The organism is Pseudomonas sp. WS 5021 (assembly GCF_012985535.1).
Lineage (GTDB): Bacteria > Pseudomonadota > Gammaproteobacteria > Pseudomonadales > Pseudomonadaceae > Aquipseudomonas.
Window position 1 is genome coordinate 56,707 of the sequence record NZ_JAAQWP010000001.1, and the last position, 112,343, is coordinate 169,049.

Here is a 112,343-nt window from a genome sequence, read left to right on the forward strand (position 1 = left end):
TCACAAAAGCGACATTTTGCCCTGTCGCGGTGCGACATGAATTGATAAAGTCCTGGGCAAATCGCCATTAACGACAATAAATCTGCCGAGACTTTTCATGATCGAATCCGTCGAATCCTTCCTTGCCCGCCTCAAAAAACGCGACCCGGATCAGCCGGAATTCCACCAGGCTGTGGAAGAAGTCCTACGCAGTCTGTGGCCCTTTCTTGAAGCCAATCCCCACTACCTGACCTCGGGCATCCTGGAGCGCATCTGCGAGCCGGAACGCGCCATTACCTTCCGGGTATCGTGGGTCGATGACCAGGGCAAGGTCCAGGTCAACCGCGGCTTCCGTATCCAGATGAACAGCGCCATCGGCCCCTATAAAGGCGGCCTGCGCTTCCACCCGTCGGTTAACCTGGGGGTGCTGAAGTTCCTCGCCTTCGAGCAGACCTTCAAGAACTCCCTGACCTCGCTGCCCATGGGCGGTGGCAAGGGCGGCTCGGACTTTGATCCCAAGGGCAAGAGCGACGCTGAAGTCATGCGTTTCTGCCAGTCGTTCATGAGTGAGTTGTACCGCCATATCGGCGCGGACGTGGACGTACCGGCCGGCGATATCGGCGTGGGCGCCCGGGAAATCGGCTTCCTGTTTGGCCAGTACAAGCGCCTGAGCAACCAATTTACCTCGGTGCTTACCGGCAAGGGCATGAGCTACGGCGGCAGCCTGATCCGCCCGGAAGCCACCGGCTTTGGTTGCGTGTACTTTGCCGAGGAGATGCTCAAGCGCCAGGGCCAGCGCGTCGAAGGCAAGCGCGTGGCGGTTTCCGGTTCCGGCAACGTCGCGCAATACGCAGCGCGCAAGGTCATGGACTTGGGCGGCAAGGTGATTTCCCTGTCCGACTCCGAAGGCACCTTGTACTGCGAAAGCGGTTTGACCGACGAGCAGTGGTCGGCGCTGCTGGAGTTGAAAAACGTACGGCGCGGGCGCATCAGCGAACTGGCCGCGCGTTTTGGCCTGGAGTTTTGCGCCGGCAAGACCCCATGGGAGCTGGCGTGCGACATCGCCCTGCCATGCGCGACCCAGAACGAACTGGACGCCGAAGCCGCCCGCACCCTGCTGCGCAACGGCTGCATTTGCGTGGCCGAAGGCGCCAACATGCCGACCACCCTCGAGGCTGTGGATATCTTTATCGAAGCGGGCATTCTGTTTGCCCCGGGCAAAGCCTCCAATGCTGGCGGCGTGGCGGTGAGTGGCCTGGAAATGTCGCAAAACGCCATGCGCCTGCTGTGGACCGCCGGTGAAGTGGACAGCAAACTGCACAACATCATGCAGTCGATCCACCATGCCTGCGTGCACTACGGTGAAGAGAATGGCCGGGTCAACTACGTGAAGGGCGCGAACATCGCAGGCTTTGTGAAAGTGGCGGATGCGATGCTGGCGCAGGGCATCGTCTAAACCGCGAGCTGAGCGACACCGATGATCAATTGTGGGAGCTGTCGAGCCCCAGCGCGGCTGCGATAGCGGTAGGTCAGCACAGGTTTACTGCCTGGCCCAGCGCAATCACAGCTTCGCTGGGGCTCGACAACTCTCACATTCGCTCTGCTGTTACTGGCTGCGATAAGCCCGTGCGGCGTCGCGGTCCTTCTCCTGCTGCCAGGCGCGTTCGCGCTCGTCCCAATGGCGCTCGCGGTAGTCATTCTGGTCCTCGCTCTCGCGCATGGCCTTGCACTGGCGAAAGCCGTCCTCCCAGCCTTCGGCGTACGCCTGGTCTTTCAAATAGCGCGGGACGTTCTTGCGAAACTCCCCAGTAATCACCCCGGCCGCCTGGCGCCCGCTGCTGCAGCCATCGTCAAAACCGTCGGCGAAGGGCGGTGGATAACCCTTGGCCAGTAACTCATCGTGGGTGGATTGGCAGCCTGAAAGCGCCATCACTACACCCAACATCACAGCGAACCGCCACATCTCATACTCCCAGGCCGTTGAGCGGCTGATAAGGGAAGTCTAGAAGGGGATTCGTCGGGGCGATGTGAAAACGGGGTGAGCAATTTGTTTGGGCGGCTCACTCGCCACAGGGGCTTAGGCGGTGGGTTGCGCGAGCGCAGCGTGTTCGGCCAGTTCTTGCTGGATGAATGCGCCAATCATCGCGCGGTACACCTGCTCCGTGACGTCGGGGTTGGCGCCGAGGGTTTGCGCTAAATCGCGAACCTTGTGGATCACTTGTTCGACCCGTTGGGGTGCCTTGACCCCATCGCTGTCTTTTTTGAAGCGGGCGGCCTGGGACACGAAACTGCCGCGCTCGGCCAGCAGGGCGACGATCTGGCGGTCAAGGCGGTCGATGTTTTCCCGGACGTGTTCAAGGCTGGTGCAGGTAACGGCCATGTCGTAAGAGCTCCTTAGGGTGTGGGATAAACGCGGGCCAAATGTGGGAGCGGGCTTGCTCGCGATGGCGGTGGATCAGTCATATCCACAGCGACTGACACACCCCTATCGCGGGCAAGCCCGCTCCCACACTGGATCTTCAATAGGCGTTGGGGCCGGTCAGTAGTGATACCACTTCAGCTCAAGCATCACCTCGTTAACCGGCGTCGCCAGGTGGCTGAACTCCCGTTGCGCACTTAGGCGCACGCCGAGGTTGCGTGATACTTCCCACTGCTGATTCAGGCTGATACTACGTCGTACCTCGCCATTGGTGAAGAAGTCGCCCTTGGCCTCCAGGCTCAGGTTGCCTAGCGGGTTTTTCCACAGCAGCCCGGTGTTGAAGCCGGCAGCGGGGGAGATGAATTCGCTGAAGTCGTTGTTGTGTTCCACGCGCACGGTGCCCAGGGCAAAGCCGAGCATGTCGTCGTGCAGTTGCCAGGTGCCGCCGGCGCCGCCGTTGACGTGGCTGACGAGGGTTTCGTCGTCATGTTTGCCCGGTACCCGCTCCAGGCCGCCGGTGACTTGCCAGGACAGCGGTTGCAGCAGCTCATTGCGCGGAGTCAGGGAGCGGATGGTCGCCAGGTCCAGTTGTTGCAGTTGCCAGTTGTTGCCTTCGTACTGGCGCAGTTTCATCTGCAGGATTTCGATCTGCGCGCCCAGGGGGAAGCCTTCGGCGTTGTCGTTTAGGTCGTGGTAGGCCATGCGCAGGCCGTATTCGCCGAAGGCTTTGTCGCCACGGGTGCCGATACCTGCTTGCCAGGTGCGCGATTCATGGCCGTTTTCCGGCAGGCCGGGGCGCTCGATTTGTAGGTCCGGCGCCGGGTTCTGGTTGATTGCCCGCAGCAACTCGAAACTGCGCTGGGAGCGTTCGCTGTCGCGCTCAAGGCCGTTGGCGCGGTAGCGGCCCAGGCGGTAGGCGGCGTCGATGATCAGGGCCTGGCGGTCTTTGCCAAGGGCCTTGAACGTTGGATCTTGCAATTGTTTCTGGTCATCGCTGATCTTCAGCACCCATTGCTGCTCGTCACTGTCCAGGGGCTTGGCGCGCTCCAGCAACTCACGTTCGCGGGACGGGCGATAATCGATTTTCTCCACCAGGCCCGCGTCCTTCACCGCTTTTACGGTGTCGGTGGGAATGGCGGTGAGCGGGAACTGTTCGGTCAGGCGCAGGCCGGGGCGGGCCACTTGCAGCAGCTCCAGCAGGCGATATGAGCAGTTTTCGTCAAAGAAGAAGTAGTCGAACTGGATTTGCTTGAGCTCCCACACGTGCTCGACCATGCGCTCGGTTTCGACCTGGGTCAGGTTCAGGCGGTATTCCCACAGGTCGCGGTTCTCCAGGCTACGGTATTCCGAGAGCTTTTCCTGGTAGGGCACCAGGGCGAACAGGCCGGGATAACCGCCCATCAGGCCTTTCCAGGCGTAGAGGATGCTGTTGTCCGAGCCTTCAATGTAGGCGCCGAAGTTGATCGCGTAGCTGAGCAAGGCGGTCTTGTTGCTTTGCACATCAGCCTGGTCGATGCGCAGCAAGGTATGGCCGAACATCGACGATGGGCTGTTGAGATAGGCCGCCGGGAAGATCATCACCGCGCTGTGGGGCGCGACGTCCTTGAACCATTGCTTGAACTCGACGCAGTCCACGGCGGGCAGGTCAGTCAGGTGCAACTGGTCCTTGAGCCAGCGGGTGCGGGCCGGGTACACGCATTGGGCATGTTTTTCGCCGAGGCTGGCCGGGGCGTACAGTGCGTCTACGGTGGCCTTGAGTTCGGCGTCCGGGTGGTGGGCGCCGTCTTTGGCGAGGAAGAATTTCTGGTCGCTGACATAGCTGCGCCAGCCTTTGAGCTTGCCGGCTTCGTAGTGCCCCAATGAAAGCCAGAATGGATCATTGGCCAATTGCTGCAAACGTTGATCATCAAGGTGCGGCGCCGCAGATAGCGGGGCGCAGGCGAAGAGTGCCAGGCAGGCAAGGCGTTTGAGCATAGGGGCAACTTAAGTCGGAATAAATAAAGACCCGGGAAAGGGGCAGGTCCAAAAAATAAAACCCGCGCCGGGTAAGGGCGCGGGCAGGTCGAGCTTAAGCCTGGGTGGCGTATTTCGCCAGGCGGGCGTCGCCCTTGAGAACAGCGATGGTGTTGGAGTGCACGTCTTCTGCGGTCACGTCAGCCTTGCTGAAGATCTGCTGGAAGTGTTCGTGAGTCACAGCGGCGAAGTGATCACGATCTTCTGGAGCAACGCCCAGGACCACGGCATAGGTGGTCAGTGCTTCGCCATTGCCTTTGGCCATGTCTTCGGACAGCTCGTTCATCATGCCATTCATGGCAATCCACGATTTGCCGCCGTAAGTAAGCGCGCTGTTGGTGCTGCAACCGTTGGTGCCCGAGGTCATGCCGAAGGTGGCGTTACCGGAGGTGCCGTTGGTGGTGGAAGCGAGGAAGTGAGCCGGCGTGCCGCGCTGGCCTTCGAACAGCATGTTGCCCCAACCGCAGTTAGGGCCACCTGGCGCTTCGGCCATTGCATTGAGGGAGACAACGGTGAAGAGAGTACCGAGAAGGATCCGTTTCATAGCTTTGTTCTCTTAGTGTGCAAACCAATGGACAAGGGTTCAGGCGCCGCAAAGCACCCTAGGGGCCAGTTATTAGTCCAACCCGCGCAGTTTGGAGTTTAGGCATGTTCCAAGGGTTCCGTGCTTTTTTGTAAAACAATCAATGCAGACTGGTTTTTTTGCAGGCCGCATCCCGTGTCTATGCTTTACCTCAGTCGTGCCTTGCCAGCCAGCTACGCACGGCGCCAGAATGCCGCCATTGCCCCGCCTGATGTAAGGAAGCCCGATGCCTGATCCTGTTGCTGCCAGCTTGCGTCTAGCGCCCGAAGCGCTGACCCGTCCTTTCTCCGCTGAACAGTTCAGCTTCTCGACCACCAATGACTTGGAGCCCTTTCGCGGTGTGCTTGGCCAGGAACGCGCGGTTGAAGCGTTGCAGTTCGGTGTGGCCATGCCACGCCCCGGTTACAACGTATTTGTCATGGGCGAGCCCGGTACCGGCCGCTTTTCGTTCGTCAAACGCTACCTCAAGGCCGAAGGCAAGCGCCTGCAGACCCCGGCAGACTGGGTCTACGTCAATAACTTCGACGAGCCCCGCGAGCCCCGCGCCCTGGAATTGCCTGCGGGCGGCGCGGCCCCGTTCATCGCAGACATCAGTGGCCTGATCGACAACCTGGTCGCCACCTTCCCGGCAGTGTTCGAGCACCCGACGTATCAACAGCGCAAAAGCGCGATCGACCGCGCCTTCAACCAGCGCTACGACCGCGCCCTGGATGTGATCGAGCGCCTGGCCCTGGAAAAGGACGTGGCGCTGTACCGTGACAGCAGCAATATCGCCTTTACCCCGATGCTCGATGGCAAGGCCCTGGACGAGGCCGAGTTCTCGCAACTGCCGGAAGCCGACCGTGAGCGTTTCCACACGGATATTTCCGAGCTCGAAGAGCGCCTCAACGAAGAACTCGCCAGCCTGCCGCAGTGGAAGCGCGAGTCCAACAACCAGATGCGCCAGTTCAACGAAGAGACCATCACCCTGGCCTTGCAGCCATTGCTGGCACCGTTGTCCGAGAAGTACGCCGAGAACGCCGGCGTCTGCGGCTACCTGCAGGCGATGCAGGTCTATCTGCTCAAGACCGTGGTCGAACTGCTGGTGGATGACGCCAAAACCGACGCCCAGGCGCGCAAGTTGCTGGAAGAGCAGTACTGCCCGAGCCTGGTGGTGGGACATCCGCTCAATGGCGGCGCGCCGGTGGTGTTCGAACCGCACCCGACCTACGACAACCTGTTTGGCCGGATCGAGTACAGCACCGACCAGGGCGCGCTCTACACCACCTACCGGCAACTGCGTCCGGGGGCGTTGCATCGTGCCAACGGCGGTTTCCTAATCCTCGAAGCCGAGAAAATGCTCAGCGAGCCGTTTGTCTGGGACGCGCTCAAGCGCGCGCTGCAGTCGCGCAAGTTGAAGATGGAGTCGCCTCTGGGCGAGTTGGGCCGCCTGGCCACCGTGACCCTCAACCCGCAAGTGATCCCGTTGCAGGTCAAGGTCATCATCATCGGCGCCCGCTCGCTGTACTACACCCTGCAAGACCTGGATCCGGACTTCCAGGAGATGTTCCGGGTGCTGGTGGATTTCGATGAAGACATCCCGATGGTCGATGAAAGCCTGGAGCAGTTCGCCCAGTTGCTGAAAACCCGCACCTCGGAAGAAGGCATGGCGCCGCTGACCTCGGATGCGGTGGCACGCCTGGCGACCTATAGCGCACGGCTGGCGGAGCACCAGGGACGTTTGTCGGCGCGCATCGGCGACCTGTTCCAGCTGGTCAGCGAGGCGGACTTCATCCGCCACCTGGCGGGTGATGAACGCACCGACGCCGGGCACATCGAGCGCGCGTTGAAGGCCAAGGCCACGCGCACCGGCCGGGTCTCGGCGCGGATCCTCGACGACATGCTCGCCGGGGTGATCCTGATCGACACCGCCGGCGCGGCAGTGGGCAAATGCAACGGGCTGACGGTGCTGGAGGTCGGTGATTCGGCGTTCGGTGTGCCGGCGCGCATTTCTGCCACGGTGTACCCGGGCGGCAGTGGCATTGTCGATATCGAGCGTGAGGTCAACCTCGGCCAGCCGATCCACTCCAAGGGCGTGATGATCCTCACCGGTTACCTGGGCAGCCGTTATGCCCAGGAATTCCCCCTGGCGATCTCTGCGAGCATTGCCCTGGAGCAATCCTACGGTTATGTCGACGGCGACAGCGCCTCGTTGGGCGAGGCCTGTACGTTGATTTCGGCGCTGTCGAAGACCCCGCTCAAGCAGTGTTTCGCCATTACTGGCTCAATCAACCAGTTCGGTGAAGTGCAGGCGGTGGGCGGGGTCAACGAGAAGATCGAAGGCTTTTTCCGCCTGTGCGAGGCCCGTGGCTTGACGGGCGAGCAGGGCGCGATCATTCCCCAGGCCAACGTCGCGACGCTGATGCTCGACGAGAAGGTCTTGCAGGCGGTAAGGCAAGGGCAGTTCCACGTGTATGCCGTGCGCCAGGCCGACGAGGCGTTGAGCCTGTTGGTGGGCGAGCCTGCCGGCGAGCCGGATGCCGAAGGGCAATTCCCCGAGGGTAGCGTCAACGCGCGCGTGGTTGAACGTCTGCGGGCGATTGCCGAGATGATCAGCGAGGAAGACCTCAAGGAAGTGGAAAAGGAGCTGGCGCAGCAGGCGTTGGTCGAAGCCAAGCCAAGCTGATGCGGGATCACCCATTGTAGGAGCCGACTTGCCGGCGATGGCGCCCGATGTATCGCTATCGCCGGCAAGTCGGGTCCGAGCGGGGAAAGCGCCATATTTTTGGCTGGGTTGTGGGGGGCTGATGGCCGTTGGTCCCTACAATCTTGGTTTGTACCGGTTTTCTTCTATTCTCAGCTCAAGGGATATCTACAGGAGTCATGGGATAGAGACGGCCTTGTGTCTGGAGGCTGAACACCGGATCTACCGAGGGTCGCCGCCATGCCGCGCAGCCTTTGCCTCACCCGCCAGTGCCTGGGCCTGGTCACCCGAATTGAATGTTCCATTCGTCCTCTTGCGGGGGATGCCGGGATGTGGACGTTGCTGTTTGCCGCCGGAATGACAGGTGAGCAGCCCTCGACCATCAAGTCCCAAGGGCCGTTCCATGGCCCGTTCGTCGCGGAAAACATTCTTGAATCCATCGTGCAAAGCCTGACCCTGCACGGCTACGAACTGGCCGACGACCCGCAGATCTGGTGCCTGCACTTGCAGGCCCACCTGCGCCAGCTCAATGGCGGACGGCCCCAGGCCCTGCACCTGTAAACCGCAACCACTGTAGGAGCCGGCTCCTACAATTTGCTCTCGGGCTTGTCCAGCTTGACCTCAAAACCGTATTGCACGGTGTTCAACGCCGTGCGCTGGTAGGTTTCAAGCGCGGTCGGCTGGCCATAAAAGTAATGCACATCAAACAACGCGGTGCCGTATTCCGCAGCGCGGTGGCTGACGCCGAGGATTTCCTTCAAGTACTTGCCACTGGCGTCCTTGGCAAAGAAGCGCCAGCTATCGGAAGGGAAGAGCGCCTGGTCGACAATCAGCGCGTTGTCCTGGATCGACAGGCCCTTGGGCAGTTGGGCGGTGTTGACGGTGTTCTTTTCGATGGTGGCCAGGAACAGCGGGATCGATCCCACGGCAAATGCCGGGGTTTCCGGGAATAAATTAAGGTCGTAGGTGATGGTGGCGCGCCATGGGTCGACCTCAAAGGCCTCGGTGGGCAGCTCGATGGGCTCGCCGCGCTTGCCTTGATCATTTGCGGTGAAGAACGTCAGCGGGGCGTCGTTGCTGGTGCGAGTCGAGCCGATCAGGTCGTCATTGAAGGTGAATGGATGGTCAAAGGCGATGTGGGCGGCGCTGGCGTCGTCCACCGACTGGCTGATGGCGACGCTGCTTTTCAACTGGTCTTCGGAGAGGCTGGCACTTTGGAGCCAGCCTGCGGCCTCATCGTCATACACCGTGACGGGCATGGGCAGGCCCTGCACGGTTTTCTCCAGACTGTTCTTGTCAAAGCGCCGTATCGGCAGTTCCAGGTCCTTGCGGGTGACTGTAGCGTCGGAGAAATCCAGCACGCTGACTTGCAGGTTATCGATCACCCCGTTGAAGTAGACCTTGGCGTAGTGGCTGGCCTGTTTTTGTTCGAAGGTTTTCTGCTCGTCTTGCAACTGCTTTTCAAAGGCCTCGGACCAGGTTGTCTGCTTGCGCATCTGCGCCAGTTGCTGCTCGTAGAACGCCACCTGGGCGGCGCTTTCATTGATCGAACCGGCACGGGAAAGAAATTGCCCGGTGGTGTCCCGGGCCTGGACCAGCAGCGGGTTGGGCGACTCATCCGCCACTTGTGGCGCCAGGGGGCTGGTGTTGGTCAGTTCGATCTCGGCGTAGTTGTTCTCCAGGGCCAGCAGGGTCAGCGTGATGTTTGCCTCGGTGCGCTTGTGGCCCACGTCTTTGCGGGTCAGGTCGAAGGTCAGCACTTTGCTGGGTGCAATCACCTCGACCCGGCCCTTGAGGGTGACGGGTTGGGGCTGGCTCTTGTTGTCCGTCTCGATGCCTTCGATGAAGGGATAGGTGACGGTCAGGTCGTCCGGGTTGGTCAGGTTGGAGCTGCTGGGGCTCAACTGAATGCCGGGGTCGGTTTCCGACCATTCCGGCTGGAACGGGATGATCTTGTTGTTGCTCAAGGTCACCGATTGCCATTCCAGGCCATGGGGAAACGGGAATTGGTCCGGCATATTGAAACTGAACGGGAACACCGGTTGCAGATCGGTCAGGTAGTCCGAGTGCGAGTTCTTGCGTAGGACGAACAGCCCGTTGATGTAGGTATCCACCAGCGCTTGCGGGGTAGGGTAGTGCGCAAGCACGGCCAGGCTGTTTTCCCCGTACTCGGTCTCCACTGGCTTGGTGTCGAGCTTGATGCGCGCCCGCTCCAGCAATAGCAGCGAGCCGCCCAGCTCGCCCACGGCCTCCTTGAGGCGCGGATCCTGGATCGTATCCAGGGATTGTTCGAACTGGGTGGTTTTTTCTTCCAGAGAGGCTTGCTTGTGCTCGTCGCTGGGGGAGCAGCCGCTGGCCGCCAGTAAAGCCATACACAGGCCAAGACTGGCCAAGGGAGATCGCACATCCATTATTTGAGATTCCTGTCCGGCAGCATCGAGCCACGTTGATGAGGCCGACACTAGCAGAAAAATTGTCTTACAGAAGCGCTACAGGTCAGTTTCCGGGTGGTTATGGCGCAATGTACGCGGCTGATATACTCGCCGCCATTTCTAGCCAAGCTGTGTGAGATTCCATGGAACGCTTTATCGAAAATGCAATGTACGCCTCCCGCTGGCTGCTGGCGCCGATCTATTTCGGCTTGTCCCTCGGGCTGCTGGCGTTGGCGCTGAAATTCTTCCAGGAAGTGATCCATCTGCTGCCCAATGTCTTTGCGATGGCCGAGTCGGAGCTGATCCTGGTGCTGCTGTCGTTGATCGACATGGCCCTGGTGGGTGGCTTGTTGGTGATGGTGATGATTTCCGGCTATGAGAACTTTGTCTCGCAACTGGATATCGACGACAACAAGGAGAAGCTCAACTGGCTGGGCACCATGGACTCTTCGTCGCTGAAGATGAAGGTGGCGGCGTCCATCGTGGCAATTTCCTCGATCCACCTGCTGCGGATCTTCATGGATGCCAAGAATGTCGATCCACAGCACCTGATGTGGTACGTGATCATTCACATGACCTTCGTGATCTCGGCGTTTGCCATGGGCTACCTGGATAAACTGACCAAGCATTGATCCATGACCGGCGCCTGCCGGCCTGGGATTTTGGGCTCATCAAGCCTGGGGCGAGTGTGCTAGTCTGCTCGCCCTTTTAGTTTGGATGACACGCCAGATCCCGCGTTTTTGCGGATTTTTGCAGTTGTCCTACAGCGGAGCCTTTCCATGTCCGAAGTCAATCTGTCCACCGACGAAACCCGCGTCAGCTACGGCATTGGCCGTCAGTTGGGCGACCAGCTGCGCGACAACCCGCCACCGGGCGTCAGCCTGGACGCGATCCTGGCTGGCCTGACCGACGCGTTCGGCGGCAAGCCAAGCCGGGTTGACCAGGAGCAAATGGCTGCCAGCTTCAAAGTGATTCGCGACATCATGCAAGCCGAAGCAGCGGCCAAGGCTGAAGCAGCCGCAGGCGCGGGCCTGGCATTCCTGGCTGAGAACGCCAAGCGTGACGGCATCACCACCCTGGCTTCCGGCCTGCAATTTGAGGTGCTGACCGCCGGCGACGGCGCCAAGCCGACCCGTGAAGACCAGGTGCGTACCCACTACCATGGCACCCTGATCGACGGCACTGTGTTCGACAGCTCCTACGAGCGTGGCCAGCCGGCAGAATTCCCGGTCGGTGGTGTGATCGCTGGCTGGACCGAAGCCCTGCAACTGATGAATGCCGGCAGCAAATGGCGCCTGTACGTGCCGAGCGAACTGGCTTACGGCGCACAAGGTGTTGGCAGCATCCCGCCGCACAGCGTTCTGGTATTCGACGTCGAGCTGCTCGACGTTCTGTAAGACCTGCTGATGGCTCTATGTAGGAGCTGGCTTGGCGGGTCGCAGCGATACAGACGACTCGGTATGGGTTACACCGAGGTGATGTTATCGCCGGCAAGCCAGCTCCTGCAGAGGGCCATGCAATCAGGTTCTGCGCGGTTGCTCATGGGTGAAACTTGCCATGCAGCTCCGTCACCGGGCGCAACGCTCGGGCATAGCAGAACAGAAACAGATTCCTCACCACCTCTTTAAGCACCCCGGGTTCACTGGAGCTCAGGCCGTTGACGTCTAGGTCGCCCTGGTCCTGCAGTTCATTGAGCGCTTCTTCTTCCAGCACCGCACAGACTTCGCCGGTTTCCCGATGAAGGATCCGCAGGTAAGGGTGCGGACGGTCCAGCCAGGCATCAATCAAATAAGTCATGGGTCGCATCTCCTTGAAGGGTTTCAATGAGAATAATTCTTATTCAAAGAATAGCAAGTCCCTATTGGCAATTTCCTGGTTTTTCTGTGTGGGCATTGTTTAAGGTCAAAAGGGCTGGCCTTTTGCTACTGGGGAGGGGGTGGTACGGAGAGGGTGAAGCGCCATCCCGCGCGGGGCACGGGATGGCGGCAGGTCAGACCTTGCGGACGAACTCGGACTTGAGCTTCATCGGGCCGATACCGTCGATCTTGCAGTCGATATCGTGGTCGCCATCGCACAGGCGGATGTTCTTGACCTTGGTGCCGACCTTGACCACCAGCGAGGTGCCCTTGACTTTGAGGTCCTTGATCACGGTGATGGTGTCGCCGTCTTGCAGGACGTTACCAACGGAGTCTTTCTTCACGGTTTCGTCGCTGGCTGCTTCGGTTTCACCACCGACGGACCACTCATGGGCGCATTCCGGGCAGATCAGCTGAGCGCCGTCTTCGTAGGTGTATTCGGAATTGCATTTTGGGCAGGGTGGCAACGTGCTCACTAAAGCTCCTTGAAAGTCAGGATGGCTAAAAGTCGCACATTATATAGGGTTTTGCCGGGGGCGGGGCGATGCGGTCTCAATGTGGGAGCCGGCTTGCCTGCGATGCAGGCACCTCGGTCTATCAGCTGTAGCGAGGTGATGCTGTCGCAGGCAAGCCGGCTCCCACAGAGTGTTAGTGAGTACGGGCTACCGCAAACTCACTCAGCTCCACCAGGGCGTCCCGGTATTCGCTGGCTGGAAGGGCTTCCAGGCATTTGATGGCGCGGGCCACGTAGTCGCGGGCCAGTTGTGCGGTGTAGTCCAGCGAACCCGAGGCTTCCACGGCGGCGCGGATGCTTTCCAGGTCTTCGATGCCGCCTTTCTGGATCGCCTTGCGCACCAATGCCGCCTGTTCCGGGGTGCCTTCGCGCATGGTGTAGATCAGCGGCAGGGTCGGCTTGCCTTCGGCCAGGTCGTCACCGACGTTCTTGCCCAGGGTTTCGGCATCACCGCGATAATCGAGCAGATCATCCACCAACTGGAAGGCCACGCCCAGGTGATCGCCAAAGGTGCGCAGGGCTTCGGCCTGTTCGGCGCTCGCTTCGCACAGGGCGGCGGCGCTGTGGGTCGAGGCTTCGAAGAGCATCGCGGTCTTGCCGCGAATCACTTCCATATAGGTTTCTTCGGTGGTGCTCGCGTCACGCACCTTGGACAGCTGCAGCACTTCGCCTTCAGCGATGATGCGCGTGGCCTGGGACAGGATCTTCATCACCGGCATCGAGCCTAGCTCGACCATCATTTCGAACGAGCGCGAATACAGGAAATCGCCCACCAGCACGCTGGGCGCGTTGCCCCACATGGCGTTGGCGGTCTCACGGCCACGGCGCATGCCGGACATGTCGACCACATCGTCGTGCAGCAGGGTGGCGGTATGCAGGAACTCGATAGTGGCGGCCAGCAGGCGCAGGTCATCGCCTTCACGGCCCAGGGCCTTGCCACACAGCAACACTAATAATGGCCGCAGGCGTTTACCGCCGGCCGAAGTAATATAGTCGCCAATTTTGGAGACCAGTGGCACTTTAGAAGTCAGCTGCTTCTTGATGATGCCGTCGACGGCGCTAAAATCGTCCGCCACCGCGCGGTAGAAAGCTTGGGGTTGCATCAGCGACAGTCGCTCCAGAAGGGTTGCGCGGCATGCTAGGACCCGCGCCCCTGGGTGTCAAGGCGCGATAGACGGCTACTTGCAAGCCTCTCGCAGCTTGCGTACAATCGCGCACCCTGAACTTCCTGGGCAGCACCTGCCTTACGCAATTGCATTCGGGACGTCCATCCCATGCAGCCATGCCAGCCAATACCTCTTCTTATAAAGCGCTGGGTGAGCAGGATTATCGGAGAAATACCATGTCGTACGCAGTAATTGTTACTGGTGGCAAGCAATACAAGGTCGCCCCAGGTGAATACCTGAAGATCGAAAAACTGGAAATCGCTACCGGCGAATCCGTTACTTTTGATCGCGTTCTGTTGGTCGCCAATGGCGATGACGTGAACATCGGCGCTCCAGTTGTTGCTGGCGCTACCGTTGTGGCTGAAGTGATCTCCCAAGGTCGTCACGATAAAGTCCGCATCATCAAGTTCCGTCGTCGTAAGCACCACATGAAGCGTATGGGCCACCGCCAGTGGTACACCGAGATCAAAATCACCGGTATTCAGGCTTAATTTCAGCCTAATTCCTCACTAGGAGAATTGACTCATGGCACACAAAAAAGCTGGTGGTAGTACCCGTAACGGTCGCGACTCAGAAGCCAAACGCCTTGGCGTTAAGATGTATGGCGGCCAGAAAATCATTCCGGGCAACATCATCGTGCGTCAGCGCGGCACCCAATTCCACGCCGGTTACGGTGTAGGCATGGGTAAAGATCACACCCTCTTCGCGAAAATCGAAGGCGTGATCAAGTTTGAAGTAAAAGGCGCGTTCAACCGCCGTTACGTGAGCGTTGTCTCGGCTTAATTGCGAGCTCGCTGGAAAAGCCCTGTCTTGCGACGGGGCTTTTTCGTTTGTGGGGTGAGTCTCTTGCAAAGCTGTTTGTAATGGCGAAGGCAGCGGGATTTGCGGTCGCTGATTGAGGTCGCTGCGCTCATTTTTGCAAGAGTCTTATGTCTTGGTTTCTTAAGCTCGTCCGTGCGGCGAGAGGCGTTTTGTTATGAAGTTCGTTGATGAAGTTTCCATCCGAGTAAAAGCAGGCGACGGCGGTAACGGTTGCATGAGTTTCCGTCGCGAAAAGTTCATCGAAAACGGTGGCCCGAACGGCGGCGACGGTGGTGATGGCGGTTCTATCTACATGATGGCCGACGAAAACCTCAATACCCTGGTCGACTACCGCTACACCCGGCACTTCGATGCCGAGCGTGGCTCCAATGGTGGCAGCACCGACTGCACCGGTAAAAAAGGTGAGGATCTGGTGCTGCGTGTGCCGGTCGGCACCACGATCATCGACTCTGCGACCCAGGAAGTGATTGGCGACCTGACCAAGGCCGGCCAGAAGTTGATGGTTGTGCAGGGCGGCTGGCACGGTCTGGGTAACACCCGATTCAAGTCCAGTACCAACCGTGCGCCGCGCCAGACTACGCCAGGCAAGCCGGGCGAGCAGCGTGACCTGAAGCTGGAAATGAAAGTGTTGGCGGATGTGGGTCTGCTGGGCCTGCCAAACGCTGGCAAAAGTACCTTCATTCGCTCGGTGTCTGCGGCCAAGCCAAAAGTGGCAGATTATCCGTTCACCACCCTGGTGCCGAACCTGGGCGTGGTCAGTGTCGATCGCTGGAAAAGCTTCGTGGTTGCGGACATTCCGGGCCTGATCGAAGGTGCTTCCGATGGCGCCGGCCTGGGCATTCGCTTCCTCAAGCACTTGTCCCGTACCCGTTTGCTGCTGCACCTCGTCGATATGGCGCCGCTGGATGAAACCAGTGCCCCGGATGCGGCTGAAGTGATTGTCAACGAACTGGCCAAGTTCAGCCCGTCCCTGGCTGAGCGTGACCGTTGGCTGGTGCTGAACAAGTGCGATCAGATCCTCGAAGAAGAGCATGAAGAACGGGTCAAGGAGATCGTTGATCGCCTGCAGTGGGAAGGTCCGGTCTACGTGATCTCCGCCATTGCCAAAGAAGGCACTGAGCGTCTGACCCGCGACATCATGCGCTACCTGGAAGATCGTGCTGATCGCCTGGCTGCCGATCCGGTCTACAAGGCCGAGCTGGCGGATCTTGACCAGCGCATCGAAGACGAGGCGCGCGCGCAATTGCAGGCGCTGGATGACCAGCGTGCCCTGCGCCGCAGTGGCGTCAAGTCGGTCCATGATATCGGTGACGATGATTGGGACGAGGAAGACGTGGATGATGAAGATGGTCCAGAAATCATTTACGTGCGTGACTGATCTGTTGCGATAAACTTAAGCGCCGCTCAATCGAGCGGCGTTTTAGTATCTGGAAATCGGTAGTCACGAATAACGTTATGGGCGGCGCTGGGTCGCGTGGCCCTCAATCTAAGGTTGAAGATGATGCGGAGCAAAGTGACGGGTGCGCAACGCTGGGTCGTAAAGATCGGGAGTGCGCTGCTGACGGCGGATGGCAAGGGGCTGGATCGCGCAGCCATGAGCGTCTGGGTTGAACAGATGGTGGCCTTGCATGAGGCAGGTGTCGAGTTGGTGCTGGTGTCGTCCGGGGCGGTTGCCGCCGGGATGAGCCGCCTCGGCTGGACCGCGCGACCCAGCGCGATGCATGAGTTGCAGGCCGCTGCTGCGATTGGCCAGATGGGGCTGGTGCAGGCCTGGGAATCCAGCTTTGCCGAGCACGGCCGCCATACCGCGCAGATTCTGCTGACCCATGACGATCTGTCCGACCGTAAGCGCTACCTCAATGCCCGCAGCACCTTGCGTGCCCTGGTCGAGCTCAAGGTGATCCCGGTGATCAACGAGAACGACACCGTGGTGACCGACGAAATCCGCTTTGGTGACAATGACACCCTGGCTGCGCTGGTGGCCAATCTGGTGGAGGCCGACCTGCTGGTGATCCTCACGGATCGCGATGGCATGTTCGACGCCGATCCGCGCAACAATCCGCACGCCCAGCTGATTTACGAAGCGCGGGCCGATGATCCGGCGCTTGACGCGGTGGCGGGCAGTGTCGGTGGTGCGCTGGGTCGAGGCGGCATGCAGACCAAGCTGCGCGCGGCGCGCCTGGCGGCTCGCTCCGGTGCCCATACGATCATCGTGGGTGGGCGCCTGGAGCGCGTGCTGGATCGCCTCAAGGCCGGTGAACGCATCGGCACGCTGCTGTCGCCGGAGCGCGGCATGCTGGCGGCGCGTAAGCAGTGGCTGGCTGGTCACTTGCAGACGCGCGGTACCTTGGTGCTGGATGCGGGGGCTGTTTCTGCGTTGTCCCAAGGCAATAAGAGCTTGCTGCCGGTAGGCGTCAAGCTGGTCCAGGGCAGCTTTCGTCGTGGTGAAATGGTGGTGTGCGTGGCGCCCGACGGTCGTGAAATCGCCCGCGGCCTGGCCAACTACAGCGCCCTTGAGGCGCAGAAAATCATTGGGCAGTCGTCTGAGTCGATTGTCGGTCTGTTGGGTTACATGGCTGAGCCGGAGCTGGTTCACCGCGACAACCTGATTCTGGTCTAAAGGAAAACTGCGATGCGCGTGATGAAGGGGTTGCTCGGTCTGCTGGTGGCGATGCCGCTGCTTGCTTCGGCTGAAGAGATTGGCCAGGTATCGACGGTGTTCAAGTTTGTCGGACCCAACGATCGGATCGTGGTCGAGGCTTTTGATGATCCCAAGGTGGATGGCGTGACTTGCTACCTGTCCCGCGCCAAGACGGGCGGAGTGAAGGGTGGCCTGGGCTTGGCTGAGGATCGTGCCGAGGCGTCGATTGCTTGTCGCCAGGTGGGGCCGATTCGCTTCAAGGGTGAGCTGAAAGATGGTGACGAGGTGTTCAAGGAGCGCACTTCGCTGGTGTTCAAGACCATGCAAGTGGTGCGGTTCCTCGACAAGAAGCGCAATACCCTGGTGTACCTGGTCTACAGCGATCGCTTGATCGAAGGCAGTCCGCAGAATGCGGTGACGGCGATTCCGATCTTGCCGTGGCCTAGCGCGCAATAAACCTGGCAACTCTGCTCTGCATTATGTGGGAGCTGGCTTGCCTGCGATAACGGTTCAACAGTCGACATCAATGTTGAATGTTAATACCCGTCGCAGGCAAGCCAGCTCCTACATTTGTTTTGGGGTGTGGCATAAATCGTGGGCAATAAAAAACCGACCCTGGGGTCGGTTTTTTAACAAGCTTATCGCTTAGGCTGCAACAGCAAGGTTCAGAGCCTTGATGTGGCCATTCAGACGACCTTTATGGCGAGCAGCTTTGTTCTTGTGGATGATGCCTTTATCGGCCATACGGTCGATAACTGGCACGGCCAGAACGTAAGCAGCTTGAGCTTTTTCAGCGTCTTTTGCGTCAATGGCCTTAACTACATTCTTGATGTAGGTACGAACCATGGAACGCAGGCTGGCGTTGTGGCTGCGACGCTTCTCAGCCTGTTTTGCACGTTTTTTGGCGGAAGGTGTGTTGGCCACCGTCGAGCTCCTCGAAAGACTTTTTAGGAAATAGCAAACAAAATAGGCCGCGAATCATGCCGATGAGTTGACGTCTTGTCAAGGGCGGCTGATGCGAACTGCTGAGTGGTCGATCTGAAGAGGCGGGTGATTTATTTCCGGCGCTTGACCTGTAAACTCGCGAGCTTTGGCTCTGTGCTGTTGCAGGCGCGCAGTATCGCATAAGTAGGCGCTTTGTTCGCCTGCTCTTTATCTATAGGCAAAAACTCTTTCAATGAATCTGCTCAAATCGTTGGCCGCCGTCAGCTCTATCACGATGATTTCCCGGGTTCTGGGGTTTGTGCGTGACACCCTCATCGCGCGTATTTTTGGCGCGAGCATGGCCACGGACGCCTTCTTTATCGCGTTCAAACTGCCCAACCTGTTGCGGCGGATCTTCGCCGAGGGTGCGTTTTCCCAGGCATTCGTGCCGATCCTGGCCGAGTACAAGACCCAGCAGGGAGAGGAAGCCACCCGCACATTCATTGCCTATGTCTCGGGGCTTCTGACCCTTGTACTGATGTTGGTGACCATCGCCGGCATGCTCGCCGCACCCTGGATTATCTGGGCCACGGCGCCCGGGTTTGCCAACACTCCAGAAAAATTCGCCCTGACCAGTGACCTGTTGCGGGTGACCTTTCCTTATATATTGCTGATTTCCCTGTCGTCCCTGGCGGGCGCGATCCTCAATACCTGGAACCGCTTCTCGGTACCGGCGTTTGTGCCGACCCTGCTTAACGTCAGCATGATCATCTTTGCCCTGTTCCTCACGCCGTACTTCGATCCACCCGTCATGGCACTTGGCTGGGCAGTGCTGGCCGGTGGCCTGGCGCAACTGTTGTATCAACTGCCGCACCTGAAAAAGATCGGCATGCTCGTGTTGCCGCGCCTGAACCTCAAGGACACGGGCGTGTGGCGGGTCATGAAAAACATGCTGCCGGCGATTCTCGGGGTGTCGGTGAGCCAGATTTCGTTGATCATCAACACTGCGTTCGCTTCGTTGCTGGTCTCAGGTTCGGTGTCGTGGATGTATTACGCCGACCGTCTGATGGAATTACCCTCCGGCGTGCTCGGCGTGGCGCTGGGCACCATCTTGCTGCCGACCCTGGCCCGCACCTATGCCAGCAAGGACCGCCACGAATACTCGCGTATTCTCGATTGGGGCCTGCGCCTGTGCTTTGTGTTGGTGCTGCCGTGCTCCCTGGCCCTGGGGATCCTGGCCAAGCCGCTGACGGTTTCGCTGTTCCAGTACGGCCAGTTCAGCGCTTTCGACGCCTTGATGACCCAGCGCGCGCTGGTCGCCTATTCGGTAGGGTTGCTGGGGATTATCGTGATCAAGGTCCTGGCGCCGGGCTTTTATGCCCAGCAAAACATCCGGACCCCGGTGAAGATCGCAATTTTCACCCTGGTGGTTACCCAGCTGTTCAACCTGATCTTCATCGGGCCTCTGGCGCACGCGGGCCTGGCCTTGGCGATCAGCGCCGGGGCGTGCATCAATGCCGGCCTGCTGTTTTATCAACTGCGTAAACAGAAAATGTACCAGCCACAGCCGGGTTGGGGCGTGTTCGCCCTTAAATTGCTGGTGGCGGTGGCGGTGATGTCGGCGGTATTGCTGGGCTTGATGCACTGGATGCCCGCGTGGGACGAAGGGCAGATGCTCGAGCGATTCCTGCGCCTGGGCCTGCTGGTCGTGGCCGGGGTGGTCGCCTACTTTGGAATGTTGCTGGTGCTGGGCTTTCGCCTGCGGGATTTCAATCGCAAGGCGCTGAATTGATCACAATCAACAATAAGCCGGCTGTTTTTTCGATTCGAATCATTTGGCCTGCGCTGTTGCCTGTCGCCCAGGGCTGGGTGTGGTTATAATCGACCACTTTATGAGCAAGAAGCGCGTTATGCAGCTGGTTCGAGGTCTCCACAACCTGCGCCCCGAGCATCGGGGGTGCGTCGCCACTATTGGCAACTTTGACGGTGTTCACCGTGGCCACCAGGCTATCCTGGCGCGGCTGCGCGAGCGCGCAGTCGAGTTGGGCGTGCCCAGCTGCGTGGTGATTTTCGAGCCGCAGCCCCGTGAATTCTTCACTCCCGAGACGGCCCCGGCCCGTTTGGCTCGCCTGCGGGACAAACTGCAGCTGTTGGCTGAAGAGGGTGTGGACCGGGTGCTGTGCCTGGCGTTCAACCAGCGTTTGCGCAGCCTCAGCGCCACCGAGTTCGTCGACCGCATCCTCGTCGATGGCCTGGGCGTGCAGCACCTGGAGGTCGGCGACGACTTCCGCTTCGGTTGCGACCGGGTAGGGGATTTCGACTTCCTGCAACAGGCCGGCGTGACCCAGGGTTTTACTGTCGAAGCCGCGCAAACCGTCGAACTGGACGGCCTGCGCGTGAGCAGTACCCAGGTGCGAAATGCCCTGGCCGCTGCCGACTTCGCCTTGGCCGAGCGTTTGCTCGGTCGCCCGTTCCGGATTGCCGGGCGGGTCTTGCACGGCCAGAAGCTGGCGCGCCAACTGGGCACGCCAACCGCCAACGTGCAGCTCAAGCGCCGTCGCGTGCCACTGACCGGGGTGTACCTGGTGAGTGTCGATATCGACGGCCAACCGTGGCCCGGAGTCGCCAATATAGGCGTCAGGCCAACGGTTGCAGGTGATGGCAAGGCCCACCTGGAAGTTCACCTTTTGGATTTTGCCGGGGATTTATATGACCGGCGTTTGACGGTGGTTTTCCACCAAAAGCTGCGTGAAGAGCAGCGATTCGCCTCCCTGGAGGCGCTGAAAACGGCGATCAATGCGGATGTCGCCGCCGCCCGTGCACTAGCCGCACCTAGCGCCCATCGCTAATGAAGAGCCTTAAATGACCGACTATAAAGCCACGCTAAACCTTCCGGACACCGCCTTCCCAATGAAGGCCGGCCTGCCACAGCGCGAACCGCAGATCCTGCAGCGCTGGGACAGTATTGGCCTGTACGGAAAGTTGCGCGAGATTGGCAAGGATCGTCCTAAGTTCGTCCTGCACGACGGCCCTCCTTATGCCAACGGCACGATTCACATCGGTCATGCGCTGAACAAGATTCTCAAGGACATGATCATCCGCTCGAAAACCCTGGCGGGCTTCGACGCACCTTATGTCCCGGGTTGGGACTGCCACGGCCTGCCGATCGAACACAAGGTCGAAGTGACCTACGGCAAGAACCTGGGCGCCGACAAGACCCGCGAACTGTGCCGTGCCTACGCCACCGAGCAGATCGAAGGGCAGAAGTCCGAATTCATCCGCCTGGGTGTGCTGGGCGACTGGGACAACCCGTACAAGACCATGAACTTCAAGAACGAGGCCGGGGAAATCCGTGCCTTGGCCGAGATCGTCAAGGGCGGCTTCGTGTTCAAGGGCCTCAAGCCCGTGAACTGGTGCTTTGACTGTGGCTCGGCCCTGGCCGAAGCGGAAGTCGAATACGAAGACAAGAAGTCCTCGACCATCGACGTCGCGTTCCCGATCGCCGACGATACCAAGCTGGCCGAGGCCTTTGGCCTGGCAAGCCTGGCCAAGCCTGTCTCCATCGTGATCTGGACCACCACCCCGTGGACCATCCCGGCCAACCAGGCGCTGAACGTGCATCCGGAATTCACGTACGCCCTGGTGGACGTTGGTGATCGCCTGCTGGTACTGGCCGAGGAAATGGTCGAGGCCTGCCTGGCCCGCTACGAGCTGCAAGGTGCGGTGATCGCTACCACCACCGGCTCCGCGCTGGAACTGATCAATTTCCGTCACCCGTTCTACGACCGCCTGTCGCCGGTATACCTGGCTGACTACGTCGAGCTGGGCTCGGGTACTGGCGTGGTTCACTCCGCACCGGCCTACGGCGTGGACGACTTCGTGACCTGCAAGGCCTATGGCATGGTCAACGATGAGATCCTCAACCCGGTGCAGAGCAATGGCGTGTACGCGCCGTCGCTGGAGTTCTTCGGCGGCCAGTTCATCTTCAAGGCCAACCAGCCGATCATCGACAAACTGTCAGAAGTCGGGGCGCTGCTGCACACCGAAACCATCAAGCACAGCTACATGCACTGCTGGCGCCACAAGACCCCGTTGATCTACCGCGCCACCGCGCAGTGGTTCATCGGCATGGACAAAGAGCCTGTGGCTGGCGAAACCCTGCGCAAGCGTGCGATCAAAGCCATCGAAGACACCAAGTTCGTCCCGGCCTGGGGCCAGGCGCGCCTGCACTCGATGATCGCCAATCGTCCGGACTGGTGCATCTCCCGCCAGCGCAACTGGGGCGTGCCGATTCCGTTCTTCCTGAACAAGGAAAGCGGCGAGCTGCACCCACGTACCGTCGAACTGATGGAAGTGGTGGCCCAGCGCGTTGAACAGGAAGGCATCGAGGCCTGGTTCAAGTTGGACGCTGCCGAGTTGCTCGGTGACGAAGCGCCGCTGTACGACAAGATCAGCGACACCCTCGACGTGTGGTTCGACTCGGGCACTACCCACTGGCACGTGCTGCGCGGCTCGCACCTGATGGGTCACGAGACCGGCCCGCGCGCCGACCTGTACCTGGAAGGCTCGGACCAACACCGTGGCTGGTTCCACTCGTCCCTGCTGACTGGTTGCGCCATCGACGATCACGCTCCGTACCGTGAACTGCTGACCCACGGCTTCACCGTCGACGAGAACGGTCGCAAGATGTCCAAGTCCCTGGGCAACGTGATCGCGCCGCAGAAGGTCAACGACACCCTGGGCGCCGATATCATGCGCCTGTGGGTGGCTTCGACCGACTATTCGGGTGAGATGGCCGTTTCGGAGCAGATCCTGCAGCGCAGCGCCGATGCCTACCGTCGAATCCGTAATACCGCACGCTTCATGCTGTCGAACCTGACCGGCTTCAACCCGGCTACCGACATCCTGCCGGCCGACGAAATGCTCGCCCTGGACCGTTGGGCCGTGGACCGTACCCTGTTGCTGCAGCGCGAGTTGCAGGAACACTACGGCGAATACCGGTTCTGGAATGTTTACTCGAAGATCCACAACTTCTGCGTGCAGGAGCTGGGTGGCTTCTACCTCGACATCATCAAGGACCGCCAGTACACCACTGGCGCCAACAGCAAGGCCCGCCGTTCGGCACAGACCGCGCTGTACCACATCTCTGAAGCGCTGGTGCGCTGGATCGCGCCGATCCTGGCCTTCACCGCCGACGAACTGTGGGAATACCTGCCGGGCGAGCGTAACGAGTCCGTGATGCTCAACACCTGGTACGAAGGCCTGACCGAATTGCCGGCCGACTTCGAACTGGGCCGCGAGTACTGGGAAGGCGTGATGGCCGTCAAGGTCGCGGTGAACAAGGAACTGGAAGTCCAGCGTGCGGCCAAGGCCGTCGGTGGCAACCTGCAGGCCGAAGTCACCCTGTTTGCCGAGGAAGGCCTGACCGCCGACCTGGGCAAGTTGAGCAACGAGCTGCGCTTCGTGCTGATTACCTCCACAGCCAGCCTGGCGCCATTCGCCCAGGCCCCGGCTGATGCGGTCGCAACCGAAGTACCGGGCCTCAAGCTCAAGGTGGTCAAGTCGGCCTTCGCCAAGTGCGCCCGTTGCTGGCACTGCCGTGAAGACGTTGGCGTGAATCCGGAGCATCCGGAAATCTGCGGTCGTTGCGTCGACAACATCAGCGGTGCTGGCGAGGTTCGCCACTATGCCTAAATCCAGCCGGTTCGGACGTCTGGGTTGGCTCGTACTGAGCTTGCTGGTCCTGGTCATCGACCAGGTCAGCAAGGCTCACTTCGAGGGCACTCTGGAAATGTTCCAGCAGATCGTGGTGATTCCTGACTACTTCAGCTGGACCCTGGCCTACAACACAGGCGCCGCCTTCAGCTTCCTCGCTGACGGTGGTGGCTGGCAGCGCTGGTTGTTCGCCCTGATCGCCGTGGTGGTCAGTGCGGTGCTGGTGGTCTGGCTCAAGCGTCTGGGCCGCAATGACACCTGGCTGGCTATCGCATTGGCGCTGGTGTTGGGCGGTGCGCTGGGCAATCTGTACGACCGCATTGCCCTGGGCCATGTGATCGACTTCATTCTGGTGCATTGGCAGAACCGCCATTACTTCCCGGCGTTCAACTTTGCCGACAGCGCCATCTGCGTTGGCGCAATCATGCTGGCGCTGGATATGTTCAAGGGCAACAAACCCGGAGAAGCTGTAAATGACTGAACAAGTATTGGCCGAACAACGCATTGGCCAGAACACGGAAGTCACCTTGCATTTTGCATTGCGCCTGGAGAACGGCGACACGGTCGACAGCACCTTCGACAAGGCCCCGGCGACCTTCAAGGTCGGCGACGGCAACCTGCTGCCGGGTTTCGAGGCGGCATTGTTCGGCTTCAAGGCCGGCGACAAGCGCAACCTGCAGATCCCGCCGGAAAACGCCTTTGGCCAGCCCAACCCGCAAAACGTACAGGTCATCCCGCGTTCGCAGTTCCAGGACATGGAGCTGTCGGAAGGCTTGCTGGTGATCTTCAACGATGCGGCGAATACCGAACTGCCCGGCGTGGTCAAAACCTTCGATGACACTCAGGTGACCATCGACTTCAACCACCCGTTGGCCGGCAAGACCTTGACCTTTGATGTTGAAATCATCGACGTTAAAGCGCTCTAACTGACGAAACCGGTTCCTGTAGGAGCCGGCTTGCCGGCGATAGCATCACCTCGGTCTACCCGTTACTCCGAGGCGTTGCCATCGCCAGCAAGCCAGCTCCCACAAAGACACGAGGCACAGCATGCAAATCAAACTCGCCAACCCCCGTGGCTTCTGCGCCGGGGTGGACCGGGCGATCGAAATCGTCAATCGCGCCCTGGAAGTATTCGGGCCGCCGATCTACGTGCGCCATGAAGTGGTGCACAACAAGTTCGTGGTCGAAGACCTGCGGGCCCGTGGCGCGATTTTTGTCGAAGAACTGGATCAGGTGCCGGATGACGTTATCGTCATCTTCAGCGCCCATGGCGTTTCCCAGGCCGTGCGCACCGAAGCAGCAGGCCGCGGCCTGAAAGTCTTCGACGCAACCTGCCCGCTGGTAACCAAGGTGCATATCGAAGTGGCGCGCTACAGCCGCGACGGCCGTGAGTGCATCCTGATCGGCCATGCCGGCCACCCCGAAGTCGAAGGCACCATGGGCCAGTACGACGCCAGTAACGGCGGCGCGATCTACCTGGTGGAAGACGAAAAAGACGTCGCCGAGTTGCAAGTGCATAACCCTGAGAAGTTGGCATTCGTGACCCAGACTACCTTGTCTATGGATGACACCAGTCGTGTCATCGACGCCCTGCGTACCCGTTTCCCCGCCATTGGTGGGCCACGCAAGGACGATATCTGCTACGCCACGCAAAACCGCCAGGATGCCGTCAAGCAACTGGCCGACGAGTGCGACGTGGTGCTGGTTGTGGGGAGCCCCAACAGTTCCAACTCCAACCGCCTGCGCGAGTTGGCCGAGCGCATGGCCACCCCGGCGTACCTGATCGATGGCGCCGAAGACCTGCAGCGCAGTTGGTTCGACGGTGTCGAGCGCATCGGTATCACGGCGGGCGCCTCGGCGCCGGAAGTCCTGGTGCGCGGCGTGATCCAGCAGTTGCAGGCGTGGGGTGCGACAGGCGCCGACGAGCTGGCAGGACGTGAAGAAAACATCACTTTTTCCATGCCCAAGGAGCTGCGGGTTCGTTCGCTGCTCTGAGCCCCAACTCGTCGTACCCGCGGCACAAGGCCTGCTCGGCCTTGTCGCTGCGCAGGCTGATCCGGCCGGTGGGCGCCAGCACCACTTGATGCAGGCTCAGCGGCTGGTCCGTTGAACACACATGTACGGTGCCGGCGCGAAACCCGCCCGCAGACAGCAGGGGTTCGCCCAACCCGCTGAAACGAATCTGCGTGCGCACCGGGGTATTGCCCACGATCGGGATCCGCCCATTGTCCTGGCGCTCCAGCAGGACCGGATTGTCGTCGTCCAGATGACCGCGCCCATTCATGTCCACCACCACTCTCCAGCCTCGGCTCCAGTCATCATCCAGCGCATGGATGATCACCGTTCGATTACGTGCAATGGCTTGGGTGCGCGCGTAGCGCAGGCCGGACGCTAGCGTTTGTGCGGCGCTCAGTCGCGTTTGTGAGTCCAGCAGGCTCTTGAAGCCGGGTACCGCCAATTGCGCCAGGATGCCGCTGACGATCAAGCCGAGCAGCAGTTCGATCAATGTAAAACCTCGTTGTTTCATACCTCGTCCCTCCATGGACCGTGTGGCTGAACTAGTTATAGCGGCACTGTGGGCAGGGCGGTGATGGCCTTTCTGTCCAAAGTATTTCCCTTTATTCCGAGAGGCAGCGCGGTTACGGGAGCGGCGCTAGTCTTGGGCAACACACGGCTCTCTCGGTCGTTTTGATGACCTTCGACAAGGATGACGATGGCTATGCGAACCTGCCCGGCAACCTCTTGTGCCTCCCCTGCTACCGCCCGACAGGCCGGCATGAGCCTGATCGAAGTGCTCGTCTCGCTGCTGATTCTCGGTGTTGGCCTGCTGGGGGCCGGGCTGATCCAGCTGAATGCGCTCAAGTACACCGACAGTTCCAGGATGATCAGCCAGGCGAGTTTCATCGCCTACGACATGCTCGACCGGATCCGCGCCAACGCTGGTGCCGACTATTCCTGGGGAAGCGACGATATCTCGCCTGCCAGCACCTTGGCCGCGAGTGTCCGCGACCAGGACTTGCATGACTTCGAGGCCAATATCAGCCACCTTGCCGGCGATTCCGCCAAAGGTTCGATTGCGATCAATCAGCGTGAGGTGACCATCAGCATCAGTTGGGATGACTCCCGTGCGGCCAAGGCCAGCAATACCCGTGAAATATTTACCCTGACCAGTCGCGTCGCTGTCGATCCGAGGCCTGTGCGATGAGGCGCTCCAGCCTGGGTTTGGGCCTGGTCGAAGCATTGCTGGCGGCGACCCTGGGGTTGCTCGTGGTCCTGGCGGCCGTCCAGGTAACCCTGGCCGCCCGAAGCAGTGCCGCCAGCCAGCACGCGTCAGCGTTGTTGCAGGATGACGGGCGATTCATCCTGGGCAAGATGATCCAGGAGATTCGCCTGGCGGGGATGTTCGGGTGTCTGTCCCTGCCTCTGATAGCTCAGGCGCCTGCTGATTTTTCCAGGCCGGTCAGCGTGGTGGTCAATGGTGCCTCGACCAGCCTGACACTGGTCACCGGCGATGTTGGTGGCCAAGGCAGTCGGCCTGACTGGACTGTGCTCAGCAATTGTGTCGACAACGCCCAGGCTTATTCGGATGTGCCGCCCAAGCCGGGGCCCGGGCAGATCGCCTTTCCCGTGCGCAAACTGACCTACACCTTTGAGTCGGGGCAGCTAAAACTCAGCACGCCAGCAACGCCGGCCAAGGCGGTGCTGGTGGATAACGTAGGGGCGTTCGAGTTGAGTTTCGGGATGGCCAGCCAGCCTGGCTCCAGTGTTGTAAACCGGTATGACAGCCATCCTGGCGACGAATCGCTGATCCGCAGTGTGCGTGTGCTATTGACGCTTCGCGACCCGGCAGGCCGTGTGCGGGACCAGGTCTACAGCGCCGTCGCCGCCGTGCGTAATCGCCTTGAATAGCGGGTGGCGGATCACGGCTCCCAGGCAGCGCGGCGTGGTGCTGTTGATCAGCCTGGTATTGCTGCTGTTGTTGACGGTTCTCGGTCTGTCATCGATGCAGGGCGCTACGTCGCAGGAACAGCTCGCCGGCAGCCTCAGGCATCGCAACCAATCGTTTCAAACCGCCGAAAGTGGGCTCCGGCTCGGTGAGTCGGCAGTGCAGGCACACGGATTTGGTTTGCCGCCCTGCCAGTCCCAAGTTACCTGCGCACCGCCTAACGAGGCATATGCCATCAGCCAGCCGGGCGTCGATCCAATTTCGGCTATCACCTGGGTCGGCATACAGGGAGGCGTCTATGGCATTCAAAACCTGGGGCCCGCTGTCGGGTTGGCACATTTGCCACCCGATACCCCGGCGACCTTGTATCGGGTCACTGCAGTGGGGATCAGCGGCCAGTTACGCACGGTTCTGGAGAGCGTCTATGCGCGGGTAGACCCGGAGGCCGCTGGGCGATTTCGACGAATTCTCTGGCGACAACTTCAGTAGGTGAGCATCACGATGAGCGGCAACTGCAAAGGATTCACCTTGTTAGAGTTACTGATTGCACTGGCGATCATCGGCACATTGGTCGCGGTGACTTATCCGGTGTATACCGCCCAGGTGAAAAAGGCCTATCGCACCGAAATCGTCGGGCTGCTCACGGAGCAAGCCCAGCACCTGGAGCGCTATCACGTGAGAAATGGCACTTTTATTGATGCAAGCGGCGTCAGTACCGGCAATGATCGCTATAGAATCACCGTGATACTGAACCCGCAGGACTTCACCTTGATCGCGACGCCTTTTGCAGGCGCGATGCTGGGTGATCCTTGTGGTGTGTTCAGTTTGACCAGCACTGGTGCGCGGACCAATCCCGGCGCTGTGCCCGGCACTACGCGTCAAGAGTGCTGGGGGCGATGAGGCGGGTGGGCGACGGGGCGCCAGCGGCGCTCCTTTCTTTTTATGGGCTGGATCGAACAATGACTAAGCAGCAAGTCGTGGTTGTGGGTGGTGGTGTTATCGGGTTGTTGACGGCGTTCAACCTGGCAACTCAGGGGGTGGTGGTTGTCGTGCTTGACCGTTCGTCGGTCGGCCAGGAGTCTTCCTGGGCCGGAGGCGGGATTGTTTCGCCGTTATACCCATGGCGCTACAGCCCGGCCGTCACGGCGCTGGCCCATTGGTCCCAGGACTTCTACCCGCAATTGGCCCAGCGCCTGTTTGCGGCCACCGGTGTGGATCCCGAGGTTCATACCACCGGCCTTTATTGGCTGGACCTCGACGACGAGGCCGCTGCCCTGGCCTGGGCTGAGCGGGAAGGCCGGCCGTTGAGCAAGGTGGATGTGTCGGCCGCCCGTGACGCGGTTCCAGTGTTGGGACCGGGGTTTGCACAGGCTATTTATATGGCAGATGTGGCCAACGTGCGTAATCCACGCCTGGTCAAATCCCTCAAGGCTGCACTGTTGGCGTTGCCTGGCGTGACCCTGCATGAACATTGCGCGGTACAGGGGTTTATCCAGGAGGGCGGCAGCATCGTTGGGGTCAATACGGCGCACGGTGAGGTGCGGGGTGATCAGGTCGTGCTTGCCGCCGGTGCCTGGAGTGGTGAATTGCTGGGTAGCCTGGGGCTGACGTTGCCGGTGGAGCCGGTCAAGGGCCAGATGATTCTGTACAAATGCGCCTCGGACTTTCTGTCCAGCATGGTCTTGGCAAAAGGCCGCTATGCGATCCCGCGCCGTGATGGGCACATCCTGATTGGCAGTACGCTGGAGCATGAGGGCTTCGACAAGACACCGACCGAACCGGCCCTGGAAAGCTTGAAGGCCTCGGCGGTGGAGTTGATTCCGGCACTGGCAGATGCCCAAGTGGTGGGGCATTGGGCTGGTTTGCGGCCTGGTTCGCCCGAGGGCATCCCCTATATTGGCAAGGTGCCAGGGTTTGAAGGGCTGTGGCTCAACTGCGGGCATTACCGCAATGGCCTGGTACTGGCGCCTGCGTCTTGCCAGTTGTTTGCTGACTTGCTGCTGGGGCATGAGCCGGTGATCGACCCGGCCCCTTATGCGCCCACTGGTCGAATATAAACCGGGGCTCCTACCGTTCCAGAGTACTCAGCGCTCGATAGATTTCGGTCCCTGCTCCAGATGCGCCTGGGTGCAGTACCAGTCCTGGCGTTGGCTCAATGCCCGGTCTTGAGGCAGATGCACGCCGCAGTGCGCACAGCGAACCATGGGCGCGGCACTTTGTTCGCCGGGCTGTTGCTGGGTCGAAGCGGGGCGCTTGAATTTGCGCCAGAACCATACCGCAGCAGCAATCAGGGCAATCCAGAACAGTAAACGAACCATGGCAGGCAGCTTCTCGACAGGGAATCCGGCAGTTTAGCCAAGGATGTTAGCGGCGCACAGGGTAATAAAGTCGCGCCATAAAAAAAGGAGCCCCGAGGGGCTCCTTCTTGCGCTGCCAAGACGGGTTCAGTCAAAGACACCGAACGTCATGTAGCTGAACCACGAGCGATCCTGGTTGTTGCCCAGGGCCTCTGGTGCCTCTTCCTCGATCACGTCGCCGTTCTCGTCGTGCGGCTTGAGCTCGGACGGAATGGCGTCCTTGGCGTCCTGGTATTGCTTGAGGATGTCCTGGTTGGCGCGGGTTTCGCCCGGCGGCAACGGTGGACGGGACTCGATCAGGCCCAGGGTGTACTTGCTCAGCCACGAGCGGTTGTCCGCTTCGGCAACCTGCGGCACAAACTGGCCGTCTTGCAGGCTAGGGTGGTCCGGGTAGTTGAGTTTCAGGGTTTCCAGGCTGGTAGCCGCCAGGGTGTCGAGGTGCAGGCGCTGGTAAGCCTCGGTCATCACTGCCAGGCCATCACCCACGGAAGGGGTTTCCTGGAAGTTTTCCACTACATAGCGACCACGGTTGGCGGCAGCAACATAAGCCTGGCGCGTCAGGTAGTAGTGGGCTACGTGGATTTCGTAGGAAGCCAGCAGGTTGCGCAGGTAGATCATGCGCTGCTTGGCGTCCGGCGCGTAGCGGCTGTTGGGGAAGCGGCTGGTCAGTTGGGCGAACTCGTTATAGGAGTCGCGCGCAGCACCTGGGTCACGCTTGGTCATGTCCAGCGGCAGGAAGCGCGCCAGCAGGCCAACGTCCTGGTCAAACGAGGTCAGGCCCTTGAGGTAGTAGGCGTAGTCCACGTTCGGATGCTGCGGGTGCAGGCGGATAAAACGCTCGGCAGCGGACTTGGCAGCTTCCGGCTCGGCGTTCTTGTAGTTCGCATAGATCAGTTCGAGCTGGGCCTGGTCGGCATAGCGGCCAAACGGATAGCGCGACTCCAAGGCCTTGAGCTTGGCCGTGGCGCTTGTGTAGCTATTGTTGTCCAGGTCGGCCTGAGCCTGCTGGTACAGCTCGACTTCACTGAGGTTTTCGTCGACGACGTCCTTTGTTGACGAGCAAGCAGCAGTCATGGCGAGGATGGCGATCAGCAGCAGGTGTTTCACTTGCATGGCGGCTTGCGTCCCTATGACGGCCGCTGTCTTGGGCGGGGCCGTCCTGTTATGATGAGCGCCCCGTTGAAAGCCTCGGGGCAAAAGACGCCGTATTTAACCACAAGCGCGCAGCCGAAACCAAAGGCTGTGCCACGCCTAGTCTGAGCATGTCCGATAAAATTGAACTTCGCGCAGAGGTGCCGTCCGAATTGGGCGGCCAACGCCTCGATCAAGTCGCCGCACAATTATTCGCTGAGCACTCGCGCTCGCGCCTTTCCGCCTGGATCAAAGACGGCCGCCTGACTGTGGATGGAGCGGTTATCCGCCCGCGAGACATAGTTCATGGCGGTTCGGTTCTTGAGCTGACTGCCGAGCAGGAAGCCCAGGGAGAATGGATCGCCCAGGACATCGAGCTGGATATCGTCTATGAAGACGACGACATCCTCGTGATCAACAAACCCGCAGGCCTGGTGGTTCACCCGGCGGCCGGGCACGCTGATGGCACCTTGCTCAATGCCTTGTTGCACCATGTGCCGGACATCATCAATGTCCCGCGCTGCGGCATCGTCCACCGCCTGGACAAGGACACCACCGGTCTGATGGTAGTGGCCAAGACCATCCAGGCGCAGACGCAGTTGGTCACACAATTGCAGAGTCGCAGTGTCAGCCGCATCTATGAGTGCATCGTGATTGGTGTGGTCGTGGCCGGTGGCAAGATCAACGCGCCTATCGGTCGTCACGGCCAGCAGCGCCAGCGCATGGCGGTGATGGAGGGCGGCAAGCAGGCCGTCAGCCACTATCGCGTGCTGGAGCGCTTCCGTTCCCACACCCATGTGCGGGTCAAGCTGGAAACCGGCCGTACCCACCAGATCCGGGTACATATGGCGCATATCAACTTCCCGTTGGTCGGCGACCCGGCCTACGGTGGTCGCTTCCGTATTCCGCCGGCCGCCAGCGTGACCATGGTTGAGTCATTGAAGTCGTTCCCGCGCCAGGCGCTGCATGCACGCTTCCTGGAACTGGATCATCCGACGAGCGGTGAGCGGATGAGCTGGGAATCGCCACTGCCCGACGACTTTGTCTGGTTGCTGTCGTTGCTCAAGCAGGACCGCGAGGCCTTTGTCGGATGAATGACTGGCTGATTCCTGACTGGCCTGCGCCGGCCGGGGTGAAAGCCTGCGTCACCACTCGTGCGGGCGGCGTCAGTCTGGCGCCGTTCGACAGCCTCAACCTAGGTGATCACGTCGAGGACAGCCCTGCAGCTGTGCTTGAAAATCGTCGTCGCCTCACTGCCGCGTTCGATATCCAGCCCGCCTGGCTGCGCCAGGTGCATGGCGTGGTCGTGGTTAAGGCCGACCCGGGACAGATTGCCGAGGCTGATGGCAGTTGGACCGAGACGCCGGGCGTCGCCTGCACGGCGATGACCGCCGATTGCCTGCCGGCCCTGTTTTGCAACAAGGCCGGTACCCGGGTTGCTGCGGCCCATGCCGGCTGGCGTGGCCTGGCGGCGGGTGTACTGGAAGCTGCCGCCGACAGCTTGGGGGCTGTGCCGGCCGACGTACTGGTGTGGTTAGGCCCGGCGATTGGCCCCAAGGCCTTTGAAGTCGGCCCGGAAGTGCGTGAAGCGTTTATGCAGCAACACCCGCAAACCGCGCAGGCCTTCGTTCCCGGCCACAACCCCGGCAAGTTCCTGGCCGACATCTACCAGTTGGCGCGCCTGCGCCTGGCTGCGCGTGGAATCACCGCCGTCTACGGTGGCGGCTTGTGCACCGTGACCGATCCGCGCTTCTTTTCTTACCGGCGCAGCCCGCGCACCGGTCGATTTGCCTCCCTGATCTGGCTCGAACGCTAGACTCTGCTGATCCATATCAAGCAGTGCCGGCTTGAATCTTCCAGAATCCACCCCATCTATAGGGGTATCTGGCAGGTTTCTTCATTCAGGATGCGTTAATCGCGGGCAAGCTCGCTCGCACATAGCTCCGGCCTGCTCAAAAGGAAGGTGACTAATGCGTATTGATCGTTTAACCAGCAAATTACAATTGGCGTTATCGGATTCCCAATCCCTGGCGGTTGGCCTCGACCATCCGGCCATCGAGCCCGCGCACTTGATGCAGGCACTCCTCGAACAGCAGGGTGGTTCTATCAAGCCCCTGTTGATGCAGGTGGGCTTCGACGTCAACAGCCTGCGCAAAGAGTTGAGCAAAGAGCTCGACCAACTGCCGAAAATCCAGAATCCGACGGGCGACGTGAATATGTCCCAGGATTTGGCGCGCCTGCTCAACCAGGCAGATCGCCTGGCCCAGCAGAAGGGTGACCAGTTCATCTCCAGCGAACTGGTGTTGCTCGCCGCCATGGATGACAACAGCAAGCTCGGCAAGTTGTTGCTGGGCCAGGGCGTGAGCAAAAAGGCCCTGGAAAATGCCATCAACAACCTGCGCGGCGGCGAGGCGGTGAATGACCCCAATCATGAGGAGTCACGCCAGGCCCTGGACAAATACACCGTCGACCTGACCAAGCGCGCCGAAGACGGCAAGCTGGATCCGGTGATCGGGCGTGATGACGAGATTCGTCGCACCATCCAGGTCCTGCAGCGTCGTACCAAGAACAACCCGGTGCTGATCGGTGAACCTGGGGTGGGTAAAACTGCCATCGCCGAAGGCCTGGCCCAGCGCATCATTAATGGTGAGGTGCCGGACGGCCTCAAGGGCAAGCGCTTGCTGTCCCTGGACATGGGGGCGTTGATCGCCGGTGCCAAGTTCCGTGGCGAGTTCGAAGAACGCCTCAAATCCCTGCTTAACGAGCTGTCGAAGCAGGAAGGGCAGATCATTCTGTTTATCGACGAACTGCACACCATGGTCGGCGCTGGTAAAGGCGAAGGCTCGATGGACGCAGGCAACATGCTCAAGCCAGCACTGGCCCGGGGTGAGTTGCATTGTGTGGGGGCGACCACGCTCAACGAATACCGCCAGTACATTGAAAAGGACGCGGCCCTTGAGCGTCGCTTCCAGAAAGTCCTGGTGGAAGAACCGAGCGAAGAAGACACCATCGCGATCCTGCGTGGCCTGAAAGAGCGTTATGAGGTCCACCACCGCGTGGCAATCACTGACGGTGCGATCATCGCGGCGGCCAAGTTGAGCCATCGCTATATCACTGATCGTCAGCTGCCGGACAAGGCCATTGACCTGATCGACGAAGCGGCCAGCCGGATTCGCATGGAGATCGACTCCAAGCCTGAGGTGCTGGACCGCTTGGAGCGCCGCCTGATTCAACTGAAAGTGGAATCCCAGGCGCTGAAAAAAGAGGACGATGACGCGGCGAAGAAACGCCTGGAAAAACTCCAGGAAGAAATCGTCCGCCTGGAGCGCGAGTATTCGGACCTGGAAGAAATCTGGACCTCGGAAAAAGCCGAAGTACAGGGTTCCGCACAGATCCAGCAAAAAATAGAGCAGTCGCGCCAGGAACTGGAAGCTGCCCGCCGTAAAGGCGACCTGAACCGCATGGCCGAGTTGCAGTACGGGGTGATCCCGGATCTGGAACGCAGCCTGCAAATGGTCGACCAGCATGGCCACAGCGAAAACCAGTTGCTGCGCAGCAAGGTGACTGAGGAAGAAATTGCCGAGGTTGTGTCCAAGTGGACCGGCATTCCGGTGTCGAAGATGCTGGAAGGCGAGCGTGACAAACTGTTGCGTATGGAAAGCCTGTTGCACCAGCGCGTGATTGGCCAGGAAGAGGCCGTGGTGGCAGTGTCCAATGCGGTGCGGCGTTCACGGGCCGGTTTGTCCGACCCGAATCGCCCGAGTGGCTCGTTCATGTTCCTCGGCCCGACCGGTGTGGGCAAGACCGAGCTGTGCAAGGCCCTGGCCGAGTTCCTCTTTGATACTGAAGAGGCGATGGTGCGTATTGATATGTCCGAGTTCATGGAGAAACACTCCGTGGCTCGTTTGATCGGAGCGCCACCAGGCTATGTGGGCTACGAGGAAGGCGGCTACCTGACCGAAGCGGTACGGCGCAAGCCTTACTCGGTGATCCTTCTGGATGAGGTCGAGAAGGCCCACCCGGATGTGTTCAACGTGTTGCTGCAAGTGCTGGAAGATGGCCGGCTGACAGACAGCCACGGGCGTACCGTGGACTTCCGTAATACGGTGATCGTGATGACCTCCAACCTGGGCTCGGTACAGATCCAGGAGATGGTCGGGGATCGTGAAGGCCAGCGTGCTGCGGTAATGGACGCGCTGACCAGCCACTTCCGCCCGGAATTTATCAACCGGGTCGACGAAGTGGTGATCTTCGAGCCTTTGGCGCGGGATCAGATCGCTGGCATTACCGAGATCCAACTGGGTCGCCTGCGCAGCCGTCTGGCAGAGCGCGAGCTGATGCTGGAACTGAGCAGCGAGGCCTTGGACAAGTTGATCGCGGTTGGCTACGACCCGGTGTATGGCGCACGGCCTTTGAAACGTGCGATCCAGCGCTGGATCGAGAACCCGCTGGCGCAACTGATCCTCTCGGGCAGCTTTATGCCGGGGACCAGCGTCAAGGCCACCGTGGAAAACGACGAAATCGTCTTCCACTAAGCCTGCAACTGGTGGTTATAAGCAGAGGCCCCGCATTGCGGGGCCTTTTTTTTCGATAGGGCGTTGAACTGTAAGGCAAAGGCTTGTAAAGTGCGCCCCGCAGCAACGTCAGCCCACGGGTTTCTTCTCCCCAAGGAGAAATCAGAAAGAAGCGCAAATCATTGTCTTAAAAGCAATTTAAAGGGTTGACAGGGGTTTTTAAGATTGTAGAATAGCGCGCCTCAGACACACGAACGTAGCGATACGGACGGGTTGAAGAGAAGGTAGTAAGCAGTATCGTAGTACTTTGAAATATGTAGTTCCGTGATAGCTCAGTCGGTAGAGCAAATGACTGTTAATCATTGGGTCCCAGGTTCGAGTCCTGGTCACGGAGCCAATTTCAAACCGGGGTATAGCGCAGTCCGGTAGCGCGCCTGCTTTGGGAGCAGGATGTCAGGAGTTCGAATCCCCTTACCCCGACCATTTTTGGGTCGTTAGCTCAGTTGGTAGAGCAGTTGGCTTTTAACCAATTGGTCGTAGGTTCGAATCCCACACGACCCACCATTTTTGAGACCAGTTAACGCTGGAATCGAATCTTAAGATCAGAGGCCAAAAGTCCTGATCGAAGAAGGCGACTTGAAAAGGTCGCCTTTTTTTTACCGGGGTATAGCGCAGTCCGGTAGCGCGCCTGCTTTGGGAGCAGGATGTCAGGAGTTCGAATCCCCTTACCCCGACCATATTAAAAATCCTCGTATCGAAAGATACGGGGATTTTTTTTGCCTGTGCAAAAGCTGAAGTTACCTCGATCAAATGTGGGAAGGGGCAAGCCCCCTACCACATTGAGCAGTCCCACACTGGGCCGCGTTGTTAGTGGAGCTTGAGCCGCGGCTCGGTGCCTCGGCCAATCTTGCTACCCAGCATCAACATCATCGTGCGGAAGAACCCGTACAACGCCATCTGGTGCATGCGGTACAGCGACACATAAAACATCCGCGCCAGCCAGCCTTCGAGCATCACACTGCCGGTCAGGTTGCCCATCAAGTTACCCACAGCCGAAAAACGCGACAGCGAGATCAGGGAGCCATAGTCGGTGTACTTGTAGCTGGGCAGTGCCTTGCCTTCGATGCGCAATTTCAGGGACTTGGCCAGCAGCGACGCCTGCTGGTGCGCTGCTTGGGCCCGTGGTGGAACGGCGCGGTCGGTGCCTGGCTGCGGGCAGGCGGCGCAGTCGCCGAAGGCGAAGATATTCTCGTCACGGGTGGTCTGCAGGGTTGGCAGCACCTGCAATTGGTTGATGCGGTTGGTCTCCAGGCCGTCGATGTCCTTGAGGAAACCTGGCGCGCGAATCCCGGCGGCCCACACCTTGAGGCTGGCGGGGATCACTTGGCCGCTGCTGGTAATCAGGCTGTCGGCAGTGACTTCGCTCACGGCCGAGTTGGTCATGACCGTCACGCCAAGCTTTTCCAGGGTTTTATGCACAGGCCCGCTAATCCGCTCTGGCAGGGCTGGCAATACCCGAGGGCCGGCTTCGATCAGGGTGATGTGCATGTTTTCCGGCTTGATCCGGTCCAGGCCATAGGCCGCCAGTTCATGGGCGGCGTTGTGCAGTTCGGCGGCCAGTTCGACGCCGGTAGCGCCAGCGCCAACGATTGCCACGCTGATTTGTTCCACCACATCGGTTTGCCCGGCATGGGCGCGCAGGTAGTGGTTGAGCAATTGCTGATGGAAACGTTCGGCCTGCTTGCGGGTGTCGAGGAACAGGCAGTGCTGTGCCGCGCCTTCGGTGCCGAAGTCATTGGTGGTGCTGCCGACGGCAATCACCAGGGTGTCATACCCCAGCACGCGTGCAGGCACCAGCTCGCGGCCTTCTTCATCAAGGGTTGCGGCCAGTTGGATTTTCTTCTGTTCACGATCGAGCCCGCTCATGCGCCCTAGCTGGAACTCGAAGTGGTTCCATTTTGCCTGGGCAACATAATTGAGTTCGTCTTCAGAAGAGTTCAGCGAGCCGGCCGCCACCTCGTGCAGCAGGGGCTTCCAGATATGGGTCAGGTTGGTATCGACCAGCGTAATGCTGGCGGTACCGCGCTTGCCCAGAGTCTTACCCAGGCGGGTAGCCAACTCCAGGCCGCCGGCGCCGCCGCCGACGATAATAATACGATGGGTCATGGGGGTATCTCGCAAGGCTAAAAGAAATCGGTGCAGTTACCCGAGCGAGCGCCAGGCAGCTCATAGCGTCAGGTAACTCAAAAGACGGCTCAGAATGCCCAGGCCAATCACCACAACCAGTACCACCCCAAGGAGCAGCCACGGCCGGAAAGGCTTGCGCTCAACCTGGTGCTGGGACAGTTGCAGGTACTCTTCGACATGTTGTTGGTCGTCAGGGTTCAGGCGGCTGGTCATAAAGGCCTCGTCAGGTAGACGTTGCAGAAGGGCACCACGTTACAGGCTGATACCCACATCGAACACTATGCTGCGCCCCAGGTTGTTGCGCAAGAAATCCGGCGCGTCCGGATGGGCGAACAGCACCCGCGCAAAGGTCGGACCGACCAATGACAGCGAGCGCCAGCCCTGGCGCAGGTACTCGGTGGGCGGCGGGAAATGGCTGTTGAGGTCCAGCACTTCGCGCTTGAGGCTGGCGAAGGCGATGATATCCAGCTCACCCAAGTCCATGCCGCGTTCTTTGTAGTTATGGGCTTTCTTGCGCAGGGTCGGCGCCAGGCGCAGGAGGAATTCATGGGCGGGAATGCGCCTGGGCTTGGCCTCGCGCCGCACCAATTGGCTCAGGGAAAAGGCACTGCGCCGGCGCAGCAGTTCGTCGCGCCATTCGTCATTCAGGCGCCGGCCTTCGTCGAGGACAAAAAACACCTCGAAACTGGCATCGCGAAACAGCACATCGGGCGGTTCTTGACCCGCGGCATGAAACTCTTCGGCGCGGTAGGGCACATTCAGGCCTTGCAGCAGGCGCTGGCAGACCCAACGCTCACGCTCCCATTTGCGGGCATTGGACAGGAACGCGTTGGCTTGTTCGGCCGCTATGGTGAGCAGGCGCAAATAATCTGAGTCATCCATGGTTCCAGCTTAGCGTTCAAATGATGACCGCAGGAAGTCCCGTGTGAAAAGGCTCGGTGTAGACTGGCGGTTCGGTTGACGGTTTTGCACAAGGAGTTTGCGGTGAGGTTTTTGCTTGCGGTATTTCTGAGCTTTCTGCCCCTGTGGGCCCAGGCGGTTGAACTCGGGGAGCGGTTGGCGCCGTGGACCCTGCTCGACCAATTCGACCAGGCCTACACCCTGGATAGCCAGGCGCAGGTCCTGCTGGTGGCGCGCAGCATGGACGCGGCCAAACTGGTGGATACGGCATTGCAGGGCCAGCCCAAGGGGTATCTGGAGGCGCGCCATGGGGTGTTTGTCGCCGATATCCAGCGCATGCCGAGGCTGATCGCCAAGCTTTTCGCGGTCCCTGCGATGCGGGCCTACAACTACCGGGTGATGCTTGACCGTGATGCGCGGATTGCTCCGCGTTATTCGGCGCCTGTGGATAAAGTGCTGTGGCTGCAACTGGAAGACGGCAAGCTGGTGGCGCGCCATGAGTACGCCTCTGCCGCCGAACTGCGCCAGGCCCTGGAGCAGGTGCAGCCGTGATCAGCGCCGCCGTGCTGGCACCGCACACCCTGTGGCTGGGCTGGCTGCTGTATGCGCCGGTGATTGTATGGGCGATCCTGCGCTCGTCCTGGGTCGAACTGTTTGCCGACCGGCGGCGCCAGCATCTGTTATTTGGCACGGTGTTCGCGCTGTTCATGCTGTGGTTGGTGCGCCGGGACTTCGACACCGGGGTGTCCTACCACTTTATCGGCATGACCGCCGTGACCCTGCTGCTCGACTGGCCATTGGCAATCGTCGGCGGGCTCGCGGCGCAACTGGGGCTGGTGCTGCTCGGGCGCCAGGACTTGGCGGCAGTCGGGGTCAACGGCGCGCTGCTGGTCCTCTTGCCGGTATTGGTGACTGAGACGTGCGCGTTGCTGGTGGAACGGGCGCAGCCGCGCAATCCCTTCGTGTATATCTTCTGTTCCGGCTTTTTTGCCGCCGCATTGTCGGCGTTGCTGTGCCTGTTGGCCGGCCTGGGCCTGTTGTGGCTGGACGGGCGCTTTGCCATGCCCGAGTGGATCGAGGACTTCATCGGTTACCTGTGGCTGATCATATTTCCCGAAGCGTTTATCAACGGCATGGTGATCAGTGCGCTGGTGGTGTTTTGCCCGGAATGGCTTGAGACTTTCAACCGCACGCGCTACCTCTCGGCGCCCTGGAAAGATGACAATTCACGCCCTTGATCCAAATCAAAGGCGTGACGCAAAAGTGGTCGCATGCTCTGCGAAACTTCCAGGAGCACGATCATGAGTGTGTACGAGTGGGCACGGCAGGAGTTGCGCAGAAGCCAGGATGCGGCACAGGAAATCGGTTTTGACCCGGGCTTGAGCCTGCGCGCCTTGCTCAGTGCAGTGGTGCAGCAGAGCAAGGGCGTGCGTAGTGCCGAAGACCTGGCCGACGAGTTGCAGTTTTTAGCGGAAAACCTCGACGACCAACAGGACTACGGCTTTATGCGGCCTTAGTGGGCGCGCGGTGGCAGGTCTTCGGAGAACAGTTCGTCTTCGGCGTCCGGGCTGACCGGAATCTTGTGTTCCTCTGAGGCCCAGGCACCCAGGTCGATCAGTTTGCAGCGATCCGAGCAGAATGGCCGGTTGAGGTTGGTCGCTTTCCATTCCACGGGGGCGCCGCAGGTTGGGCATTCGACGGTCAAGGGTTGGCTCATGTTCGGCCTCCACGCAAAGTAAGGTAAAAGTGGTGCAGTCGCTCGACCTCGGCCTGTAGCCAGGCCAGGTCCTGGTCATTGACCAGTACATCGTCGGCATGGCGCAGGCGATCTTCCCGTGAGGCCTGGGCCTTGAGAATTGCCTGCACCTGTCCTTCGCTGATGCCATCGCGCAGCAGGGTACGCTGAATCTGTGTTGATTGCGGCACATCGATCACCAGGATGCGCTGGGTCATGGTGTGCTGGCCCGACTCGATCAACAACGGCGACACCAGGATCGCATAGGGCGAGCGGGCGCGGGCCAGATGGCTGCGGATCTCGTCGGCAATCAGTGGGTGCAGCAGGGCCTCAAGCCACAGGCGTTCTTGCGGCGCCTCGAAAATACGCTTGCGCAAGGCAGCGCGATCCAACTGGCCATCGGGCAGCAGGATTGCGCTGCCAAAGTGCTCGGCAATCTTTGCCAACGCCGGCCGACCGGGCTCCACCACCCAGCGCGAGGCATGGTCGGCGTCGATAAGGTCTACGCCAAGGTCGATAAAGTGCTGGGCGGCAGCGCTTTTGCCGCTGCCGATGCCGCCCGTCAAGCCAAGAATCCAGGGTGTTGCGACAGAAGTGGTCATCTGAAACCGACAGACTGCAAATAGAAGTCGGTTATTTGACCACCCCAGAGCAATGCAATCCAGCCGGCAATCGCTAGATAGGGACCAAACGGCAGGGGCACCGATGTCTGCGCGTTACGCATGCGCAACAGAATCACCCCTGCTATCGCGCCCACCAGCGATGCCAGCAGCAGCGTCAGCGGCAGGATCTGCCAGCCACCCCAGGCGCCGAGCAGGGCCAGTAGCTTGAAGTCGCCATAGCCCATGCCGTCCTTGCCAGTGCACAGCTTGAACAGCCAGAACACCGACCACAGGCTCAAGTAACCGGCAACCGCGCCCAACAGGGCATCGGGCAGGGGCGTGTACAACTCGAAATAATTGAGGATCAACCCCAGCCACAGCAGTGGCAGCACCAGCACATCCGGCAGCAGTTGGTGATCGGCGTCGATCAGGCTCATAGCCAGCAGGCCCCAACTCAAGAACAGCACTCCAGCGGCCGGCCAGCCGAAGCCGTAGTGCCAGGCAATAAATGCCGAGAGCAGCCCGCAGGCCAGTTCGGTCAGCGGGTAGCGTGGGCTGATGGAGGCGTGGCACTGCGCGCAGCGCCCCCGCAGCAGCAAGTAGCTGAGCACCGGGATGTTTTGCCACGGGCGAATCGGCTGTGAGCAGTGCGGGCAGCACGAGTTGGGGTGCAGCAGGTTATAGGTCGGGCCGCTGGGCTCCGGGGGCAGGCCGAGTATTTCATGGGCCTGGGCGCGCCAGTCCCGCTCGAGCATTTTCGGCAGGCGCCAGACCAGCACGTTGAGGAAGCTGCCAACGATCAGTCCCAGCACCAGTGCAGCCCAGACGAACAGCCAGGGGTGGAGGATCAGGAGTTGCTCCAGGGTCATGTTCAAAACGCCGTGCCAAGCTGGAAGATCGGTAGGTACATGGCGATCACCAGCGCCCCGACAATGCTGCCGAGCACCACCATGATCAGCGGCTCCATCAGGCTGGTCAGGTTGTCCACCAGGTTGTCGACGTCCGTTTCATAATGCTCGGCGACCTTCTCCAGCATGCTGTCCAGCGTGCCCGACTCTTCGCCGATGGCTGTCATCTGGATCGCCATGCCAGGGAACAGGCCGCTGGCGCTCATGGATTGATTCAATTGCATTCCTATTGCCACGTCCTGGCGCATGCGCGTGATTGCCTGGGTGAACCGCTCGTTGCCGGTGGCTGCGGCCACTGAATCCAACGCCTGTGCCAGCGGCACGCCGGCGGCGAAGGTAGTGGCGAGTGTGCGAGCGTAACGGGCGACAGCGGTTTTTTTCAGCAGTGTGCCTGCCAATGGCAGTTTCAACAAACCAGTGTCCAGCCACAGGCGCAAGCCGTTGTGTCGACGGTAGCCACGGCGTATCCCCCAGGCAGTCGCGGCCACGGCCAGCAACAGCATCCACCATGCGTTCTGCATGAATTCGGACAGCAGGATAACCAGTTGGGTAAAGCGCGGCAGCGGTGTGTCGATGCCGGCAAACAGGCTTTCGAATTGGGGTACGACGTGGATCAGCAAGATGCTACTGACCAGCGCCGCCACGAGCAGGACCACCAGTGGATAGGTCATGGCCTTCCTGATCCGGGCCTTGAGGCGTTGGCTCTTTTCCAGGTGGGTGGCTACTCGTTCCAGAAGGGTTTCCAGGGTGCCAGCCTGTTCGCCGGCCGCGATCAGGCTGCAATACAGTGGGGTGAAACACTGCGGCTGTTTCAATAATGCGCCGGTCAGGCTGTTGCCTGCGGCAATCTCCTGCTTCAATCCCTGGACCATCGTGCGCATGGAGCGGCTGTCAAAGCCTTCGCCAATCATGTCGAAGGCTTGCAGCAGGGGGATTCCCGCCCTCAGCAGAGTGGCCAGTTGGCGAGTGAACAGCGCAATATCGGCCGGGGTGATGGGGTTGCCCAGGCCCGAAAGGAGGCTGGAGCGCATCTGTACCCGAAGCGGGTTGATACCTTGCCGGCGTAATTGGGCCTTGATCATGGCGGGGCTATGGCCACGGGTTTCGCCAGAGACCTTGCGGCCATTGCGCAACGTGCCTTCCCAGGCGTAGGTGGTGGCGGGGTTCGCGGTGACATCATTCATTGGCGGCGACAGCTCATCGGCAGGTGACGATCTACAGCTTAGTCAGGCCTCTGTGTCCGTCAGGCTATTGGACAAGGGGAAAATGTCAGATTGTGCGTCTTGTGAGGGCCTTGCCCGGCGCGGATGAGTACACTGGCGCGGTTGTTGAGGGCAGGGCGCAGGACGTGCCTTGCGATGGGGTTTTATTCTGGAGAGTGAGTGTGATGCGTCAGAACGGCTTTACTTTGATCGAGTTGTTGATCGTCGTGGCGATCATCGGCATCTTGGCCACCATTGGCCTGCCCATGTACACCAAGCACCAGGCCAAGGCCAAGTTCACGGCTGGGCTGGCGGAAATCTCGGCGTTGAAGGCGGGCTTCGAAGACACCTTCAACCAGGGCACGGTGCCCACGCTGGCGCTGATCGGTGGCTCCAGCCCGACCGCCAACTGCGTGATCAGCGTGGTGGGTGATGTGGCTGCGGGGACGGGCTCGATTGCCTGCCAAATCCTCGATGCGCCTGCGCCGATCCAGGGCAAGCTCATTACCCTGGCGCGCAGTGCCAGTGAGGGTTGGAAGTGCACCACCAGCGCTGACGAGCAGTACGTTGCAAAGGGGTGTGCGGCTGGCAACTGAGGCCGGGCTGCCTTAATCAGTGATAGGAGCCCGGCGTGACGGGCTCCCAAGTAAAGGTTGCCCATGACGTTATCCGTGCAACAGCGAGGAAGCGTGTTCCTGGTGCTGGCGCTGAGCCTTTTGCTACTGGGTATTACCCTGTCCTTCAGTGGCCATGACTGGCAGCGTGTCATGCAGGTCGGCGTGGGTGTCTGTGCGTTGCTCTATTGCCTGGCGACTCCCGCCATGCGCCTGGTCGACAAGCCCACCGCTATCGGCCTGGCGCTGGTATTCGGCCTGGGCCTGATCTCTTCGTCGTTGGCCCACCAGCCACTCTGGGCGCTGACCGAGTGGGCGCTGATGATCACCTGCGGGGTGATTGCCGCAGCGTTTGCCCGGTTGCGGCGCAATGGCGATCCAGCCCTGGATCAGGTGCTGATCCTGTTTGTGTTGCTGCTGTGCCTGATCAAGGTTGTGCAATACGGGTACGCGGGCGTGCTGGCGTTTACCAGTGGCGCACCGACACTGGACACCGACCTCCTGCTTTCCGGGTTCTCCAACAAGCGCTTCTACGGCCAGTTCCAGACATTTACCTTGCCTTTGCTGGCATTGCCGCTGTTGCTCGCGAGCACCTCGCGGTTGGCGCGTGGGCTGGTATTTGCCCTGTTGTGTGCCTGGTGGTTGATTGCAATCAGTGGCGGCACCCGTGGCACCTGGCTGGGCATCGGCGTGGCTGCAATCGTCGTGGCTTTCCTGGGGGTTGCGGGGCGCCGCTGGTTGACCTGGCAGTTGGCTGCACTGTGTGGCGGGCTGTTTTTGTACTGGTTGTTGTTCACGGTCCTGGCGCGTTACCTGGGGCTGGAAATTGCCAGTCTTTCCAATGACCGGCTCACCACCAGCCTTTCGGGCCGTGAAGTGATCTGGTGGCAAGCCTGGGACATGATCCGCGAACGGCCGTGGCTGGGTTTCGGGCCGATGCACTTTGCCGATATCCCTAACCCGATTGCCGCCCACCCGCACCAGGCGATCCTGCAGTGGGCCAGTGAGTGGGGCGTGCCATCGGCCTTGTGTGTGGCGCTGCTGGCGTTGCGCGGCGGTTGGGCCACGTTGGTGGTCATTCATCGGCAAGGGGCGGCAGGGTCCGCGCAAGACCTGCTGCGCCTGTGCCTATTTGCCGCGCTGCTGGGCGCGACGGTGCAGGCCATGGTCGATGGGGTGATTGTGATGCCCTATTCGCAACTCTGGTTGGCGCTGGTGGTGGGTTGGCTGATGGCCTTGCATCCGTGGCGCACGCCGGTTGTCGCGCCGATGCCGCTGTTGCACCGGGCCTGGCAAGCGTCGGCAGTGCTCGCAGTGGTGTGGCTGGTATTTGTCGTGTATCGCGACTTGCCTGGTGCCACTGAGCGCAGCCAACACTACATTGACGTTGCCAAAAGCCATCTGCAGCCACGGTTCTGGGTCCAGGGAGTCATTGCGCCGCACATTCGGTAAGTTGCCGGGCGCCCAATGCAGTGCTAGCTTTAGCCCACCGCCCGTGTAGCTCAGTTGGTAGAGCAGCGCACTCGTAACGCGAAGGTCGCAGGTTCGACTCCTGTCTCGGGCAAAAAGGCACCACAGTTTTCAGATGATCCCAGAATGGTTCTGAAGGCCAGATGAACCGGTATTCGTGCCCGTTCTTTTGTATCTGCGCAACCTTGATGACCCAGATGCATCCCCATTCCTCGATCTAAGAGAACGACATGACCACGACAGCAATGACCCAGGAAGTGCGGCACGCAGAAGCCCTCAAGAAATATCTCGAGGAATCGCCGCAGCTTAAGGAAGAGATCAAGGAACTGAACGCTGATGACCAGCGCGACCAGATCCAGTGGGCATTCGAGGACGAGGCCGAGAGCCAGGGCTTCCAGCCTTGGGAACTGACCCTCAAGTACACGACCACAGCGGAAGAATTCGAAGCGGCGCGCCTGGCCTTGCACAAAGAGGCGGCCGAGGTGCTGGGTGTCGAGTGGGAAGAGTACTGCGAGATGAACAATCTGGTGGTTTAAACGCGATTATCGCCGGCAAGCCGGTTCCTACAGGTGTCGCACAATTGTGTAGGAGCCGGCTTGCTGGCGATGACGGTGTCAGATACTGAGCCGCATCGACAAATCCACTGCCTTCACATCCTTGGTCATCGCCCCGATGGAGATGTAGTCCACGCCGGTCTCGGCAATGGGCAGCAAGGTGCTTTCATTGATCCCGCCGCTGGCTTCCAGCTTGGCCTTGCCGCCGTTCAAGCGTACGGCTTCGCGCATGTCGTCCAGGCTCAACTCATCCAGCATGATGATATCGGCGCCCGCCGCCAGGGCTTCGCGTAACTCTTCCAGGCTTTCCACTTCGACTTCCACCGGCTTGCCCGGGGCGATCTTGTGGGCGGCAGCTATGGCCTGGGCAATGCCACCGCAGGCGGCGATATGGTTTTCCTTGATCAGGAACGCGTCATACAGGCCGATGCGATGATTGTGGCAACCGCCGCAGGTCACTGCGTATTTTTGCGCCAGACGCAGGCCCGGCAGGGTCTTGCGGGTGTCCAGCAGCTTGACCTGGGTACTGGCGACAAAGTCCGCCAGGTATTGCGCGCGCGTGGCCACGCCCGACAACAGTTGCAGGAAATTCAGCGCACTGCGCTCACCGGTCAGCAATGAGCGGGCGGGGCCTTCGAGGTGGAACAGCGCCTGATTGGGGCTGACGCGTTCACCGTCGCGCACCTGCCAATGCACGGCAACCCGCGGGTCTAACTGGCGGAACACGGCATCGACCCAGGCGGTGCCACTGATCACGGCAGCATCCCGGGTGATGATCGTGGCCTTGGCCAGCCGTTCGGCCGGGATCAATTGCGCGGTGATATCGCCGCTGCCGATGTCTTCCAGCAGTGCGCGGCGCACGTTGGCTTCGATTTCGGCGGTGAGGTCGGCGAGGCGTAGATTCGGCATAGCGGGCTCCACATACAAAGTGCCCCGATTATAGGGGCATGGCAGCGCCGAACCCAAGGTATGCCGGCATAACCTGCCTGATTACAAAGCACCTACAGAGTTTGCTGGCGCTACAGGGGCTATTTGCAAGATAATCTCGCGCCTTGCAATTGGCGTCATAGCTTTGACGTCTCGGTGATCTACAGATAATCGCGCTCCCGCCGGTATTCCATTGGCGGTTGCCGCGCGAGCGCTCACAAAACCGAACCCCGTCGTTCCAGGAGGCCAGCATGCACAATGACGCAAAGGTGGTGCCGATCAACAAGATCGCCGCACAAGCGATGCCGTCGCCGCTCGCCCGCCTGCCTGTGATCGTGCTTCAGGTGCGTGACAAGGCCACCCAGCAACTCGACCGGGGTTTGCAGGAACTGTTCGATAACGCCGACGACACCCTGTTCGAAATGGCCGACAAGGCCCGCAACAACGCCGACCACAATATTTTCTTTGAAGCCATGCGCGACCTGCGCCTCAAGCGTAAGAACTTCGAGCGCGTGTTCATGGAGCAATTCTTCGACGCATTCGCCAACCTGGGGCAGGCCGGGCAAGGCGAGTTGCTGTTGCCGACGGTCTCCTACGAAGCAGTACCCGGCGCGTGCGCCGATGACCTGGAAAAAGCCGTGGCCCTGGAGGCCATGCTCGACAAGGTCATGCACCGTGATGGCCTGGCCCTGGGGCAACTGACCGCCCGCCTCGGTGCGCTGCTGGGCAAGCGCCTCGACGATCGGGAAAACCCCCTGGGCCCGGCGATGCTCTGCGAGTACTTCCTGCGGGCCGGGCGCAGCCTGGGGGTGGAGATCCGGGTCAAGCTGATCATTTTGAAACTGTTTGAAAAGTACGTGCTCAGCGATGCCGACCTGCTCTATGGCGAGGCCAATCAGTTGCTGGTCGCCACCGGCGTGCTGCCCGAACTCAAGGCCGTCCCCTCGCGGCGTGCCGGCGAGCGCGCCAGCAGGGCCCGCCCGCCGGTCGAAGCGGCCCCTGCTGCCGACCCGCAGGCCGATGAGGCCGAGCAACAAGTCTTCGCGGCTCTGCAAGAACTGCTGCTGACCGTGCGCGGCAGTGTGGCCCCGACCCTGGAGGCCAGCGCCCAGGCCCAGCCGATTTCTACCCGTGACCTGCTGCGCCTGCTGTCTCACCTGCAGCAGTATGTGCCGGAACCTGCGGTCGAGGACGATTTCGACCTGCGCCGCCAATTGGAAGAACTGCTCACCCGGGTCAGCGTCAAGAGTGGCAAGTCGCGGGTAGTGGAAGATGCCGACGAGGATGTGATCAACCTGATCGCCATGTTGTTCGAATTCATCCTCGACGACCGCACCCTGCCCGATTCCCTCAAGGCGTTGATCGCGCGCCTACAGATTCCGATGTTGAAAGTGGCCGTGCTGGACAAGAGTTTTTTCAGTCGTGGCAGCCACCCGGCGCGGCGCTTGCTCAATGAAATCGGGACCGCCGCCATGGGCTGGGGCAAACGTGACGACTATCAGCGTGACAGCCTGTACGTGCGCATCGAGCAGGTGGTGCAGTGCCTGTTGAATGATTTTGTCGACGACCCGGCGATTTTCTCGGTGCTGCTGCAGGAATTCACCGCTTACACCCAGGACGAGCGCCGCCGCAGTGAGTTGCTCGAACAGCGCACCCGCGACGCCGAAGAAGGGCGCGCCCGCACCGAACAGGCCCGGCAACGGGTCGCCGATGCGGTTAGCCAACGCTTGCTGGGCAAGGTCTTGCCGCAGTTCGTGGTGCAGTTCCTGCAACAGGCGTGGAGCCAGGTCTTGTTGCTCGAATGCCTCAAGCACGGGCAACACTCGCCGCAATGGCAGGCGCGGTTGCGGGCCATGGACGAATTGATCTGGAGTGTCGGCCTGAGTGAAGACACCGAGGCTGGCCACCGCCTGCTGGAACAGTTGCCCGCGTTGCTCAAGGCCCTGCGTGAAGGGTTGAGCGAGGCGGCGTTTGATTCGTTTGTCACCCGGGAGTTTTTTGTCCAGTTGCAGGCCCTGCATACCCAGGCGTTCCAGGGGGCGGCGCTGCCCGGCGTGACACTGGTCCAAGTGCGCGAGGACGCGGCGGCTGGGGCGCCAGGGCAGACGGCCAGCCTGGCGGAGGACGATCCCGATCTGCTCAAGGTCCGACAACTGCGCATCGGCAGTTGGGTCGAATTTCGCGAAGATGAGGAAAACACCCTGCGCTGCAAGCTGACAGCGATTATCGCGCCCGCCAACAGCTATATATTTGTCAATCGCACAGGCCTCAAGGTGCTGGAAAAAACCTGCACTGAACTGGCCCTGGAGTTCAAGCGTGGCGGGGTGCGTACCCTCGATGATGCACTGCTGTTCGACCGCGCGCTGGCGTCGGTGATTGGCAATCTGCGGCAACTCAATCGCGCCAAGTGATCGCAACCACCCGGCGGATCACGGCATACTGGACGCTCTCACGTCTTGCGCAAGGAACCTGTATGCAGTTGGACCCCACCAGCGGTTGGTGCCAGGGCATTGCCCATTGCCCGTCGCCCAACTTCAATGAACGCCCGGGCGGCGAGATTTCCCTGTTGGTGGTGCATAACATCAGCTTGCCACCGGCCCAGTTCGCCACGGGCAAAGTGCAGGAGTTCTTCCAGAATCGCCTGGATGTCACGGAACATCCCTACTTTGCAGGTATTGCCGACCTACGGGTTTCTGCGCACTTTCTGATTGAGCGCGACGGCGCCGTGACGCAGTTTGTCTCCTGCCAGGACCGTGCCTGGCATGCCGGCGTCTCCTGTTTCGAGGGGCGCGAGACCTGCAACGACTTTTCCCTGGGGATCGAGCTTGAAGGGACCGACGACCAGCCCTTTACCGACGCTCAGTACCAATCCTTGATCGAACTGAGTCGCCAATTGCTGGCCGCCTACCCGGGCATCACGCTCCAGCGCATTTGCGGTCATAGTGACATCGCCCCAGGACGCAAGACCGATCCTGGACCGGCTTTTGATTGGGCGCGTTTTCGCGGCGCCTTGCAGGAAGGAGGACATGCACAATGAGTTTCCTGGTGTTGGTGCTGGCGGTATGGATCGAGAAGTTCTCGGCCTTGCGTTCGCGGGTACAACGCGATGGCCTTTGGCTGCGCGAACTGGCCCGGCTTGAGTCGAGCGCGCGGCTGGGCACGCAACCCTGGCTGATCCTGGTGTTGCTGGTATTGCTGCCAGTCGCGCTGCTGGGGCTGTTGCTGCTGGTCCTGGAGCCGGTGGCCTATGGTTTGCTGGCACTGCCGGTGCACCTGCTGGTAGTGATCTACAGCCTGGGCCGTGGTGACCTGCTGGGCCAGTTGGGGCCGTTTCGTGATGCCTGGCGCCGGGGTGACCTGCAAGCGGCTGAACACGTTGCCGAGCGCGACCTGGCCATTGGCGCCGACAGCGGCGAGCAACTGCTGGAGCGGGTCCAGGGCCATTTGCTGTGGCAGGCCTACCAGAGCTTTTTCGCGGTGATTTTCTGGTACTTCCTCCTTGGCCCGGTGGTCGTCCTGGCCTACCGCTTGCTGGCACTGGCTACCGAACACGGGCAAAACCCGCTGGTGGTCGAGCGCGCCGGGCAATTGCGCCATGCCTTCGACTGGTTGCCGGTGCGGTTGCTGGCGGCGAGTTTTGCCCTGGTCGGCAACTTTGTCGCGGTCAGCCGGGTGATGCTGCATGAGCTGCTGAGCTGGGATATCAGCGCAGCGCAACTGGTGGAAAAGGTCGGCCTGGTGGCCGGCGAAATTCCTGCACCGGTAGTCGGTGCCGAAGGCATCAACAGCCTGGACCGGTTGTGGGAACTGCTGCTGCGCGCTGCCGTGTTGTGGTACGCCGGGTTTGCGATCTGGACCGTCTTGCCCTGAAAAATACCTTGTGGGAGCGGGCTTGTGTGGGAGCGGGCTTGCTCGCGATGCGGTGTAGCCGTCAAAAAATCCGGTACTGACACACCGCTATCGCGGGCAAGCCCGCTCCCACACAAGCCCTCCCACATAGAGTCTGTTGTGGCTTCAAAAATCAGCCCGCCGCCAAGCCCCACTGATCGCGTTAACCTTAAGTTACAAAACTCCCCGCCGATTTAAGCTATACAGACAGCGCGCCCAATAGTGGCTTTCTGCCGCTGCCCTGCGCCTTCAATAAAAATAAAAGAAAAGGGAGTTCATCTGTGAAGAGCTTGCTCTATCCCGCCATTGCGTTGATGAATCGCCTGAGCTTCGGCATGAAGTTCAGCCTGATCAGCGTGCTGTTTTTCCTGCCGATGCTGGTAACCAACTATTACCTGGTGCGCGACTCCTGGCGTGAGTTCCAGGGCACGCAGGTGGAGTTGCAGAGCCTGGACCTGCTGGGCAGCAGCCTGATCCTGCGCCGCGACCTGGAAACCCTGAACAATCAGGTACAGATCAACGCCACCCTCGGCCAGGCAGGCAAGGCGGGGGATATCGAAAGCCGCATCACGGCATTGGAGCAGCGCGTACTTGAACGCCTGCAAGGCTTCCAGGCGATGACGGCCGATCCGGAGCAGGTCGCAGTGTTCGAAAGCAAGCGCGATGAAATGATTGCGGCGTTCAAGGGCCAGCAAACCGAGTCTTCACTGTTGAGCAAAAGTGCGTTGATCGGCAAGTTGCTCAACAAGGCACAGATGTTCAGCCAGATCATTGCCAGCCAGTCGGGGTTGAGCCGTGATGTGCAGAGCGATGTGCGCCAACTCAGCGACCTGGTGACCAGCGTCACCCCGCAAGTCACCCAGGCCCTGGGCGAGGGCCGGGCCATGGGCGCGTACTCCCTGGGCCAGGGTTTTCTCAACTCGTCGTCCAGTACGCGCTTTGACGAACTGCTGCAGCAATTGGAAAAGCTCCAGGCTGAATACGGCTTGAAAGTGCAGGACGCCCTCGGCTCCAGCAAGGCCGCCCATGGCTCCCTGGATGCCTTGGCCCAAGCCAGCCAGGCCAGCCTCAAGCAGGGCAGCGAACTGTTTGAAGAGCAGGTGGTGATGGCCGAAACCCTGGAGGCGCCATGGCAGACCTTCTATGACGACGTGACGGCCTTGATGGCCAAGACCTATCAATTGGACGACGCGACCCTGTCCTTCCTCGACCAGCAGTTGCAACAGCGCCTGGCCCAGAACCGCACGCACATGGTGCTGCTGGTCGCGGCGCTGGCGGCGGTGTTCCTGTTGATTTTCTATCTGTACGGCGGCTTCTACGCCTCGACGCGCACCACCCTGCGCCGCCTGGGCGCGATGATGGATAAGGTCGCTGCCGGGGACATGACCGTCAGCTTCAAGTCCCAGAGCCGCGATGAACTGGGGGAGTTGGGCGAAGTGTTCAACGGCACCGTGGCGAAAATCCACGACCTGATCGAACGGGTAGGGCAGACCGTCCATGAAGTCGAGCATCAGGCCGGGCAAGTGGAATCGGTGTCGGCGCGCAGCAACCAGGCGGTGTCGGGCCAGCGCAGCCAGATCGAGCAGGTGGCGACGGCCATGAACCAGATGTCGGCAACCGCCCACGAAGTGGCACGCAGTGCGGCAGCGGCTGTCAGCAGTGCCCACAGCGTCAACGATGAAACCCTCAGCGGGCGTGGCCTGGTGCAATCCCAGCAAGGCAGCATCGCGCTGCTGGCATCGGAGATCGATCAGTCAGTGCTGGTGATCAATCAACTGGCCATCGACAGCCAATCCATCAGCAGCGTGCTGGAAGTGATCAAGAGCATTGCCGAGCAAACCAATCTGCTGGCCTTGAACGCGGCCATCGAGGCGGCACGGGCCGGTGAGCAGGGGCGCGGGTTTGCGGTGGTGGCCGACGAGGTCCGCACCCTGGCCCGACGCACCCAGCACTCCACCGAAGAAATCGAGCAGATGATCGCCAAGCTGCACCAGGGCGTCAGCGCAGCGGTGAAGGCCATGGGCAGCAGCCATAAAATGGCCAGTGGTACGGTTGGTCAGTCGGAAAAAGTCCAGTTGGCCCTGGAAAACATCCTCGGTGCGGTAGGCATGATCGTCGATCAGAACCAGCAAATCGCGGCGGCGGTGGAGCAGCAGACGGCGGTGGCCCACGACATCGACCAGAACATTGTCGAGATCAATCGGGCTGGCGAGCACGCAGCCCAAGGCGCGCACCAGACCGAAGAGGCCAGCCGGCAATTGTCCCTGCAGGTGATTGAGCTGAAAAAGCTGATCGGCGCATTTCGCGTGTGAGTTATGTCTGTAGGTATTGTTTGTTGGCGATGTAGTGCATGTCCTGTTTTCCCGTGTGAGCTTTTTTTGTAGTGCGATTGGGTGAGAATTTGTTTCACACCCCATCCAGCGCTTCCGGGAGGCAGGGCCATGACCGCGACAACCCCAGGCGTGAAAGGGCATTGCGCCCATTGCGACATCACCTTCGGCCTCAAGCCCTGGCAGCTCAATGCCATTGCTCTCAACGAGCCCTTTGATTGTCCGTATTGTCACAAAGTCCTACAGCTCAATTGCCCCAGGCAACTGCGCCAGTTGAAGTCTCTGGACAACCTGGCCTTGCTGCGCCCGAGCATGCTTGTGCTGACCAGCGTGGCCTTGTTGGTGGCCCTGGTGGTGGAGTGGGTCGGCTTGATCAGCAAGGTCGGGCAATTGAACGTGTCGCTGGTGGCGATCCTGATTCACTTCTTGACCCTGCGTCATGCTCGCCACCGGCATCGCATGACCCTGACGCTACAGGCGGTCAACCCCGCCATCGAGCGGCCAGTTGAACAGTTCGCAAGTGTTGCGGGTGCTCGCTTCGGCCAACGCTGAAGGGCTGATGCCCATCAGTTCGGCCAGGGCGCCGCAGATTGCCGGCAGGTGCTGCGGGCTATTGCGTTGGCCGGGGTACATGGCGGGGGCCATGTCTGGCGAGTCGGTTTCCAGCACCACCGAATCCAGCGGCAGTTGGGCGATGACCTTGTGCATGCGCAAGGCCTGGGGCCAGGTCGGCGCGCCGCCCAGGCCCAGCTTGAACCCCAGCTTGATGTATTCGCGGGCTTCTTCGCGGCTGCCGGCGAAGGCATGGATGATCCCGCCCCGTGCCAGGCGGATGCGCTTGAGGGTGGCGATCACGGCCGCGTGGCTGCGGCGCACATGCAGCAGCGCCGGCAGTTGGAAGTCCACGGCCAACTGCAATTGCGCTTCAAACAATATTTGCTGACGCTCGCGGTCCAGGTGCTCGAGAAAATAATCGAGACCGATTTCCCCCACGGCGCACACCTGGCGATGGCCCTTGAGGCGGCTCAGCCAGTCGCCCAATTCGATCAGGTCTGCGGGACGATGTTCATCCAGATACACCGGGTGCAGGCCGAAGGCCCCATGCAGGTCCGGGTCCTGTTGCACCAGGTCCCACAACCGCTGCCAATTGCGCTGGTACACCCCCAGCACCACCATGCGCCGCACGCCGAGCTGGCGGCTGTGCCTGAGCACCTCGTCGCGATCAGCGTCGAAGTCCTCGAAGTCGAGGTGGGTGTGGCTGTCGATCAGCTCCACGCCTACGCCTCGTGAATCCGCTGCTTGAAGGTCCGGCCAATGGCATGCACGCCCGGCTGGTAGTGCTGTTCTTCAATCGCCGCCAGCGCCAGGCGCAGGGCCGTCTGCGCGATCAGCGCGTGCTGCTGGGCCATGGCGTTGACCGGTAGCGGCAGGAAGTCCAGCAACTGGGTGTCACCAAAGGTGCCCAGGCGCAGTGGCCGGGACTTGAGCGGGAAGTCATGCAGCGCGTCAAACACCCCTTGTAGCAATACGTAGGAAGTGGTCACCAGCGCGTCGGGTAAATGCCCCAGGCGTTGCAGGAGTTCTTCCATCAACTTGCGGCCACAATCACGGCTGAAGGCTTCGCCGTGCTCGATCAGCACTTCGCCCTTGAAGCCGTGCAACGCTTGCTGGAAACCCGCCGCGCGTTCCTGGCTGATGCTCAGCTCGGGGCGCGCGCCGATCAACACGATCTGCCGGGGCAGCGGTTGCAGCAGGCTGCTGGTCAACTGCTGGCAGGCCTGGCGGTCATCGCTGACCACCGAGCAGAACTGCTCGGCCTCCATCACCCGGTCGATGGCGATCACTGGCAGGCCCTTGGCTTGCAGCTCGCGATAACTGTCATCGCTGGCAGGCAGGCAACTGGCGACGAACAGCGCATCACAACGCCGCGCACGGAACAGTTGCAGTAACTGGCGCTCGCTATTGGCATCGTCGTCGGAACTGGCGATCAGCAATTGATAGCCACGGGCCCGCGCGCCTTGTTCCAACAGCTTGGCGATCCGTGCGTAACTGGGGTTTTCCAGGTCCGGCAGGATAAAGCCCAAGGTGCGGGTATGTCGGCTGCGCAGCCCTGCGGCCTGGGGGTTGGGAGTGAAGCCATGCTCCTCGACCACCGCCCGCACCCGTTCCACGGTGGCGGTGCTGATCCGTTGCTGTTGGGCCTTGCCATTGATGACGTAGCTGGCGGTGGTCACGGACACACCGGCTAGACGTGCAATATCACTGAGTTTCAAACCGGGATTTCCTTGTTTTTTAGAGCTTGCCCCGACATTTTGTCCAATCGTAACCGATTCCTGCACGCGACCATTGTCGCAACTCAAGCGCCGAGTGGTGCTTCAACGATGCAAAATTACCCAGTAATCTGCCATAAATTCTAGATTAAACGTTTCAGCAAGCGTATTTTTACGATGTTCGCCGCTGAGTGCCTACTGCCAATTGACCGCTCAGTCAGTTATTTTTGCACGGTTTAATCAAAACAATACCTAGTGCGCACCCCGCACTAACTAGGAGAAAGGCATGCTTGAGCTCACCGTAGAGCAGATATCCATGGGCCAGTTGGCTGTGGATAAGTCTGCTGCCTTGCAACTGCTCGCCGAAAAACTGGTAGCCGATGGCCTGGTCGCCGAGGGTTACCTGAGCGGCCTGCAAGCCCGTGAAGCGCAAGGCTCGACCTTCCTCGGCCAGGGTATTGCGATCCCCCATGGCACCCCCGAAACCCGCGACCAGGTGTTCGCCACCGGCGTGCGCCTGCTGCAATTTCCCCACGGTGTGGATTGGGGCGATGGCCAGATCGTCTACCTGGCGATTGGCATTGCCGCCAAGTCCGATGAGCACCTGCGCCTGCTGCAACTGCTGACCCGCGCCCTTGGTGAAACCGACCTGGGCCAGGCGCTGTGCCGCGCCACCTCGGCCGACGCCTTGCTCAAGCTGCTGCAAGGCGCGCCCCAGGAGCTGGCGCTGGATGCCCAAATGATCGGCCTGGGCGTGTCTGCCGACGATTTCGAAGAACTGGTGTGGCGCGGCGCCCGCCTGTTGCGCCAGGCCGATTGCGTGAGCAATGGCTTTGCCGCGGTGTTGCAGCAAGTCGATGCATTGCCCCTGGGCGATGGCCTGTGGTGGCTGCACAGCGAACAAACGGTCAAGCGCCCGGGCCTGGCCTTTGTCACACCGGACAAACCCATGCGCTATCTGGGCCAGCCATTGAGCGGCCTGTTTTGCCTGGCCAGCCTCGGCGAGGCCCACCAGGCATTGCTTGAGCGCCTGTGCGCCTTGCTGATTGAAGGGCGCGGCCAGGAACTGGGGCGCGCCACCAGCAGCCGGGCGGTCCTCGAAGTGTTGGGTGGCGAACTGCCCGCCGATTGGCCCAGCGCCCGTATCGCCCTGGCCAATGCCCACGGCCTGCATGCGCGGCCGGCCAAGGCCCTGGCCCAACTGGCGAAAGGCTTCGACGGCGAGATCCGCGTGCGGATCGTCGACGGGCAGGGCGGTGCGGTGTCGGTCAAGAGCTTGAGCAAGCTGCTCAGCCTCGGCGCCCGGCGTGGCCAGGTGCTGGAATTTGTCGCCGAACCCGGCATTGCCGACGATGCGCTGCCGGCGCTGCTGGCGGCTGTGCAAGAGGGGCTGGGTGAAGACGTCGAGCCGCTGCCGGCCGTCAGTGCACGGGTTGAGACCCTTGAGGTCGAACCACTGATCAGCGCGCCGCGCTCCGGCAGCCTGATTCAGGCAATCCCTGCGGCACCGGGGATCGCCATCGGCCCGGCCCATATCCAGGTGTTGCAGCCGTTCGACTATCCGTTGCGCGGCGAGTCGGCCAACGCCGAGCGCGAGCGGTTATCCGCAGCATTGCGCGATGTGCGCCACGATATCCAGGGCTTGATCGAGCGCAGCACGTCCAAGGCGATCCGCGAGATTTTCATCACCCACCAGGAAATGCTCGACGACCCGGAGCTGACCGACGAAGTCGACACCCGCCTCAAGCAAGGCGAAAGCGCCGAAGCGGCGTGGATGAGCGTGATCGAAGCAGCGGCCAAACAGCAGGAGTCCTTGCAGGACGCACTGCTCGCCGAACGCGCCGCCGACCTGCGGGACATCGGCCGGCGGGTGCTGGCGCAACTGTGTGGTATCGACACCCCGCAGGAGCCCGACGAGCCCTACATTCTGGTGATGGATGAGGTCGGCCCGTCGGATGTGGCGCGCCTCGACCCGACGCGCGTGGCCGGGATTCTCACCGCACGCGGTGGTGCCACCGCCCACAGCGCCATCGTCGCCCGCGCCCTGGGGATTCCCGCGCTGGTCGGCGCCGGGCCGGCGGTCTTGCTGCTGGCCTCGGGCACGCCATTGTTGCTCGATGGCCAGCGCGGGCGCCTGCATGTGGATGCCGATGCCGAGACCTTGCAGCGTGCTACCCAGGAGCGCGACACCCGCGAGCAACGCTTGCAGGCCGCCGCCGCGCAACGCCATGAACCGGCCTTGACCCGCGATGGGCATGCGGTGGAAGTGTTCGCCAATATCGGCGAAAGCGCCGGTGTGGCCGCTGCGGTCGAGCAGGGCGCCGAAGGCATTGGCCTGCTGCGCACCGAACTGATTTTCATGGCCCATTCCCAGGCCCCGGACGAAGCCACCCAGGAAGCCGAGTACCGTCGTGTGCTCGACGGCCTGGCTGGGCGGCCGCTGGTGGTGCGCACCCTGGATGTGGGTGGTGACAAGCCGCTGCCGTACTGGCCGATTGCCAAGGAAGAAAACCCGTTCCTTGGCGTGCGCGGCATCCGCCTGACCCTGCAACGCCCGCAGATCATGGAAACCCAACTGCGTGCGCTGTTGCGCTCGGCGGATGGCCGCCCACTGCGCATCATGTTCCCCATGGTCGGTAGCGTTGATGAGTGGCGCCAGGCCCGGGACATGACCGAGCGCCTGCGCGCGCAGATCCCAGTGGCGGACCTGCAACTGGGGATCATGATCGAAGTCCCCTCGGCGGCCCTGCTGGCGCCGGTTTTGGCCCAGGAAGTGGACTTTTTCAGTATCGGCACCAATGACCTGACCCAGTACACCCTGGCCATCGACCGTGGTCATCCAACCTTGTCGGCCCAGGCTGACGGCCTGCACCCGGCCGTGCTGCAACTGATCGACATCACCGTGCGCGCCGCCCATGCCCATGGCAAGTGGGTCGGGGTGTGCGGTGAGCTGGCGGCCGACCCGCTGGCAGTGCCGGTGCTGGTGGGCCTGGGGGTCGATGAGTTGAGCGTCTCGGCGCGCAGCATTCCCGAGGTCAAGGCCCGGGTGCGTGAATTCACCCTGGGCGAGGCCCAGGCCCTCGCACAAAACGCCTTGGCCGTGGGCTCTCCCGCGCAAGTGCGTGCCCTTGTGGAGGCTGTGTAAATGGCAAGGATTCTAAGCCTGACGCTGAACCCGGCGTTGGACCTGACCGTACAACTGACACGCCTGGAGCCGGGAGCGGTCAATCGCAGCCTGGCCATGCTGACCCATGCGGCGGGCAAGGGCGTGAACGTCGCCCAGGTGTTGGCAGACCTTGGCCATCACGTGACGGTTGGCGGTTTTCTGGGGGCAGACAATCCCCAGGCATTTGAAGCGTTGATTGCCCGTCGGGGTTTTGTCGATGCGTTTATTCGTGTGCCGGGGGAAACCCGCAGCAATATCAAGGTGGCCGAGCTGGACGGCCGGGTGACCGATATCAACGCGCCGGGGCCTGTGGTCAGCGCGCAGGCGCAACAGGCCCTGCTCGACCAGTTGACGCAGATTGCCCCGGGCCATGATGTGGTGGTGGTCGCCGGCAGCCTGCCCCAAGGTGTCAGCCCGCAGTGGTTGCAGGGCCTGTTGTTGCACCTGAAAAACCTCGGGTTGAAAGTCGCCCTGGACACCAGCGGCGAAGCCCTGCGCGCCGGGTTGCAGGCCGGCCCCTGGCTGGTCAAGCCCAACACCGAAGAGCTGGCCGACGCCCTCGATTGCCCGACCGCTACCGTCGCGCAACAGGCCCAGGCCGCCCAGCGCCTGCACCTGCAAGGTGTCGAGCATGTGGTGGTGTCCCACGGCGCCGATGGGGTCAATTGGTTCGGTCCCGACGCTGCCCTGCAGGCCACGCCGCCACGGGTCACCGTCGCCAGTACCGTAGGCGCGGGCGACTCGTTGTTGGCCGGCATGCTGCACGGTTTGCTGGCGATGGAGGCACCGCGGCAAACCCTGGCGCGGGCCACGGCCATCGCCGCGATGGCCGTCACGCAGATCGGTTTTGGCATCAGCGACGACGCGCAACTGGCGCGTCTCGAAAGCGGTGTGCACGTCCGCCCGCTGACAGAACAATAAGAGGGATTGTCATGAAATTAGCCATTGTTACTGCCTGCCCCAACGGCATGGTCACCAGTGTGCTGTGCGCCCGCTTGCTGGACGCCGCCGCCCAGCGCCAGGGCTGGAGCACCAGCGTGGAGGTGGTGGACGTGAACCACCCCGAGCGCGCACTTTCCCAGGCCACCCTCGACGCGGCCGAATGGGTGTTGCTGGTCGCCAGCACGCCGGTGGACATGCAGCGCTTTGTCGGCAAGCGCGTGTACCAGAGCACCCCGGCCCAGGCGTTGCAGGACGTTGAAGCGGTGCTGCAACGGGGCGCGCAAGAGGCCCAGTTGTACGTGGCAACCGCCGCGGTGCCGGCGGCGAAAGCCGCCCCGCGTATCGTCGCCATCACCGCCTGCCCCACCGGCGTGGCCCACACCTTTATGGCCGCCGAAGCCTTGCAGCAAGCCGCCAAGGCCAAGGGTTATGAGCTGCAGGTGGAAACCCAGGGCTCGGTGGGCGCACGCACGCCCCTGAGCGAGCAAGCCATTCGCGACGCGGATGTGGTGCTGCTGGCCGCCGACATCGAAGTGGCCACCGAGCGCTTTGCCGGCAAGAAAATCTACCGTTGCGGCACCGGCATTGCGCTCAAGCAGTCCGCCGCAATCCTCGACAAAGCACTGGCCGAAGGCCAACAGGAAAGCGCGGCCAGTGGCGCGGTGGCCAAGGCGGAGAAAACCGGGGTCTACAAGCACCTGCTGACCGGCGTGTCGTTCATGTTGCCGATGGTGGTGGCGGGGGGCTTGTTGATTGCCCTGTCCTACGTCTTCGGGATCCACGCCTACGAAGAACCTGGCACCCTGGCCGCAGCCCTCAGAGCGGTCGGCGACCACGCCTTCACCCTGATGGTGCCGTTGCTCGCCGGCTACATCGCCTACTCGATTGCCGACCGTCCGGGCCTCGCGCCGGGGATGATCGGCGGCCTGCTGGCCAGTACGCTGGGCGCGGGTTTTATCGGCGGGATCTTCGCCGGTTTCCTCGCCGGCTACAGCGTCAAGCTGATTACCCGCGCGGTGCCATTGCCGCAAAGCCTGGAGTCGCTCAAGCCGATCCTGATCATCCCGTTACTGGCGAGCCTGGTCACGGGCCTGGCGATGATCTACCTGATCGGCCCGCCCGTGGCGCAGATGCTGGCGGGCCTTACGGACTTTCTCAGCACCATGGGCACCACCAATGCGGTGCTGCTGGGCATCCTGTTGGGTGGGATGATGTGCGCCGACCTCGGTGGGCCGATCAACAAGGCGGCCTACGCCTTCTCCGTCGGCCTGCTGGCCTCCCAGAGCGGCGCGCCGATGGCCGCCACCATGGCCGCGGGCATGGTGCCGCCGATTGGCATGGCTATCGCTACGTTCCTGGCCCGGCGCAAGTTCGCCCAGACCGAGCGCGAAGCCGGCAAGGCCGCGTTGATCCTGGGCATGTGCTTTATCTCCGAAGGCGCCATCCCGTTCGCCGCCAAGGACCCGCTGCGCGTGATCCCCGCCAGCATCGCCGGCGGCGCGTTGACCGGCGCCTTGTCGATGTACTTCGGCTGCAAGTTGATGGCACCCCATGGCGGGCTGTTTGTGATGCTGATCCCGAACACCATCAACCATGCGCTGCTGTACCTGTTGGCGATCGTTGCCGGCAGCGTACTCACAGGGCTGGTGTACGCCGTGATCAAGCGTCCGGAGGCCGTCGAACTGGCCGTTGCCTGAGTGTAGGTAGCGACACCTGTCATCTGTGCTTCATCCGGCCATGCTTTAGTTTTCCTTTTGCTGTGCAGAGGCAAACCCATGAGCCACTTCAATCCCGGCCGTCGTCGGGTGATCCAGGGCGTCGGCGCCGGCCTGTTGCTGCCGGGGCTGGCGCCGGCGGTAATTGCTTCAGTCAAGGACCGGCCGCAGTTGACCGATGGCGTGCAGTCTGGCGACTTGCTGGGCGACCGCGCCATGATCTGGAGCCGCTGCGACCGCCCGGCACGGATGGTGGTCGAGTGGGATACCCGCAGCCTGTTCGGCAACCCGCGCCGTTTCATCTCGCCTTTGGCCGACAGCCGCAGCGACTTCACCGCCCGCGTCGAGCTGACCGGGCTGCCCGCCGACCAGGCGATTTTCTACCGTGTGCAATTTGAGGATGCGCAGACCGGCGTGGCCAGCGAGCCCTGGTTCGGCCACCTGCGCAGCGTGCCGCAACAACGGCGCGATATCCGCTTTGTGTGGAGCGGCGACACCGTCGGCCAGGGCTTTGGGATTAACCCGGATATTGGCGGCATGCGCATCTACGAAGCCATGCGCCTGCGCCTGCCTGACTTTTTTATCCACAGCGGCGACACCATCTACGCCGACGGCCCGGTACCGGCGCAATTGACCACCGAAGGCGGGCGCATCTGGCGCAACCTTACTACCGAGGCCAAGAGCAAAGTCGCGCAAACCCTGGATGAATACCGTGGCAACTACCGCTACAACCTGATGGACGACAACGTGCGCCGCTTCAATGCCCAGGTGCCGCAGATCTGGCAATGGGACGATCACGAAGTGGTCAACAATTGGTCGCCCGGCAAGCAACTGGACGAGCGTTACCAGACCAAGGACATCACCACCCTGGTGGGCCGCGCACGCCAGGCCTGGCTGGAATATGCGCCGATGCGCTTGCAGGGCGCCGACCAGGGTGGGCGCATCTACCGCAAGCTCAGCTACGGGCCGTTGCTCGATGTGTTTGTGCTGGATATGCGCAGCTATCGCGGGGCCAACGATGACAACCTGGGCGGGACCAAACCGTTTCTGGGGCGGGCGCAACTGGACTGGCTCAAGGGCGGACTCAAGGCGTCGAAGGCGCAGTGGAAGGTGATCGCCGCCGACATGCCCATCGGCCTCGGCGTGCCCGACGGCGAAGTCAGCCCCGGCGTGCCGCGCTGGGAGGCGGTGGCCAACGGCGACCCGGGCGCGGCCCAGGGCCGTGAGCTGGAAATTGCCGAATTGCTGGGCTTCCTGCGCGCGCAACAGGTGCGTAACCATGTGTGGCTGACCGCTGATGTGCACTACTGCGCGGCGCACCACTACCACCCGGACCGGGCGGCGTTCCAGGATTTCGAGCCGTTCTGGGAATTCGTCGCGGGGCCGCTGAACGCCGGGAGCTTCGGGCCCAATCCTTTGGATAAGACCTTTGGCCCGCAGGTGGTATTTGAAAAGGCCCCGGCCGTGCAAAACACATCGCCGTTTGCCGGGTTCCAGTTTTTTGGCGAGGTGCAGATTGATGGGCAGACGGCGGAGTTGACGGTCACACTACGCGACCTCGATGGCGTGTCGGTATTCGAACAAAAACTCCAACCCGCCTGACCTGAAATGCGCCCAAACCTGTGGGAGCGGGCAAGCCCGCTCCCACATTTGGATGTGTGCATGTCCAGAGATCGTAGACATCCCACATTTTGATGGGTGTACGTCAGTACACATCCCGGCGGTAGCGGCCCTGTTCGATAAGGCGTTCCACCGCCTCGCTTCCCAGGACGTCCACCAACACCTGGTCCACCCCGCCCGCCATGCCCTGCAAACTGCCACAGACATAAATCGCCGCGCCCTCGGCCAGCCATTTACGCAATACATCGGCGGATTCGCGCAGGCGGTCCTGGACGTAGATCTTCTCTTCTTGATCCCGCGAAAACGCCAGGTCCAGCAACGCCAGGTCGCCACTGGCCAGCCAGCCTTGCAGCTCGTCCTGGCAGTGGTAGTCGTGGGCGATGTTGCGTTCGCCGAACAGCAACCAGTTGCGCTGCTGGCCGTCGGCGATGCGCGCCTTGAGCAAGCTGCGCAAGCCGGCAAGGCCGGTGCCGTTGCCCAGCAGGATCAGCGGTACCGGGTCAGTCGGCAGGTGGAAGCCGCTGTTGCGCCGCAACCGCAGGCTGATTGCCGCGCCCAGCGGCGCGTGTTCGGTCAGCCAGCCTGAACCCAGGCCCAGGCTGCCGTCGGCGTGGCGTTCCTGGCGCACGATCAGTTCCAGTACGCCATCGCTGGCAATCGAGGCGATGGAGTATTCGCGCATGCCCACCGGCACCAGCGCCTCTACCAGGGCCTGGGCGTGCAGGCCGACCAGGTGGGAGCGGTTGTCCGGCAACTGGCGGCTGGCAAGCACCTGTTCCAGGGGCCGCGCCAAGCCATCGATCAGCACTTCGTCCGTGCCGGCGATGCCCAGGCCGTCGAGGAAATGTTCGACGGCCCACGGGCAATTGCGTGGCAGGATTTCCACCAGGTCGCCGGCCAGCCAGTTCCGTGGGGCGGGCGGGGTGAGCCCCAGCAGGTAGACGCCCGAGCCGCTGCTGTCTGGGTTGAGCAGGGTGCGCCGGTCCAAGGTCCAGCTTTCGTAGCTGGCGCTGGCCCAGGCGGCCGGTGCGTGGCCGGTGATCTGCCCCAGTTGCTGTTGCCAGTGCAACAGGGCCTCCTGGTCGCCGCTGTCGACTTCCACCGGGGCGAACAACGGGTTGCCGCCCTGGTTGGTCAGCCAGAAGTGCAGGCGCCGGGCAAAGCCGCAAAAGTGCTGGTATTGACGATCGCCCAGAGCCAGCACCGAGTAGTTCAGGCCCTGGAGGGCAAGGTCTTGGCCCAGCACGCTGCGTTCGAAGCCGCGCGCGCTGTCCGGGGCTTCGCCGTCGCCGAAGGTGCTGACCACAAACAGCGCATGTTCCGACTGGCGCAAGTCGTCTTCACTGACACTGCCCAGGGGCTGCACCTTCACCGGCAACCCGGCCGCCTGCAACTGGCCGGCGGTCTGCCAGGCCAGTTGCTCGGCAAAGCCGCTCTGGCTGGCGAAACCGATCAGCCAGGCCGGTGCATTGCCAGGGTTTTCGCCCAGACCTTTGCGTGCATCGCGCACCTGGCGCTTTTTGCGGCGGCGGTCCAGGTACAGCAACCAGCCGGTAATAAAGAACAGCGGCATGCACAGCGAAGTGACGGTAAGGATAATCCGCCCCACCAGGCCGAAGTAACTGCCCACATGCAGCGCATAGATGCTGGTCAGCAATTGCGCCTTGAGGCTTTTATCGCCATAGCGTTGAACACTTTTGACCACGCCGGTGGCCGGGTCCAGGTTGATCTGGTTCAGCGCGCGGTCATGGGGAGAGTTCTGCAACAGGTAGTAGATCGTGGCCGGTTGCCCGGCGACGGCTGGCATACGGATGTTGTAGGCACTCAGGCCCGGGCCGGCGGTGCTGTAGATGCTGCTCCAGATCGCCTCGTAGTTGGCCACGGGTGCCGGGCCCGCCGGCGCCGGGCCGCGATTGCGCACCCGCTCGTTTTGCGGGGCATCGGACAGCAGCTTGGTCAGGCCCTTGTTGTACCACTCGTAGGACCACGACAAACCGGTGAGCGCGGCCAACAGGTAGAACAGCAGGCACCAGGTGCCGAACACCGAGTGCAGGTCCCAGTTGAAACTGCGGCCTTTCTTGCGCCAGTCCAGGGTCAGCCAGGCACGCCAGTTCGCCACCTGGCGCGGCCAGCGCAGGTACAGGCCGGAGAGGCAGAAGAAAATCAGGATCAGCGTACAGGCGCCGGTGATTTGCCGGCCGGTATCGCCCATGGCGAGGAAGCGGTGCAGTTGCAGCATCAGGCCGAAAAAGTCCTGGCCGACGGCATCGCCCAGGTAGTCGCCGGTGTACGGGTCGAAGTAGCGCATCTGCCCCCGGCGTTCGCCCGGTGGCGGCGTGAAGAAGACCCGGGCGGCGTTGCCGCTTTCGCTTTCCACCCACAGCATGGACACGGCCTTGCCTTCGGTGGCTTCGAGTTTGCGCACCAGTTCAGCGGGTGGCAGCACCCCGGCGGGTTGCTGGTGCACGGTCAGTACCGTGGGGTTGAGCGCCCGCAGGATTTCATCCTGGAACGAGTACGCGGCCCCGGTAATCCCCATCAATGCCAACACCAGCCCGGCGGTAATGCCGAAAAACCAGTGCAACTGGAATAGGGTCTTCTTCAACACGTGGGACGGCCTCGCTGAGCTGGATAGGAATTTTACGGCGCGCATTATGCCGTGAGTTGTCGAGAAAGATTCTTTTTTACATACGAAAGCCCCGGGCATCCGATGCGCGGGGCTTTTGCATGAAACCTACAGCGTCTTAGAAGTGGAAGCTGGTGGTCAACAGGGCCGTACGACCGGCTGCCTGGTTGGCGAAGTGTGCGCCGTAGGCCTTGTCGTAGTAGGTCTTGTCGGTCAGGTTCTGCACGTTCAATTGCAGGTCGACGTTCTTGGTCAGCTTGTAGCTGGCCATGGCGTCGTAGCGGGTGTAGGACGGTACGTAGACGGTGTTGGCCGGGTCGCCGTAGACGTCGTCGACATAGAACGCGCCGCCACCGACGGTCAGTTTCGAGGTGATGTCATAGGTGGTCCACAGGCTGAAGGAGTGCTTCGGCGTGTTGGGCATTTCGTTGCCTTTGTTGGAGCCGGTCGTCACAACGTTTTGGCGGTTGCCGTTTTTGCCTGGATCAACCAGCTCGCTTTTCAGGTAGCTGTAGCCAGCGAATACCTGCCACTGCTCGGTGAGCTTGCCGCTGGCGGAAAGCTCCAGGCCATCAACCCGGGATTCGCCGGCGTTTTCGAAGGTGTTGGAGTTCACCAGGATGCGCGCGTTTTTCTTTTCGGTGCGGAATACGGCAGCGGTCAGGGACAGGCGGTCGTGGAACAAATCCCACTTGGTGCCCAGCTCGTAGTTGACGGTTTCTTCCGGTTTCATGTCGCTGGTGTTGATGCCGGTTGGGATGGCGTTGGAGTCGACACCTTCACCCACCAGGCCGCCAGCAGGCGAGGCCGAAGTGGCATAGGAGGTGTAGATGCTGCCGTTTTCCATCGGCTTCCAGACCAGGCCGGCCTGCCAGTTGAAGAACTGGCTGTCGTCCTTGAGCTTGGTGCGGGCTTTTACCGTGGCGGAGGGTACCGCGTTGGTGTTGGCCTCGGTGTCGAACGTGTCGTAGCGCAGGCCGACGTTCAGCAGCCACTGCGGGTCGAGTTCGATGGTGTCGAACACGTACGCGGCGCGGCTGGTGGCCTTGGTGTTGGTGCCCATGTAGTTGCGGGCGACGCTGCCGGTCCAGGCATCGTTGGGGTTCGGGTCGCTCAACGAAGTGCACTGGCCGCCCTTGCCGCCGCCGGCCACGGTGCAGCTCGGGTTGCTGTTGGGGCTGACGGTGTAACCGCTGACACGGGTTTCTTCACCGGTAAATTCCAGCCCCGTGGAGTAGCTGTGCTTGAAGCCCAGGGCCTGGAAGCTGCCAAACAGATCGGTCTGGTTGGTGGTGGTCGTGGTGGTGGACACGCGGCTGTTGGCCCGGCGCCAGACGGTACCGAACTGGTTGACGTTGTGCTGGCTGTCGTCCGGTTGGGTGAGTACGTAGTCCTGGCCGGTGCTGCCGTGGCGCAGGGTGTTCTTGAGCGTCATGTTGTCGTTCAGGTCGTGTTCGATGGAGAACGTACTGATATCGGCGCGGGTCTTGCGGAAGTCGCGATCCTTCAAACCATAGAAGTTGCTGCTGTCGCCACCGTCGGTGGGTTTGTCATGCACATGCACAGCCGTCGCGGAACTGTTGCTGTAGCCGTAGGGAATGCCCGAATCCGGCAGGTCGTTGCTTTCCATGTGGTAGTAGCTGAGGTTGACGCGGGTCGGGGTGCCCAGGCCAAAGGTCAGCGACGGTGCCACGCCCCAACGGTCGTAATTGACTGCGTCGCGGCCGGCCACGTTCTGTTCGTGGCTCATCAGGTTCAGGCGGAACGCGGCGTTGTCGAGGAACTGGCGGTTGACGTCGAGGGCATAGCGCCGGGTCTGGTCGGAGCCGTAGGTAAAGCCGCCGTTGAGGAAGTCCCGTGCTTGTGGGGTCTTGCTCACCAGGTTGAGGCTGCCACCGGCCGAGCCACGGCCACCGAACGAGGAGTTGGGGCCCTTGCTGACTTCGATGGACTCGATATCGAAAATTTCCCGGCTCTGGCCGCCGGTATCACGCACGCCGTCCAGGTAGGTGTCGCCCTGGGCATCGAAGCCACGGATAAACGGACGGTCGCCCTGGGGGTTGCCGCCTTCACCGGCACCAAAGGTAATCCCCGGCACGGTACGCAGAGCGTCCTGCAGCGAGGTGGCGGCGGTGTCCTTGAGCACCTGCGCTGGCACCACGGTGACGGAGCGCGGGGTGTCGACCAGGGGCGCGGTGTATTTCTGCGAAGAGGCTTTTTCGGTCTGGTAGGAGGTTGCGTCCTGTTCCTGGCCGGTGATGCTGGTGGCCCCCAGGGAAATGCTGTTGCGCTCGCCTTTTTGTTCGGTCTCTTCGGCCGCTTGCGCCATATGGGCGACAGAGCTGGCGCTGATGGCCACGCCAATGGCCGAGGCCAGCAAGCGCGGTGAACTGTTTGGTGTTTTTGTAATGTGGCGCGACATGAAATTCCCTACCCCAAGGATGTTAGGTCGCGAAATATATTGTAAACAATTATGCATAGCAATTGAGAGGCATTGCTATTTGCACTCTATTTACAAAATTTACACTTCGGGAGTTACGGTTTTTGCGGGCTCATACGTCTGCCCGTCGGATCAGGGTTTTACAGCGTCAATAGTAATCAATACCATTGGCGCCCCTCTGCCCTCAGGTAACGTCTCATGCTGCTGCATATTCCCGGCCTGTTCTCCCGCGAAGAAGTCCTGCGCATCCGCGAAGCCCTGGAGCAGGCGGACTGGGCAGACGGCAAGATCACCGCCGGGCACCAGTCGGCCAAGGCCAAGCACAACCTGCAATTGCCCGAAGGCCACCCACTGGCCAAGGAAATCGGCGCGGCCATGCTCGAGCGCCTATGGCAAAACCCGCAATTCATGTCGGCGGCGCTGCCACACAAAGTCTTCCCGCCATTGCTCAATTGCTACACCGCGGGGGGCAGCTTCGACTTTCATATCGATAACGCCGTGCGCCAGCCCAAGGGCAGCCCCGAGCGGGTGCGCACCGACCTGTCTGCCACGCTGTTTTTCAGCGACCCGGATGAGTACGACGGCGGCGAACTGCAGATCCAGGACACTTTCGGCCAGCAGCGGGTCAAGCTGCCCGCCGGCGACATGGTGCTGTACCCCGGCTCCAGCCTGCACAAAGTCAACGCCGTGACCCGTGGTGCGCGCTATGCCGCGTTTTTCTGGACCCAAAGCCTGGTGCGTGAAGACAGCCAGCGCACGTTGCTGTTCGAAATGGACGGTGCGATCCAGCAACTGAGCCGTGACGTACCGGACCACCCGGCCCTGATCCAGCTCACCGGCACCTATCACAACCTGTTGCGTCGCTGGGTCGAGGTCTGAGCATGGCTTTTCACTTGCGCCGCGAAGAACGCCTCGACGGCGAACAACTGCGCGCCATGCTCGACGAATCACCGGCCCGCGCGGCCCAGGCGATCCTGATGGCGGCGAAGGAGGGCGTGCTCGATGCCCAGGCGCTACTGGGGCAAATCCTCCTGGAAGGGCGCGGGATCGAGCGCGATGAAGCACTGGCCCTGCGCTGGTTCCGGATTGCGGCACAGGGCGGGCACCTGATGGCACGCAATATGGCGGGGCGCTGCCTGGAACACGGCTGGGGTTGCGCCGCCGATGAGCGGGCGGCGGCCGTCGAGTATCGCCAGGCAGCAGAGGCGGGGCTGGATTGGGGGTTGTACAACTACGCCAACTTGCTGGCCACCGGGCGCGGTGTGACGCCAGACCAGCAACAGGCGCTGGCCTGTTATCGCCAGGCTGCCGAACGGGGGCATGCCAAGTCGATGAACCTGTTGGGGCGATACCTGGAAGACGGGCAATTTTGCGCGCAAGACCTGCCCGCAGCGCGCGATTGGTATCGTCGCTCGGCCGAAGGTGGGGATTTTCGCGGGCAGTTCAGTTATGCGGCGGTGCTGGCGGATCAAGGCCAGGTCGAGGCGGCGCTGGAGTGGCTGCACCGGGCGCTGGAAGGCGGGAATCTGAAGTTTTTGCAGGTGGCGCACAAAGCGCTGGCGGCGGCGAATGATCCGCAGATTCGCGCCATGGCTGCTGCCTACCAGCAACGCGCAGAAGAGCTGTAGGAGCCGGCAAGCCGGCTCCTACGGGGTCAGACGTAGAAGGATTTCAGCGGTGGGAAACCGTTGAATTCAACGGCGCTGTAGCTGGTGGTGTACGCACCGGTGGACAGCCAGTACAGGCGGTCACCAATGGCCAGGTTCAGCGGCAGGCCGTACTTGTAGTTTTCGTACATGATATCGGCGCTGTCGCAGGTAGGACCGGCGATCACCACTTCTTCCATCTCGCCTTTTTTCTCGGTCCAGATCGGGAACTTGATGGCTTCGTCCATGGTTTCGATCAGGCCGGAGAACTTGCCCACATCCGTGTACACCCAGCGCTCGACGGCGGTACGGGATTTACGTGCAACCAATACCACTTCGCTGACCAGGATCCCGGCGTTGGCGATCAACGAACGGCCCGGCTCCAGGATGATTTCCGGCAGCTCGTCACCGAAGTCTTCCTTGAGGAAGCGGATGATTTCCTCGGCGTAGGTTTCCAGGCTGTTGGTGCGGGTGATGTAGTTGGCCGGGAAGCCACCGCCCATGTTGATCAGCTTGAGGTGGATGCCGTCTTCTTCTTTCAAGCGCTCGAAGATCACCTTGACCTTGGCGATGGCTGCGTCCCACACGCTGATATCACGCTGCTGCGAACCCACGTGGAACGAGATGCCGTAAGGCACCAGGCCCAGGTCGCGGGCGAGGATCAGCAGGTCCATGGCCATGTCGGTCTGGCACCCGAATTTGCGCGACAAAGGCCAGTCAGCCGTGGTCGAGCCTTCGGTAAGGATACGCACATAGACTTTGGAGCCCGGCGCGGCCTTGGCGATGTTGCGCAGGTCGGCTTCGGAGTCGGTGGAGAACAGGCGCACGCCCTTCTCGTAGAAGTAGCGGATGTCCTTGGATTTCTTGATGGTGTTGCCGTAGCTGATACGGTCGGCGCTGACGCCACGGTCCATGACCTTGTCCAGCTCGTAGATCGAGGCGATGTCGAAGCTCGAACCCTTGTCTTTCAACAGGTCGATGATCTCGACGGCCGGGTTGGCCTTGACGGCGTAGTACACCTTGGCGAATTCGAAACCGGCGCGCAGGTCATCGTAGGCCTGGCTGATCATCGCGGTGTCGATCACCACGAACGGGGTTTCTTGCTTGTCGGCGAACGCCTTCATTTTGTCAAAAGTGGCGCGCGCGAAATAATCTTCGACGTTGATCGACATGCTGGGAACTCCTAAGGGCAAACTAAATTGATCAATGGGTGCAAATGAACGTCCTCCGTATCCCCACTTTGGTTCGCCTACTTCCCAAGGCATGTCGCCGAAAGCAAAAAGGCCACGGGATAAGCTTCCCTTGGCCTTGCTGTCTCGTCGTCAGTACTTGAGCCGGATGGATCGTTTCCAGCATGGACGTTCGGCGCGAACTTTAGGGCGTGAGGAGCTTGAGATCAACTAAAAATGTCGCGTTTTTGCACGCGTTCGTCGCGCGATCCCGTGCAGCTACTTATGTAACCGACCGGTGTGACGGATTGATGTTCCCCGGATGGGGCTGATCAGATGGATTTGCGGTGTATTCATCGCAGGCAAGCCAGCTCCTACAGGGATTGCATTCCAACTGTGGGAGCTGGCTTGTCTGTGATAGCGGTCTATCAGGCCAAGGCAGTCTCGGCAGGCGACACGATACTGGTCTTGCCCCCACGGGACTTACCGGAGCTCAGGTACTCGGCAATCGATTCCTGGGTCACTTCACCCAAAAACACCCGCTCGGCATCCATCACCGGCAGCCACGAGCGGTTGAACTCGTACATGCGCGACAACAGGATGCGCAAGTGCTCGTCAAACGCCGCCGTGGCGTTGAACTCGCGCAGGTATTGGGCGCAGGTACCCGTCTGACGATGCAGGTCGCGACGTCGTACATAACCCAGGGCCTTGTTCTCGGCGCAGGTGACCACCACATAGCGCCGGTCATGCTCGTCCATCAGCTCCAGGGCATCGGCCACCGGCGTTTCCGGGCTGACCGACGGGGCGTTGTCCGCCGCGTCTTCGGCCTTGACCAGCAGCAGGCGCTTGAGGGTGCTGTCCTGGCCGACAAAGTTGCTGACAAACTCGTCGGCAGGATGGGCCAGCAGGGTGTCCGGGTGGTCGATCTGCAACAGCTTGCCGGCGCGGAAGATGGCGATTTTGTCGCCCAGCTTGATCGCCTCGTCGATGTCATGGCTGACCATGATCACCGTCTTGTTCAATGCGCGCTGCATCTCGAAGAACTCGTTCTGGATCATCTCGCGGTTGATCGGGTCGACCGCGCCGAATGGCTCATCCATCAGCAGCAATGGCGCGTCGGCCGCCAGGGCGCGGATCACGCCGATCCGCTGTTGCTGGCCACCGGACAATTCACGGGGGTAGCGGTGCAGATACTGCTTGGGTTCGAGCTTGATCATGCTCATCAACTCGCGGGCGCGGTCGTGGCACTTCTGCTTGTCCCAGCCCAGCAGCTTGGGCACCACCACGATGTTTTCCTCGATGGTCATGTTGGGGAACAGGCCGATCTGCTGGATCACGTAGCCGATGTTGCGGCGCAGGGTCACTTCGTCGAGGTCGGTGGTGTCCTCGCCGTTGATCAGGATCTTGCCCGAGGTGGGCTTGATCAGGCGGTTGATCATCTTCAGCGTGGTGCTCTTGCCGCAACCCGAGGGGCCGAGGAATACGCAAATCTCGCCTTCATTGACAGTCAGGCTCACGTCGTTAACGGCGGTGACAGTCTTGCCGTTGCTTTGGAAGGTCTTGGACAGGTTTTGAAGTTCGATCATTTGAGCAATCCTTTTGGAGTCAGCGAGCGTTGCAGCCATTGCAGAAGCAGGTCGGCGAAGATGGCCAGGAGACTGACCAGCACGGCGCCAACGATCAGCATCGACATGTCGCTGCGGCTGATGGAAGCCAGAATAAGTACACCCAGGCCACCGGCGCCGATGGTGGCGGCAATGGTCATTACACCGATGTTCATCACCACGGCGGTGCGCACGCCGGCGAGGATCACCGGCACGGCGATGGGCAGCTCGACCATGCGCAGGCGCTGGCCGAAGGTCATGCCGATGCCTTTGGCGGCTTCGCGGATGCCCGGCTCGACACCGGTCAGGGCCAGGTAGGTGTTACGCATGATCGGCAGCAGGGAGTAGAGGAACACGGCGGTGATCGCCGGCATCGGCCCCAGGCCCTGGCCGAACTTGGAGTAGAACGGCAGCAGCAGGCCGAACAGGGCAATCGACGGGACGGTCAGCAGCACCGTGGCGCTGGCCTGCAACGGGCCGGCCAGGGTCGGGAAGCGGGTCATCAGCACGCCCAGGGGCACGCCTACGACAATCGCGAGGATCACGGCGATCCCGACCAGGGTGATGTGCTGCCAGGTCAGGTGTAGGACTTGGGCCCAATCAAGATGGGAAAAGGCGTTCAGAAATTCCATGTCTTCTCCTCTTTTAGTTGAGTGGGTGCTGGCGCAGGAAGTCAGCGGCAACGGCCGATGGGCTTTCATGGTCGACGTCGACCCGCGCGTTCAGCTGGCGCATGGTTTCATCGTCGAACAGCGCCGCCAGTGGCTTGAGGTCGGCGGCCAATTGCGGGTGGGCATCCAGATAAACCTGGCGTACCACCGGGGCTGCGGTGTAGTCCGGGAAGTAGTGCAGGTCATCTTCCAGCAGCTTCAACTTGAAGGCGTTGAGGCGGCCATCGGTGGTGTACACCAGGCCGGCAAACACCTGGCCATTACGCAGGGCGGTGTAGACCAGGCCTGCGTCCATCTGCCGGGTGTTCTTGCGGGTGAGGTTCATGCCGTACAGCTTGACCATGCCGGCCATGCCGTCGGAACGGTTGGCGAACTCGGTATCCAGGGCCACCAGGCGGTTTTCACGGGTTGGCTCGGCCAGCGCCTTGGTCAGGTCGCTGATGGTGTTGATCTGCGGATACTCCTTGGCCACGTTTTCCGGCAGGGACAGGGCGTAGGTGTTGCTGAACTTCGACGGCGACAGCCAGACCAGGCCTTTTTTTGCGTCGAGTTCTTTCACCCGTGCGTAGGACTGTTCGCTGTCGAGCTTCTCGTCCACATGGTTGTAGGCCACCAGGGACACGCCGGTGTACTCCCAGATCAGGTCCAGTTGCCCGCTCTCCTGGGCACTGCGCGCCAGGTTGCTGCCCAGGCCGCCGGTCACGCGGGTGTCGTAGCCCTTGGTGCGCAGGTACTGGGAGGTAATTTCGGCGAGCAGGGTCTGCTCGGTGAAGACCCGGGCGCCGATACGGATCACCGGTTTTTCAGCGGCTTGCGCAATACCTGCAAACAGCAGGACGCAGCTCAATATCAAAGTCAGTTTTTTCATGTCGATTCCTTTACCCAGCCTTAAGACGGACGCAACCCGCGTTCCAGCCAGAGGCGGCTGGCCATGGTCACCAGACCGTCAAGCAGCAACGCCAGCAACGCGGTACACGCGGCGCCGAGTAGCAATTGCGGCTGATTGTTCAGGGCAATGCCGGGGAAGATCAGGCTGCCCAGGCTGTTGGCGCCAATCAGGAACGCCAGCGGTGCGGTGCCGACGTTGATCGCCAGGGCCACACGTACGCCACCGATGATGATCGGCACGGCGTTGGGCAGTTCGACGCGAAACAGCACCTGGCGCGGGGTCATGCCGATGCCGACGGCGGCTTCCTTCAAGGAACCCTGTACGTTTTTCAGGCCTTCGTAGGTATTGCGCACGATGGGCAGCAAGGAGGCGAGGAACAGGGCGAAGATGGCCGGGCCACTGCCGATGCCGAGGACGCCGAGGGCGATGGCCAGTACGGCCAGGGGAGGGACGGTGTTGCCGATGTTGAAGATCTGCATGAAGCGTTCTGCGCGCCCGACCATATTCGGTCGGCTGAGCAGGATACCGGCGGGGATCCCTACGATCAGGGCAGCCAGCATGGAGACAAGTACAAGAATCAGGTGAGCTTGCAGGTAAAACAACAAATCGTCGCGGTACATCTCGATCGTGTTGATGCCGATCCAGTGGACCAGCAGGGCCAGGAGAGCGACGACAACCGCTCCTCCTATCAGCCCTTTGCCATAGCGAATAGCCACAGGCGGACTCCTTTTTTCTTTTGTCGGCGAACACATTTCCGAGCGGCAATGCCATTCCTGGCTGTCGGCGAATATGTTCGCGAAAAGCAGCTCGCCGATACCGGCAATGCGGTATGCGATCAAGCCATGAGCGCAGCCTCGTCAGGCTAACTTGCTGATTTTTCAGCCCCTGTTACGAGTGCGGTAGCAGGGGAGTGGACGTCTCTACCTTTTAAAAGGTTCCATACTTGGCAGCATTTAGCCACCCCCAATCGGGTGAACGGTGGTCCGGCTCCCTGGGTTTGCGCTATACTCGCCGCCCTTTTTTGACTCACCTGCCAGGCGATTTCCCATGACCCACCAGGCCGCCGAAGTCGCGAAACGCCGCACTTTCGCCATTATTTCCCACCCCGATGCCGGTAAAACCACCATCACCGAAAAGCTCCTGCTGATGGGCAAGGCGATCGCAGTGGCCGGCACGGTGAAATCCCGCAAGTCTGATCGCCATGCCACCTCCGACTGGATGGAGATGGAGAAGCAACGGGGTATTTCCATTACCACGTCGGTCATGCAGTTCCCCTATCGCGACCACATGATCAACCTGCTCGACACCCCGGGCCACGAAGACTTCTCCGAAGACACCTACCGCACCCTGACCGCGGTGGACTCGGCCTTGATGGTCCTCGACGGTGGTAAGGGTGTCGAGCCCCGCACCATCGCCCTGATGGACGTGTGCCGCCTGCGTGACACGCCGATCGTCAGCTTTATCAACAAACTCGACCGTGACATCCGCGACCCGATCGAACTGCTGGATGAAATCGAAGCCGTCCTGAAGATCAAGGCCGCGCCGATCACCTGGCCGATTGGTTGCTACCGCGACTTCAAGGGCGTGTACCACCTGGCCGACGACTACATCATTGTCTACACCGCCGGCCACGGTCATGAACGCACCGATGTGAAGATCATCGAGAAACTCGACTCCGATGAGGCCCGCGCCCACCTGGGTGACGAGTACGACCGCTTCGTCGACCAACTAGAGCTGGTGCAGGGCGCCTGCCACGAGTTCAACCAGCAGGAATTCCTCGACGGGCAACTGACCCCGGTGTTCTTCGGTACCGCTCTGGGCAACTTCGGCGTCGACCACGTACTGGATGCGGTGGTCAACTGGGCACCGAAACCACTGGCGCGGGTTGCCAACGAACGGACCGTGGAGCCGGTTGAAGAGAAATTCAGCGGTTTCGTGTTCAAGATCCAGGCGAACATGGACCCCAAGCACCGCGACCGTATCGCCTTTATGCGTATCTGCTCCGGCAAATACGAAAAAGGCATGAAGATGCGCCACGTACGCACCGGCAAGGACGTGCGTATCGGCGACGCCCTGACGTTCTTCTCCTCGGAGCGTGAGCAGTTGGAAGAGGCGTTTGCCGGCGACATCATCGGCCTGCACAACCACGGCACCATCCAGATCGGCGACACCTTCACCGAAGGCGAAGCGCTGGGCTTCACCGGCATCCCGCACTTCGCCCCGGAACTGTTCCGCCGCGTACGCCTGCGCGACCCGCTCAAGTCCAAGCAACTGCGCCAGGGCTTGCAGCAGTTGGCGGAAGAGGGCGCCACCCAGGTGTTCTTCCCCGAGCGCAGCAACGACATCATCCTCGGCGCCGTGGGTGTGCTGCAGTTCGATGTGGTGGCCAGCCGCTTGAAAGAGGAATACAAGGTCGAATGCTCCTACGAGCCGATCACCGTGTACTCCGCGCGCTGGATTGATTGTAGCGACAAGAAGAGGCTCGAAGAGTTTTCCAACAAGGCCGTGGAAAACCTCGCCATCGACGGCGGCGGTCACCTGACCTACCTGGCGCCGACGCGGGTCAACCTGGCGCTGATGGAAGAGCGCTGGCCGGATGTGAAATTCCGGGCGACGCGCGAGCATCACTAAGGGTTAGCGGTACGAAAAAAGGCGAAGCTGTGATGGCTTCGCCTTTTTATTTGGCGGTAGATTATTAGGTATTGGGCCCAACTTTAAGTTGTTTAAGACTTAGATCAGCCCCCGCCCTTAGGGTTTCAATTTGTGCGGCTATTGCATCTTTGACAATTGCTTCGCCCACGTCAGTGATTTCCTGATTTTTTATATAGTTCACACTCAAGAACAATAGGTGCATGGCAACATCCATCGCACTTTGAAAAGACAGCAGTGTATTGTTATTCCCCAGTTCATCGACCACTCTTTCCCAGCGCCGGTCAGACTCGACCTGCAAGGCCTTGAACTCCGCCAGCGACACGTCGCCGTCCTCGTAGATATCAGACAGCAGCTTTTCCAGGGATTTTGAAATGTCTCGCATGACAGCCCTCGCAAAGAATATAAGAAGTTGCAGCGGGCGGACTTTATTCTTTGCGCGTGGCGTTGCGCAATTGCGGAAACATAGAGGTTACAAGTTGCAGAAAGTTAGTCTGTGAGGCGGGGATTGGTGCTGTTTTTAATGTCGGACTTGTCGTTGGTTCTATCGCGAATAGGCGGTAATTACGTGCGCCAGAATGACCATTAAAAAAGCTCCGCCAGGCATGCCGGGCGGAGCAGAGATACAGGCGCAGGTAATTGGCCTTAGAACGAAGCCGTCACCGACGCAAAATACGCCCGACCCGGTTCGTTGTACGTCTGGGCGCCCGCATCATCAGCATTGCCTTTGCGATACAGGCGCTTGTCCAGCAGGTTTTCGATGCCCACGCGTACGCTCAGGTTCTTGTTGAACTCGTAGCCGCTGCTCAAGCCCATCAAGCCGTACGGGTCCACGTCCTGCTGGGCGCTGCGATCATAGTTGCTGGCGCTGCGCGAGTTGAGGGTTGGCGACTCCTGCTTGCCGTAGTAGGTGCCGCTGACCTGGAACGACAGCTTGTCGGTGGCCTGCCAGTCCAGCGTGGTGTTGACCGTGTACTTGGGAATGACGCTCAGCGGCTCGCCGGTGTCCTTGTCCTTGGAGTCGATCATGTAGGTCAGGTTGGTGTTCCAGTCCAGGTCGTCGCGCAAGCTCATGAACAGGTTGCCCTCGACTCCCTGCACCAGCGCGGCGCCGCTGTTTTCCCATTCCAGCACACGGCGCCCGCCGTCCAGGCGGTAGGCGGCGGTGTTGCTGGCGTTGATTTTGTTCTTGTAGTCATTACGAAAGTAGGTCGCGCTGGTGCGCCAGGTGCCTTTGTCATAGGCCAGGCCGATTTCCTTGTTGACGCTGATTTCCGGTTTCAGGTCCGGGTTGCCCACCAGGTAGCAGCCACCGGAGTTGGTTTCGCCGGCGTTGCAGCCGTTGCCACGGCTGTACAGCAAGTAGTTGGGGTTGGACTGGTACAGGTTGGGCGTCTTGTAGGCCCGGGCAATCCCGCCCTTGAGGCTCAGTTCATCGGTCAACTGGTGCGAGGCGTTGAGGCTCGGGCTCCAGTTGCCGCCGTATTCTTCATGATCGTCGTAGCGCAGGCCGGGGGTGATGATGGTCTTGCTGCCGACTTCGATGTTGTCCTCGGCGAACAGCGCGTAGCTCGAGGCCGTGGTCTTGGTGCTGCTGCGGCTCATCCCCGGAATGCTCGGCACGCCGCCGGTACCTGGGTCGTAGCTCTGTGGGCGCAGCGAGCCTGGGTCGTTCATCGACTCGTAGAGGTATTCGCTGCCCAGGGTCAGCACCTGCTCGGTGCCGAAACTCAGGGGCAGGTTGACCTCGGCGGTGGCCCGGGTGTTGCGCAGGCGCGATTCGAAACGGCCAGCGGTGGCGGAGGGTGCGCCCTCGCCGGAGCCGGCCAGGCCTTCGTTGAGGCGTGCGTTGCGGGTCAGGTCGTGGCTCAGGGAGGCCAGGGTCGAGCCCCAGTCGAACTCGCCACGGTGGGTGGCGGAGAAACTGCTGCGCTGGATCACGCTGGTTTCTTTGCCGACCAGGCTGTTAACGAACACGCCGCCGCCGTTAAGCATGGTGTCGCCGGCGAAGATATTGCCCTGGCGGCTGTAGCTGGCTTCCAGGTCCAGGGTTTGCTCAGGGGTGAATTGCCAACTGAGCAAGCCGTTGACGTCTTTGTTGCGCACACCCTCGCGGCCGGCAACCAGCGAGTCGGCGGTGGCCTGTTCAGCCTGGTTGATGGTGGAGTCGTCGGCATCGGTCTTGTTCAGGCCGCCATACACCCGGAACGCCAGGGTATCGCTCAGCGGCCCGCTGAGGTTGAAGTTGGTGCGCTTGCTCATGCCTTCGGCATCGTCTTCGGGCAGCGACACGTAAGTGGTCAGCGAGCCGTGCAACTGGTCGGTGGGGCGCTTGGTGATGATGTTGATCACCCCGCCCATGGCCCCGGAGCCGTAGCGCGCGGCGGCCGGGCCGCGCAGGATTTCAATGCGTTCGACTTCCTCGGCCGGTACCCAGTTGGTCTCGCCACGGGTATCACGGTCGCCGCTCCAGCCATAGCGCACGGCGTTGCGCGAGGTCGAGGGCTTGCCATCGATCAGGATCAGGGTGTTTTCCGGGCCCATGCCGCGCAGGTCGATCTGGCGGTTGTTGCCACGGCTGCCGCTGGAACTGTTGCCGCTCAGGTTGACGCCGGGTTCACGGCGGATGATGTCCGACAGGTCGTTGGTGGGTGGGCGTTTCTTGATATCTTCGGCGGTGATGATCGACACGCCGGGGGCCTGCTTGAGCTCTTCGGCGGCGGTGCCCAGGATGCGCGTTTCGCTCAGCTCCAGGGCCTGGGAGGTGCCATCGACGGGCAGGTCGCTAGCTTCTACCGGCACTTTGTCGCGCTCTCTTTCCAGGGTGTCCGCCAGCAGCGCAGGGGATGAAAGGGCGGCGATAAACGCCAGGGAGAAGTGGCTGAGCCTGAATCGAGGTGACATGTCCGCAAAATCCTTTATGAAAGGTGGCAACTGAGCGAGATGCACCAGAATTGCCTTCCAGCAGGATTCGGCGCGCTCTACGCGCCGGAATGCTAGTTATTATCAAATACAAGTAAATATCATTTACAATTTTTACACTTAGCTAAAAACAAAAAAGCCCCTCCCGCCAGACTGATGCGCAATCTGGCGGGAGAGGCTGTACAACGCTGTATCGCCCTGTGGCAGCGGGCTTGTGTGGGAGCGGGCTTGCCCGCGATGCAGGCACCTTGCACTGTCAGTTAAACCGCGCTGATGCTATCGCGGGCAAGCCCGCTCCCACACTAGCCCACCCCTACAGGGGGTTAGGCGACGAACTGTTCCGCGTGATGGCAAGCCACCTGGCGGTTGTCCAGTTCGCGCAGCAGCGGTTCTTCACTGCTGCAGCGCTCGGTGGCGTACGGGCAGCGCTTGTGGAAGGCGCAGCCGGAGGGCGGGTTCAGCGGGTTGGGTAACTCACCGACGATCTTGATCTTCGGCTTGTTCGGGTCCGGGTGAATGGTCGGGGTGGCCGACAGCAACGCCTGGGTATAAGGGTGCAGCGGGCGCTCGTAGATGTCGTTCTTCGCGCCCATTTCCACCGGGCGGCCGAGGTACATCACCATCACGTGGTCGGCAACGTGTTGCACCACCGCCAGGTTGTGGGAGATGAACACATACGCCGTGTTGTACTGCTGCTGCAGGTCCATGAACAGGTTGAGCACCTGGGCCTGGATCGACACGTCCAGCGCCGAGGTTGGTTCATCCGCCACCAGCACCTTGGGTTGCAGCATCATCGCGCGGGCCAGGGCGATCCGCTGGCGCTGGCCCCCGGAGAACATGTGCGGGTAGCGCTGATAATGCTCAGGGCGCAGGCCCACCTGCTTCATCATCGCCTGGACCTTTTCACGGCGCTCGGCGGCGGACAGATTGGTGTTGATCAGCAGCGGCTCGCCCAGTTGATCGCCGACTTTCTGCCGTGGGTTCAACGAGGCGTAGGGGCTCTGGAACACCATCTGCACGTCTTTGCGCAGTTGCTTGCGCTGGGCCTTGTCGGCGCCGGCGACTTCCTGGCCGGCGATTTTCAAGGAGCCGGACGACGGCTCTTCAATCAGCGTCAGCGCGCGGGCCAGGGTGGATTTGCCGCACCCGGACTCACCCACCACGGCGAGGGTCTTGCCGGCTTCCAGTTCGAACGACACGCCATTGAGGGCGCGCACGGTGGCGTGGCCCTTGAACAGGCCACGGGACACTTCGTAGTGACGGGTCAGGTCGCGGGCGGTAAGAACGACGGCCATTACGCCACCTCCTGGTTCAAGGGGTAGAAGCAGCGCACAAGGCTGTGGGCTTGCGGGTCCAGGGTCGGACGGGTCTGGCGGCAGCTGTCTTGCACATACGGGCAGCGTGGCGACAGCAGGCAGCCTTGCGGGCGGTCATAACGGCCGGGGACGATGCCCGGCAGCGTCGACAGACGCGCAGCGCCCATGCTGTGTTCCGGGATCGCGGCCAGCAATGCCTCGCTGTACGGGTGCGCCGGTACGTCGAACAGGCCGGGCACCTGGCCGACTTCCACTGCTTGGCCGGCGTACATCACGCACACGCGCTGGGCGGTTTCGGCCACTACCGCGAGGTCGTGGGTGATCAGCACCAAGCCCATGTTCTGCTCTTTTTGCAGGGCCAGCAGCAGCTCCATGATCTGCGCCTGGATGGTCACGTCCAGGGCCGTGGTCGGCTCGTCGGCGATCAGCAGTTTTGGCTCGCCGGCAATCGCCATGGCAATTGCCACACGCTGGCTCATGCCGCCGGACAGCTGGTGCGGATAGGCATCCATGCGGCTGGAAGCGCCTGGGATCTCGACCTTTTCCAGCAGTTCGATGGCACGCTTGCGCGCTTGCTTGCCGGACATCTTCAGGTGCAGGCGCAGTACTTCTTCAATCTGGAAACCCACGGTGTAGCTGGGGTTCAGCGCGGTCATCGGGTCCTGGAACACCATCGCCAGGTCTTTGCCGACGATCTGCCGGCGCTGGCGGTTGCTCAGCTTGAGCATGTCCTTGCCGTCGAAGGTCAGGGAGTCGGCGGTGACGATGCCGGGATGCTCGATCAGGCCCATCAGCGCCATCATGGTCACGGATTTACCCGAACCCGACTCGCCAACGATGGCCAGTACTTCGCCTTTGTCCACGGCCAGATCGAGGCCATCGACCACCGGCACAGCGGTTTTGTCGCCGAAGCGCACATTGAGATTCTTGATTTCTAGCAGTGACATGGGAATCTCCTCACGCGGCATTCTTGAGTTTCGGGTCCAGCGCATCGCGCAGTCCGTCGCCCATCAGGTTGATTGCCAGCACGCTGAGCAAAATGGTCAAGCCAGGCAGGCTTACAACCCACCAGGCGCGTTCGATGTAGTCACGGGCCGAAGCCAGCATGGTGCCCCACTCAGGCGTCGGCGGTTGCACGCCAAGGCCGAGGAAGCCCAGGGCGGCGGCATCGAGAATCGCCGAGGAGAAGCTCAAGGTGGCCTGCACGATCAATGGCGCCATGCAGTTGGGCAGCACGGTGACGAACATCAGGCGCGGCAGGCCGGCACCGGCCAGGCGCGCGGCGGTCACGTAGTCACGGTTGAGCTCGCCCATCACCGCCGCGCGGGTCAGGCGCACGTAGGACGGCAGCGACACAATGGCAATCGCGATCACGGTGTTGATCAGGCCAGGGCCGAGTATGGCGACAATCGCCACGGCCAGCAGCAGCGAGGGCAGGGCCAGCATGATGTCCATCAGACGCATGATGGTCGGGCCGAGTAAGCGCGGGAAGAACCCGGCGAACAGGCCCAGCAGGATCCCCGGGATCAGCGACATCACCACCGACGACAAACCGATCAGCAATGACAGGCGCGAGCCCTGGATCAGGCGCGACAGCAAGTCACGGCCCAGTTCGTCGGTGCCCAGCAAAAACTGCATCTGCCCGCCTTCCAGCCACGACGGCGGGGTCAGCAGGAAGTCGCGGTATTGCTCGCTGGGGTTATGGGGCGCGACCCAGGGGGCGAAAATCGCGCAGAACACGATCAGCAACATAAACAGCAGGCCGGCAACCGCGCCCTTGTTCTTGGAGAAGGCTTGCCAGAATTCTTTGTACGGCGACGGGTACAGCAGGCTCTGATCGACTGCTGACACTTGAGTTGGTGTGGTCATGGTCATGGTCTCAGCGCTGGTGACGGATGCGTGGGTTGGCGAAGCCGTAGAGGATATCCACCACGAAATTCACCAGGATCACCAGGCAGGCGATCAGCAGGATGCCGTTTTGCACCACCGGGTAGTCCCGCGCGCCAATGGCTTCGATCAGCCATTTGCCGATGCCGGGCCAGGAGAAGATGGTCTCGGTCAAGACCGCACCGGCCAGCAGCGTGCCGACTTGCAGGCCGACCACGGTCAGCACCGGGATCAGCGCGTTACGCAGGCCGTGCACGAACACCACGCGCGCCGGCGACAGGCCCTTGGCCTTGGCGGTGCGGATGTAGTCTTCGCGCAGGACTTCAAGCATCGAGGAGCGGGTCATCCGCGCAATCACTGCCAGCGGGATGGTGCCGAGCACAATGGCCGGCAGGATCAGGTGATGCAGCGCATCCCAGAACGCGTCCGGTTCGTCGGCCAGCAGGGTGTCGATCAGCATGAAGCCGGTGCGTGGCTCGATGTCGTAGAGCAGGTCGATACGCCCGGAAACCGGGGTCCAGCCCAGGCTTACCGAGAAGAACATGATCAGGATCAGGCCCCACCAGAAGATCGGCATCGAATATCCCGCCAGGGAGATGCCCATCACCCCATGGTCGAACAGGGATCCTCGCTTGAGTGCCGCGATCACCCCGGCCAATAGCCCGAGGATGCCGGCGAACAACAGGGCGGCCATGGACAGTTCCAGGGTCGCGGGGAACAGGGCGCTGAACTCGGTCCACACGCTGGTGCGGGTACGCAGGGATTCGCCGAGGTCGCCTTGGGCGAGCTTGCCGACGTAGTCCAGGTATTGCGCATACAAGGGTTTGTTCAAGCCAAGGCGTTCCATTGCCTGGGCGTGCATCTCGGGGTCAACCCGCCTTTCGCCCATCATGACTTCTACGGGGTCGCCAGGGATCATGCGAATCAACGCAAAGGTCAGCAGCGTGATGCCGAAGAATGTGGGGATCAATAACCCCAATCGGCGGGCAATAAAACTAAACATCGTGTTGTGTACCTCAATCAGCCGGTTAGGCAGGTCCGGCCCCGTCAACGTCGACGGGGCCGGGCGTCTCTTATTACTTCACCTGGGTGGTGGCGAAGTTATTGTTGGTCAGGGGGCTTTGGGTATAACCCTCGACGTTCTTGCGCATGGCAGTGAACATTTTCGGGTAAGCCATGGGGATCCACGGTTGGTCCTTGTCGAAAACGTCCAGTGCTTGTTCATAGAGTGTGGCGCGCGCGGCGGGTTCAGCCACGGCGCGGGCCTTGTCGATCAGGCCCTGAAACTCTTCGTTACACCAGCGGGCGTAGTTTTCGCCGTTTTTCGCTGCATCGCAACTCAGGTTCGGCGTGAGGAAGTTGTCTGGGTCGCCGTTGTCCCCGGCCCAGCCGGCCGAAACCATGTCGTGCTCGCCGGCTTTGGCGCGCTTGAGCATCTCGCCCCATTCCATGACCTTGATATTGACCTTGAGGCCAATCTGCGCCAGATCCGCCTGCATGCGCTGGGCGCCGAGCATCGGGTTGGGGTTGGTCGGGCCGCCGCCGTTGCGGGTGAACAGGCTGAACTCGGTGCCTTCCGGCACGCCGGCTTCCTTGAGCAGGGCGCGGGCCTTGTCCAGGTCGCGGGCCGGGTTTTTCAGCTTGTCGTTGAAACCTAGCAGGGTCGGCGGGTACGGGCCGGTGGCGTCGATGGCATTGCCTTTGCCGTACAGGGATTCGTTATAGCCATGTTTGTCGAACGCGATGTTGATTGCGTGGCGTACCCGCGCGTCGCTCATGTACTTGTGGGTGGTGTTCATGGCGGTGTAGGCGGTGGTCATCGCCGCCAGTTCCGCGACCTTCAGGTTTGGATCGGCCTTGATGCTGGGCAGGTCGTCAGGCTTGGGATACAAGGCGATCTGGCACTCATTGGCCTTGAGCTTTTGCAGGCGCACGTTGTTATCCACCGCGATGGCCAGGATCAGTGGGTCGGCGGGCGGCTTGCCACGGAAGTATTCCGGGTTGGCCTTGAAGCGCACCTGGGCGTCCTTCTGGTAGCGGGTAAAGATGAACGGGCCGGTGCCGATCGGCTTGCTGTTGAGCTCGCCGGTCTTGTTGGCGGCCAGCAGCTTGTCGGCGTACTCGGCAGAGTGGATGGCGGTGAAGGGCATCGCGACATCGGCCAGGAACGGAGCTTCAGGGCGGGTCAGGGTGAAGACCACGGTGTGGTCATCGGTCTTCTCGACGCTTTTGAGCAGTTCCTTGAAACCCATGCTTTCGAAATAGGGGAAGCCGGTGGTGGACTTGTTGTGCCACGGGTGTTTGGGGTCCAGTTGGCGCTGGAAGCTCCAGAGCACGTCGTCGGCATTCAGGTTGCGCGTGGGCTTGAAGTAGTCGGTGGTGTGGAACTTGACGTCATCTCGCAGGTGGAAGGTATAGGTCAGGCCGTCCTTGCTGATGTCCCACGATTTGGCGAGTGCGGGTTGGATTTCAGTGGTGCCGGGCTTGAAGTCCACCAGGCGGTTGAACATGGTTTCGGCGGCGGCATCGGCGGTGACGGCCGTGGTGTACAGGACCGGGTCGAAGCCTTCCGGACTGGCTTCGGTGCAGACCACCAGGGGTTTGGCCGATACGCCGATAGCGACGCTTAATAGCGCAGCGGCAACGGCAGCTTGTAGCGGGAGCATTTTCATTCAGAGCCCTCTGCAATCGATGGGACCAGGCAAGCGTAGACGGCGGGCTCGTCCTGAGCCCGCCGTCTACCTGGTGCGATTTAAAGAATGTTGAACGGGACGGTGGTAACCAGACGGAATTCTTTGACGCTGCCGTCAAACTGGTTGGCGCTGCCACGGTGTTCGACGTAGGTGGCACGAATCGCGGTGGCCTTGAGCGGGCCGCTCTGGACCGCGTATGCCGCGCCCACGCCGTATTCCTGGTGTTTTTCGCCGTCCTGGGTCTCGATGCCGGTGTAGGCGTAGGCGCCGTTGCTGTTCCCCGTGTAGTGGGTACCGTCGATGCCCCAGCCGCGTGCGGAGTAGATGTTGAACTTCAGGCCCGGCACGCCGTATTCGGCCATGTTGATGGCGTAGGCGACCTGGAAGGATTTCTCGTTCGGGCCGTTGAAGTCCGACGTCAGGGAGTTGGCCAGGTAGATGCCGTTGGTTTCGTGCAGGTAGTCGAAGTACTCGTTACCGTTCACTTGCTGGTAGGAGAAGGTCAGGCTGTGAGCCTGGTGAGCCAATCCAAGGGACAGGGAGTAGGTATCGTTGTCGATCTCCCCCATCAGTTTTTTGCCTTCATCGACGGTCTTGTAATAGTTCAGGCCGGTGGTCAAGGCCAGGACTTGGCTGTCACCCAGCTGGTGGGTTGCACCGAAGTAGTACTGGTTCCAGAAGTCCTTGACGTTGGCGCCGAAGAAGCTGGTTTTCAGGCTCTCGAACGGCTGGTAGTTGGCGCCCAGGGTGTAGACCTTGTCGGTTGTCGCACTGTTGGCGCCTTGTTGGCTGTACTCGCTGCGGAACTTCGACAGGCTCTGTTCGGAACGTGGGGAGACGCGGTCAAACACGCCGCCCTGGAACGACAGGTTGCTGAACTCTTCGCTGTTGAAGCTCACACCCTGGAAGCTCGATGGCAGGGGACGGTTGCCGATGGTATCGACGATGCCGCTGCTGAAGTTCTGGCGACCGGCCGTCAAGGTGGTGTTGGAGACACGGAACTGCACGTTGGCCAGGCCCAGTTTGCTCCATTGGTCTACGGCATTGCCGTCAGAGTCAGCCAAGGTACGGTTAGAGCCGCCCTTGATATCGCGTTTGCTGCGGTCCAGAACCAGAGCGTTGTACACCGCTACTTCGGTCTTGACGCCAACAGTGCCCTGGGTGAACCCCGAGCTGGCGTTGAGGATGGTGCCCTGGATCCAGTTGGTACGGTTGCGGTCGGTCTTCGCCACACCGTGCTCTTTGTATTTGAACTTACCACCACGGTACAGGCTCTCGTGGGAGTACCAGTTACGCGTGGTGCCGCCCAGGCTGAAATCTTCGATAAAGCCCTTGGCCTCGCTTTGGGCGCTGGCACTGGCCAGCGTGGTCGGCACGAATTGCTGGCTTGCAGGTTCGGCGTAAGCGGTGGCGGTGATGCTGCTGATGGCCATGGCCAGTAGCACTTTGCTGCTCAATTTCATGGGTGGAGCTCCTTTGGTTCTCTTTTTTTTATGCCGGCCTTATTGGGTGAACCGGCTATTGGGTGTGTAACTCTTCAAGCATTTGCAAACGTTTGCTGTAGGAGATTTCGCGAATTACAGCTACACGTTTGCGACAGGGCCAACGTGGCCCTGCGCATCCGGTTATTTTTTTATGGGGTGATACTGACGCCCGAGAACACGTTGCGGCCGAAGGGGCTGACTTTGAATCCTTCGACCTTGGTGCTTAACGGCTGGTTGACCGTCGAGTGGGCGACAGGCGTGATCGGCACCTGCTGTTTGAGCAGTTGCTGCGCCTGTTTGTACAGAACAGTCCTTTGTTCACGGTCGGTGACGACCTTGGCTTGCTTGATCAGCTTGTCGTACGCCGGGTCACACCACATCGAGTAGTTGTTCCCGCCGATGGCGTCGCAGCTGTAGAGGGTGCCCAGCCAGTTGTCCGGGTCGCCGTTGTCGCCGGTCCAGCCGATCAGGCTGATATCGTGCTCGCCGTTCTTGATGCGCTTGATGTACTCGCCCCACTCATAGCTGACGATCTTGACCTTGAGGCCGATCTTGGCCCAGTCGCTTTGCAGCATCTCGGCCATCAGCTTGGCGTTGGGGTTGTACGGGCGCTGGACGGGCATGGCCCACAGGGTGATCTCGGTGCCTTCCTTGACGCCGGCAGCCTTGAGCAATTCCTTGGCTTTTTCCGGGTTGTAGGCGCTGTCCTTGATGGTGTCGTCATAGGACCACTGGGTTGGCGGCATACCGTTGACCGCCAGTTGCCCCGCGCCCTGGTACACGGCATTGAGAATGCTCTGCTTGTTCACCGCCATGTCCAGGGCCTGGCGCACTTCGAGCTGGTCGAAGGGCTTGTGTCGCACGTTGTAGGCGATGTAGCCGAGGTTGAAGCCGGGCTTGGTCAGCAGTTGCAGGTTCGGGTCGGCCTTGAGGGCGTCGACGTCGGCGGGGCGTGGATGCAGGGTGACCTGGCATTCGTTGGCCTTGAGCTTCTGCACGCGCACCGAGGCGTCGGTGTTGATGGCGAAAATCAGCTGGTCGAGCTTGACCTTGCTCGGGTCCCAGTAGTGTTTGTTGCCGGCGAAACGGATCTGCGAATCCTTCTGGTAACGCTGGAACACGAACGGCCCGGTGCCGATCGGCTTCTGGTTGATATCGCTGGGTTTGCCGGCCTTGAGCAGTTGCTCGGCATATTCGGCCGAGAGGATCGCGGCGAAGCTCATGGCGATGTTCTGGATAAACGCGGCGTCGACCGTGTTCAGGGTCATCACCACGGTGTGCGGGTCGGTTTTCTCGACCTTGGCGATGTTCTTGTTCAGGCTCATCCCGTTGAAGTACGGGAACTCGGTGGGGTAGGCCTTGCGAAACGGGTGGTCGGGGTCAAGCATGCGATTGAAGGTGAATAGCACGTCATCGGCGTTGAAATCCCGTGTTGGCTTGAATTCCTTGTTGCTGTGGAACTTCACCCCTTCGCGCAAGTGGAAGGTGTAGGTCAGGCCGTCTGGCGAAATATCCCACTTAGTAGCCAGCCCTGGTACGACGCCGGTTTCACCCTTTTCGAACTCAACCAGGCGGTTGTAGATCGGTTCGGCCGCATCGTTGTCGGTGGCGGTGGTGTATTGCGCGGTGTCGAACCCGGCCGGGCTGCCTTCGGAGCAGAACACCAGGCTTTTCTTCTCGGCAGCCTGGCCTATCGAGGCGACGGCCAACAGGCCGGTGCCAAATATCGCGGATAGAACGGTGGTATGGCGCATGACTGTCCCCCAATCCATGTTTATCGTTTTCGTCAGTGAACAGTCGCCACGCCTTACCTGGCTTGGCGAAAGCACTGCTCCCATCCACAGCAAATGCCGTATCGGAACTACGCGTTTGCCTACCTCGACGTTAGGGAACGAGGGCAGGGCAGTAAATGCGCAGAACCGGACAGACCGTGTAGGTATCGGACGGAACCTGCGCAGTTAGCTGCTGTAGGACGGCAGCCTCTGCGAAAGTAGTTCGATTCCTAGGATCTTGGCGGATGCAATAACGGCGACGTTATGAAACGTCGCCGTCAAAGATCACTACTTGCTGACGCTCACCCCGTAGAAGGAATTCAAGCCAAATGGGCTGATCTTGAAGTCCTGCACGTTGGAACGCATGGGTTGATACACCGTCGAGTGCGCGATAGGTGTCATGGGGACTGCATCTTTGAGGACGTGTTGCGCCTGTTTATACAGTTCGGTGCGCTTGGCGACGTCCGAGGTGGCCTTGGCTTCTTTTACGATGCCGTCGAATTTCTTGTCACACCATTTGGAGAAGTTGTTGCCGGACAGGGAGTCGCAGCCGAACAGCACGTTCAGCCAGTTGTCCGGGTCACCGTTATCACCGCTCCAGCCGATGATCATGGCCTGGTTCTCGCCGCCCTTGGAGCGCTTGATGTACTCACCCCACTCGTAGCTGACGATGTTGACCTTCAAGCCGATCTGCTTCCAGTCGTTTTGCAGCATCTCGGCCATCAGCTTGGCGTTGGGGTTGTACGGACGCTGGACGGGCATGGCCCACAAGGTGATCTCGGTGCCTTCCTTGACGCCGGCTTGCTTGAGCAGTTCCTTGGCCTTGGCCACGTCGTGCGGGACGTCCTTGATGGTCTCGTCATAGGACCACTGGGTCGGCGGCATGGCGTTGACCGCCAGTTGGCCTGCGCCCTGGTATACCGAGTCGATGATCTGCTGCTTGTTGACCGACATGTCCAGGGCTTGGCGCACGCGCAGGTCGGCCAATGGGTTGGCGGCAGTCTGGCCCTTGAGCACAGGCATGACGTTGTAGGCGATATAGCCCAGGTTGAAACCGGCCTGGTGCGGCAGTTTCAAAGTTTTGTCCTCGCCCAGTGCCTTGAGGTCGGCCGGACGTGGGAACAAGGTCACCTGGCATTCGTTCTTCTTGAGCTTCTGGATACGCACCGATGGGTCGGTGGTGATGGCGAAGATCAGGTTATCGATCTTCACGTCTTCAGGCTTCCAGTAGTCCTTGTTGCCGGTGTAGCGGATGTTGGAGTCTTTCTGGTAGCTCTTGAACACGAACGGACCAGTGCCGACCGGCTTCTGGTTGATGTCCTGGGGCTTGCCTTCCTTCAACAGTTGGGCGGCGTACTCAGCCGACTGTAGCGAGGCGAAGCTCATGGCCAGGTTTTGGATAAACGCGGCGTCCACGGTGCCAAGGGTGAACTTGACGGTGTGGCCGTCGATTTTCTCGATGTTCTTGATGTTGGTGTCCATCCCCATGTCCGTGAAGTACGGGAACTCGGTGGGGTAGGCCTTACGGAATGGATCGTCTTTATTGATCATCCGGTTGAAGGTGAAGAGGACGTCGTCGGCGTTGAATTCACGAGTTGGCTTGAAGTACGGCGTGGTGTGGAACTTGACCCCTTCGCGCAGGTGGAAGGTGTAGGTCAGGCCGTCTTCGGAAACGTCCCAACTGGTGGCCAGGCCAGGAATCACGGCGGTGCCGCCGCGTTCGAACTGGCTGAGCCGGTTGAACATGGTTTCGGCCGAAGCATCGAAGTCTGTTCCGGTGGTGTACTGGCCTGGGTCGAAACCCGCCGGGCTCCCTTCGGAGCAGAACACCAGATTAGTCGCCGCCTGGGCGAAAGGTGCAGCGGCCATTAAACCGGCGCTGACTAAAAACGGAATGACTGCGTGTTTAAGCATGTTGGCCTCATGATTTGTTGTCATTTTTGGAATTGAGGGCGACCTCGTGAGTCGGCCTGCGGATACTTATGCAGGCCCCATACCCATTGCAAGACGTTGAGAGGCTACAACCGCCAAAGAGTGGTACGAACGTACAGGAATGTCGCATTCATATAATTTTCGACACGAAACTGTATTTTCGAGGGCTTTTTTCGGTGCGTGGAGTGCACCGAATAAGCCCAACCGAGGTGTCTGGCGCACCCGGTTGGGGCATGGTTGTTACTTATTCAGACTTACGCCGTAGAACGGTGTCAGGCCAAACGGGCTGATCTTGAAGTCCTGGACTTCCTTGCGCAGCGGCTGGAAAACCGTCGAGTTCGCAATAGGCGTTATAGGTACTTGATCCTTAAGTATTTTTTGCGCCTGTTGATACCACTTGATGCGTTCGTCACGGTCACTGCTGAGCTTGGCCTTCTGCACCAGTTGGTCGTACTGCGGGTTACACCATTTTGCATAGTTGCTGCCCTTGACCGCGGCACAACTGTAGAGCACGCCCAGCCAGTTATCCGGGTCGCCGTTGTCGCCGGTCCAGCCGTAGATCATCACATCGTGCTCGCCGTTTTTTGCGCGCTTGATGTATTCGCCCCACTCATAGCTGACGATATTGGCAGTGATCCCGACTTTGGCCCAATCCTGCTGGATCATCTGCGCCGACATTCGCGCGTTGGGATTGGAGGCGCGCTGCACAGTCATCGCCCACAGATTGATGGTGGTACCTGGTGCAACCCCTGCTTCTTTTAGTAGCGCCCGGGCCTTGGCAGGGTCGTGCGGTGCGTCCTTGATGCTGGGGTCATAAGACCACTGGGCCGGCGGAAGTGCGTTCTGCGCCAATTGCCCGGCACTTTGGTACACCGCCTGGATAATCGCCTGCTTATCGATGGCCATGTCCAGGGCCTGGCGCACCTTGAGCTGGTCCAGCGGCGGATGGGTCACGTTGTAGGCCAGAAAGCCCAGGTTGAAGCCCGCCTGCTGCAGCACACGCAGGTTTGGATCCTGCTTCATCACCTCGATATCCGAGGGGCGCGGATAGCCGCTGACCTGGCATTCGCCGGCCTTGAGCTTTTGCAGGCGCGACGCGGCGTCCGGGGTGATCGCAAACACCAGGCTGTCGAGTTTCACATCCTCAGGCTTCCAATAGTCTTTATTGGCGACGTAGCGAATCTGCGAGTCCTTCTGGTAGCGCTTGAACACAAACGGCCCGGTGCCGATCGGTTTCTGGTTGATATCGGCGGCCTTGCCGTCTTTAAGCAACTGCGCCGCGTACTCGGCCGATTGCACGGACGCAAAGCTCATGGCCAGGTTCTGTACGAAAGCGGCATCGACGTTATTGAGGTTGAAGCGCACGCTGTGCTCGTCGAGCTTTTCCACGCTTTTGATCGTGGTGTTCAGGCCCATATCGGTGAAGTACGGCGACTCGGACGGGTAGGCCTGGCGGAATGGGTGGTTGGCGTCCAGCAGGCGCTGGAAAGTGAACAGCACATCGTCGGCATTGAAGTCGCGGGTCGGGGTGAAGTACTCGGTGCTGTGGAACTTGACCCCGTCGCGCAGGTGAAAGGTGTAGGCCAGGCCGTCCTTGGACACCTCCCAACGGGTCGCCAGGCCCGGCTCGACTTCGGTCCCGCCGCGCTTGAACTGGGTCAGGCGGTTGAACACGGTTTCGGCCGAGGCATCAAAATCGGTGCCGCTGGTGTACTGGCTTGGATCGAACCCGGCGGGGCTGGCTTCGGAGCAGTAGACCAGGGTGCTTGCCGCCTGGGCCGTGGGCATGCACGCCAGCAGGCTGGCAGCGAGAAGGAGCGGCTTGAAGACAGTTCTATCCATGGTGACCCCTGAGATGGCAGGTAAACAACGGCCAAAAAAAACGGCGGTCACCGAGGTTACCGCCGTTGTGGGTCATCAGGTAAGGCTTATGGCATCTGTACTTCAATCACGCCATCGGCGCTCATGCTGACCTGGCTGGTGCCGGCTTCGACTTCAGGTGTCGGCGCCGAATCCATTGCCGCCGCCTTCATCATCATGCCGCCATTTCGCGCGTACGGCATTGGGTAGCCGTTGGTGTTGAAGTTCAGGTTAACGATCTTGTAGCCCTTGCCGCCGAGTGCATCGGTAGCCAGTTGGGCGCGGGCCTTGAACGCGGCGACCGCATCCTTAAGCAGGGCATCTTCGCTGGCCTTGCGGGTTGGGTCGGCAATGGCGAAGTCCATATTGTCCATTTTCAGGGTGTTGAGCAGCTCGCCGGTGAGCTTGGACAGCGCCGGGAAGTCCGCGCTTTCCAGGCGCAGTTCGGCGCGCTCGCGCCAGCCGGTGATCTTCTGGTTCTTGTTGTCGTAGATCGGATAGCTGTTGCGGCTGCCCTGGCGCAGGGTCACGCCTTTTACTTCGCGAGCCTCGCCCAACGCCTTGTTCATGATGGTCGTGACTTCGGCGGCGAGCTTGGCCGGGTCGGTGTTTTGCGACTCGGTGTAGAGGGTGACGATCATCTTGTCACGGGCCACTTCCTGGCTGACTTCGGCCCGCAGGGAAATCTGGTTGTAGTGCAGTTGATCGGCGGCCAGCGCAGGCAGGCTGGCGACGCTGCCAACGCTGAGGGCAATAAGGGCGGCACTGCGAGTGAAACGTGACATGGAAGCTCCTTGAGGGTGATCGTGTTCGGTAAGACTGTAGACGGGCGATTGGGGTTCGGCGGGTTACAAATTCTCTACATCTGGGTACGATGCCGACGAACGGTAAAATCCGCCTTGACCCTTCATATAAGCCATGACCTGCGTCAAAGGGCCACACACGCGCTGCCTGTACTGTCGCTTCGTTTATACTTGCTGCGATCCGCCTGGAGCGCTCATCAGGAGAGCTCATGCTCGCCCCCGTAAAACTGACTTCCGCCACTCGCCAGAACCTCTGGCGCCTGACGTTTATCCGCACCCTGGTGCTGGCCGCACAGGCCGGTTCCGTCGGGCTCGCCTATTGGTTTGAACTGCTGCCGCTGCCTTGGCTGCAACTGTGGGTGACCCTGGCCTTTTCCACGGTGCTGTGTGTGTTCACGGCCATCCGGCTGCGCACCACCTGGCCAGTGACCGAGCTTGAGTACGCCCTGCAACTGGCCTGCGACCTGTTTATCCACAGTGTGTTGCTGTATTTCTCCGGCGGTTCCACCAACCCCTTCGTTTCCTATTACCTGGTACCGCTGACCATCGCCGCCGTGACCTTGCCGTGGCGCTATTCGGTGATTCTGTCGGGGATTGCCCTGGCGCTGTACACCTTGTTGCTGGCGCAGTTCTATCCCCTGGAAACCTTCCCGATCGCCCGGGAAAACCTGCAGATCTACGGCATGTGGCTGAGCTTCGCGCTGTCGGCGGCGGTGATCACGTTTTTTGCCGCGCGCATGGCCGAAGAACTGCGGCGCCAGGAAGAACTGCGCGCTATCCGCCGTGAAGAAGGCCTGCGCGACCAGCAACTGCTGGCAGTGGCGACCCAGGCCGCCGGCGCGGCCCATGAACTGGGCACGCCGCTGGCAACCATGAGCGTGCTGATCAAGGAAATGCGCCAGGACCATCACGACCCGGCCTTGCAGGACGACCTCAGCGTGCTGCAGGAACAGGTCAAGCAGTGCAAGCAAACCCTGCAGCAACTGGTGCGCGCCGCTGAAGCCAACCGGCGCCTGGCGGTGGATATGCAAGACGTCACCCAGTGGCTGGACGAAGCCCTGAACCGCTGGCACTTGATGCGGCCCGAAGCCAGTTACCGTTTCCACCTGCTGGGGCAGGGCGCAGTGCCGCGCATGGCGCCACCACCGGATTTGACCCAGGCGTTGTTGAACCTGTTGAACAATGCAGCCGATGCCTGCCCGGAAGGGCTGGAAGTGCAGCTGGACTGGGATTGGGAAAACCTCACCATCAGCATTCGCGACCACGGTGCCGGTGTGCCGTTGGCCATTGCCGAGCAGATCGGCAAGCCATTCTTTACCACCAAGGGCAAAGGCTTCGGCCTGGGCCTGTTCTTGAGCAAGGCCAGCGTGACCCGTGCTGGCGGCTCGGTGAAACTTTACCCCCATGAGGAAGGCGGCACGCTCACCGAGCTGCGCCTGCCCCGTGCTGCACGAGGAGACATCGATGAGTGACGAGATCCAAGTCGAAGGCGAAGAACTGCCGCACCTGTTGCTGGTAGATGACGATGCCACCTTTACCCGCGTGATGGCGCGAGCCATGAGCCGTCGCGGGTTTCGCGTCAGCACCGCAGGTTCCGCCGAAGAAGGCCTGACCATCGCCCAGGCCGACCTGCCGGACTACGCGGCACTGGACCTGAAAATGGACGGGGACTCGGGCCTGGTGCTGTTGCCCAAGTTGCTGGAGCTGGACCCGGAAATGCGCGTGCTGATCCTCACCGGGTACTCGAGCATTGCCACTGCGGTCGAGGCGATCAAGCGCGGCGCCTGCAACTACCTGTGCAAGCCGGCGGACGCCGATGATGTGCTGGCCGCCTTGCTCTCCGAGCATGCCGACCTCGACACCCTCGTGCCGGAGAACCCGATGTCGGTGGACCGCCTGCAGTGGGAGCACATCCAGCGCGTGCTGACCGAGCATGAAGGCAACATTTCGGCCACTGCCCGCGCCTTGGGCATGCACCGCCGGACCTTGCAGCGCAAGTTGCAGAAGCGTCCGGTACGGCGCTGAACTACGGTGAGTGGGCTTGTGTGGGAGCGGGCTTGCTCGCGAAGGCGGAATGTCAGTCAAGTCTTTAATAACTGACACTGCGCCTTCGCGAGCAAGCCCGCTCCCACATGGGATCTCCATTGTTCTGCCGATCCAGTTCCAACAAAAAGCCCGGCTGATCATCGATCAGCCGGGCTTTTTGTGTGGTTTGAAAACGCCTTACTTTTTCAAGCCGTAATGCTCATCCAGCATGCCGGGGGCGTTCGGCGTTTTTGGCGCGTAGTCCCGCGGCGGTTCCTGGTTTTCCCGCGGCGGGGTCAGGCGTTCCCGTGGGGTTTGCGTGGCATCGGAATGCAGCGCGGCCAGCAGGCGCTGACGGGTGATGTCGTCCAGGGCCAGGCGGTTGGCGCCATCGGCGAGGTGATCCTGTACTTCCTGGTAGCTTTGGGTGAGCTTCTTGACCAGGGTCGCGGTGCTGTTGAAGTGGGTAACAACCTCGTTCTGATAACTGTCAAAACGTTCCTGAATGTCATCCAGCTGACGCTGCGTGCGGTTAGGCGCGGCATTCGGCAGCAGGCGAGCAACCAGGAATCCAATGGCGACACCGGCAACCAGGGCAAGAGTCGGCAACAACCAAACTAAGAGCGAGTGTTCCACGAGTCCTTCCTCTATAAACGGCTTTGCTTTACGTTAACGGCTCGGACCTGCGCTGTATACCGCGATTAAGCTCGCAATGATGCCATGCACAGACTTTTAGCTAGACGAGTCGACCCCTTGAGAGGTCACGGAGTTCATTCCTTGCTCATGCGTGAAACCCCCGTTTTGATCGATGGCCCGCTAGGCCAATTGGAAGCCTTGTACCTGGATCACCCCGAGCCGCGTGGCCTGGCGCTGATCTGCCACCCCAACCCGGTGCAGGGTGGGACCATGCTCAATAAAGTCGTATCGACCCTGCAACGCACCGCCCGCGACGCCGGTTTGATTACTTTGCGTTTCAATTACCGTGGCGTAGGTGCCAGTGCCGGTACCCACGACATGAGCACCGGTGAAGTGGACGATGCCGAAGCTGCCGTCAGTTGGCTGCGTGAAAAACACCCGGACCTGCCCATCACCTTGCTGGGTTTCTCGTTCGGTGGATTTGTGGCCGCAAGCCTGGGCGGGCGCCTGGAAGCCAAGGGCGAAAAACTCGCGCACCTGTTCATGGTCGCTCCGGCCGTCATGCGTTTGCGTGATGAGGACCAGCTTCCACAGGGCTGCCCGCTGACCGTGATCCAGCCGCAAACCGACGAAGTGGTCGACCCGCAACTGGTCTACGACTGGTCCGCGGCCCTCAAACGCCCCCATGAGCTGCTGAAAGTGGCAGAATGCGGGCACTTTTTTCATGGCAAGCTCACCGATCTCAAGGATCTGGTGCTGCCGCGCCTTTCGAATTGATAGCAGTCTGATAAGCGATTACCCATGACGACTCGTACCCGTATCCTCACCGGCATCACCACCACCGGCACCCCGCACCTGGGCAACTACGCCGGTGCCATCCGCCCGGCGATCCTCGCCAGCCAGGATGCCAATGCCGATTCGTTCTACTTCCTGGCCGACTACCATGCCCTGATCAAGTGTGATGACCCGCAGCGCATCCAGCGCTCGCGCATGGAAATCGCCGCGACCTGGCTGGCTGGTGGCCTGGATGTGAACCGGGTGACTTTCTATCGCCAGTCCGACATCCCGGAAATTCCCGAGCTGACCTGGCTGCTCACCTGCGTCGCGGCCAAGGGCCTGCTCAACCGCGCCCACGCCTACAAGGCCTCGGTGGACAAGAACCTGGAAAACGGCGAAGACCCGGACGCCGGGATCAGCATGGGCCTGTACAGCTATCCGGTACTGATGGCGGCGGACATCCTGATGTTCAACGCGCACAAGGTGCCGGTCGGCCGCGACCAGATCCAGCACGTGGAAATGGCCCGTGATATCGGCCAGCGTTTCAACCACCTGTTTGGCAAGGGCAGGGAGTTTTTCACCATGCCCGAGGCGTTGATCGAAGAAAGCGTCGCCACCTTGCCGGGCCTGGATGGGCGCAAGATGTCGAAAAGCTATGACAACACCATCCCGTTGTTCACCAGCGCCAAGGACATGAAGGACGCGATCTCGCGGATCGTCACCGACTCCCGTGCGCCGGGTGAAGCCAAGGATCCGGACAACTCGCACCTGTTCACTCTGTACCAGGCGTTCGCCACGCCTGAACAGGAGCAGCAACTGCGCAGCGAACTGCTCGATGGCCTGGGTTGGGGTGAGGCGAAGAGCCGCCTGTTCCAACTGCTGGACGGCCAGTTGGGCGAAGCCCGCGAGCGTTACCATCAATTGATGGCGCGTCCTTCGGACATGGAAGACTTGCTGCTGATCGGCGCCACGAAGGCCCGCGCCGTTGCCGGTCCATTCCTGCAAGAACTGCGTGAGGCGGTGGGCCTGCGCTCGTTCGTCAACCAGGCCCCCGAGGCTGCCAGCACCAAGAAGAAGGCCGTCAAGGCTGCGCGTTTTGTCAGCTTTCGTGAAGACGACGGCAGTTTCCGTTTCCGCCTGCTGGCGGCTGACGGCGAACAACTGTTGTTGTCGCGCAACTTCGCCGATGGCAAGGCGGCGGGCGCTGTCACCAAGCAGTTGCAGTCCGGCCAGGCGCTGGATGTGCGCAGCGAGGCCCTGGGCTTTACGGTGTGGCTCGACGGCGCGTGTATCGCCGACAGCCCGGCCTTTGCCGATAGCGCTGCGCGGGATGCCGCCATCGAAGCTGTGCGCGTGGCGTTGACCCCAATCGAGGACTGACCCGACCAAGGGTTGATTGCCATTATCCGGGGCCGTCGTTACAGTGACGGCCCGTTTTTGTTGCCTTGCTAACGAAATTATGACGCCCCTAGAACGATATCAAGCTGATCTGAAGCGCCCCGACTTCTTCCATGATGCTGCCCAGGAAACGGCGGTGCGCCACTTGCAGCGCCTGTACGAAGACCTGGTCGCCTCTTCCCAGAGCAAGCCGGGGATGCTCAGCAAGTTGTTTGGCAAGAAAGACCAGACGCCGGTCAAGGGCTTGTACTTCTGGGGCGGCGTGGGTCGCGGCAAGACTTACCTGGTCGACACCTTCTTTGAAGCGCTGCCGTTCAAGGAAAAGTCACGCACTCACTTCCACCGCTTCATGAAGCGCGTGCACGAAGAGATGAAGACCCTGCACGGCGAGAAGAACCCGCTGACTATCATCGCCAAGCGCTTTTCCCAAGAGGCGCGGGTGATTTGTTTCGATGAGTTCTTTGTGTCCGATATCACCGATGCGATGATTCTCGGCACCCTGATGGAGGAGTTGTTCAAGAACGGCGTGACCCTGGTCGCCACCTCGAACATCGTGCCGGACGGCCTGTACAAGGACGGCCTGCAGCGCGCGCGCTTCCTGCCGGCCATCGCCCTGATCAAGCAGCACACCGATATCGTCAACGTCGACAGCGGCGTCGACTACCGCCTGCGTCACCTTGAGCAAGCCGAGCTGTTCCACTTCCCCCTGGACGACGCGGCCCACGAAAGCCTGCGCAAGAGCTTCCGCGCGCTGACCCCGGAATGCACCCAGGCGGTGGAAAACGATAAGTTGATGATCGAAAATCGCCAGATCATTGCCCTGCGTACTTGCGATGACGTGGCCTGGTTCGACTTCCGCGAACTGTGCGACGGCCCGCGCAGCCAGAACGACTACATCGAACTGGGCAAGATCTTCCACGCCGTGATCTTGAGTGGCGTCGAGCAAATGAGCGTCACCACCGACGACATCGCCCGGCGCTTTATCAACATGGTCGATGAATTCTATGACCGGAACGTCAAGCTGATCATCTCGGCTGAAGTCGAACTCAAGGACCTCTACACCGGTGGGCGCTTGAACTTCGAGTTCCAACGGACCTTGAGCCGCTTGCTGGAGATGCAGTCCCACGAATTCCTGGCGCGGGCGCACAAGCCCTGACAAAAAGGCCTGCAGCGATGCAGGCCTTTTTGTATGCGCTGCGGGCAGCAATGAAGATCAATTGTGGGAGCTGGCTTGCCTGCGATAGCGGTGTATCAGCCAGCTCATCAGTGACTGACTTGCCGCCATCGCAGGCAAGCCAGCTCCCACAGTCGATTGCATGTGGCCTTACTCAGGCGGCCTGCTGGAATTGCTGGCGATACTGGTTCGGCGACAACTCCGTGTGCTGCCTGAACAGCCGCGCAAAGAAGCTCGCATCGTCATACCCCACCTCATAGCTGATGGTCTTGATGCTCTTGCGGCTGCCCGACAGCAAGCCCTTGGCCGTCTCGATCCGCAGCCGTTGCAGGTAATGCAACGGCTTGTCGCCGGTAGCCGTCTGGAACCTTCGCATAAAGTTGCGGATGCTCATGCCGTGTTCGCGGGCCACGTCTTCAAAGCGGAATTTGTCGGCGAAGTGCTCCTCAAGCCAATGCTGGATCTGCAGGATGATTACGTCCTGGTGCAGCTTCTGCCCGCCAAAACCGATGCGCCCCGGCGCGTAGTTGCGCTGCACTTCGTAGAGAATGTCGCGGGCCACGGCCTGGGCGATGTTGGCGCCGCAGAAACGCTCGATCAGATAGATATACAGATCGCAGGCCGACGTGGTGCCGCCGGCGCAGTACAGGTTGTCGGCGTCGGTCAGATGCTTGTCCTGATTGAGCTGGACCTTGGGGAAGCGTTCGCTGAAGGCGTTGAAGAAGCGCCAGTAGGTGGTCGCCTCCTTGCCATCGAGCAGGCCGGCTTCGGCGAGCCAGAACACCCCGGTGGCCTCACCGCATAGCACCGCCCCCCGGGCATGCTGCTCGCGCAGCCATGGCAGGATCTGCGGGTAACGTCTGCTCAGGGCGTCGAAGTCGTCCCAGAACGCCGGCAGCACAATGATGTCGGCGTTTTCCAGGCCACCGTCCACCGGCATGATCACATCGCTGAAGCTGCATACCGATTGCCCGTCGGGGCTTACCAGGCGGGTTTCAAAGGCCGGCGTGAGGCCCAGGCCCTGTTGTTTGCCGTAACGCAGGCTGGCGAGGTGGAAGAAATCCTTGGCTTGCATGAGGGTAGAAGCAAACACCCGATCAATGGCCAAAATGCTGACGCGCCGCAAGGGCGTGGAGACGAGGATAGACATAATTTCGATTATTCTTATAGGGGAAAGTGGTCAACTAACGGCTGGATCGTCTTATTTTTTGTCGCATGTGTCCAGTGTCCCGTGACGTCCGTGCAGCTTAGGCTCTGTGATCTTGTTTTTGTCTGACAATCGACGCAGGTGACTCATGATTCCCAGAACCTTGTTCAGCTCCGAGCACGAACTCTTCCGCCAGAGCGTGCGCACCTTCCTCGAAAAAGACGCGGTGCCGTTCCATGCGCAATGGGAGAAGCAGGGCCATATTGATCGCGCCCTGTGGAGCAAGGCGGGGGAGGCGGGGATGCTCTGCTCCCACCTGCCGGAAGAATACGGAGGCCTGGGCGCGGACTTTCTCTACAGCACCGTGGTGATCGAAGAGATCGGCCGTCTGGGCCTGACCGGGATTGGCTTCTCCCTGCACTCGGACATTGTTGCGCCGTACATCCTGCATTACGGCAGTGAGGCGCTGAAGCACAAGTACCTGCCCAAGCTCGTTTCCGGGGAGATGGTCACGGCCATTGCCATGACCGAGCCGGGCGCCGGGTCGGACCTGCAAGGGGTCAAGACCACAGCCGTGCTGGATGGCGATGAGTATGTGATCAACGGCTCCAAGACTTTTATTACCAATGGTTTCCTGGCGGACCTGGTGATCGTGGTCGCCAAGACCGACCCCAAGGCCGGCGCCAAGGGCACCAGCCTGTTTCTGGTGGAGGCCGATACGCCGGGCTTTGACAAGGGCAAGCGTCTGGAGAAGGTGGGGATGAAGGCCCAGGACACCTCCGAGCTGTTCTTCCAGGACGTGCGGGTGCCCAAGGAGAACCTGCTGGGCCAGGCGGGGATGGGTTTTGCCTACCTGATGCAGGAACTGCCCCAGGAGCGCCTGACCGTGGCGATTGGCGCCCTGGCCTCGGCCGAAGCGGCGTTGCAATGGACCCTGGACTACACCCGCGAGCGCAAGGCGTTTGGCAAGGTGATTGCTGACTTCCAGAACACCCGCTTCAAGCTGGCGGAGATTGCCACCGAGGTGCAGATCGGCCGGGTATTCGTCGACAAGTGCCTGGAACAGCATCTGCAAGGCAAGCTGGATGTGCCGACGGCGGCGATGGCCAAATACTGGACCACTGACTTGCAATGCAAGGTGCTCGACGAGTGCGTGCAGTTACACGGCGGCTACGGTTACATGTGGGAATACCCGATTGCCCGGGCCTGGGCGGATGCGCGGGTGCAGCGTATTTATGCGGGGACCAATGAAATCATGAAGGAGATCATTGCGCGGGCGCTTTGAATCGTTGGTGCTGCTATCGCCGGCAAGCCGGCTCCTACAGGGGAATGGGTTCCAAATGTAGGAGCCGGCTTGCCGGCGATGGCGTTCTAGAGATCAATCAAGGCGCAGGATTGGGATGATCCTTCTGAATCGCCTCGATCCCCTCCAGCACCTCTTTCGACAGCTTCAGGTCAGCACTGGCGATGTTGCTGTCCAACTGCGCAAGCGTCGTCGCCCCAATGATATTGCTGGTCACAAACGGCTGTTGCGTCACAAACGCCAGGGCCATCTGCGCCGGGTCCAGGCCGTGCTCGCGGGCCAGGGCCACATAGCGGCTGCACGCAGCTTCCGATTGCGGGTTGAAGTAGCGGCTGAAGCGGCTGTACAGGCTCAAGCGGCCCTTGGCCGGCCGTGCGCCGCCTTCGTACTTGCCGCTGAGCATGCCGAACGCCAACGGCGAGTACGCCAGCAAGCCACATTGTTCACGGATGGCAATCTCCGCCAGGCCCACCTCAAAGCTGCGGTTGAGCAGGTTGTAGGGGTTCTGGATCGACACCGCGCGGGTCCAGCCACGGGCCTCGGCCAGGGCCAGGAACTTCATGGTGCCCCACGGCGTTTCATTGGACAGGCCGATATGGCGGATCTTGCCGGCCTTGACCTGCTCGTCGAGGGCTTCGAGGGTTTCTTCAAGTGGCGTCAGGTTGGGTTCTTCCTGGTGCTTGTAGCTCAGTTGGCCGAAGAAGTTGGTGCTGCGTTCCGGCCAGTGCAACTGGTACAGGTCGATCCAGTCGGTCTGCAGGCGCTTGAGGCTGGCGTCCAGGGCGTCGACGATGTGTTTGCGGTTGTGCTTGAGCTTGCCGTCGCGGATGTAGTCGATGGTGTTGCCGGGCCCGGCGATCTTGCTGGCGAGGATCCAGTCGGCGCGGTCGCCACGGCTCTTGAAGTAATTGCCGATGTAGCGCTCGGTGGTGGCGTAGGTGTCGGCCTTGGGCGGCACCGGGTACATTTCTGCGGTATCGAGGAAGTTGATCCCTGCGCCTTTGGCCCGCTCAATCTGGGCGAAGGCCTCTGCCTCGGTGTTCTGCTCGCCCCAGGTCATGGTCCCGAGACAGATCGCGCTTACGTTCAGATCGGTCCGGCCCAGCTTTCGATAATCCATCGGGTACTCCTTTGGGGAAAACAATCATAAAAGCAGGTTGAATTTTTTTTCGCAATCTGCATAATTGCCCACCTCTTTCTGCAGTGGAAGTGATGCGCCGCCTGCCGAAGAATCTTGCCGTTGAACGGACGCGCTGACCCGAGCCCCCGATAGCGTCTGTATCCGGCTGCCTTTGACTTGTCAAAGTACGCACTATTCAGTAAGATCCGCCGTCTAATTTACAGGGCGGCCCCTGAGGCTATTAAAGAATGACAACTTTTACTGCAAAACCGGAAACAGTTCAGCGCGACTGGTTTGTCGTCGACGCCGCTGGTCAGACCCTGGGTCGTCTGGCCACTGAAGTCGCCAGCCGTCTGCGTGGCAAGCACAAGCCTGAGTACACCCCTCACGTCGATACCGGTGACTACATCGTGATCATCAACGCTGAGCAGGTTCGTGTAACCGGCAACAAAGCAAGCGACAAAATGTACTACCGTCACTCCGGTTTCCCAGGCGGTATCAAGTCTTCGAACTTCGAAGGCCTGATTGCCAAGAAGCCTGAAGCCCCGATCGAGATCGCGGTTAAAGGTATGCTGCCGAAGGGCCCACTGGGTCGCGACATGTATCGCAAGCTGAAAGTCTATGCGGGCGCTGCTCACCCTCATGCTGCTCAGCAGCCCCAAGAACTGAAGTTTTAACGGAATAGTTCATTATGTCGGCGACTCAAAATTACGGCACTGGCCGTCGCAAAACCGCAACCGCACGCGTTTTCCTGCGTCCGGGCACTGGTAACATCTCGATCAACAACCGCACTCTGGACAACTTCTTCGGCCGCGAAACTGCCCGCATGGTAGTTCGTCAGCCGCTGGAACTGACCGAGACCGTTGAAAAGTTCGACATCTACGTCACCGTTATCGGTGGCGGTGTAAGTGGTCAAGCTGGCGCAATCCGCCACGGTATCACTCGCGCTCTGATGCAGTACGACGAAACCCTGCGCGGCGCTCTGCGCAAAGCTGGCTTCGTGACTCGCGATGCCCGTGAAGTTGAACGTAAGAAAGTCGGTCTGCGTAAAGCGCGTAAGCGTCCGCAGTACTCGAAGCGTTAATTCGCTTTACGTTCCACAAAAACGCCCAGCCTCCTCACGGAGCTGGGCGTTTTTTATTGCCCGCGTTTTATGCGGGTTTTTTCTGTGTGACAACTTGCCACATCCGTAGACCCCCTATACTACAAGGCCTGGAAGCTAGGCTGCGGGTAATTACCTTGTCAGAGGTGGGGCTTTTCATTACCATTCGGCAAAATTTTTATAAGTTCAGATTTAATACTTAGTAGACGCCTGATTTAACAGGCCAAAAAGCTGATGGGAGAGGACTGAATGAGCAATGACGGCGTGAATGCAGGCCGGCGTCGCTTCTTGGTAGCAGCCACATCCGTGGTGGGTGCTGCAGGAGCGGTGGGGGCTGCGGTCCCGTTCGTGGGGTCATGGTTTCCCAGTGCCAAGGCGAAAGCCGCAGGTGCACCGGTGAAGGTGAATGTCAGCAAGATCGAGCCAGGCCAGCAGATGATTGCTGAATGGCGCGGCCAGCCAGTATTCATCGTTCGTCGTACCGAGGAAATCCTGGGGAATCTGAAGAAGATCGAGGGCCAGTTGTCTGACCCCGAGTCCAAGAATTCCGACCAACCCGCCTACGCCCAAAACGAAGTGCGTTCGATCAAGCCAGAGATTCTGTTGCTGGTCGGTCTTTGCACGCACCTGGGTTGCTCGCCGACCTTCCGCCCGGAAGTCGCGCCAGTGGACCTGGGCAAGGACTGGGTCGGTGGCTATTTCTGCCCTTGCCACGGTTCCCACTACGACCTGGCCGGTCGCGTCTACAAGTCCCAGCCTGCTCCGTTGAACCTGCCGGTTCCGCCGCACAACTACGAATCTGACGACGTTATTGTCATTGGTGTCGATAAGGAGAGCGCGTAATGAGCAAGTTCATGGATTGGGTGGATGCGCGCTTCCCCGCTACCAAAATGTGGGAAGACCATCTCAGCAAGTATTACGCGCCGAAGAACTTCAACTTCTTCTACTTCTTTGGTTCCCTGGCATTGCTGGTACTGGTCAACCAGATCGTTACCGGTGTCTGGCTGACCATGAGCTACACCCCGTCGGCGGAAGAAGCGTTTGCCTCCGTCGAATACATCATGCGCGACGTCGAGTACGGCTCGATCCTGCGCCTGCTGCACTCCACCGGCGCTTCGGCGTTCTTTATCGTGGTCTATCTGCACATGTTCCGTGGCTTGCTCTACGGCTCGTACCAGAAGCCGCGTGAGCTGGTATGGGTGTTCGGCATGCTGATCTACCTGGCGCTGATGGCAGAGGCCTTCATGGGCTACCTGCTGCCGTGGGGCCAGATGTCCTACTGGGGCGCCCAGGTGATCATCTCGCTGTTTGGTGCGATTCCGGTCATCGGTAACGACCTGACCCAGTGGATCCGTGGTGACTACCTGATCTCCGGGATTACCCTGAACCGCTTCTTTGCCCTGCATGTGGTGGCCTTGCCGATCGTGATTCTCGGCCTGGTGGTGCTGCACATCCTGGCGCTGCACGAAGTGGGTTCGAACAACCCGGACGGCGTGGATATCAAGAAGCACAAGGACGAGAACGGCATTCCGCTGGACGGCATTCCATTCCACCCTTACTACACCGTGAAAGATATCGTCGGCGTAGTGGTGTTCCTGTTCGTGTTCTGCTCGATTGTGTTCTTCTTCCCGGAAATGGGCGGCTATTTCCTCGAAAAGCCGAACTTCGAACAGGCCAACGCATTCAAGACCCCGGAACACATTGCCCCGGTCTGGTACTTCACGCCGTTCTACGCCATTTTGCGGGCAATCCCCGACAAGCTCATGGGCGTGATCGCCATGGGTGCGGCCATTGCCGTGCTATTCGTGTTGCCATGGCTCGACCGTAGCCCGGTCAAGTCCATGCGCTACAAGGGGTGGCTGAGCAAGATCTGGCTGTGGGTGTTCTGCATTTCGTTCGTGATCCTGGGTGTGTTGGGCGTACTGGCGCCGACCCCAGAGCGCACGTTGCTGTCGCAGGTCTGCACCTTCCTGTACTTCGCCTACTTCATTCTGATGCCGTTCTACACCCGGCTCGAGAAGACAAAACCGGTTCCGGAAAGGGTGACTGGCTGATGAAAAAATTATTCGCTGCATTGATTCTTGCTGCCCTGCCGGTATTGGCCTTCGCGGCCGAGCACGGCGCAGAGCTGGAAAAAGTCGACATCGACGTTTCTGACAAGGCCGCCATGCAAGACGGCGCCCGTACGTTCGCCAACTACTGCATGGGCTGCCACAGTGCCAAGTTCCAGCGTTACGAGCGGGTTGCCGATGACCTGGGTATCCCCCATGAGCTGATGCTCAAGAACCTGGTGTTCACCGGTGCCAAGATTGGCGACCACATGAACATCGGCATGCAACCGGCCGACGCCAAGGCCTGGTTCGGGGCTGCGCCGCCCGACCTGACCCTGGTAGCGCGCGTACGTGGCACCGACTGGCTGTACGGCTACCTGAAATCGTTCTACGAAGACCCTACACGTCCCTGGGGCGTGAACAACAAGGTCTTCCCGAACGTCGGTATGCCTAACGTGCTGGTCGGCCTGCAAGGGCGCCAGGTGGTAGGATGCAAGCAGGTTCAAGTCGTGGAAAACGGCAAGAAGCAATATGACCCGCTGACCGGCACGCCGTTGACCCATGAGGCCTGTGATCAACTGACCATCGTGCCCAAGAGCGGTGCGCTGAACGAGGAGCAGTTCGACGAGAAGGTCAAGAACCTGGTGACCTTCCTGGCGTACTCCGCCAACCCGGTCAAACTGGAGCATCAACGCATCGGTACCTATGTGTTGCTGTACCTGGCTTTCTTCTTCGTATTCGCTTATTTACTCAAGCGTGAATACTGGAAGGATGTGCATTGATCCAACCTTAGGCAATTGCTGTTAATCTTGCGCGCCCAGCGACGTCTCTGAACGGGTAACGCTCTGGTTGATCCAGGTGTTACGAGAGATGCTTTCTGGGCGCGCTCGTTTTTGAGCTTTCGATAATTTCAACAAGCGAGGAGGACCGCCATGGGCGTGACCAACCGGTTGGCCTGTTACTCCGACCCCGCCGACCACTATTCCCACCGAGTACGCATCGTACTCGCAGAGAAGGGTGTCAGCGCCGAGATCATCAGTGTGGAGGTGGGTCGTCATCCGCCGAAACTGATCGAAGTGAACCCTTACGGCAGCTTGCCCACCCTGGTCGATCGTGACCTGGCGTTGTGGGAGTCAACCGTGGTGATGGAATATCTGGATGAGCGTTACCCCCATCCACCTTTGCTGCCGGTGTATCCGGTGGCGCGTGCCAACAGCCGCCTGCTGATCCATCGGATCCAGCGTGACTGGTGCGGGCTGGTGGATCTGATTCTGGATACACGCAGCAAAGAAGCTGCCCGTGTGCAGGCGCGCAAGGAATTGCGCGAGAGCCTGACCGGGGTTTCGCCGCTGTTCGCCGACAAACCTTTTTTCCTCAGTGAGGAACAAAGCCTGGTGGATTGCTGCCTATTACCCATACTCTGGCGTTTGCCGATTCTGGGCATTGAACTGCCGCGGCCTGCCAAGCCGCTGCTTGATTACATGGAGCGCCAGTTTGCGCGTGAGGCTTTCCAGGCAAGTCTGTCTGGCGTCGAACGTGATATGCGCTAAGGCTTAAGGAGCCGTTGATGAACTCCAGTCGACCTTACCTGGTCCGCGCGCTCTACGAGTGGATTGTGGACAACGATTGCACCCCGCACATGCTGGTCAATTCCGAGTTTCCTGCGGTGCAGGTACCACAAGGTTTTGCCAGTGACGGACAGATTGTCCTGAACGTTTCGCCCAGTGCCGTACGCCAACTGCACATGGACAATGAAGCGGTCAGCTTTGAAGGGCGTTTTGGTGGGGTACCCCATACGCTCTATGTGCCCATCGGCGCGATCCTGGGGATTTATGCCCGGGAAAATGGCCAGGGCATGGTGTTTGATCTGGAGTCGTCCCTTGAAGACGACGAAGCGATTGAAATTGAAGATGATCTGCCGCCACCTGATTCCGAGCCACCGCGCCCTAGCGGCCGGCCGAGCTTGAAAGTGGTGAAGTGACAAAACATGCGCCTGCGGGCATGTGTTGAAAGTGCCCCGGCTTAGGCTGGGGCATTTTTTTGCGCGCGATAAGCTTTGGGCAAATCATCCAGAGCGGTGATCGTACAACCCGCTTGGGCTATGATGCCCCTTTGAATCATCGAGATAGTTGCCTGCCCATGGAAAACCCCAGCACAGCCCCGCGTCTTCCCCGCAAGCGCCGTAGCCTTGCCCAGGAACTGGTCACGGTGTTGTCCGAGCAGATCCGCGATGGTCAGCTCAAGCGTGGCGACAAGCTGCCCACCGAGTCAGCGATCATGGAAGCCCATGGGGTCAGCCGCACGGTGGTGCGCGAGGCAATCTCGCGGCTGCAGGCAGCTGGGCAGGTGGAAACCCGGCATGGCATCGGCACCTTTGTGCTGGATACGCCGAGCCCCAGCGGGTTTCGCATTGATCCGGCGACCGTGGTCACGCTGCGTGATGTACTGGCGATCCTCGAGTTGCGCATCAGCCTGGAAGTAGAGTCCGCCGGCCTCGCGGCCCAGCGTCGCAATGACGAACAGCTGGCAGCAATGCGCGCAGCCCTCGATGCGTTGAATGAAAGTGCGGCGCACGCCAGCGATGCAGTGGCCTCGGACTTCCAGTTCCATCTGCAGATTGCCTTGTCCACCGGCAACCGCTACTTCACCGACATCATGACCCACCTGGGCACCAGCATTATCCCGCGCACCCGTCTGAACTCAGCGCGCCTGGCCCATGACGACCAGCAGCACTACATGAGCCGCCTGAGCCGTGAGCACGAAGAGATTTATGAGGCGATTGCCCGCCAGGATTCGGATGCGGCGCGGGCGGCGATGAGATTGCATTTGACTAATAGTCGAGAGCGGCTGCGCCAGGCTCATGAAGAGGCGCAGGCGCAGCGCGGATAATTCGATGCCTGCCAGGAAGGCATGTCACGCCAAGAAAAAGTCGATTTGGGTAACTTCACCATTGTTGATATGGAAGTTCTTGCCTAGGACCAGGGCCGGCGGGTCACCGTCAAGTTGAATGGTGTCACCAATATTGGGTAGGTCCACAGGATCGATGTTCTGCGTGGATGCCTTGGAATTATTGGATTTGGATTTAAATGTGCATTTTTTTTCGGTAGCCATGGTGTGCCTCACTGGTTGTGGATGAGTAAAGGGCCTCCAAGGTGACTGCACCTGCTGCATGTGCTGAGGTAACCCGGCGGTCGCACCCAATCTAGGGGCAGCGAGCCCGTCGCCGATACTGTCAGAATTCACAGTGACGACGAACGGTCCCCTGTGTGCGAGTCATCCGCCCACAGGGGAACTATGGCTACCTCAAGGCTGCGGCTTGTTTGGCTTGTAATCCTTAAGCAACAAATACGTACTCCACCCCCACCAATCATTGGTCCATTGCTTGTCGTTCAGGTTGTTGACGTCCTTGCGCCGCAACACCTTGTCGCCCTCAGCCTTGAACAGTGGCGAAAAGTTGTTCGCCGGGTTGTTCGCCGCATTCAGGTCCGGCACGTGCAGCGGTGCCTTGAACGTGGCCGGGGAGGGCGCGATACCGCTGATGTACGCGTCGAAGATCTCATCGGCCGAAGACTGCACTGCACGCTTGACCTGGGTGCGGTTGGCGGCGTCATTGCTATCGAAATAGCGTTTGTCGCCATAGGCATGCCACTCATCGCCCAGGGCATTGCGTACATTGAGCCCGAACTTGCTGTCTTCATCGTGCATAAAGCGGCTGATCAACGACCCCAGTTCACCCGGTGTCACCACGGCCGCCAGTTGTTTGCGTGGGACGCGCAGGTGCCCTGCGGAAAACAGGTCGGTCAAGAAGTGATCAGCAAAGCTGTTCATGGCGTAAGCCAGTTCCAATTGCTGGCCACTGCCGCTTTGGTGGGCCACGACCGCTTGTTGCAGGGCGGCGGTATGCCCAGCTAGGTAGGCAGACAGCGCCCATTCGCCGAAATGGTCGGCATTATCGGCCGCCAGCTTCAGGTAGCGCCCCAGGGGAACCATGGCTGAAACCACGCTGCCACCGCCAGTGATGCGGTTCCACTCTTCGGACAACGTATCTCCTAGCGCATCGTAGGCCTCATGGGGTTGCTTGCCATCCTGTATGGCCTGCTTCACTGCGTTGATCTCTTTTTGCATGACTGCGAGGATTTTGCCCGCTTCCTCCCGTGACGCCGGCAAAGTTGCCAGCGAGTTAAACGCGGCGATGAAACGCTGCACACGCTCGGTGGGTGACGCACCGTCACTGATGGGCTGGCCGGGAATCCCGTAGAAATCTCCGCCCAGGGCAATGATCTGGCCATAGGTCAGCGCCAGGCCGTTGGGCAGGTGCAGTTGGACTTTTGCCCCAGCAATTGCTGGCTTGCCCGGGACAAAACGCAGCAGGGTCTCGTCGCCAATGGCGGTGTGCTCGCCGCCTTCGAAGCGTAGGGCGGGGATAGAGTTTTCGGTGTTGATCGACTTTAGTTCTGACATGTTAGCTCCTTGCTATGTCGTATGAATCTTCCTTGATAACTGTATGTATATACAGTTGTCGCAAGCATAGAGGAATAATTTCCTACGTCAAGGCACTCTCAATAACCGACCGCAAAACCCTGGCAAGCCGACGAAATAACATTGACGGATGATTTTATAGTTGTACGATGACGTACAACATTAACAACAACTGTTCATCGATAGTCTTTACCCAGGGTGTTCGAATAATGAATCCACAAGAACTGAAGTCCATCCTCTCCCACGGTCTGCTGTCTTTTCCGGTGACCGATTTCAATGCCCAGGGCGATTTCAACCAGGCGGGCTATATCAAACGCCTGGAGTGGCTGGCCCCTTACGGCGCCACAGCCTTGTTCGCAGCGGGCGGCACCGGTGAGTTTTTCTCCCTGGCGGCCAGTGAATATTCCCAAGTGGTGAAAACCGCAGTGGATACCTGCGCCACCAGCGTGCCGATCCTCGCCGGTGTTGGCGGCTCCACTCGCCAGGCCATCGAGTACGCCCAGGAAGCCGAGCGCTTGGGGGCCAAGGGTCTGCTGCTGTTACCGCACTACCTGACCGAAGCCAGCCAGGACGGGGTTGCCGCCCACGTCGAAGCCGTGTGCAAGTCGGTAAAAATCGGCGTGGTGGTCTACAACCGCAACGTCTGCCGCCTGACCGCGCCGCTGCTTGAGCGCCTGGCCGAACGTTGCCCGAACCTGATTGGCTATAAGGATGGCCTGGGCGATATCGAGCTGATGGTGTCGATCCGCCGTCGCCTCGGTGATCGCTTCAGCTACCTGGGCGGGTTGCCGACCGCAGAGGTTTACGCCGCTGCCTACAAGGCCCTCGGCGTGCCGGTGTACTCCTCGGCGGTCTTCAACTTCATTCCTAAGACCGCAATGGACTTCTACCACGCGATTGCCCGGGAGGATCACGCCACCGTCGACAAGATCATCGACGACTTCTTCCTGCCTTACCTGGACATCCGTAACCGCAAGGCCGGCTACGCCGTAAGCATCGTCAAGGCGGGCGCAAAAATCGCCGGCTATGACGCAGGCCCGGTGCGCACCCCGCTCACCGATCTGTTGCCAGAAGAATACGAAGCCCTGGCCGCGCTGATCGACAAGCAAGGCGCGCAGTAACCCATTAATAAAGCCGCTGAGTGATCAGCGGCTTTTTGCGTAAGGAGAAGATGCGTGTCCCAAGCCAAGCGTTTTGACAACTACATCGGTGGCCAGTGGGTGGCCGGTGCTGACTACTCAAGCAATATCAACCCGTCGGATCTGTCGGATGTCATCGGCGATTTCGCCAAAGCCGACGTGGCTCAGGTCCACGCCGCTATCGACGCCGCCCGCGCGGCGTTCCCGGCATGGTCGACCTCCGGTATCCAGGCCCGGCATGACGCCCTGGATAAAGTCGGCAGCGAGATCCTCGCGCGCCGCGAAGAGCTCGGTACGCTGCTGGCTCGCGAAGAGGGCAAGACCCTGCCGGAAGCCATCGGCGAAGTGACCCGTGCCGGCAATATCTTTAAATTCTTTGCCGGCGAGTGCCTGCGCCTGTCCGGTGACTACCTGCCGTCTGTACGCCCGGGGGTCAACGTCGAGGTCACGCGCGAAGCCCTGGGCGTGGTGGGCCTGATCACCCCGTGGAACTTTCCGATTGCGATCCCCGCCTGGAAAATCGCCCCGGCCCTGGCCTACGGCAACTGCGTGGTGCTCAAGCCGGCAGACCTGGTGCCCGGCTGCGCCTGGGCCCTGGCCGAAATCATCTCCCGTGCAGGCTTTCCCAGTGGTGTGTTCAACCTGGTGATGGGCAGCGGCCGGGTAGTGGGCGATGCGCTGGTCCATAGCCCGAAGGTCGACGGCATCAGCTTCACCGGTTCCGTGGGCGTGGGCCGGCAGATCGCGGTCAGTTGCGTTTCGCGCCAGGCCAAGGTGCAGTTGGAAATGGGCGGCAAGAACCCGCAGATCATTCTCGACGATGCCGACCTCAAGCAGGCTGTCGAGTTGTCGGTACAGAGCGCGTTCTACTCCACCGGCCAGCGCTGCACGGCATCCAGTCGCT

At 60.7% G+C, this 112,343-nt stretch carries 104 protein-coding genes and 5 tRNA genes (1 of these 109 running past the window's edge); 63 read left to right on the top strand and 46 right to left on the bottom strand.

Annotation, left to right across the window (positions count from 1 at the left end; genetic code table 11):
* Positions 1–97: 97 nt before the first annotated feature.
* Positions 98–1,435 (top strand): NADP-specific glutamate dehydrogenase, encoded by a 1,338-nt coding sequence (gene gdhA / locus HBO19_RS00260; RefSeq protein ID WP_169951074.1) that lies wholly within the window; start codon positions 98–100, stop codon positions 1,433–1,435.
* Positions 1,436–1,585: 150 nt separating this feature from the next.
* Here gdhA and HBO19_RS00265 read toward each other — a convergent pair whose 3' ends face one another.
* From HBO19_RS00265 to HBO19_RS00280, 4 genes are all read right to left on the bottom strand, one after another.
* The gene (locus tag HBO19_RS00265; protein ID WP_170041704.1) at positions 1,586–1,942 is read right to left on the bottom strand and encodes a hypothetical protein; all 357 of its coding nucleotides are present in this window, start codon (positions 1,940–1,942) and stop codon (positions 1,586–1,588) included.
* A gap of 114 nt (positions 1,943–2,056) precedes the next feature.
* Positions 2,057–2,359: a chorismate mutase gene (locus HBO19_RS00270; RefSeq protein ID WP_169951070.1), complete on the bottom strand. Its 303-nt coding sequence runs from the start codon at positions 2,357–2,359 to the stop codon at positions 2,057–2,059.
* A gap of 159 nt (positions 2,360–2,518) precedes the next feature.
* A complete protein-coding gene (locus HBO19_RS00275) occupies positions 2,519–4,372 on the bottom strand; it encodes a DUF4105 domain-containing protein (protein WP_170056699.1) in 1,854 nt (617 codons plus the stop codon).
* A gap of 94 nt (positions 4,373–4,466) precedes the next feature.
* Positions 4,467–4,955, bottom strand: coding sequence for a DUF3015 domain-containing protein (locus HBO19_RS00280; protein WP_029292080.1), 489 nt, complete (start codon positions 4,953–4,955; stop codon positions 4,467–4,469).
* A 265-nt stretch (positions 4,956–5,220) separates the two neighbouring features.
* On the opposite strand from HBO19_RS00280, the gene HBO19_RS00285 reads away from it, so the two are divergent.
* Positions 5,221–7,659 carry an ATP-binding protein gene (locus HBO19_RS00285; protein WP_170056700.1) on the top strand — a complete coding sequence of 813 codons (2,439 nt, stop codon included), beginning with the start codon at positions 5,221–5,223 and terminating at the stop codon, positions 7,657–7,659.
* 258 nt (positions 7,660–7,917) lie between these two features.
* Positions 7,918–8,238, top strand: a complete 321-nt coding sequence (locus HBO19_RS00290) for a hypothetical protein (RefSeq protein ID WP_169951064.1) — start codon at positions 7,918–7,920, stop codon at positions 8,236–8,238.
* Positions 8,239–8,264: 26 nt separating this feature from the next.
* On the opposite strand, the gene HBO19_RS00295 is transcribed toward HBO19_RS00290, so the two are convergent.
* Positions 8,265–10,088, bottom strand: coding sequence for a hypothetical protein (locus tag HBO19_RS00295; RefSeq protein ID WP_170056701.1), 1,824 nt, complete (start codon positions 10,086–10,088; stop codon positions 8,265–8,267).
* Between the two features lie 164 nt (positions 10,089–10,252).
* On the opposite strand from HBO19_RS00295, the gene HBO19_RS00300 reads away from it, so the two are divergent.
* A complete protein-coding gene (locus tag HBO19_RS00300; RefSeq protein ID WP_057441112.1) occupies positions 10,253–10,741 on the top strand; it encodes a TIGR00645 family protein in 489 nt (162 codons plus the stop codon).
* A 147-nt stretch (positions 10,742–10,888) separates the two neighbouring features.
* A complete protein-coding gene (locus tag HBO19_RS00305; protein WP_038443496.1) occupies positions 10,889–11,506 on the top strand; it encodes an FKBP-type peptidyl-prolyl cis-trans isomerase in 618 nt (205 codons plus the stop codon).
* Positions 11,507–11,648: 142 nt separating this feature from the next.
* On the opposite strand, the gene HBO19_RS00310 is transcribed toward HBO19_RS00305, so the two are convergent.
* The 3 genes from HBO19_RS00310 to HBO19_RS00320 all read right to left on the bottom strand — a co-directional run bounded on the left by HBO19_RS00310 (position 11,649) and on the right by HBO19_RS00320 (position 13,582).
* Entirely contained in the window at positions 11,649–11,906 is a 258-nt protein-coding gene (locus tag HBO19_RS00310) for a hypothetical protein (RefSeq protein WP_029292069.1), read from the bottom strand.
* Positions 11,907–12,099: 193 nt separating this feature from the next.
* The gene (locus tag HBO19_RS00315) at positions 12,100–12,441 is read right to left on the bottom strand and encodes a zinc ribbon domain-containing protein YjdM (RefSeq protein WP_170056702.1); all 342 of its coding nucleotides are present in this window, start codon (positions 12,439–12,441) and stop codon (positions 12,100–12,102) included.
* A 172-nt stretch (positions 12,442–12,613) separates the two neighbouring features.
* Positions 12,614–13,582 carry a polyprenyl synthetase family protein gene (locus HBO19_RS00320; protein ID WP_038443490.1) on the bottom strand — a complete coding sequence of 323 codons (969 nt, stop codon included), beginning with the start codon at positions 13,580–13,582 and terminating at the stop codon, positions 12,614–12,616.
* Between the two features lie 239 nt (positions 13,583–13,821).
* Between HBO19_RS00320 and rplU the strand changes: the two genes are divergently transcribed.
* The 5 genes from rplU to HBO19_RS00345 all read left to right on the top strand — a co-directional run bounded on the left by rplU (position 13,822) and on the right by HBO19_RS00345 (position 17,564).
* Positions 13,822–14,136: a 50S ribosomal protein L21 gene (gene rplU, locus HBO19_RS00325; protein WP_003176051.1), complete on the top strand. Its 315-nt coding sequence runs from the start codon at positions 13,822–13,824 to the stop codon at positions 14,134–14,136.
* Between the two features lie 34 nt (positions 14,137–14,170).
* Positions 14,171–14,428, top strand: coding sequence for a 50S ribosomal protein L27 (gene rpmA / locus HBO19_RS00330; RefSeq protein WP_029292052.1), 258 nt, complete (start codon positions 14,171–14,173; stop codon positions 14,426–14,428).
* Between the two features lie 193 nt (positions 14,429–14,621).
* Positions 14,622–15,845 carry an Obg family GTPase CgtA gene (gene cgtA / locus HBO19_RS00335; protein WP_154906582.1) on the top strand — a complete coding sequence of 408 codons (1,224 nt, stop codon included), beginning with the start codon at positions 14,622–14,624 and terminating at the stop codon, positions 15,843–15,845.
* A 123-nt stretch (positions 15,846–15,968) separates the two neighbouring features.
* Positions 15,969–17,087 carry a glutamate 5-kinase gene (gene proB, locus HBO19_RS00340; protein WP_169951401.1) on the top strand — a complete coding sequence of 373 codons (1,119 nt, stop codon included), beginning with the start codon at positions 15,969–15,971 and terminating at the stop codon, positions 17,085–17,087.
* Between the two features lie 12 nt (positions 17,088–17,099).
* Positions 17,100–17,564: a CreA family protein gene (locus tag HBO19_RS00345; protein WP_169951059.1), complete on the top strand. Its 465-nt coding sequence runs from the start codon at positions 17,100–17,102 to the stop codon at positions 17,562–17,564.
* Between the two features lie 189 nt (positions 17,565–17,753).
* Here the strand turns inward: HBO19_RS00345 and rpsT are convergent, their stop codons facing one another.
* Positions 17,754–18,032 carry a 30S ribosomal protein S20 gene (rpsT, locus tag HBO19_RS00350; RefSeq protein ID WP_029292043.1) on the bottom strand — a complete coding sequence of 93 codons (279 nt, stop codon included), beginning with the start codon at positions 18,030–18,032 and terminating at the stop codon, positions 17,754–17,756.
* A gap of 253 nt (positions 18,033–18,285) precedes the next feature.
* Here rpsT and murJ point away from each other — a divergent pair, with 253 nt between their 5' ends.
* From murJ to ispH, 6 genes are all read left to right on the top strand, one after another.
* Positions 18,286–19,824 (top strand): murein biosynthesis integral membrane protein MurJ, encoded by a 1,539-nt coding sequence (gene murJ, locus HBO19_RS00355; RefSeq protein WP_170056703.1) that lies wholly within the window; start codon positions 18,286–18,288, stop codon positions 19,822–19,824.
* A 118-nt stretch (positions 19,825–19,942) separates the two neighbouring features.
* Positions 19,943–20,881 carry a bifunctional riboflavin kinase/FAD synthetase gene (gene ribF, locus HBO19_RS00360; protein WP_057441100.1) on the top strand — a complete coding sequence of 313 codons (939 nt, stop codon included), beginning with the start codon at positions 19,943–19,945 and terminating at the stop codon, positions 20,879–20,881.
* 13 nt (positions 20,882–20,894) lie between these two features.
* Positions 20,895–23,726 carry an isoleucine--tRNA ligase gene (gene ileS / locus HBO19_RS00365; RefSeq protein ID WP_170056704.1) on the top strand — a complete coding sequence of 944 codons (2,832 nt, stop codon included), beginning with the start codon at positions 20,895–20,897 and terminating at the stop codon, positions 23,724–23,726.
* Positions 23,719–24,228, top strand: a complete 510-nt coding sequence (gene lspA, locus HBO19_RS00370) for a signal peptidase II (protein WP_057958393.1) — start codon at positions 23,719–23,721, stop codon at positions 24,226–24,228. The genes ileS and lspA overlap by 8 nt, the downstream gene beginning before the upstream one ends.
* A gap of 7 nt (positions 24,229–24,235) precedes the next feature.
* Positions 24,236–24,673 carry an FKBP-type peptidyl-prolyl cis-trans isomerase gene (fkpB, locus tag HBO19_RS00375; RefSeq protein ID WP_169951398.1) on the top strand — a complete coding sequence of 146 codons (438 nt, stop codon included), beginning with the start codon at positions 24,236–24,238 and terminating at the stop codon, positions 24,671–24,673.
* A 121-nt stretch (positions 24,674–24,794) separates the two neighbouring features.
* Positions 24,795–25,742, top strand: a complete 948-nt coding sequence (gene ispH, locus HBO19_RS00380; protein WP_032861885.1) for a 4-hydroxy-3-methylbut-2-enyl diphosphate reductase — start codon at positions 24,795–24,797, stop codon at positions 25,740–25,742.
* On the opposite strand, the gene HBO19_RS00385 is transcribed toward ispH, so the two are convergent.
* The gene (locus HBO19_RS00385; RefSeq protein WP_169951051.1) at positions 25,696–26,274 is read right to left on the bottom strand and encodes a GspH/FimT family pseudopilin; all 579 of its coding nucleotides are present in this window, start codon (positions 26,272–26,274) and stop codon (positions 25,696–25,698) included. The two genes, ispH and HBO19_RS00385, sit on opposite strands and share 47 nt — an antisense overlap.
* Before the next feature lie 192 nt (positions 26,275–26,466).
* On the opposite strand from HBO19_RS00385, the gene pilV reads away from it, so the two are divergent.
* Genes pilV through thiO form a run of 5 tightly spaced genes read left to right on the top strand, consistent with a single transcriptional unit; the run spans position 26,467 to position 29,750 of the window.
* The gene (pilV, locus tag HBO19_RS00390; RefSeq protein WP_170057083.1) at positions 26,467–26,952 is read left to right on the top strand and encodes a type IV pilus modification protein PilV; all 486 of its coding nucleotides are present in this window, start codon (positions 26,467–26,469) and stop codon (positions 26,950–26,952) included.
* The gene (locus HBO19_RS00395; RefSeq protein ID WP_169951049.1) at positions 26,949–27,656 is read left to right on the top strand and encodes a pilus assembly protein PilW; all 708 of its coding nucleotides are present in this window, start codon (positions 26,949–26,951) and stop codon (positions 27,654–27,656) included. The genes pilV and HBO19_RS00395 overlap by 4 nt, the downstream gene beginning before the upstream one ends.
* A 34-nt stretch (positions 27,657–27,690) precedes the next feature.
* Positions 27,691–28,182 (top strand): PilX N-terminal domain-containing pilus assembly protein, encoded by a 492-nt coding sequence (locus HBO19_RS00400; RefSeq protein WP_170056705.1) that lies wholly within the window; start codon positions 27,691–27,693, stop codon positions 28,180–28,182.
* A 12-nt stretch (positions 28,183–28,194) separates the two neighbouring features.
* The gene (locus HBO19_RS00405) at positions 28,195–28,593 is read left to right on the top strand and encodes a type IV pilin protein (RefSeq protein WP_170056706.1); all 399 of its coding nucleotides are present in this window, start codon (positions 28,195–28,197) and stop codon (positions 28,591–28,593) included.
* A 59-nt stretch (positions 28,594–28,652) separates the two neighbouring features.
* Complete coding sequence (gene thiO, locus HBO19_RS00410) at positions 28,653–29,750, top strand: glycine oxidase ThiO (RefSeq protein WP_170056707.1); 1,098 nt, start codon at positions 28,653–28,655, stop codon at positions 29,748–29,750.
* A 27-nt stretch (positions 29,751–29,777) separates the two neighbouring features.
* Here the strand turns inward: thiO and HBO19_RS00415 are convergent, their stop codons facing one another.
* Both HBO19_RS00415 and HBO19_RS00420 read right to left on the bottom strand, forming a co-directional pair.
* Complete coding sequence (locus tag HBO19_RS00415) at positions 29,778–30,011, bottom strand: PP0621 family protein (RefSeq protein ID WP_169951040.1); 234 nt, start codon at positions 30,009–30,011, stop codon at positions 29,778–29,780.
* A gap of 126 nt (positions 30,012–30,137) precedes the next feature.
* Positions 30,138–31,163, bottom strand: coding sequence for an outer membrane protein assembly factor BamD (locus HBO19_RS00420; RefSeq protein ID WP_169951038.1), 1,026 nt, complete (start codon positions 31,161–31,163; stop codon positions 30,138–30,140).
* A gap of 149 nt (positions 31,164–31,312) precedes the next feature.
* Between HBO19_RS00420 and rluD the strand changes: the two genes are divergently transcribed.
* The 7 genes from rluD (at position 31,313) to HBO19_RS00455 (ending at position 36,432) form a co-directional block, all read left to right on the top strand.
* Complete coding sequence (gene rluD, locus HBO19_RS00425; RefSeq protein ID WP_029292014.1) at positions 31,313–32,275, top strand: 23S rRNA pseudouridine(1911/1915/1917) synthase RluD; 963 nt, start codon at positions 31,313–31,315, stop codon at positions 32,273–32,275.
* The gene (gene pgeF / locus HBO19_RS00430; protein WP_169951036.1) at positions 32,272–32,997 is read left to right on the top strand and encodes a peptidoglycan editing factor PgeF; all 726 of its coding nucleotides are present in this window, start codon (positions 32,272–32,274) and stop codon (positions 32,995–32,997) included. The genes rluD and pgeF overlap by 4 nt, the downstream gene beginning before the upstream one ends.
* A 154-nt stretch (positions 32,998–33,151) precedes the next feature.
* On the top strand, positions 33,152–35,716 hold the full coding sequence (gene clpB / locus HBO19_RS00435; RefSeq protein WP_092230488.1) for an ATP-dependent chaperone ClpB: 2,565 nt from the start codon (positions 33,152–33,154) through the stop codon (positions 35,714–35,716).
* A 300-nt stretch (positions 35,717–36,016) separates the two neighbouring features.
* Positions 36,017–36,092: transfer RNA gene (locus HBO19_RS00440), tRNA-Asn, on the top strand.
* A gap of 9 nt (positions 36,093–36,101) precedes the next feature.
* Positions 36,102–36,178, top strand: a tRNA-Pro gene (locus HBO19_RS00445).
* Between the two features lie 5 nt (positions 36,179–36,183).
* Positions 36,184–36,259 (top strand) — tRNA-Lys (locus HBO19_RS00450).
* 96 nt (positions 36,260–36,355) lie between these two features.
* A tRNA-Pro gene (locus HBO19_RS00455) sits at positions 36,356–36,432 on the top strand.
* 130 nt (positions 36,433–36,562) lie between these two features.
* Here the strand turns inward: HBO19_RS00455 and HBO19_RS00460 are convergent.
* The 3 genes from HBO19_RS00460 to HBO19_RS00470 are packed head-to-tail and all read right to left on the bottom strand — an operon-like array spanning position 36,563 to position 38,764.
* The gene (locus HBO19_RS00460; RefSeq protein WP_170056708.1) at positions 36,563–37,861 is read right to left on the bottom strand and encodes an NAD(P)/FAD-dependent oxidoreductase; all 1,299 of its coding nucleotides are present in this window, start codon (positions 37,859–37,861) and stop codon (positions 36,563–36,565) included.
* A 60-nt stretch (positions 37,862–37,921) separates the two neighbouring features.
* Positions 37,922–38,095, bottom strand: a complete 174-nt coding sequence (locus HBO19_RS00465; protein ID WP_169951032.1) for a DUF3094 family protein — start codon at positions 38,093–38,095, stop codon at positions 37,922–37,924.
* 39 nt (positions 38,096–38,134) lie between these two features.
* Positions 38,135–38,764 carry a DUF1780 domain-containing protein gene (locus tag HBO19_RS00470; protein WP_029292005.1) on the bottom strand — a complete coding sequence of 210 codons (630 nt, stop codon included), beginning with the start codon at positions 38,762–38,764 and terminating at the stop codon, positions 38,135–38,137.
* Positions 38,765–38,866: 102 nt separating this feature from the next.
* Between HBO19_RS00470 and HBO19_RS00475 the strand changes: the two genes are divergently transcribed.
* From HBO19_RS00475 to HBO19_RS00485, 3 genes are all read left to right on the top strand, one after another.
* Positions 38,867–39,334, top strand: a complete 468-nt coding sequence (locus HBO19_RS00475; RefSeq protein ID WP_170041714.1) for an FAD/FMN-containing dehydrogenase — start codon at positions 38,867–38,869, stop codon at positions 39,332–39,334.
* Positions 39,331–40,020 carry an energy-coupling factor ABC transporter permease gene (locus HBO19_RS00480; protein ID WP_169951027.1) on the top strand — a complete coding sequence of 230 codons (690 nt, stop codon included), beginning with the start codon at positions 39,331–39,333 and terminating at the stop codon, positions 40,018–40,020. The genes HBO19_RS00475 and HBO19_RS00480 overlap by 4 nt, the downstream gene beginning before the upstream one ends.
* A 63-nt stretch (positions 40,021–40,083) precedes the next feature.
* Positions 40,084–40,299 carry a hypothetical protein gene (locus HBO19_RS00485; protein WP_057441062.1) on the top strand — a complete coding sequence of 72 codons (216 nt, stop codon included), beginning with the start codon at positions 40,084–40,086 and terminating at the stop codon, positions 40,297–40,299.
* Here the strand turns inward: HBO19_RS00485 and yacG are convergent.
* The 4 genes from yacG to HBO19_RS00505 are packed head-to-tail and all read right to left on the bottom strand — an operon-like array spanning position 40,296 to position 43,211.
* Complete coding sequence (gene yacG, locus HBO19_RS00490) at positions 40,296–40,499, bottom strand: DNA gyrase inhibitor YacG (protein WP_092238375.1); 204 nt, start codon at positions 40,497–40,499, stop codon at positions 40,296–40,298. The two genes, HBO19_RS00485 and yacG, sit on opposite strands and share 4 nt — an antisense overlap.
* A complete protein-coding gene (gene coaE, locus HBO19_RS00495) occupies positions 40,496–41,119 on the bottom strand; it encodes a dephospho-CoA kinase (protein WP_169951024.1) in 624 nt (207 codons plus the stop codon). The genes yacG and coaE overlap by 4 nt, the downstream gene beginning before the upstream one ends.
* Positions 41,116–41,982: an A24 family peptidase gene (locus HBO19_RS00500; protein ID WP_275942092.1), complete on the bottom strand. Its 867-nt coding sequence runs from the start codon at positions 41,980–41,982 to the stop codon at positions 41,116–41,118. The genes coaE and HBO19_RS00500 overlap by 4 nt, the downstream gene beginning before the upstream one ends.
* An 8-nt stretch (positions 41,983–41,990) precedes the next feature.
* Positions 41,991–43,211, bottom strand: a complete 1,221-nt coding sequence (locus tag HBO19_RS00505; protein WP_170056709.1) for a type II secretion system F family protein — start codon at positions 43,209–43,211, stop codon at positions 41,991–41,993.
* Positions 43,212–43,414: 203 nt separating this feature from the next.
* Here HBO19_RS00505 and HBO19_RS00510 point away from each other — a divergent pair, with 203 nt between their 5' ends.
* The 4 genes from HBO19_RS00510 (at position 43,415) to HBO19_RS00525 (ending at position 45,849) form a co-directional block, all read left to right on the top strand.
* The gene (locus HBO19_RS00510) at positions 43,415–43,825 is read left to right on the top strand and encodes a pilin (protein ID WP_169951393.1); all 411 of its coding nucleotides are present in this window, start codon (positions 43,415–43,417) and stop codon (positions 43,823–43,825) included.
* Positions 43,826–43,888: 63 nt separating this feature from the next.
* Complete coding sequence (locus HBO19_RS00515; protein ID WP_170056710.1) at positions 43,889–45,295, top strand: O-antigen ligase family protein; 1,407 nt, start codon at positions 43,889–43,891, stop codon at positions 45,293–45,295.
* 39 nt (positions 45,296–45,334) lie between these two features.
* A tRNA-Thr gene (locus HBO19_RS00520) sits at positions 45,335–45,407 on the top strand.
* Positions 45,408–45,543: 136 nt separating this feature from the next.
* Positions 45,544–45,849, top strand: a complete 306-nt coding sequence (locus HBO19_RS00525; RefSeq protein ID WP_169951014.1) for a DUF6388 family protein — start codon at positions 45,544–45,546, stop codon at positions 45,847–45,849.
* Positions 45,850–45,927: 78 nt separating this feature from the next.
* Here the strand turns inward: HBO19_RS00525 and nadC are convergent, their stop codons facing one another.
* Positions 45,928–46,776, bottom strand: coding sequence for a carboxylating nicotinate-nucleotide diphosphorylase (gene nadC / locus HBO19_RS00530; protein WP_169951010.1), 849 nt, complete (start codon positions 46,774–46,776; stop codon positions 45,928–45,930).
* A gap of 269 nt (positions 46,777–47,045) precedes the next feature.
* Here nadC and HBO19_RS00535 point away from each other — a divergent pair, with 269 nt between their 5' ends.
* The 5 genes from HBO19_RS00535 (at position 47,046) to HBO19_RS00555 (ending at position 53,564) form a co-directional block, all read left to right on the top strand.
* Positions 47,046–49,205 (top strand): DUF1631 domain-containing protein, encoded by a 2,160-nt coding sequence (locus HBO19_RS00535; protein WP_170056711.1) that lies wholly within the window; start codon positions 47,046–47,048, stop codon positions 49,203–49,205.
* A gap of 62 nt (positions 49,206–49,267) precedes the next feature.
* Positions 49,268–49,831: a 1,6-anhydro-N-acetylmuramyl-L-alanine amidase AmpD gene (ampD, locus tag HBO19_RS00540; RefSeq protein WP_169951005.1), complete on the top strand. Its 564-nt coding sequence runs from the start codon at positions 49,268–49,270 to the stop codon at positions 49,829–49,831.
* Positions 49,828–50,664: a regulatory signaling modulator protein AmpE gene (gene ampE / locus HBO19_RS00545; RefSeq protein WP_170056712.1), complete on the top strand. Its 837-nt coding sequence runs from the start codon at positions 49,828–49,830 to the stop codon at positions 50,662–50,664. The genes ampD and ampE overlap by 4 nt, the downstream gene beginning before the upstream one ends.
* A 299-nt stretch (positions 50,665–50,963) precedes the next feature.
* Entirely contained in the window at positions 50,964–52,994 is a 2,031-nt protein-coding gene (locus tag HBO19_RS00550) for a methyl-accepting chemotaxis protein (protein WP_169950998.1), read from the top strand.
* Positions 52,995–53,123: 129 nt separating this feature from the next.
* The gene (locus tag HBO19_RS00555) at positions 53,124–53,564 is read left to right on the top strand and encodes a hypothetical protein (protein WP_169950995.1); all 441 of its coding nucleotides are present in this window, start codon (positions 53,124–53,126) and stop codon (positions 53,562–53,564) included.
* On the opposite strand, the gene HBO19_RS00560 is transcribed toward HBO19_RS00555, so the two are convergent.
* Both HBO19_RS00560 and cra read right to left on the bottom strand, forming a co-directional pair.
* Positions 53,484–54,287 carry a TatD family hydrolase gene (locus HBO19_RS00560; RefSeq protein WP_170056713.1) on the bottom strand — a complete coding sequence of 268 codons (804 nt, stop codon included), beginning with the start codon at positions 54,285–54,287 and terminating at the stop codon, positions 53,484–53,486. The two genes, HBO19_RS00555 and HBO19_RS00560, sit on opposite strands and share 81 nt — an antisense overlap.
* A 2-nt stretch (positions 54,288–54,289) precedes the next feature.
* Complete coding sequence (cra, locus tag HBO19_RS00565; RefSeq protein WP_169950992.1) at positions 54,290–55,285, bottom strand: catabolite repressor/activator; 996 nt, start codon at positions 55,283–55,285, stop codon at positions 54,290–54,292.
* A gap of 283 nt (positions 55,286–55,568) precedes the next feature.
* Here cra and ptsP point away from each other — a divergent pair, with 283 nt between their 5' ends.
* The 4 genes from ptsP (at position 55,569) to HBO19_RS00585 (ending at position 62,707) form a co-directional block, all read left to right on the top strand.
* Positions 55,569–58,427 (top strand): phosphoenolpyruvate--protein phosphotransferase, encoded by a 2,859-nt coding sequence (gene ptsP / locus HBO19_RS00570; RefSeq protein ID WP_170056714.1) that lies wholly within the window; start codon positions 55,569–55,571, stop codon positions 58,425–58,427.
* On the top strand, positions 58,428–59,369 hold the full coding sequence (gene pfkB, locus HBO19_RS00575; protein ID WP_170056715.1) for a 1-phosphofructokinase: 942 nt from the start codon (positions 58,428–58,430) through the stop codon (positions 59,367–59,369). It abuts the gene before it with no gap.
* A gap of 11 nt (positions 59,370–59,380) precedes the next feature.
* Positions 59,381–61,087, top strand: a complete 1,707-nt coding sequence (locus tag HBO19_RS00580; RefSeq protein ID WP_170041723.1) for a PTS fructose-like transporter subunit IIB — start codon at positions 59,381–59,383, stop codon at positions 61,085–61,087.
* Between the two features lie 78 nt (positions 61,088–61,165).
* Complete coding sequence (locus HBO19_RS00585; protein WP_169950983.1) at positions 61,166–62,707, top strand: alkaline phosphatase D family protein; 1,542 nt, start codon at positions 61,166–61,168, stop codon at positions 62,705–62,707.
* Between the two features lie 103 nt (positions 62,708–62,810).
* On the opposite strand, the gene HBO19_RS00590 is transcribed toward HBO19_RS00585, so the two are convergent.
* Positions 62,811–65,333, bottom strand: coding sequence for a sulfite reductase flavoprotein subunit alpha (locus HBO19_RS00590; RefSeq protein WP_170056716.1), 2,523 nt, complete (start codon positions 65,331–65,333; stop codon positions 62,811–62,813).
* Positions 65,334–65,469: 136 nt separating this feature from the next.
* The gene (locus HBO19_RS00595) at positions 65,470–67,773 is read right to left on the bottom strand and encodes a TonB-dependent siderophore receptor (RefSeq protein WP_170056717.1); all 2,304 of its coding nucleotides are present in this window, start codon (positions 67,771–67,773) and stop codon (positions 65,470–65,472) included.
* Positions 67,774–67,989: 216 nt separating this feature from the next.
* Between HBO19_RS00595 and HBO19_RS00600 the strand changes: the two genes are divergently transcribed.
* Both HBO19_RS00600 and HBO19_RS00605 read left to right on the top strand, forming a co-directional pair.
* Positions 67,990–68,670, top strand: a complete 681-nt coding sequence (locus tag HBO19_RS00600; RefSeq protein WP_170056718.1) for a Fe2+-dependent dioxygenase — start codon at positions 67,990–67,992, stop codon at positions 68,668–68,670.
* A gap of 2 nt (positions 68,671–68,672) precedes the next feature.
* On the top strand, positions 68,673–69,419 hold the full coding sequence (locus HBO19_RS00605; protein ID WP_169950975.1) for a tetratricopeptide repeat protein: 747 nt from the start codon (positions 68,673–68,675) through the stop codon (positions 69,417–69,419).
* A 26-nt stretch (positions 69,420–69,445) separates the two neighbouring features.
* Here HBO19_RS00605 and HBO19_RS00610 read toward each other — a convergent pair whose 3' ends face one another.
* The 5 genes from HBO19_RS00610 to HBO19_RS00630 form a co-directional block, all read right to left on the bottom strand.
* On the bottom strand, positions 69,446–70,609 hold the full coding sequence (locus HBO19_RS00610; protein ID WP_032861941.1) for a type III PLP-dependent enzyme: 1,164 nt from the start codon (positions 70,607–70,609) through the stop codon (positions 69,446–69,448).
* Positions 70,610–71,034: 425 nt separating this feature from the next.
* Positions 71,035–72,192 (bottom strand): ABC transporter ATP-binding protein, encoded by a 1,158-nt coding sequence (locus tag HBO19_RS00615; RefSeq protein ID WP_029291958.1) that lies wholly within the window; start codon positions 72,190–72,192, stop codon positions 71,035–71,037.
* A complete protein-coding gene (locus HBO19_RS00620) occupies positions 72,189–72,842 on the bottom strand; it encodes an ABC transporter permease (protein WP_027604864.1) in 654 nt (217 codons plus the stop codon). The genes HBO19_RS00615 and HBO19_RS00620 overlap by 4 nt, the downstream gene beginning before the upstream one ends.
* A gap of 13 nt (positions 72,843–72,855) precedes the next feature.
* Entirely contained in the window at positions 72,856–73,749 is an 894-nt protein-coding gene (locus HBO19_RS00625) for a glycine betaine ABC transporter substrate-binding protein (protein ID WP_169950973.1), read from the bottom strand.
* Positions 73,750–73,769: 20 nt separating this feature from the next.
* Positions 73,770–74,486: an ABC transporter permease gene (locus tag HBO19_RS00630; RefSeq protein ID WP_169950971.1), complete on the bottom strand. Its 717-nt coding sequence runs from the start codon at positions 74,484–74,486 to the stop codon at positions 73,770–73,772.
* A gap of 331 nt (positions 74,487–74,817) precedes the next feature.
* Here HBO19_RS00630 and HBO19_RS00635 point away from each other — a divergent pair, with 331 nt between their 5' ends.
* Positions 74,818–76,401 (top strand): peptide chain release factor 3, encoded by a 1,584-nt coding sequence (locus HBO19_RS00635; RefSeq protein WP_170056719.1) that lies wholly within the window; start codon positions 74,818–74,820, stop codon positions 76,399–76,401.
* A 64-nt stretch (positions 76,402–76,465) separates the two neighbouring features.
* Here the strand turns inward: HBO19_RS00635 and HBO19_RS00640 are convergent, their stop codons facing one another.
* From HBO19_RS00640 to HBO19_RS00695, 12 genes are all read right to left on the bottom strand, one after another.
* Positions 76,466–76,804 (bottom strand): hypothetical protein, encoded by a 339-nt coding sequence (locus HBO19_RS00640; RefSeq protein WP_170056720.1) that lies wholly within the window; start codon positions 76,802–76,804, stop codon positions 76,466–76,468.
* A 260-nt stretch (positions 76,805–77,064) separates the two neighbouring features.
* Positions 77,065–79,323 (bottom strand): TonB-dependent siderophore receptor, encoded by a 2,259-nt coding sequence (locus HBO19_RS00645; protein ID WP_169950965.1) that lies wholly within the window; start codon positions 79,321–79,323, stop codon positions 77,065–77,067.
* Between the two features lie 341 nt (positions 79,324–79,664).
* Positions 79,665–80,636: a peptide ABC transporter ATP-binding protein gene (locus tag HBO19_RS00650; protein ID WP_057958423.1), complete on the bottom strand. Its 972-nt coding sequence runs from the start codon at positions 80,634–80,636 to the stop codon at positions 79,665–79,667.
* Positions 80,636–81,604 carry an ABC transporter ATP-binding protein gene (locus HBO19_RS00655; protein ID WP_169950963.1) on the bottom strand — a complete coding sequence of 323 codons (969 nt, stop codon included), beginning with the start codon at positions 81,602–81,604 and terminating at the stop codon, positions 80,636–80,638. The genes HBO19_RS00650 and HBO19_RS00655 overlap by 1 nt, the downstream gene beginning before the upstream one ends.
* 10 nt (positions 81,605–81,614) lie before the next feature.
* Positions 81,615–82,526, bottom strand: coding sequence for an ABC transporter permease subunit (locus HBO19_RS00660; protein ID WP_169950961.1), 912 nt, complete (start codon positions 82,524–82,526; stop codon positions 81,615–81,617).
* Positions 82,527–82,536: 10 nt separating this feature from the next.
* Entirely contained in the window at positions 82,537–83,547 is a 1,011-nt protein-coding gene (locus HBO19_RS00665) for an ABC transporter permease subunit (protein WP_032860135.1), read from the bottom strand.
* A gap of 73 nt (positions 83,548–83,620) precedes the next feature.
* Positions 83,621–85,216, bottom strand: a complete 1,596-nt coding sequence (locus HBO19_RS00670) for an ABC transporter substrate-binding protein (RefSeq protein ID WP_170056721.1) — start codon at positions 85,214–85,216, stop codon at positions 83,621–83,623.
* Positions 85,217–85,296: 80 nt separating this feature from the next.
* Positions 85,297–86,700: an OprD family outer membrane porin gene (locus HBO19_RS00675; protein WP_169950959.1), complete on the bottom strand. Its 1,404-nt coding sequence runs from the start codon at positions 86,698–86,700 to the stop codon at positions 85,297–85,299.
* A gap of 170 nt (positions 86,701–86,870) precedes the next feature.
* Positions 86,871–88,475, bottom strand: coding sequence for an ABC transporter substrate-binding protein (locus tag HBO19_RS00680; protein ID WP_169950958.1), 1,605 nt, complete (start codon positions 88,473–88,475; stop codon positions 86,871–86,873).
* A 306-nt stretch (positions 88,476–88,781) separates the two neighbouring features.
* Positions 88,782–90,407, bottom strand: a complete 1,626-nt coding sequence (locus HBO19_RS00685; protein ID WP_170056722.1) for an ABC transporter substrate-binding protein — start codon at positions 90,405–90,407, stop codon at positions 88,782–88,784.
* 258 nt (positions 90,408–90,665) lie between these two features.
* Positions 90,666–92,267 carry an ABC transporter substrate-binding protein gene (locus tag HBO19_RS00690; RefSeq protein WP_170056723.1) on the bottom strand — a complete coding sequence of 534 codons (1,602 nt, stop codon included), beginning with the start codon at positions 92,265–92,267 and terminating at the stop codon, positions 90,666–90,668.
* A gap of 86 nt (positions 92,268–92,353) precedes the next feature.
* Positions 92,354–93,070, bottom strand: coding sequence for an SIMPL domain-containing protein (locus HBO19_RS00695; protein ID WP_099167563.1), 717 nt, complete (start codon positions 93,068–93,070; stop codon positions 92,354–92,356).
* Between the two features lie 227 nt (positions 93,071–93,297).
* Here HBO19_RS00695 and HBO19_RS00700 point away from each other — a divergent pair, with 227 nt between their 5' ends.
* Together HBO19_RS00700 and HBO19_RS00705 are read left to right on the top strand one after the other, a co-directional pair.
* Entirely contained in the window at positions 93,298–94,560 is a 1,263-nt protein-coding gene (locus HBO19_RS00700; protein ID WP_169950955.1) for an ATP-binding protein, read from the top strand.
* Complete coding sequence (locus HBO19_RS00705; protein ID WP_029291924.1) at positions 94,553–95,113, top strand: response regulator transcription factor; 561 nt, start codon at positions 94,553–94,555, stop codon at positions 95,111–95,113. The genes HBO19_RS00700 and HBO19_RS00705 overlap by 8 nt, the downstream gene beginning before the upstream one ends.
* Positions 95,114–95,311: 198 nt before the next feature.
* On the opposite strand, the gene HBO19_RS00710 is transcribed toward HBO19_RS00705, so the two are convergent.
* On the bottom strand, positions 95,312–95,749 hold the full coding sequence (locus tag HBO19_RS00710; RefSeq protein WP_169950954.1) for a DUF1043 family protein: 438 nt from the start codon (positions 95,747–95,749) through the stop codon (positions 95,312–95,314).
* A gap of 147 nt (positions 95,750–95,896) precedes the next feature.
* Here HBO19_RS00710 and HBO19_RS00715 point away from each other — a divergent pair, with 147 nt between their 5' ends.
* The 3 genes from HBO19_RS00715 to zapE all read left to right on the top strand — a co-directional run bounded on the left by HBO19_RS00715 (position 95,897) and on the right by zapE (position 99,080).
* Positions 95,897–96,526, top strand: a complete 630-nt coding sequence (locus HBO19_RS00715) for an alpha/beta fold hydrolase (RefSeq protein ID WP_170056724.1) — start codon at positions 95,897–95,899, stop codon at positions 96,524–96,526.
* 24 nt (positions 96,527–96,550) lie between these two features.
* A complete protein-coding gene (locus HBO19_RS00720; protein WP_169950950.1) occupies positions 96,551–97,906 on the top strand; it encodes a tryptophan--tRNA ligase in 1,356 nt (451 codons plus the stop codon).
* A gap of 79 nt (positions 97,907–97,985) precedes the next feature.
* On the top strand, positions 97,986–99,080 hold the full coding sequence (gene zapE, locus HBO19_RS00725) for a cell division protein ZapE (RefSeq protein ID WP_115129004.1): 1,095 nt from the start codon (positions 97,986–97,988) through the stop codon (positions 99,078–99,080).
* A 172-nt stretch (positions 99,081–99,252) separates the two neighbouring features.
* Here zapE and HBO19_RS00730 read toward each other — a convergent pair whose 3' ends face one another.
* Positions 99,253–100,173, bottom strand: coding sequence for a GlxA family transcriptional regulator (locus HBO19_RS00730; RefSeq protein WP_169951391.1), 921 nt, complete (start codon positions 100,171–100,173; stop codon positions 99,253–99,255).
* A 220-nt stretch (positions 100,174–100,393) separates the two neighbouring features.
* On the opposite strand from HBO19_RS00730, the gene HBO19_RS00735 reads away from it, so the two are divergent.
* Complete coding sequence (locus tag HBO19_RS00735) at positions 100,394–101,530, top strand: acyl-CoA dehydrogenase family protein (protein WP_170056725.1); 1,137 nt, start codon at positions 100,394–100,396, stop codon at positions 101,528–101,530.
* 97 nt (positions 101,531–101,627) lie between these two features.
* On the opposite strand, the gene HBO19_RS00740 is transcribed toward HBO19_RS00735, so the two are convergent.
* Positions 101,628–102,668 carry an NADP(H)-dependent aldo-keto reductase gene (locus HBO19_RS00740; protein WP_170056726.1) on the bottom strand — a complete coding sequence of 347 codons (1,041 nt, stop codon included), beginning with the start codon at positions 102,666–102,668 and terminating at the stop codon, positions 101,628–101,630.
* Between the two features lie 248 nt (positions 102,669–102,916).
* On the opposite strand from HBO19_RS00740, the gene rplM reads away from it, so the two are divergent.
* The 8 genes from rplM (at position 102,917) to HBO19_RS00780 (ending at position 108,710) form a co-directional block, all read left to right on the top strand.
* A complete protein-coding gene (rplM, locus tag HBO19_RS00745; RefSeq protein ID WP_029291908.1) occupies positions 102,917–103,345 on the top strand; it encodes a 50S ribosomal protein L13 in 429 nt (142 codons plus the stop codon).
* 14 nt (positions 103,346–103,359) lie between these two features.
* A complete protein-coding gene (gene rpsI / locus HBO19_RS00750; RefSeq protein WP_003171743.1) occupies positions 103,360–103,752 on the top strand; it encodes a 30S ribosomal protein S9 in 393 nt (130 codons plus the stop codon).
* A 267-nt stretch (positions 103,753–104,019) separates the two neighbouring features.
* On the top strand, positions 104,020–104,613 hold the full coding sequence (gene petA / locus HBO19_RS00755; protein ID WP_038443372.1) for a ubiquinol-cytochrome c reductase iron-sulfur subunit: 594 nt from the start codon (positions 104,020–104,022) through the stop codon (positions 104,611–104,613).
* Positions 104,613–105,824 carry a cytochrome bc complex cytochrome b subunit gene (locus HBO19_RS00760; protein WP_003188526.1) on the top strand — a complete coding sequence of 404 codons (1,212 nt, stop codon included), beginning with the start codon at positions 104,613–104,615 and terminating at the stop codon, positions 105,822–105,824. Before petA ends, HBO19_RS00760 begins: the two co-directional genes overlap by 1 nt.
* Positions 105,824–106,603, top strand: coding sequence for a cytochrome c1 (locus tag HBO19_RS00765; RefSeq protein WP_169950943.1), 780 nt, complete (start codon positions 105,824–105,826; stop codon positions 106,601–106,603). Before HBO19_RS00760 ends, HBO19_RS00765 begins: the two co-directional genes overlap by 1 nt.
* A gap of 150 nt (positions 106,604–106,753) precedes the next feature.
* Positions 106,754–107,371, top strand: coding sequence for a glutathione S-transferase N-terminal domain-containing protein (locus HBO19_RS00770; protein ID WP_027604841.1), 618 nt, complete (start codon positions 106,754–106,756; stop codon positions 107,369–107,371).
* Between the two features lie 17 nt (positions 107,372–107,388).
* Positions 107,389–107,802, top strand: coding sequence for a ClpXP protease specificity-enhancing factor (locus tag HBO19_RS00775; RefSeq protein ID WP_057438071.1), 414 nt, complete (start codon positions 107,389–107,391; stop codon positions 107,800–107,802).
* A gap of 158 nt (positions 107,803–107,960) precedes the next feature.
* On the top strand, positions 107,961–108,710 hold the full coding sequence (locus tag HBO19_RS00780) for a FadR/GntR family transcriptional regulator (protein WP_169950939.1): 750 nt from the start codon (positions 107,961–107,963) through the stop codon (positions 108,708–108,710).
* Between the two features lie 24 nt (positions 108,711–108,734).
* Here HBO19_RS00780 and HBO19_RS00785 read toward each other — a convergent pair whose 3' ends face one another.
* A complete protein-coding gene (locus HBO19_RS00785; RefSeq protein ID WP_169950937.1) occupies positions 108,735–108,932 on the bottom strand; it encodes a hypothetical protein in 198 nt (65 codons plus the stop codon).
* 192 nt (positions 108,933–109,124) lie between these two features.
* Positions 109,125–110,282: a phospholipase gene (locus HBO19_RS00790; RefSeq protein WP_170056727.1), complete on the bottom strand. Its 1,158-nt coding sequence runs from the start codon at positions 110,280–110,282 to the stop codon at positions 109,125–109,127.
* A gap of 227 nt (positions 110,283–110,509) precedes the next feature.
* On the opposite strand from HBO19_RS00790, the gene kdgD reads away from it, so the two are divergent.
* Entirely contained in the window at positions 110,510–111,421 is a 912-nt protein-coding gene (gene kdgD, locus HBO19_RS00795) for a 5-dehydro-4-deoxyglucarate dehydratase (protein ID WP_029291893.1), read from the top strand.
* A 54-nt stretch (positions 111,422–111,475) separates the two neighbouring features.
* Positions 111,476–112,343: the 5' portion of an aldehyde dehydrogenase family protein gene (locus tag HBO19_RS00800; protein WP_170056728.1), read on the top strand. 578 nt of this gene lie beyond the right edge of the window; 868 of the gene's 1,446 nt are visible here — the first part of the coding sequence; it begins with the start codon at positions 111,476–111,478; the stop codon falls past the right edge of the window.

What these genes read in the sequence shown, in the direction of transcription:
- gdhA (WP_169951074.1), top strand. Translation starts at nt 98, where the DNA reads ATGATCGAATCCGTCGAATCCTTCCTTGCCCGCCTCAAAAAACGCGAC.
- HBO19_RS00265 (WP_170041704.1), bottom strand. Translation starts at nt 1,942, where the DNA reads ATGTGGCGGTTCGCTGTGATGTTGGGTGTAGTGATGGCGCTTTCAGGC.
- HBO19_RS00270 (WP_169951070.1), bottom strand. Translation starts at nt 2,359, where the DNA reads ATGGCCGTTACCTGCACCAGCCTTGAACACGTCCGGGAAAACATCGAC.
- HBO19_RS00275 (WP_170056699.1), bottom strand. Translation starts at nt 4,372, where the DNA reads ATGCTCAAACGCCTTGCCTGCCTGGCACTCTTCGCCTGCGCCCCGCTA.
- HBO19_RS00280 (WP_029292080.1), bottom strand. Translation starts at nt 4,955, where the DNA reads ATGAAACGGATCCTTCTCGGTACTCTCTTCACCGTTGTCTCCCTCAAT.
- HBO19_RS00285 (WP_170056700.1), top strand. Translation starts at nt 5,221, where the DNA reads ATGCCTGATCCTGTTGCTGCCAGCTTGCGTCTAGCGCCCGAAGCGCTG.
- HBO19_RS00290 (WP_169951064.1), top strand. Translation starts at nt 7,918, where the DNA reads ATGCCGCGCAGCCTTTGCCTCACCCGCCAGTGCCTGGGCCTGGTCACC.
- HBO19_RS00295 (WP_170056701.1), bottom strand. Translation starts at nt 10,088, where the DNA reads ATGGATGTGCGATCTCCCTTGGCCAGTCTTGGCCTGTGTATGGCTTTA.
- HBO19_RS00300 (WP_057441112.1), top strand. Translation starts at nt 10,253, where the DNA reads ATGGAACGCTTTATCGAAAATGCAATGTACGCCTCCCGCTGGCTGCTG.
- HBO19_RS00305 (WP_038443496.1), top strand. Translation starts at nt 10,889, where the DNA reads ATGTCCGAAGTCAATCTGTCCACCGACGAAACCCGCGTCAGCTACGGC.
- HBO19_RS00310 (WP_029292069.1), bottom strand. Translation starts at nt 11,906, where the DNA reads ATGACTTATTTGATTGATGCCTGGCTGGACCGTCCGCACCCTTACCTG.
- HBO19_RS00320 (WP_038443490.1), bottom strand. Translation starts at nt 13,582, where the DNA reads ATGCAACCCCAAGCTTTCTACCGCGCGGTGGCGGACGATTTTAGCGCC.
- rplU (WP_003176051.1), top strand. Translation starts at nt 13,822, where the DNA reads ATGTCGTACGCAGTAATTGTTACTGGTGGCAAGCAATACAAGGTCGCC.
- rpmA (WP_029292052.1), top strand. Translation starts at nt 14,171, where the DNA reads ATGGCACACAAAAAAGCTGGTGGTAGTACCCGTAACGGTCGCGACTCA.
- cgtA (WP_154906582.1), top strand. Translation starts at nt 14,622, where the DNA reads ATGAAGTTCGTTGATGAAGTTTCCATCCGAGTAAAAGCAGGCGACGGC.
- proB (WP_169951401.1), top strand. Translation starts at nt 15,969, where the DNA reads ATGCGGAGCAAAGTGACGGGTGCGCAACGCTGGGTCGTAAAGATCGGG.
- HBO19_RS00345 (WP_169951059.1), top strand. Translation starts at nt 17,100, where the DNA reads ATGCGCGTGATGAAGGGGTTGCTCGGTCTGCTGGTGGCGATGCCGCTG.
- murJ (WP_170056703.1), top strand. Translation starts at nt 18,286, where the DNA reads ATGAATCTGCTCAAATCGTTGGCCGCCGTCAGCTCTATCACGATGATT.
- ribF (WP_057441100.1), top strand. Translation starts at nt 19,943, where the DNA reads ATGCAGCTGGTTCGAGGTCTCCACAACCTGCGCCCCGAGCATCGGGGG.
- ileS (WP_170056704.1), top strand. Translation starts at nt 20,895, where the DNA reads ATGACCGACTATAAAGCCACGCTAAACCTTCCGGACACCGCCTTCCCA.
- lspA (WP_057958393.1), top strand. Translation starts at nt 23,719, where the DNA reads ATGCCTAAATCCAGCCGGTTCGGACGTCTGGGTTGGCTCGTACTGAGC.
- ispH (WP_032861885.1), top strand. Translation starts at nt 24,795, where the DNA reads ATGCAAATCAAACTCGCCAACCCCCGTGGCTTCTGCGCCGGGGTGGAC.
- HBO19_RS00385 (WP_169951051.1), bottom strand. Translation starts at nt 26,274, where the DNA reads ATGAAACAACGAGGTTTTACATTGATCGAACTGCTGCTCGGCTTGATC.
- pilV (WP_170057083.1), top strand. Translation starts at nt 26,467, where the DNA reads ATGCGAACCTGCCCGGCAACCTCTTGTGCCTCCCCTGCTACCGCCCGA.
- HBO19_RS00395 (WP_169951049.1), top strand. Translation starts at nt 26,949, where the DNA reads ATGAGGCGCTCCAGCCTGGGTTTGGGCCTGGTCGAAGCATTGCTGGCG.
- HBO19_RS00405 (WP_170056706.1), top strand. Translation starts at nt 28,195, where the DNA reads ATGAGCGGCAACTGCAAAGGATTCACCTTGTTAGAGTTACTGATTGCA.
- thiO (WP_170056707.1), top strand. Translation starts at nt 28,653, where the DNA reads ATGACTAAGCAGCAAGTCGTGGTTGTGGGTGGTGGTGTTATCGGGTTG.
- HBO19_RS00415 (WP_169951040.1), bottom strand. Translation starts at nt 30,011, where the DNA reads ATGGTTCGTTTACTGTTCTGGATTGCCCTGATTGCTGCTGCGGTATGG.
- HBO19_RS00420 (WP_169951038.1), bottom strand. Translation starts at nt 31,163, where the DNA reads ATGCAAGTGAAACACCTGCTGCTGATCGCCATCCTCGCCATGACTGCT.
- rluD (WP_029292014.1), top strand. Translation starts at nt 31,313, where the DNA reads ATGTCCGATAAAATTGAACTTCGCGCAGAGGTGCCGTCCGAATTGGGC.
- pgeF (WP_169951036.1), top strand. Translation starts at nt 32,272, where the DNA reads ATGAATGACTGGCTGATTCCTGACTGGCCTGCGCCGGCCGGGGTGAAA.
- clpB (WP_092230488.1), top strand. Translation starts at nt 33,152, where the DNA reads ATGCGTATTGATCGTTTAACCAGCAAATTACAATTGGCGTTATCGGAT.
- HBO19_RS00460 (WP_170056708.1), bottom strand. Translation starts at nt 37,861, where the DNA reads ATGACCCATCGTATTATTATCGTCGGCGGCGGCGCCGGCGGCCTGGAG.
- HBO19_RS00465 (WP_169951032.1), bottom strand. Translation starts at nt 38,095, where the DNA reads ATGACCAGCCGCCTGAACCCTGACGACCAACAACATGTCGAAGAGTAC.
- HBO19_RS00470 (WP_029292005.1), bottom strand. Translation starts at nt 38,764, where the DNA reads ATGGATGACTCAGATTATTTGCGCCTGCTCACCATAGCGGCCGAACAA.
- HBO19_RS00485 (WP_057441062.1), top strand. Translation starts at nt 40,084, where the DNA reads ATGAGTGTGTACGAGTGGGCACGGCAGGAGTTGCGCAGAAGCCAGGAT.
- yacG (WP_092238375.1), bottom strand. Translation starts at nt 40,499, where the DNA reads ATGAGCCAACCCTTGACCGTCGAATGCCCAACCTGCGGCGCCCCCGTG.
- coaE (WP_169951024.1), bottom strand. Translation starts at nt 41,119, where the DNA reads ATGACCACTTCTGTCGCAACACCCTGGATTCTTGGCTTGACGGGCGGC.
- HBO19_RS00505 (WP_170056709.1), bottom strand. Translation starts at nt 43,211, where the DNA reads ATGAATGATGTCACCGCGAACCCCGCCACCACCTACGCCTGGGAAGGC.
- HBO19_RS00510 (WP_169951393.1), top strand. Translation starts at nt 43,415, where the DNA reads ATGCGTCAGAACGGCTTTACTTTGATCGAGTTGTTGATCGTCGTGGCG.
- HBO19_RS00515 (WP_170056710.1), top strand. Translation starts at nt 43,889, where the DNA reads ATGACGTTATCCGTGCAACAGCGAGGAAGCGTGTTCCTGGTGCTGGCG.
- HBO19_RS00525 (WP_169951014.1), top strand. Translation starts at nt 45,544, where the DNA reads ATGACCACGACAGCAATGACCCAGGAAGTGCGGCACGCAGAAGCCCTC.
- nadC (WP_169951010.1), bottom strand. Translation starts at nt 46,776, where the DNA reads ATGCCGAATCTACGCCTCGCCGACCTCACCGCCGAAATCGAAGCCAAC.
- HBO19_RS00535 (WP_170056711.1), top strand. Translation starts at nt 47,046, where the DNA reads ATGCACAATGACGCAAAGGTGGTGCCGATCAACAAGATCGCCGCACAA.
- ampD (WP_169951005.1), top strand. Translation starts at nt 49,268, where the DNA reads ATGCAGTTGGACCCCACCAGCGGTTGGTGCCAGGGCATTGCCCATTGC.
- ampE (WP_170056712.1), top strand. Translation starts at nt 49,828, where the DNA reads ATGAGTTTCCTGGTGTTGGTGCTGGCGGTATGGATCGAGAAGTTCTCG.
- HBO19_RS00555 (WP_169950995.1), top strand. Translation starts at nt 53,124, where the DNA reads ATGACCGCGACAACCCCAGGCGTGAAAGGGCATTGCGCCCATTGCGAC.
- ptsP (WP_170056714.1), top strand. Translation starts at nt 55,569, where the DNA reads ATGCTTGAGCTCACCGTAGAGCAGATATCCATGGGCCAGTTGGCTGTG.
- pfkB (WP_170056715.1), top strand. Translation starts at nt 58,428, where the DNA reads ATGGCAAGGATTCTAAGCCTGACGCTGAACCCGGCGTTGGACCTGACC.
- HBO19_RS00580 (WP_170041723.1), top strand. Translation starts at nt 59,381, where the DNA reads ATGAAATTAGCCATTGTTACTGCCTGCCCCAACGGCATGGTCACCAGT.
- HBO19_RS00585 (WP_169950983.1), top strand. Translation starts at nt 61,166, where the DNA reads ATGAGCCACTTCAATCCCGGCCGTCGTCGGGTGATCCAGGGCGTCGGC.
- HBO19_RS00595 (WP_170056717.1), bottom strand. Translation starts at nt 67,773, where the DNA reads ATGTCGCGCCACATTACAAAAACACCAAACAGTTCACCGCGCTTGCTG.
- HBO19_RS00600 (WP_170056718.1), top strand. Translation starts at nt 67,990, where the DNA reads ATGCTGCTGCATATTCCCGGCCTGTTCTCCCGCGAAGAAGTCCTGCGC.
- HBO19_RS00605 (WP_169950975.1), top strand. Translation starts at nt 68,673, where the DNA reads ATGGCTTTTCACTTGCGCCGCGAAGAACGCCTCGACGGCGAACAACTG.
- HBO19_RS00610 (WP_032861941.1), bottom strand. Translation starts at nt 70,609, where the DNA reads ATGTCGATCAACGTCGAAGATTATTTCGCGCGCGCCACTTTTGACAAA.
- HBO19_RS00615 (WP_029291958.1), bottom strand. Translation starts at nt 72,192, where the DNA reads ATGATCGAACTTCAAAACCTGTCCAAGACCTTCCAAAGCAACGGCAAG.
- HBO19_RS00620 (WP_027604864.1), bottom strand. Translation starts at nt 72,842, where the DNA reads ATGGAATTTCTGAACGCCTTTTCCCATCTTGATTGGGCCCAAGTCCTA.
- HBO19_RS00625 (WP_169950973.1), bottom strand. Translation starts at nt 73,749, where the DNA reads ATGAAAAAACTGACTTTGATATTGAGCTGCGTCCTGCTGTTTGCAGGT.
- HBO19_RS00635 (WP_170056719.1), top strand. Translation starts at nt 74,818, where the DNA reads ATGACCCACCAGGCCGCCGAAGTCGCGAAACGCCGCACTTTCGCCATT.
- HBO19_RS00640 (WP_170056720.1), bottom strand. Translation starts at nt 76,804, where the DNA reads ATGCGAGACATTTCAAAATCCCTGGAAAAGCTGCTGTCTGATATCTAC.
- HBO19_RS00645 (WP_169950965.1), bottom strand. Translation starts at nt 79,323, where the DNA reads ATGTCACCTCGATTCAGGCTCAGCCACTTCTCCCTGGCGTTTATCGCC.
- HBO19_RS00650 (WP_057958423.1), bottom strand. Translation starts at nt 80,636, where the DNA reads ATGGCCGTCGTTCTTACCGCCCGCGACCTGACCCGTCACTACGAAGTG.
- HBO19_RS00655 (WP_169950963.1), bottom strand. Translation starts at nt 81,604, where the DNA reads ATGTCACTGCTAGAAATCAAGAATCTCAATGTGCGCTTCGGCGACAAA.
- HBO19_RS00660 (WP_169950961.1), bottom strand. Translation starts at nt 82,526, where the DNA reads ATGACCACACCAACTCAAGTGTCAGCAGTCGATCAGAGCCTGCTGTAC.
- HBO19_RS00665 (WP_032860135.1), bottom strand. Translation starts at nt 83,547, where the DNA reads ATGTTTAGTTTTATTGCCCGCCGATTGGGGTTATTGATCCCCACATTC.
- HBO19_RS00670 (WP_170056721.1), bottom strand. Translation starts at nt 85,216, where the DNA reads ATGAAAATGCTCCCGCTACAAGCTGCCGTTGCCGCTGCGCTATTAAGC.
- HBO19_RS00675 (WP_169950959.1), bottom strand. Translation starts at nt 86,700, where the DNA reads ATGAAATTGAGCAGCAAAGTGCTACTGGCCATGGCCATCAGCAGCATC.
- HBO19_RS00680 (WP_169950958.1), bottom strand. Translation starts at nt 88,475, where the DNA reads ATGCGCCATACCACCGTTCTATCCGCGATATTTGGCACCGGCCTGTTG.
- HBO19_RS00685 (WP_170056722.1), bottom strand. Translation starts at nt 90,407, where the DNA reads ATGCTTAAACACGCAGTCATTCCGTTTTTAGTCAGCGCCGGTTTAATG.
- HBO19_RS00690 (WP_170056723.1), bottom strand. Translation starts at nt 92,267, where the DNA reads ATGGATAGAACTGTCTTCAAGCCGCTCCTTCTCGCTGCCAGCCTGCTG.
- HBO19_RS00695 (WP_099167563.1), bottom strand. Translation starts at nt 93,070, where the DNA reads ATGTCACGTTTCACTCGCAGTGCCGCCCTTATTGCCCTCAGCGTTGGC.
- HBO19_RS00700 (WP_169950955.1), top strand. Translation starts at nt 93,298, where the DNA reads ATGCTCGCCCCCGTAAAACTGACTTCCGCCACTCGCCAGAACCTCTGG.
- HBO19_RS00705 (WP_029291924.1), top strand. Translation starts at nt 94,553, where the DNA reads ATGAGTGACGAGATCCAAGTCGAAGGCGAAGAACTGCCGCACCTGTTG.
- HBO19_RS00715 (WP_170056724.1), top strand. Translation starts at nt 95,897, where the DNA reads ATGCGTGAAACCCCCGTTTTGATCGATGGCCCGCTAGGCCAATTGGAA.
- HBO19_RS00720 (WP_169950950.1), top strand. Translation starts at nt 96,551, where the DNA reads ATGACGACTCGTACCCGTATCCTCACCGGCATCACCACCACCGGCACC.
- zapE (WP_115129004.1), top strand. Translation starts at nt 97,986, where the DNA reads ATGACGCCCCTAGAACGATATCAAGCTGATCTGAAGCGCCCCGACTTC.
- HBO19_RS00730 (WP_169951391.1), bottom strand. Translation starts at nt 100,173, where the DNA reads ATGCAAGCCAAGGATTTCTTCCACCTCGCCAGCCTGCGTTACGGCAAA.
- HBO19_RS00735 (WP_170056725.1), top strand. Translation starts at nt 100,394, where the DNA reads ATGATTCCCAGAACCTTGTTCAGCTCCGAGCACGAACTCTTCCGCCAG.
- HBO19_RS00740 (WP_170056726.1), bottom strand. Translation starts at nt 102,668, where the DNA reads ATGGATTATCGAAAGCTGGGCCGGACCGATCTGAACGTAAGCGCGATC.
- rplM (WP_029291908.1), top strand. Translation starts at nt 102,917, where the DNA reads ATGACAACTTTTACTGCAAAACCGGAAACAGTTCAGCGCGACTGGTTT.
- rpsI (WP_003171743.1), top strand. Translation starts at nt 103,360, where the DNA reads ATGTCGGCGACTCAAAATTACGGCACTGGCCGTCGCAAAACCGCAACC.
- petA (WP_038443372.1), top strand. Translation starts at nt 104,020, where the DNA reads ATGAGCAATGACGGCGTGAATGCAGGCCGGCGTCGCTTCTTGGTAGCA.
- HBO19_RS00760 (WP_003188526.1), top strand. Translation starts at nt 104,613, where the DNA reads ATGAGCAAGTTCATGGATTGGGTGGATGCGCGCTTCCCCGCTACCAAA.
- HBO19_RS00765 (WP_169950943.1), top strand. Translation starts at nt 105,824, where the DNA reads ATGAAAAAATTATTCGCTGCATTGATTCTTGCTGCCCTGCCGGTATTG.
- HBO19_RS00770 (WP_027604841.1), top strand. Translation starts at nt 106,754, where the DNA reads ATGGGCGTGACCAACCGGTTGGCCTGTTACTCCGACCCCGCCGACCAC.
- HBO19_RS00775 (WP_057438071.1), top strand. Translation starts at nt 107,389, where the DNA reads ATGAACTCCAGTCGACCTTACCTGGTCCGCGCGCTCTACGAGTGGATT.
- HBO19_RS00780 (WP_169950939.1), top strand. Translation starts at nt 107,961, where the DNA reads ATGGAAAACCCCAGCACAGCCCCGCGTCTTCCCCGCAAGCGCCGTAGC.
- HBO19_RS00785 (WP_169950937.1), bottom strand. Translation starts at nt 108,932, where the DNA reads ATGGCTACCGAAAAAAAATGCACATTTAAATCCAAATCCAATAATTCC.
- HBO19_RS00790 (WP_170056727.1), bottom strand. Translation starts at nt 110,282, where the DNA reads ATGTCAGAACTAAAGTCGATCAACACCGAAAACTCTATCCCCGCCCTA.
- kdgD (WP_029291893.1), top strand. Translation starts at nt 110,510, where the DNA reads ATGAATCCACAAGAACTGAAGTCCATCCTCTCCCACGGTCTGCTGTCT.